Source organism: Klebsiella sp. CSG-1 (assembly GCF_056521145.1).
Window position 1 is genome coordinate 1 of sequence record NZ_JBWNLD010000005.1, and the last position, 115,343, is coordinate 115,343.

Consider the following 115,343-nt stretch of genomic DNA (forward strand, 5'->3'; position numbering starts at 1 on the left):
CACCAAACCAGCTCGTAACGTGGCAAAAAACCAGCGTTTTGCTGTTTTAACCAACGAAATAGTCCACCAGATGGCATACTGATACAGATAAAAAGAGAAAGGAACGGCATATATGTCTTTAAGCGCACAGCAACTGGCGGCACAAAAGAACATCTCCTGGGTATTAGCAGAGAAACTGGCTCAAAAAATCCTGACCGGCGAATACCCGCCGGAAAGTATTCTTCCAGGCGAAATGGAATTGGGCGAACAGTTTGGCGTGAGTCGCACCGCGGTACGCGAAGCGGTTAAGACGCTTACCGCCAAAGGGATGCTGTTGCCGCGCCCGCGTATCGGTACCCGAGTCATGCCACGCAGTAGCTGGAACTTCCTCGACAAGGAGCTGCTCTCATGGTGGTTAACGGAAGATAACTTTGAAGAGGTGGTGAGCCATTTCCTGGTTATGCGCAGCAGCCTTGAGCCTCAGGCCTGTTTTCTGGCGGCCACCTTTGGCAACGCAGAGCAAAAGGCCCAGCTCAATACCTTAATGGAAGAGATGGGACAGTTAAAAAAACGCTTTCTGCGCGAACGCTGGATAGAAGTCGATATGGCCTGGCATGAGCACATCTATGAAATGAGCGGAAATCCGTTCCTGATCGCTTTCGCTTCTCTGTTTCATTCGGTCTACCATACCTACTTCACTTCGATTACTCAGAACGAAGTGGTAAAGCTGGATCTCCACCAGGCCATTGTCGACGCTATCCAGGATAGCGATGGCCCGCGAGCGCTTAACGCCTGCCAGACGTTATTGAACGCACCAAACCATTCAGGCAAGTAACAAGGGTTCCGCATGAGCGAAAAAAAAGGGCGCAGTATGGCCGGACTGCCGTGGATTGCAGCCATGGCTTTTTTTATGCAGGCGCTGGATGCCACGATTCTCAACACCGCCCTTCCCGCCATTGCGCATAGCCTAAACCGTTCACCGCTGGCCATGCAGTCTGCCATTATCAGCTACACATTAACGGTCGCTATGCTTATCCCGGTCAGCGGCTGGTTAGCTGACCGCTTCGGCACCCGTAAGGTGTTTATCATTGCCGTCGGCCTGTTTACGCTCGGTTCACTGGCCTGCGCCCTCTCCAGTTCATTAATGGAGCTGGTTATCTTTCGCGTAATTCAGGGGATAGGCGGCGCCATGATGATGCCGGTGGCGCGTCTGGCATTATTAAGAGCCTACCCGCGCAGCGAACTGCTCCCCGTACTGAACTTCGTCACTATGCCCGGACTTGTTGGCCCGATTCTTGGGCCGGTGCTCGGTGGCGTGCTGGTCACCTGGGCCAGCTGGCACTGGATTTTCCTCATTAATATTCCTATCGGCATTATCGGGATACTGTACGCGCGCAAATATATGCCGGATTTCACCACGCCGCGCCGCCGTTTCGATACCAGCGGTTTTCTGTTGTTTGGATTGAGCCTGGTACTGTTTTCCAGCGGCATCGAACTGTTTGGCGAGAAAATCGTCGCAACCTGGATAGCTCTTTCGGTCATTGCCCTTAGCGTTATACTGCTGCTGGCCTATATCCGCCACGCGCGTCGCCACCCGGCTCCGCTGATCTCGCTTTCTTTATTTAAGACGCGCACCTTTTCGGTCGGTATTGCCGGTAATCTGGCCACCCGTCTGGGCACCGGCTGTGTGCCGTTTCTGATGCCCTTGATGTTGCAGGTCGGTTTTGGCTATCCAGCGATCGTCGCAGGCTGCATGATAGCTCCCACCGCAATCGGCTCGATTATCGCGAAATCAACCGTGACTCAGATTTTACGCTGGCTCGGCTATCGGAAAACCCTGGTCGGCATCACCATTTTTATCGGACTGATGATTGCCCAGTTCTCCTTCCAGTCTCCGGCAATGCCTGTCTGGATGCTCTTGCTACCGCTGTTTGTGCTGGGGATGGCGATGTCCACCCAGTTCACATCGATGAATACCATCACGCTGGCCGATTTGACCGATGATAACGCCAGCAGCGGCAATAGCCTGCTGGCCGTGACGCAACAGCTATCCATTAGCCTCGGGGTCGCCATTAGTGCCGCAGTGCTACGTTTTTATGAAGGGTTCGACAGCGCCAGTACCGTTGAGCAGTTCCACTACACCTTTATTACGATGGGGGCGATTACCGTGGTTTCGGCGCTGACATTTATGCTGTTAAGAGCGAAAGACGGCCGCAACCTGATTAAAGAGCGGCATAAGCGTTAAACGGAGCCGCGAACGACCAGCTCCGGGGTGAGCTGAACGCGTTGCTGCTTCTGACCCGGATCGGCCATGCGATGAATCAGCACGTCGATGGCCAGTTCGCCCAGTTCATCTTTCGGCTGATGGATGGTAGTCAGTGGCGGCGTCATATAGCGCGCCAGTTCGATATCGTCATACCCCACCAGCGCCATATCCTGCGGAATTCGTAACCCGGCCTGATACAGCGATTGATATGCCCCAACCGCCATCGCGTCGTTGCCGACGAAGACCGCCTGCGGCCGCTCGGGTAAGGCAAGCAGCTTTTGCATGGCGCTAAATCCGCCGCCAAATTCGAAATCACTGGTAATGACATAACCGTCCATCACCGGAAGCCCGGCGCGCGCCATCGCCGCGTGATACCCCTCCAGGCGCAGGCGCGACGGCGTTTTATCCAGCGGCCCTGCAATACAGGCCACGCGGGTATATCCTTTATCAATCAGATACTGGGTTGCCATATCGCCGCCCAGCAGCGAGTTGTCCTGAATCAGATCGCTATCGCCGTCAAACGGCGCCCAGTCCATCATCACCGTAGGGACTGACGGGTAGCGCTGCATAATTTCCGGTGAAGGCTGATGCGTTTCGGTACACAGCAGCAGCAGACCATCGACGCGTTTTTGCATCAGCGTCTCAAGATTGCGGTTCATGCGCTGCTCATCGCCTTCGGTATTACACAGCACCAGACTATAGCCTCGCTCAAAACAGCTGCGCTCCACGCCGCGCACCAGTTCCGAATAAAACGGATTGGTACTGGCGGTGATCAGCATGCCAATGGTCCGGGTCTGGTTTAATTTGAGGCTACGCGCCAGGGCAGACGGCGCATAGTTAAGGTTTTTAATCGCCGCATCAACTTTGGCGGTAATCGCCTCGCTGACGAAGCGATCTTTATTAATGACGTGAGAAACTGTTGAAGTGGAAACGCCCGCCTCGCGGGCTACATCCTTCATGGTAGCCAAACGTTACCCCTGTTGACGTAAAAACTCGTCGATTTCTTCGCGCCATGGTACGGAAGGCTGTGCGCCTTTACGGGTAACGGCAATCGCCGCCGCGGCATGGGCAAAACGGATCGCTTCGTCCAGCGCGATTCCTTCCAGTAAGGCCGTCACAAAAGCGCCATTAAAGGTATCACCAGCGGCAATGGTATCGATGGCCTGAACTTTAAAACCGGGAACCCGACGGCCTTGACCTTCATGGCTGACCCATACGCCCCGGCTGCCAAGCGTAATCATCACGATACCAATGCCTTTGTCATGCAGCACACGGGCCGCGTTAGCCGCATCGTCATCGTTTTCCACGCGGATGCCGGTCAGCTTCTCGGCTTCGGTTTCGTTAGGCGTAATGATATCCACCAGCGCGAGCAGTTCATCTGACAACTCACGCGCCGGTGCCGGGTTAAGCACCACGGTGGTTTGATGCTGATGCGCGATTTTTGCTGCCGCCAGCACGCTTTCCAGCGGTGACTCCAGCTGCATCAGCAGCGCCTGAGCACCCGCAATACGCGCTTTTTCCGCCTCAACCTGCTCGACAGAGAGCGCGGCGTTAGCTCCGGCATGAATACCGATAACATTCTCACCTTCGGCGTTAACAAAAATCAGCGCCACGCCGGTCGATTGATCTTTGACCGCCCGCACCGGCGCAACATCGATACCATCGCTCAGGAGCTGGCGACGAACGCGTTCGCCGATATCGTCATCGCCGGTACAGGCAATAAACGCAATATCCGCGCCGCTTCGCCCGGCGGCGACGGCCTGGTTAGCCCCTTTACCGCCGAAAGCCACCTGATAATGATGACCGGTGACGGTTTCGCCCGGCGTCGGGAAAGATTCAAGGTTAAGAATGTGATCGGCATTGATGCTGCCAAGGACGACAAGTTTGCCTGCGGTTTTCATTATTTCTGTTCCCGGGAAAGCGCGCCACCGGATTCCGGTGGCGCATGCCCTGCTTTTCTTTTTTATATTGTCCCTCGGACCGTTTCCGACCCGAATCGCATATTACTGCTTAATGACCAGCTTCAGCTCAACCGGATAGCTGGCATCCACTTTCTCACCCTTCAGCACTTTATCAGCAGTTTCGACGCCTTTCACGCCGATCTGCTCTGGCAACTGAGCGATGGTCGCTGCCAGTTTGCCACTATTTACGGCTTTTTCGCCATCCGGAGTACCGTCAAATCCAACCACCATCACATCGGATTTGCCTGCCGTTTGTAATGCACGCAGCGCACCCAGCGCCATTTCATCGTTCTGCGCAAATACCGCTTTCACATCAGGATGGGCGGTCAGCAGGTTCTGCATGACGTTCAGACCTTTGGTACGGTCGAAGTCCGCCGGCTGGCTGGCCAGAACATTGAATTTATGCGCGGCAACGGCCTGCTTAAAGCCCTCACCACGTTCACGAGCCGCGGAAGTCCCTGCAATACCCTGCAGTTCAATCACTTTCGCGCCTTCACCGGCTTTCTTCGCAATGTAGTCGCCGGCCATCTTACCGCCCAGCACGTTATCAGACGCGATATGGCTGACGACGTCGCCTTTCGAAGCCTGACGGTCGAGGGTAATCACCGGGATCTTCGCCTGGTTAGCCATCTTCACGGCGTTACCTACCGCATCAGAATCGGTAGGGTTAATCAGCAGCAGCTTCGCGCCACGGACCGTTAAATCCTGTACGTTCGCCAGCTCTTTCGCCGGGTTGTTCTGCGAATCCAGTACGACAAGGTTGTAGCCCAGTTTGTCCGCTTCTTTCTGCGCCCCCTCTTTCAGGGAAACAAAGAACGGGTTATTCAGGGTAGAGATAACCAGGGCGATAGTATCTTTCGCCATCGCGTTGGCGCTGACGGTTGCACTGAGAGCCACAGCAGAGACCAGGGTCGCCAGTTTTTTCATATTCATAGTTAAGATGTCCTGTAGAGTTCTGAGTTACTGCTTTTTGTTGTCTACCAGCACCGCCAGCAAAATTACCACCGCTTTCACGATCATCTGGTAATAGGAAGAAACGCCTAATAGATTCAAACCGTTGTTCAGGAAGCCAAGGATCAGCGCGCCAATCAAGGTACCGACAATACGCCCTTTCCCCCCCGCCAGACTGGTGCCGCCGAGCACAACCGCCGCGATAGCATCCAGTTCATAACCGGTACCCGCCGTCGGCTGCGCGGAAGAGAGGCGCGCCACTTCGATAATCCCCGCCAGCGAAGCCAGCAGGCCGCATAACGAATAGACGATGATTTTCACTTTATTGACGCTGATGCCGGATAAGCGGGTCGCCGCCTCGTTACCGCCCAGCGCATAGATATAACGACCCAGCCGCGTATGGTGCAGCATGTACCAGGCCGCCAGAAAGACGATTGCCATAATCCATACCGGCGTCGGAACCCCTAACGGGCGCCCGATACCAAACCAGCCAAACAGGTCGGCGTTATCGGTAAACCCGGTGTTCACCGGACTGCCGTTGGTGTACACCATCGTCACCCCGCGCAGGAGCAGCATCATCACCAGGGTGGCGATAAAGGCCTGAACACGCCCTTTCGCCACAATCACGCCGGTCACCGCGCCAATTGCCGCGCCTAAAGCAAGCGCTGCGGCAATCGCTACCAGCGCATTCACCTCCAGCCCCACAATCGATGCCGCAACCGCACCGGTCAGCGCCAGCAGGGAGCCGACGGACAGGTCGATCCCCGAGGTCAGAATGACCAGCGTCATTCCGACGGCCATAATGGCGTTGACCGACGTCTGCTGCAGGATATTGAAGAGGTTATTAACGGTAAAAAAGTTGGGGCTCATGGTCGAAACAATCGCTATCAGCACCAGCAGGGCAATCAACGACTTTTGCTCCATCAGCCATGCTTTTGTGAAATAGCGGCGACCAGTAACAGCCTGGGTTGTCATCTTTTTTACTCCTGATTCACACGGTTAAGCTTGCCCACAGCGGCAGCCATCAATACTTCCTGGGTGGCCTGCTCGCGTGTGAACTCACCGCCGAGATGCCCTTCATGCATCACCATGATGCGATCGCTCATGCCCAGCACTTCCGGCATCTCCGAAGAGACCAGAATGATGCTCAGACCATCGGCTTTAAACTGGTTGATCAGCTGATAGATCTCTTTCTTCGCACCAACGTCCACGCCGCGGGTCGGTTCATCAAGGATCAGCACCTTCGGCCGCGTCATCAGCCCGCGGGCGATGGCCACTTTTTGCTGGTTACCACCGGAGAGCAGGCCTATTGCCTGTTCCATCGACGGCGTTTTCACATTGAACAGGCGGATAAAATCGCTCACCGTCTGCTGCTCATCTTTGTGCTTCAGGCGGCCACCAGCATGGCTGAAATAGCGCAGCGCCGTTAACGACATGTTTTCTTTCACCGACATACCGAGCACTAAGCCATCACGCTTGCGGTCTTCGGAGATATAGACAATCCCGTTTGCCAGACCATCCTGAGGGGAACGGGTCACCACTTCATGGCCGTCGAGCGTGACGGAACCGCTGGTGCGCGGCAGCGCGCCGTACAGCACCTTCATCAACTCCGTTCGTCCGGCCCCCATCAGCCCGGCGACGCCGAGAATTTCGCCCTGACGGAGGGAAAAGGTCACATTTTCAACGCCCGGCCCGCACAGGTTGTCCACCTTCAGACGAACCGTACCGGGCGCTTTATCCAGGTGCGGATACTGATCTTCCAGCTTGCGGCCAACCATCATTTCGATCAGCAGATCTTCATTCAGACTGGCGACCTCGCGCTCGGCGATAAACTGCCCGTCGCGAAAGACCGTCACATCATCGCAAATCTCGAAGATCTCTTTCATACGGTGGGAGATATAAACAATCCCGCGCCCCTGCGCTTTCAGCTCGCGGATGACGCGGAACAGAGATTCCGTTTCGGTATCGGTCAATGCGTCCGTTGGCTCATCCATAATGATGACCTTCGACTCAAAGCTCAGCACCTTGGCGATTTCAACCATCTGCTGATCGCCAATCGACAGATCGCCCACCAGCTTCTGGCTGTTAAAGCGTAAATTCAGCTTTGCCAGCAGTTTGTCGGCTTCGGCATACATCGTTTTCCAGTCGATTTTGCCAAACCGATTGACGAACTCACGACCGAGGAAAATGTTTTCCGCGATCGTCAGTTGTGGGATCAGGTTGAGTTCCTGGTGAATAATGCCGATACCAGCTTCCTGGGAGGATTTCGGTCCATTGAAGGTGACCTCTTTGCCGAGCCACAACAGCGAGCCGGCATCGCGGGTATAGATACCGGTCAGCACCTTCATCATGGTGGATTTGCCGGCACCGTTTTCGCCGACCAGCGCCATCACGCGGCCAGCATAGACATTGAGCGAGGCGCCGGAGAGCGCCTTAACGCCAGGGAACGCTTTATCGATCCCTTTTAATTGCAATAAGGCTTCCATATCGGCGACCTCAGAACGTCACGCCGGCACAGAGAATAACGTTCGCATACGGGGAACACTCCCCGCTGCGAATCACCGCCTGACTATCTGCGGTTTGTTTTTTAAACTGCTCATGACTGGTGTAACGAATTTCAATGGTGTTTCCCTGGTGTTGCTGCAGCAGCTCAAGGTGAGTGAGCAACGTCGCATGGAGCTGCGGATTGTGTGTCTTTATCTCTTCCGCCAGGATCGCCGCCTCAACCTGCATTTCCGCCGTCACCACCTCCAGAACCTGCATAAAGGAGGGAACGCCCTGGGTTAATGCCATATCGATGCGCGTGCTGCTGCGGGGAACCGGTAAACCGGCATCGCAGACCACCAGCGTATCGGTATGACCCAGGCGGGAGATAACCGAAGAAATATCAGCGTTAAGTACGGTGCCTTTTTTCATTTTTCTCTTTTGCTCCATTAGCGAAACGTTTCGCTGTCGCAAGTATTGTCAATACACGCATGAAAAACCATCACCAGAAGAGAGAAATGTGATCGCCATCGAAACGTTTCGCAAACGCCGGGAAGGAAAAGTGAAGCGGGGCAAAAAACCAAAAAAAGCCCTTCACGCGGAAGGGCTTCAGAGCATCAGATTTCGACCTGGGTACCGAGTTCAATCACCCGGTTTGGCGGGATTTCAAACTGATCCGGCGCCCTCAGGGCGTTACGCTGGAGCAGGAGGTACAGTTTTCCACGCAGACGCAAATACCATGGCCGTTTGCCGATAATCAGCGATTCATGCGACATAAAGAACGAGGTTTCCATCATCCGGCAGCTCAGACCTTCCAGCCCGCAGCGGTGGAACACCTCTTCCACGTTTGGCGTTTCGCGCCAGCCGTAGCTGGCCACCACGCGCCAGAACGACGGCGAAATCTGCTCGATCTGCACCCGGCGGACGTTATGCACATAAGGCGCATCTTCAGTACGCAGCGTCAGCAGAATCACGCGTTCATGCAGCACCTTGTTGTGCTTAAGGTTATGCAGCAGGGCAAACGGAATCACGTTCAGCGCACGGGACATATATACGGCAGTCCCCGGTACGCGAACCGGCGGTGATTTCTCGAGGGAAGAGATCATCGCTTCCAGAGAGTTACCGTGTTCATGCATCCGACGCAGCAGACGGAAACGCTCGCTTTTCCAGGTCGTCATCACGGTGAACATCACCAGACCCAGCGTTAACGGCAGCCAGCCGCCGGAAACAATCTTATCGAGGTTGGCCGAGAACAGCGGAAAATCAATGCTCATAAAGGCGATCAGGAGCAGCGCGACAACGAACTTATTCCAGCGCCAGTTTTTACGCGCGACCGTAGTGAAGAGAATCGTGGTCAATACCATGGTTCCCGTTACCGCGATCCCGTACGCCGCCGCGAGGTTCGAAGAGTGCTCGAAGTTGATAATCACGATGACCACCGAGACATACAGCAGCCAGTTGATGAACGGAATATAGATCTGTCCGGACTCCATTTCCGAGGTATGAATAATCCGCATCGGCGACAGATATCCCAGACGAACCGCCTGGCGAGTCAGCGAGAAGACTCCGGAAATTACCGCCTGCGAGGCGATAACCGTCGCCAGCGCCGCAATGATCAGCATCGGAATCAGCGCCCATTCAGGAGCCAGCAGGAAGAAGGGGTTTTTGATCGCTTCCGGGTGCTGCAACAGCAGCGCTCCCTGGCCGAAGTAGTTCAGCACCAGCGAGGGCAGCACCACCGAAAACCAGGCCAGGCGAATCGGTAGTTTGCCAAAGTGCCCCATATCCGCATACAGCGCTTCGACACCGGTAATGGACAGCACCACCGCGCCCAGCGCAACAAAAGAGACGGTTTTATATTCAAGGAAGAAATGAACCGCCCAGTAAGGGTTTAGCGCCTGCAGCACTTCCGGGTTGGCGATAATGCTGCGCGCGCCCAGCACCGCCAGCAGCAGGAACCAAATCAGCATAATCGGCGCGAACAGCTTGCCGACCATACTGGTCCCGTGCTTCTGGATAGCAAACAGCAGCGTCAACACGATAATGGAGATGGGGACAATCCAGGTATCCAGATTAGGGGCGATAATTTCCAGCCCTTCAATCGCCGACATGACCGAAATCGCTGGCGTAATCACCACTTCACCATAGAAGAAGCTGCCGCCGATCAGGCCAAGAATAACCAGAACCGACGTCATTCGCGCAGACGTATTACGCCCCGCCAGCGACATCAGCGTCAGGATCCCCCCTTCACCGGCGTTATCTGCGCGCATTACGAAGGTGATATATTTGAGTGATACGGTAAAGATCAACAGCCAGAATATTAGCGACAGAAAGCCAAAAACAGCATCACGTTCAACGCCAAACCCAAACTGACCAGACAGACATTCCCGAAGTGTATACAGCGGACTGGTACCGATATCTCCGTATACCACGCCGATAGCCGCCAGCGTTATTGCTGGCAACGATTGCTTATTATCAGTGCTCATAGACTAGTCTTTTCGTTTATAAAACAAATGTGTGCCTAGTCCCTTGGCCCACAAAAAGCGCACAGTATGCACGATTATTTGCTGAATCGTACCCCTAACAAACATCATATTAACCTGGCTCAAAGAAAATAAATCGATTCTTCAGGCTATTACCATCCCTAATCAAACATCTATACTCGAATCAATAACGACACATGAAAAAGCACGCAACTCAATTATGGCTCAATCACATTTACTGGCAGAAAGAATTTCCCGGCTCAGCGCCTCCCTCGAAAAAGGTTTGTTCGAACGCAGTCACGCGATACGACTCTGCCTGCTTGCCGCACTCAGCGGCGAAAGCGTTTTTTTACTCGGTCCGCCGGGTATCGCTAAAAGCCTGATCGCCCGCCGCCTCAAATTCGCCTTTCAGCAAGCCCGCGCTTTTGAATACCTGATGACCCGCTTTTCTACTCCGGAAGAGGTTTTTGGCCCCCTCTCCATCCAGGCGCTGAAGGATGAAGGACGCTACGAGCGCCTGACGACAGGCTATCTTCCGGAAGCCGAAATCGTCTTCCTCGATGAAATCTGGAAAGCCGGCCCGGCTATCCTCAACACCTTACTGACGGCAATCAACGAACGTCAGTTCCGCAACGGGGCGAAAGAAGAAAAAATCCCCATGCGCCTGCTGGTGGCGGCCTCAAACGAATTACCGGAAGCGGACAGCAGCCTTGAAGCGCTGTACGATCGCATGCTCATCCGTTTATGGCTGGATAAGGTCCAGGATAAAACGAACTTCCGCTCGATGCTGATAAGCCAGCAGGATGAAAACAGCAACCCGGTCCCTGCCAGCCTGCAGGTCAGCGACGAAGAGTTCCGGCAGTGGCAGCAGGATATCAGCGCCGTGAAGCTACCGGACAGCGTGTTTGAGCTTATCTTCCAGCTCCGCCAGCAGCTGGATACGTTATCGGGTTCGCCTTATGTCTCGGATCGGCGCTGGAAAAAGGCCATTCGTCTGCTGCAGGCCAGCGCCTTCTTCAGCGGCCGGGATACCATTGCCCCTATCGATCTTATTTTGCTGAAAGATTGCCTGTGGCACGATATCGAAAGCATGAATCTGATGTCACAGCAGCTGGAAACCTTGATGACCAGCCATGCCTGGCAACAGCAGGCAATGCTGACCAAACTGGGCGCCATAACCCAAAGACGCATCCAAATCCAACAGCAGCACAGCGACAAAACCGCGCTGAAGGTCACGCGCCTCGGCGGGATGTTCAGCCGTAAACCGCATTATGAATTACCGTCTGAACTCAAGGATACCACGCTGACCCTGCTGCTCCAGCAGCCGCTTAAGCTGCACGATATGGAAGTTATTCATATAACCTTCGTCCGCGAAGAGCTCTCGCACTGGCTGGAAAAAGGCGGTGAAATCCGCGGTAAGCTTAACGGCATTGGTTTCGCCCAGCAGCTGAATATCGATGTCGATGCCAGCCAGCATCTGGTCGTTCGCGACGTCAGCCTGCAAGGCTCCCGCCTTTCGCTGCCCGGCAGCGAATCGCAAGAAAACATGCCGGCCGAAATCCGCCAGCAGCTGGAAGCGCTGGATGACGAGTGGCACCAGCAGCATAACCGCTTTAGCGAACAGCAAAAATGTCTGTTTATTCCCGGTGACTGGCTAGGACGTATTGAAGCCAGCCTGCAGGACGTCGGCACGCAGATTAAACAGGCGCGACAGCCATGACGCTGGATATGCTGAATGTCATGCTGGCAGTCAGCGAAGAGGGGATGATCGAAGAGATGCTGCTGGCGCTGCTGGCCTCTCCTCAGCTTGCCGTGTTCTTCGAAAAATTTCCGCGCCTGAAGAATATTATCGCCGCCGATATTCCGCGCTGGCGGGAAGCCGTCAGAGCACGACTCAAAGAGACGCCGATCCCGCCGGAGCTGGATGTTGAAGTCCAGAACTATCAGCGATCGCAGCTGCTCTCCACCTCGCAGTTCATCGTGCAGCTCCCGCAGATCCTTGGCCAGCTGCATCAGCTGCACTCGCCGTTTGCCGCCCAGGCGCAACAGCTGGTGGATGACAATGCGACCTTCACGCCCGCACTACATACCCTGTTTTTACAGCGCTGGCGTCTGAGTCTGGTGGTGCAGGCAACCACACTCAACCAGCAGCTGCTGGATGAAGAACGCGATCAGCTACTGAGTGAAGTCCAGGAGAGGATGACCCTGAGCGGACAGCTGGAACCGGTGCTGGTGGAAAACGATAACGCCGCGGGCCGGCTGTGGGATATGAGCGCAGGCGAGCTGAAGCGCGGCGACTATCAGCTGATCGTTCGCTACGGTGACTTTCTCAGCCAGCAGCCGGAGCTGATGCAGCTGGCTGAGCAGTTAGGCCGCTCGCGGGAAGCCAAATCGATACCGAAAAAGGATGCGCCGATGGAAGCCTTTCGCAGCCTGGTTCGTGAGCCGGCAACGGTACCGGAACAGGTTGATGGCCTACAACAGAGCGACGATATCCTGCGCCTGCTGCCGCCGGAGCTGGCGACGCTGGGGATCACTGAACTGGAATTTGAGTTCTATCGCAAGCTGGTAGAAAAGCAGCTGCTGACCTATCGGCTACATGGCGACGCCTGGCGGGAAAAAATCACCGAGAGGCCGGTGACCCGACAAGATGTTGACGAACAGCCACGCGGACCTTTTATCGTCTGCGTCGATACTTCCGGCTCGATGGGCGGTTTCAACGAACAGTGCGCCAAGGCGTTTTGCCTGGCATTAATGCGGGTGGCGCTGGCGGACAATCGCCGCTGCTTTATTATGCTTTTCTCCAGTGAGGTCGTGCATTACGAGCTGACGGGCCCGCAGGGTCTGGAGCAGGCGATCCGCTTCCTGAGCCAGCGTTTTCGCGGCGGTACGGATTTAGCCAGCTGTTTCCGTTCCATCATTGAGCGAATGCAAAACCCGCAGTGGGTCGATGCCGATGCGGTGGTGATTTCTGATTTTATTGCCCAGCGGCTGCCGGATGAGGTGATCAATAAGGTGGGGGAGCTACAGCACAAGCATCATCATCGCTTTCATGCGGTAGCGATGTCTGTCCATGGCAAACCCGGCATCATGCGCATCTTCGATCATATCTGGCGCTTTGATACCGGGTTACGTAGCCGCCTGCTGCGACGCTGGCGGCGTTAACGGATCTCTCGGGGCGATTAAAGGAGCGAAGCCACGCTCTCACGAACCTGCGCCGGCCATACGCCGCACTGTACCTGGCCAATATGATCCAGCTGCAGCAGCAGCATGGTAAGACGGGATTGACCAATGCCGCCGCCGATGGTCTGCGGCATTTCACCGCGCAGCAGCGCCTGGTGCCACTCCAGCTTCAGACGATCCTCATCACCGGTGATCGCCAGCTGGCGCTTCAGGGCCTCGGCATCCACGCGGATCCCCATAGAGGAGAGCTCGAAAGCGTCTTCCAGCACCGGGTTCCACACCAGAATATCGCCGTTCAGGCCGCTAAAGCCTTCCTCAACCGATGTACTCCAGTCATCATAATCCGGCGCACGAACGTCGTGACGCTGGCCATCAGAAAGCTTACCGCCAATCCCCATCAGGAATACGGCTCCCAGCTCTTTCGCAATCGCCCGCTCGCGGCCTTTAGCATCGAGATCCGGATAACGGCTCAGCAGCGTCTGGCTATGGACAAACTGAATCTGTTCCGGCAGGAACGGCGTCAGGCCAAACTCTTTACATACAGCGGCTTCGGTCGCTTTAATCCCGGCGTAGATAGCCTCTACGGTTGATTTTAATGTGCCGGCATGGCGTTCATCATCACCCATCACGCGTTCCCAGTCCCACTGGTCGACGTAAACAGAGTGGATGGCGGTCAGTCGGTCTTCATCGGGGCGAAGGGCCTTCATGTGCGTGTACAGCCCTTCGCCCGCGCTGAAGTCGTGTTGTCCCAGGGTTTGACGTTTCCACTTCGCCAGTGAATGAACCACTTCGAACTGGGCGTCTGGCAGCGTTTTCACTTTCACCTGAACCGCTTTCTCGCAACCAGACAGGTTGTCCTGAGTCCCGTCTCCTACGCGGCTTAAGATAGGTGCCTGGACTTCAATCAGACCAAGCTTCTCTTCCAGCTGGCGGGAAAAGTGAGACTTAACGAAACTAATCTGGCGTTGTTTTGCGATGTATGCGGTTTTCATTTTTTTATTACTCCTGCGTCCTGTTGATATTGATTAAGCAACAAAAATGGCCACCAATACAATAATCAAACAACAAAAAGCCACGTTCACTTTTGATTCATTAAAATATACGGCTAATATAGAAAGAATCTTCAAACATCATAAGAAAAACCTATGGAAAATTATCAGATCGACAATCTGGACCGCGGCATCCTGGAAGCCTTAATGGCCAATGCCCGTACCGCCTATGCCGAATTGGCCAAACAGTTTGGCGTCAGCCCGGGGACGATTCATGTTCGCGTAGAGAAGATGAAACAGGCAGGGATCATTACCGGCGCCCGTATCGACGTGAACCCCAAACAGCTCGGTTACGACGTCTGCTGCTTTATCGGCATCATTTTGAAAAGCGCCAAAGACTATCCCTCCGCGCTGGCCAAACTCGAAAGTCTCGACGAGGTCACCGAGGCCTACTACACCACCGGGCACTACAGCATCTTTATTAAGGTGATGTGCCGCTCGATCGATGCCCTGCAGCAGGTACTTATCAACAAGATCCAAACAATCGATGAAATTCAGTCCACCGAGACCCTGATCTCCCTGCAGAACCCGATCATGCGGACCATCCGCCCGTGATCGGGCTTTTTTAATCCCACATTTTCCACAGGTAGATCCCAGCTCTCACACAGCGTACAATGTGCCACTCTGAATAATTGAGCAGACGATCATGGCAGACATTACGCTTATCAGCGGCAGTACCCTGGGCAGTGCGGAATATGTAGCGGAGCATCTGGCTGAAAAGCTGGAAGAGGCGGGCTACAGCACCGAAATCCAGCACGGTCCGTTGATCGAGGATCTGCAGGCTGAGGGGATCTGGTTAGTTATCTCCTCTACACATGGTGCGGGTGATATCCCTGATAATCTGCTGCCGTTCTATGAAGCGCTTCAGGAAAAGCAGGCAGACCTGTCCGCCGTTCGTTTTGGCGCCGTGGGCATCGGCAGCCGCGAATATGACACCTTCTGCGGCGCCATCGACAAAATCGACAGCGCATTGAAGGCATGTGGCGCACAACAGATCGGCGAAACGCTGAAGATAAATGTCCTGGAACATGAAATTCCGGAGGATCCGGCTGAGATTTGGGTCGGATCCTGGAAAGATTTGCTCTAAGTTTTGTAAAGATCGTCCGATCTTCTGTGGATAACTATACTTAAAAGCTCTGATCAACCGGTAGTTATCCAACGTATAACCAGTGGCTGCTTTTTGACCTGTGTATAACCCTTCATTTTGATCCCAGCTTATACGGAACAGGATCACCGATCATTCACAGATAGTGATCCTTCTTAAGCATTTGATCTTAAAACGCGGATCTGGCTTATCCACAGAAAGGTTCGATCCTAATAAGAGATCACAATAAAACAGATCTCTAAATAAAAGATTTTCTTTTTAATACTCAAGATCCCGGAGCTTTCTCGATCGACTAAAGTTGAGTAGAATCCACGGCCCGGGCTTCAATCCATTTTCAAACCGCTTTATGCGAGGCATACCACCATGTTTTATCAGGATCCTTTTGACGTCATCATCATTGGCGGGGGTCATGCAGGCACTGAGGCCGCGATGGCCGCAGCGCGAATGGGTCAGCAGACCCTGCTTTTGACACACAATATCGACACGTTGGGGCAGATGAGCTGCAACCCGGCGATTGGCGGCATTGGGAAAGGACACCTGGTAAAAGAAGTGGATGCGCTTGGCGGACTGATGGCGAAAGCGATCGACCAGGCAGGCATTCAGTTTAGGATACTAAACGCCAGCAAAGGACCGGCGGTACGAGCGACACGAGCTCAGGCAGACCGCGTACTCTATCGTCAGGCGGTACGCACTGCGCTGGAAAACCAGCCCAACCTGATGATCTTCCAGCAGGCGGTTGAGGATCTGATTGTTGAAAACGATCGGGTTGTCGGAGCCGTTACCCAGATGGGACTGAAATTCCGCGCCAAAGCGGTGGTCCTGACCGTCGGTACCTTCCTTGATGGCAAGATCCATATCGGACTGGATAACTACAGCGGTGGCCGCGCAGGCGATCCGCCGTCCATCCCGCTTTCTCGCCGCTTACGTGAGCTGCCGCTGCGCGTCAGCCGCCTGAAAACCGGTACGCCGCCGCGTATTGATGCCCGTACCATCGACTTTAGCGTTCTGGCGCCGCAGCATGGTGATAACCCCATGCCGGTCTTCTCGTTCATGGGCAATGTGGCTCAGCATCCGCAGCAGGTACCGTGCTATATCACGTATACCAACGAAAAAACCCACGACGTGATCCGTAATAACCTCGATCGTAGCCCAATGTATGCCGGGGTGATTGAAGGGATCGGCCCGCGTTATTGCCCGTCGATCGAAGATAAAGTGATGCGTTTTGCCGATCGTAACCAGCATCAGATCTTCCTCGAGCCTGAAGGGCTGACATCTAATGAAATTTATCCAAACGGTATCTCCACCAGCCTGCCGTTTGACGTACAAATGCAAATTGTTCGCTCTATGCAAGGCATGGAGAACGCCAGAATCGTTCGTCCAGGCTACGCTATTGAGTACGACTTTTTCGACCCGCGCGATCTGAAGCCGACGTTGGAAAGTAAATATATCCACGGTCTGTTCTTTGCCGGACAAATTAACGGCACCACCGGTTACGAAGAAGCTGCCGCTCAGGGGCTGCTTGCCGGCCTGAACGCCGGTCGTTTCTCTGCGGAAAAAGAGGGTTGGGCGCCGGCGCGTTCAGAAGCCTACCTCGGCGTGCTGGTCGACGATCTGTGTACTCTGGGAACGAAAGAACCGTACCGGATGTTTACTTCACGCGCCGAATATCGTCTGATGCTGCGCGAAGATAACGCCGATCTGCGTCTGACGGAACAGGGACGTGAACTGGGTCTGGTCGATGATGAACGCTGGGCGCGTTTCAATGAGAAGCTGGAAAGCATTGAGCTGGAGCGTCAGCGTCTGAAAACCACCTGGGTTTATCCGGCGGCAGACAGCGCAGAAGAAGTGAATGCTCACCTGACTGCACCACTTTCTCGCGAAGCGAGCGGAGAAGATTTACTCCGTCGTCCGGAAATGACCTATGAGCAGCTGGTTCAGCTGTCACCGTTCGCACCGGGCCTCGAAGATGTGCAGGCCGCAGAACAGGTCGAAATCCAGGTGAAGTACGAAGGGTATATTGCTCGTCAGCAGGAAGAGATCGAAAGACAGCAGCGTAATGAGAATACGATCCTGCCGGCAACGCTTGATTATCGTCAGGTGATCGGGTTGTCGAATGAAGTGATTGCCAAGCTCAACGATCACAAACCGTCTTCAATCGGTCAGGCTTCGCGTATTTCCGGCATCACGCCAGCGGCGATTTCTATTTTGCTGGTCTGGTTGAAAAAGCAGGGGATGCTGCGCCGTAGCGCCTGATTGCCCTGACAGGCGGAATTTGGCGGATAGCAGACTGCGCCTCCGCCCTTTTGATTCACCGGCCCGGTAAGCGTCATCGCCTCCGGGCTCATTATTTCTGGACAGGTACTGAACGTGCTCAACAAACTTTCTCGTCTGCTGGCTGAAGCCGGTATTTCGCTCACCGATCACCAGAAAAACCAGCTGGTGGCCTATGTTGGAATGCTGGATAAGTGGAACAAAGCCTACAATCTGACTTCCGTTCGCGATCCGAATGAGATGCTGATTCGCCATATCCTCGATAGCATTGTTGTTGCGCCGTATCTGCAGGGAACGCGTTTTATCGACGTCGGAACAGGGCCAGGGCTACCGGGAATCCCGCTGGCGATAGTTCTTCCGCAAGCACATTTCACGCTGCTGGACAGCCTTGGTAAGCGCGTGCGTTTTCTTCGTCAGGTCCAGCATGAGTTAAAACTGGATAATATTGCTCCGGTACAGAGCCGCGTGGAAGATTTCCCCGCTGAGCCGCCGTTCGATGGCGTCATCAGCCGCGCATTTGCCTCTCTGAATGACATGGTCAGCTGGTGTCATCATCTGCCGTCAGAAACCGGCTGCTTCTATGCGTTGAAAGGGGTGGCCCAGGAAGATGAAATGGCAAATCTTCCCAACGGATATACCGTCAGCGAGATCATCAGGCTGCATGTTCCTGAGCTGGAAGGGGAGCGTCACCTGGTGGTTATTAAGCCAAAAATGATTTAGTTTTTATCAAAAAATGTGAAAAAAATGAGACCGTAGCATGTTACAAAAATAAATGTGACTGCGAGCTATTCCCGGGGCATTTTAACCATGTTTTTACTATGGGTTATCTCGAAGTTAACTTTGACGGTTGGTTAACCCATAAAATAGTCAACATTGAAAATATCAGTACGCTAAAAATCGAGCGCCTGACAGAGCATACAGATGTTAAATATTTATTATAAATGTCAATAAAAGGTTTTCATTGTATGCGTGGTTGTTTTATAAAAACTGCTCATTTTTTATCTTTAATATCAAAAAGATGAAAACAGACAATTTATGAACGGAATTAATTCGCATTCCTCTAAAATGTTTAATATGTGATCTGGTGCACGCTTTAATCTCTGTGTTTTCTCAGTATTTGCAGTTTCGTATGACGGCTCACAGATTGGCAAAATGCAGGAAAAGTTGCCAGCTGGAAAATAATTAAACATTTATTCACTATTTTGCTACTTATTGTTTGAAATCACGGGGCGTCACCGTATAATTTGTCCGCTTTTTGATGCTTGACTCTTCGTCTTAAAGGACGTTTTATACGACACGCGACATACCTCGAAGGGAGCAGGAGTAAAAACGTGATGTCTGTGTCGCTCTTGAGTCGAAACGTTGCTCGTAAGCTTCTGTTTATTCAGTTACTGGCAGTAATAGCAAGTGGACTGCTGTTCAGCCTAAAAGACCCCTTCTGGGGCGTCTCCGCTGTATGTGGAGGTTTGGCGGTTGTTTTGCCAAACATGTTGTTTATGATTTTTGCCTGGCGTCATCAGGCGCATACACCATCTAAAGGCCGAGTGGCCTGGACCTTCGCCTTCGGCGAAGCTTTCAAGGTGTTGCTGACCTTTGCCCTCCTCGCGGTGGCGCTGGCTGTATTCAAAGTGGTATTCATGCCGCTGATAGTGACGTGGGTTTTGGTGCTGGTGGTACAAATTCTGGCACCAGCTGTAATTAACAACAAAGGGTAAAAGGCATCATGGCTGCAGAAAATATGACGCCGCAGGAATACATAGGCCACCATCTGAACAACCTTCAGCTGGACCTGCGTACTTTCTCGCTGGTGGATCCGCACAACCCCCCGGCCACCTTCTGGACGCTCAACATTGACTCCATGTTCTTCTCAGTGGTGCTCGGTCTGTTGTTCCTTACCATTTTCCGTAGCGTTGCGAAAAAAGCGACCAGCGGTGTTCCTGGTAAACTCCAGACGGCTATCGAGATGACCATTGGTTTCGTCCATGGCAGCGTCAAAGACATGTATCATGGCAAGAGCAAGCTGATTGCTCCGCTGGCCCTCACCGTGTTTGTCTGGGTATTCCTGATGAACCTGATGGACCTGCTGCCAATCGACCTGATTCCTTACATCGGCGAACACATTTTCGGCCTGCCTGCACTGCGCGTGGTTCCGTCTGCTGACGTGAACATCACCCTGTCGATGGCGCTTGGCGTGTTTATCCTGATTCTTTTCTACAGCATCAAAATGAAAGGCGTGGGTGGGTTCGTTAAAGAACTGACGCTGCAGCCGTTCAATCACTGGGCATTCATTCCTGTCAACTTAATCCTTGAAGGGGTAAGCCTGCTGTCCAAACCGGTTTCACTTGGTCTGCGACTGTTCGGCAACATGTATGCCGGTGAGCTGATTTTCATTCTGATTGCTGGTCTGCTGCCGTGGTGGTCACAGTGGGTTCTGAATGTGCCATGGGCCATTTTCCACATCCTGATTATTACGCTGCAAGCCTTCATCTTCATGGTTCTGACGATCGTCTATCTGTCGATGGCATCTGAAGAGCATTGATTTTTACCAACATACTACGTTTTTACTGAAACAAACTGGAGACTGTCATGGAAAACCTGAATATGGATCTGCTGTACATGGCTGCCGCTGTGATGATGGGTCTGGCGGCGATCGGTGCTGCGATCGGTATCGGCATCCTCGGGGGCAAATTCCTGGAAGGCGCAGCGCGTCAACCGGATCTGATTCCTCTGCTGCGTACTCAGTTCTTTATCGTTATGGGTCTGGTGGATGCTATCCCGATGATCGCTGTAGGTCTGGGTCTGTACGTGATGTTTGCTGTCGCGTAGTAAGTTGTTCGAAAGAAACCTAAGCCACAGAGTTAATTTAAGAGGTATTGTGCTGTGAACATGAACGCAACAATCCTCGGCCAGGCCATCGCGTTTGTTCTTTTCGTATGGTTCTGCATGAAGTACGTATGGCCGCCGTTAATGGCTGCCATCGAAAAACGTCAGAAAGAGATTTCTGACGGTTTGGCTTCTGCAGAACGCGCTAAGAAAGATTTGGACCTTGCACAGGCCAACGCGACCGACCAGCTGAAAAAAGCGAAAGCGGAAGCTCAGGTCATCATCGAGCAGGCGAACAAGCGTCGCTCTCAGATGCTGGACGAAGCTAAAGCTGAAGCAGAACAGGAACGCACCAAAATCGTCGCACAGGCGCAGGCTGAAATCGATGCCGAACGTAAACGTGCTCGCGAGGAGCTGCGTAAGCAGGTCGCAATCCTGGCTGTTGCTGGCGCCGAGAAGATCATCGAACGTTCCGTGGATGAAGCTGCTAACAGCGACATCGTGGACAAACTTGTCGCTGAACTGTAAGGAGGGAGGGGCTGATGTCTGAATTTGTAACGGTAGCTCGCCCCTACGCCAAAGCAGCTTTTGACTTTGCCGTCGAACACAAAAGTGTTGAACGCTGGCAGGATATGCTGGCGTTTGCCGCTGAAGTGACCAAAAACGAACAAATGGCAGAGCTTCTGTCCGGTGCTCTGGCGCCGGAAACGCTCTCTGACGCGTTCATTGCGGTATGCGGTGAGCAACTGGACGAAAATGGCCAGAACCTGATTCGGGTTATGGCTGAAAATGGTCGTCTGCAAGTGCTCCCGGATGTTCTTGAGCAATTCATTCACCTGCGCGCTGCCAGTGAGGCAACCGCAGAGGTCGATGTTATTTCTGCCTCCCAGTTGAGTGAAGCACAGCTTGAGAAGATCGTCGGCGCGATGGAAAAACGTCTGTCACGCAAAGTTAAGCTGAATTGCAAAATCGATAAGTCTGTTATGGCAGGTGTTATCATCCGTGCGGGTGATATGGTCATTGATGGTAGCGTACGCGGCCGTCTTGATCGCCTTGCAGACGTCTTGCAGTCTTAAGGGGACTGGAGCATGCAACTGAATTCCACCGAAATCAGCGAACTGATCAAGCAGCGCATTGCTCAGTTCAATGTGGTGAGCGAAGCTCACAACGAAGGTACTATTGTTTCCGTCAGTGACGGTGTTATCCGCATCCACGGCCTGGCCGATTGTATGCAGGGTGAGATGATTTCCCTGCCGGGTAACCGTTACGCTATCGCACTGAACCTGGAGCGCGACTCCGTAGGTGCAGTAGTAATGGGTCCGTACGCTGACCTCGCCGAAGGCATGAAGGTTAAATGTACTGGCCGTATCCTTGAAGTTCCGGTTGGCCGTGGCCTGCTGGGTCGCGTGGTGAACACCCTGGGTGCACCTATCGACGGTAAAGGTCCGGTTGAGCACGATGGCTTCTCGCCAATCGAAGTTATCGCTCCGGGCGTTATCGAACGTCAGTCCGTCGATCAGCCGGTACAGACCGGTTACAAATCCGTCGATGCCATGATTCCAATCGGCCGTGGCCAGCGTGAGCTGATCATCGGTGACCGTCAGACCGGTAAAACCGCGATGGCAATCGATGCGATCATCAACCAACGTGATTCCGGCATCAAGTGCGTGTACGTAGCTATTGGCCAGAAAGCGTCCACCATTTCTAACGTGGTACGTAAACTGGAAGAGCACGGCGCGCTGTCCAACACAATCGTTGTCGTGGCGACTGCTTCTGAATCTGCTGCACTGCAATACCTGGCGCCGTATGCCGGTTGCGCAATGGGCGAATACTTCCGTGACCGCGGTGAAGATGCGCTGATCGTTTACGATGACCTGTCTAAACAGGCCGTTGCTTACCGTCAGGTTTCCCTGCTGCTCCGTCGTCCGCCAGGACGTGAAGCATTCCCGGGCGACGTGTTCTACCTCCACTCCCGTCTGCTGGAGCGCGCATCCCGCGTTAACGCGGAATACGTTGAGAAATTCACCAAAGGTGAAGTCAAAGGTAAAACCGGCTCCCTGACCGCACTGCCGATTATCGAAACCCAGGCGGGTGACGTTTCTGCGTTCGTTCCGACCAACGTAATTTCCATTACCGATGGTCAGATCTTCCTGGAAACCAACCTGTTTAACTCCGGTATTCGTCCTGCGGTTAACCCGGGTATCTCCGTATCCCGTGTTGGTGGTGCTGCTCAGACCAAGATCATCAAGAAACTGTCCGGTGGTATCCGTACCGCGCTGGCACAGTATCGTGAACTGGCTGCGTTCTCTCAGTTCGCATCCGATCTGGATGAAGCAACCCGTAAACAGCTGAGCCATGGTCAGAAAGTAACCGAGCTGCTGAAACAGAAACAGTATGCACCGATGTCTGTAGCACAGCAGGGTCTGGTCCTGTTTGCTGCTGAACGCGGTTACCTCGAAGATGTGGAACTGGCGAAAATCGGTAGCTTCGAAGCCGCTCTGCTGGCTTACGTTGACCGTGACCACGCTCCGCTGATGCAAGAGATTAACCAGACCGGTGGCTATAACGACGAGATCGAAGGCAAGCTGAAAAGCATCCTCGACTCCTTTAAAGCAACCCAGTCCTGGTAAAGTCTGGCGGCTTGCCTTAGGGCAGGCCGCAAGGCATTGAGGAGAAGTTCATGGCCGGCGCAAAAGAGATACGTAGTAAGATCGCAAGCGTCCAGAACACGCAAAAGATCACTAAAGCGATGGAAATGGTCGCCGCTTCCAAAATGCGTAAATCGCAGGAGCGCATGGCGGCCAGCCGTCCTTATGCAGATACCATGCGCAAAGTGATTGGTCACCTTGCAAACGGTAATCTGGAATATAAGCACCCGTACCTGGAAGAACGCGACGTTAAACGCGTGGGCTACCTGGTGGTGTCGACCGACCGTGGTCTGTGCGGCGGCTTGAACATTAACCTGTTCAAGAAAGTGCTGGCAGATATGAAAGTATGGTCCGATAAAGGCGTTCAGTGCGACATCGCAATGATCGGCTCTAAAGGCGTATCTTTCTTTAGTTCCGTCGGTGGCAATATTGTCGCCCAGGTGACTGGCATGGGAGATAACCCATCGCTGTCCGAACTGATCGGCCCGGTAAAAGTGATGTTGCAGGCCTATGATGAAGGCCGTCTGGACAAGCTGTACGTTGTCAGCAACAAATTTATTAATACCATGTCCCAGACTCCGACCATCACTCAGCTGCTGCCGTTACCGGCATCAGAAGATGCTGAGCTGAAGCGTAAATCCTGGGATTATCTGTATGAGCCAGACCCGAAAGCGCTGCTGGATACCCTCCTGCGTCGTTATGTCGAGTCCCAGGTTTATCAGGGCGTGGTAGAAAACCTGGCCAGCGAGCAGGCCGCACGTATGGTGGCGATGAAAGCCGCAACCGATAATGGCGGCAGCCTGATTAAAGAGCTGCAGTTGGTATACAACAAAGCTCGTCAGGCCAGCATTACTCAGGAACTCACCGAGATCGTCGGTGGTGCATCCGCGGTATAACCAGGTTAATTCGTAGAGGATTCAAGATGGCTACTGGAAAAATTGTCCAGGTAATCGGCGCCGTGGTTGACGTCGAATTCCCTCAGGATGCCGTACCGCGCGTGTACGATGCTCTTGAGGTACAGAATGGTAATGAGAGCCTGGTGCTGGAAGTTCAGCAGCAGCTCGGCGGTGGTATCGTACGTGCTATCGCCATGGGTTCTTCTGACGGTCTGCGTCGTGGTCTGGAAGTTAAAGACCTTGAGCACCCGATCGAAGTCCCGGTTGGTAAAGCAACGCTGGGTCGTATCATGAACGTGCTGGGTCAGCCGATCGATATGAAAGGCGACATCGGCGAAGAAGAGCGTTGGGCTATTCACCGCGCAGCTCCGTCTTATGAAGAGCTGTCCAGTTCTCAGGAACTGCTGGAAACCGGCATCAAAGTTATCGACCTGATGTGTCCGTTCGCTAAGGGCGGTAAAGTAGGTCTGTTCGGTGGTGCGGGCGTAGGTAAAACCGTAAACATGATGGAGCTGATCCGTAACATCGCGATCGAGCACTCCGGTTACTCCGTGTTTGCGGGCGTCGGTGAACGTACTCGTGAGGGTAACGACTTCTACCACGAAATGACCGACTCCAACGTTCTGGATAAAGTATCCCTGGTTTATGGCCAGATGAACGAGCCGCCGGGAAACCGTCTGCGCGTTGCTCTGACCGGCCTGACCATGGCTGAGAAATTCCGTGACGAAGGTCGTGACGTTCTGCTGTTCGTCGATAACATTTATCGTTATACCCTGGCCGGTACTGAAGTATCCGCACTGCTGGGTCGTATGCCTTCAGCGGTAGGTTATCAGCCGACCCTGGCGGAAGAGATGGGTGTTCTGCAGGAACGTATCACCTCCACCAAAACCGGTTCTATCACTTCCGTACAGGCCGTATACGTCCCTGCGGATGACTTGACTGACCCGTCACCAGCCACCACCTTTGCTCACCTTGATGCAACCGTGGTACTGAGCCGTCAGATTGCGTCTCTGGGTATCTACCCGGCCGTTGACCCGCTGGACTCCACCAGCCGTCAGCTGGATCCGCTGGTTGTGGGTCAGGAACACTACGACACCGCACGTGGCGTACAGTCCCTGCTGCAACGTTATCAGGAACTGAAAGACATCATCGCCATCCTCGGTATGGATGAACTGTCTGAAGAAGACAAACTGGTGGTAGCTCGCGCACGTAAGATTCAGCGCTTCCTGTCCCAGCCGTTCTTCGTGGCAGAAGTATTTACCGGTTCTCCGGGCAAGTACGTCTCCCTGAAAGACACCATCCGTGGCTTTAAAGGCATCATGGAAGGCGAATACGATCACCTGCCAGAGCAGGCGTTCTACATGGTCGGTTCTATCGACGAAGCCGTGGAAAAAGCCAAAAAACTTTAACGCCTTAATCGGAGGGTGATATGGCAATGACTTACCACCTGGACGTCGTCAGCGCGGAGCAACAAATGTTCTCCGGTCTGGTCGAGAAAATCCAGGTAACGGGTAGTGAAGGTGAACTGGGTATTTACCCGGGTCACGCACCGCTGCTCACCGCCATTAAGCCTGGTATGATTCGCATCGTTAAACAGCACGGTCATGAAGAGTTTATCTATCTGTCCGGCGGCATTCTTGAAGTGCAGCCTGGTAGCGTGACCGTTCTGGCTGATACGGCAATTCGTGGCCAGGATCTCGACGAAGCGCGAGCCCTGGAATCGAAGCGTAAAGCGGAAGAGCACATTAACAGCTCTCACGGCGACGTGGATTACGCTCAGGCGTCCGCGGAACTGGCCAAAGCGATCGCCAAACTGCGCGTTATCGAGTTGACCAAAAAAGCGATGTAACACCGGCTTGAAAGTTAAAAAGCCAGTCTGGTTTCCAGGCTGGCTTTTTTTATGGCTTCGTTTCATATTTATCAAAACTAAAATGGCATTTTAATTTTTTGTGACGAGCATCTCATTTCTGTTGATCGGTTAAAAAATGAAGCGTAGACTTGTTTTTGTGATGTGAGTCACAAAACAAATCTACCAGAACACATTCTTTATCCAGGAAGTCATCATGAAACTGCTTAACAAAATCATCGCTTTCTTCAGTGCTATGAACGTCACTTTCGGTACCTTCAATCACTAAGTCGCCAACTTCTCTGCATTTGCGCTGTACCGCTAACGAAAACGACAACACATGCGGTGTGAAGCAGAACGAAAAAGGTCGCCCGAGGGCGGCCTTTGTGTTTTCTCTGCCGGATAAAGCGCAAGACGCCCTTGCTATCGACGGTTGAGAAAGTCTCCGGTAGCAAAACTGCCATCGGCATGACGCAGCAGCGGATCCGGTAGCGCCAGGGTTTGATAATCGGCGCTCAGAATGGTCTTCCCCTCCGCATTGACGCTTTTCCCGCCGCGAATAAAGTAGTTGTTATCTTTAATATTCCCGACAACGGCATCATCATATTTTCCGGGCTGGCTGCGCAGTGACAGGTTGTCGCTGAAATCGCCTTGAGTCTCTGGCTTACCGTATGGGCTGGGGCGGAAGAGATAGTTAAAGCGCTGGTTATCTATCGCGACGTTATTGACCACTACCAGCTTGCCGGGATTGAAATTATCGGTAAACCCATCCAGATGGTTACCGATAGCAATGCTGTTACGTATTTCGTGGGCAACCGGCTGCCCTTCCCCGCCGAGTTTAAAACCGTTACTGGTGTTATTGCGTGCAATTGAATTCTCGATCACCACAACGCCATTGGCGCCGTCTTCGATTTTGTTAAACAGGTCGAATCCGTCATCGATATTGTCGTGTGAGTAGCAACCTTCCAGACGATTACCTTCCCCTACCCGCATTTTTACCGCGAAACCATCGGCGTTAATCTTACCGGGATCCTCATTGCCGTAGGATTCTGAGTTCACGACCCGATTGTAGCTGGCCCATAGTGGGCGACCTGTTTTGTCCGGGGAGGATATCTGGATCCCGGTATCCTCGTTTTTGTAGGCCGTGACGTTCTCGATCAGGTTATGGCTACCCTGTATGCGCAGGCTTTTGTCTGTTATCGAGATGCCATTGATATGCCAGTAGTTGGCATCCAGCAGCAGGCCATGAATAACCACCTTGCCGTTGGCCTGCAGCGTTTTTACCTTTTCTCTGAGCCCGCTGGCCTGAAGCGGAATCACCGTTTGCGGATAATCCCCGGCGGCTAAGATAATCTTTCCGCCCGGAGGCAACAAATCGACCGCGGTGGAGAGATCGAGCGGAGAATCCAGCGTCCCTTTCGCGTCAGACTGCCCCTCAGGGGAGACATGCAGCGTGTTCCCTTCAACACGCTGGTTGCGTTCAACCGTCAGGCTTTGCGTAATGGGTTTTTGGCCGCTGGCGGGGGTAAAAACAATTTCAAAGGTATTTTTCTCTTTGAGCGTCGCGGGTTGAGTAAACATCTCACCGGCTTTGACCTTTTTATTCATCCCAATCGTCACCTCATCCTGACGAACAGTGAAATCGCCATCGTCACTGGCCCGGGCCTGCAATACGTAATCTGCGCTCTGGCTTTGTACGCCTGAGGCGATTTGCATCACCACCGGCCAGGTTTTGGCAACATAGGGCTGCGAAGCAACGATATTCGCCGGGGATGTCACCAGAGATGCATGGCTGACGGTGATTTTGGCGTTACGAGAAGCAAAAAAGCCAACGTAGTAATTGTCTTTATCCTGTTGCGTGATCAGATCGGCATGAGGCACTTTTTGACTCACCCACTTATCGCTGCCGACGGGCGCCCATGATGTGACAAATCCCTCGTTGGTACGTTCGAGTCTGAGCTGGAAGTCCGGTGTCTGCTTAAGATCGATATTCTCTTTATAACTCAGCCGGTTGATAGTCGAACCTGCGTTTCCCCACGGTTGCGCGATCCCTTCCCGGGTAATGGCCTGGAGTTTGACGCGCGAGCGATCTTTTTTATCCTGGGTCATAATCGCGTTCATGACCATATTGGATGCTGCCGGAAACTCTTCGTAGCCAACCACTAAAGGCTGCTGCCGCGGATGGCCGATGACATCGCGAACCAGCAGCCCTGCGCCCTCCTGTGCTGCCGGAAGGGCGCCATTTTCCGGACCAAATTGATCCACCGTCACCGTGGCCTGCAGGATGAAATTCTGTCGGGCCGGTAGTTCAGTATAAAAGAAGGTCAGACCGTCGTGCGAGTTGGCTATTTTTCCGCCCCGACTCTCAATGGTGACAGGAGCCTGGAGATTGGCAACATCCTGCGGAGCCAGTTTTTTTCCTGCTATCGTTACATCGTTAACGCCGATCTTTTCCGGCAGTACGTTGGAGGAAAAATTCACGTCAGTTGATTGACCAAAAGCGATGCCTCGCCAGACATGCTGCTCGTCAGCCTGCAGCGGTAATGCGATAATTGTGCTGCAAAGGGCTAATGCCAAAGGTATTTTTTTATTCATTTTTGTCTCCTGGGTAATTATTGAGCAGCATTATCATAATAATGAAATGGTGTTTCTATTTGTTGCGTCACAATTAACGAATATTGAAACTGTGTTTTATTTTATTACCTTGCTTTATTCAGGTGTCAAAAAAACAGGAAAAGCAGTGAGATAGCAGGGATTTATCTCCCTTATGCGCGTTTTTAGGAGATAAACTTATTTGCAGCGGTGAAAAAGAGCACCATAAAATGGTGTATATCGTTGAGCCAGAGCGTTTTATCCTCGTCTCGTTTCATGATGAAAAATATGTAGATATTTCAACGTGAAAGGCTTTTACTTTTCGTTCTAATTGTTGTCAGGATGCGTATGTCAAACAGTGCGATGAGCGTGGTTATCCTTGCCGCAGGCAAAGGGACCCGCATGTATTCCGATCTTCCTAAGGTGCTGCACTCCCTGGCCGGGAAGCCAATGGTGCAGCATGTTATTGATGCGACTAAAGATCTCGGTGCTTCGGCCGTACATCTGGTGTACGGGCACGGTGGCGATCTACTGCGCCAGACGCTGCATGAAGATAATCTTAACTGGGTCTTGCAAGCTGAACAGCTCGGTACCGGCCATGCCATGCAACAGGCGGCACCGTTCTTCCATGATGATGAAGACATCATGATGCTGTACGGCGATGTTCCGCTGATTTCCGTTGATACGCTACAACGCCTGCGCGCGGCGAAGCCACAGGGCGGCATTGGCCTGCTGACGGTGAAGCTGGACGATCCGAGCGGATATGGTCGCATTACGCGTGAAAACGGTCAGGTTACCGGCATCGTGGAGCATAAAGATGCCAGCGATACGCAGCGTCAGATTCAGGAAATTAACACCGGTATTTTGATCGCTGGTGGGGCGGATTTAAAACGCTGGCTGGCGAAGCTGACGAACAACAATGTGCAGGGTGAATACTACATCACCGATATTATCGCCATGGCGTATCAGGAAGGGCGTGAAATCGTTGCCGTTCATCCGCAGCGCTTAAGCGAAGTTGAAGGGGTAAACAACCGCCTGCAGCTGTCGCGTCTGGAGCGCGTTTATCAATCCGAACAGGCGGAAAAACTGCTGCTGGCAGGCGTGATGCTGCGCGATCCGGCGCGTTTTGATCTCCGCGGTACCCTGAAACATGGGCGCGATGTGGAGATTGATACTAACGTTATCCTCGAAGGCAACGTGGTTCTGGGTGAACGTGTGAAGATCGGCGCCGGCTGCGTGATCAAAAACAGCACCATTGGCGATGACTGTGAGATCAGCCCGTATTCGGTTGTGGAAGATGCTCATCTGCAGGCTGCCTGCACCATCGGTCCGTTCGCGCGCCTGCGTCCTGGCGCCGAACTGCTGGAAGGCGCGCATGTTGGCAACTTCGTAGAAATGAAAAAAGCGCGGCTGGGTAAAGGCTCGAAGGCAGGGCATCTTTCCTACCTCGGCGACGCGGAAATCGGCGACAACGTGAATATCGGCGCCGGTACCATTACCTGTAACTACGATGGTGCAAATAAATTCAAAACCATTATCGGCGACGATGTGTTTGTCGGTTCCGACACTCAGCTGGTGGCGCCGGTGACCGTGGGTAACGGCGTCACGATTGCCGCCGGTACGACGGTCACGCGCGATATTGCCGACAACGAACTGGTTTTAAGCCGTGTGCCGCAGGTCCATAAACAGGGCTGGCAGCGTCCGGTGAAGAAGACGTAATGTTTGGATTGTCGCCGGGGGGGAAACCGCCCGGCGAACCAGGATGAGAGGATCAATATAGGTCCCCGTCCGCAGGCAGTACCATAAAAATAACCCCACTCTCTACAAGGCTCGGGGCGCCCGTAACGCGGGCAAATACAGGTCAGCGACAACGCATGGCATAACGCCATTATCAGGAAATTTAACTATGTGTGGAATTGTTGGCGCAGTCGCGCAGCGTGATATTGCTGAAATCCTTCTCGAAGGTTTACGTCGTCTGGAATACCGTGGATATGACTCTGCCGGTCTGGCAGTGGTTGATAACGCAGGGCATATGTCCCGCGTTCGTCGTCTCGGTAAAGTCCAGATGCTGGCTCAGGCGGTAGAAGAGCACCCGTTACACGGTGGTACGGGGATTGCCCATACCCGCTGGGCAACGCACGGTGAGCCGTCTGAAGGTAACGCGCATCCGCATGTTTCTGAACACATTGTGGTGGTCCATAACGGTATCATCGAAAACCACGAACCGCTGCGCGAAGAGCTGAAAGCGCGTGGTTACACCTTCGTCTCTGAAACTGACACCGAAGTGATTGCTCACCTGGTGCACTGGGAGCTGGAGCAGGGCGGCACGCTGCGTGAAGCGGTACTGCGAGCCATTCCTCAGCTTCGCGGCGCCTACGGTACGGTGATCATGGATTCCCGTGACCCGTCAACGCTGCTGGCAGCGCGTTCCGGTAGCCCGATGGTTATCGGTCTGGGTATGGGGGAAAACTTTATTGCCTCCGATCAGCTGGCTCTGCTGCCGGTTACCCGTCGCTTTATCTTCCTCGAAGAAGGCGATATCGCGGAAGTGACTCGCCGCAGCGTGACCGTATTCGATACCAAAGGCGTGCAGGTGAAACGTCAGGAGATCGAATCTAATCTGCAGTACGACGCAGGCGACAAAGGCACCTACCGTCACTACATGCAAAAAGAGATTTACGAACAGCCGAATGCGATCAAAAACACCCTCACCGGGCGCATCAGCCATGGCGAAGTGGATCTCAGCGAGCTGGGCACGCATGCGAATGAAATGTTGTCTCAGGTTGAACATATCCAGATCGTAGCCTGCGGCACCTCGTATAACTCCGGCATGGTTTCTCGCTACTGGTTTGAAGCGCTGGCGGGCGTGCCGTGCGATGTGGAAATCGCCTCTGAATTCCGCTATCGCAAATCGGCGGTGCGTCGCAACAGCCTGATGATCACGCTTTCCCAGTCCGGTGAAACCGCGGATACGCTGGCCGCGCTGCGTCTGTCAAAAGAGCTGGGCTACCTCGGATCGCTGGCTATTTGTAACGTGGCGAGTTCTTCTCTGGTCCGCGAGTCCGATTTGTCGCTGATGACCAAAGCGGGCACTGAGATCGGCGTGGCCTCGACCAAAGCCTTTACCACTCAGCTGACCGTATTGCTGCTGCTGGTGGCAAAACTGGCGCGCCTTAAAGGTCTGGATGCCGCCGTTGAGCATGATATCGTTCATGGGCTGCAGGCGTTGCCGAACCGTATTGAGCAGATGCTGTCGCAGGATAAGCGTATTGAAGCGCTGGCCGAGAACTTCTCCGATAAGCACCATGCGCTGTTCCTTGGCCGTGGCGATCAGTATCCGATCGCGCTGGAAGGGGCGCTGAAGCTGAAAGAGATCTCTTATATCCACGCGGAAGCCTATGCGGCCGGTGAGCTGAAGCACGGTCCTCTGGCCCTGATTGACGCTGAAATGCCGGTGATCGTCGTTGCGCCGAATAACGAATTGCTGGAGAAGCTGAAATCCAACATTGAAGAAGTTCGCGCGCGTGGCGGCCAGCTGTATGTCTTCGCCGATGGCGAGGCGGGTTTCAACAGCAGCGACAATATGCACATTATTGAAATGCCGCATGTTGAAGAGGTGATTGCGCCGATCTTCTACACCGTGCCACTGCAGCTGCTGGCCTATCACGTTGCGCTGATTAAAGGCACTGACGTCGACCAGCCGCGTAACCTGGCGAAATCGGTCACCGTAGAATAAGCCAACACGCATCAGACAAAGGGCTGCCATCCGGCGGCCCTTTTTTTATTTCCGGCGATCGTTTTTCAGTGCTCTGGTGAAAAATGCCGCTGCGCGGGTTTATGACAAACCGTCATCTTCGACTACGATTTTAAGTGTCATAAAAAGAAAATTTTTCTGCAATCTTACGGTCACTTAAATAATTAACAGTATGATTTATATTGTTTTTATTTTCACCAGTCGGCTGTCTTTTTGAGTGTCATAAAACTGTAATAATTCGTACATTTTACTGTCACCTCTTTGTCCTATTTTGCTCACCATAGCCTCGAAACAACGATTTACGAATCCAGCAGGAGACATTATGAACGTTATGCGTACCACCGTCGCAACAGTTGTCGCCGCGACCTTATCGATGAGCGCTTTCTCTGCATTTGCAGCTGCAAGCCTGACTGGCGCGGGCGCAACTTTCCCTGCACCGGTGTATGCCAAATGGGCTGATACCTATCAGAAAGAAACCGGCAATAAAGTGAACTACCAGGGTATTGGCTCTTCCGGTGGTGTAAAACAAATTATTGCTAACACCGTCGATTTCGGTGCTTCTGATGCTCCTCTGGCCGATGACAAACTGGCTCAGGAAGGCCTGTTCCAGTTCCCGACCGTGATCGGTGGCGTGGTTCTGGCAATCAACCTGCCTGGCGTGAAGTCGGGTGAGCTGGTTCTGGACGGTAAAACTCTGGGTGATATCTACCTGGGCAAAATTAAAAAGTGGGATGACGAAGCGATCGCTAAACTCAACCCGGGTATGAAGCTGCCGTCTCAGAATATCGCCGTGGTTCGTCGCGCCGATGGTTCCGGTACTTCCTTCGTGTTCACCAGCTACCTGGCGAAAGTGAACGAAGAGTGGAAATCTAAGATTGGCGCGGGTTCTACCGTTAACTGGCCGACCGGTCTGGGCGGTAAAGGTAACGACGGCATCGCCGCTTTCGTTCAACGTCTGCCGGGCTCCATTGGCTACGTAGAATACGCGTATGCGAAGCAGAACAACCTGGCCTACACCAAACTGCTTTCCGCAGATGGCAAGCCGGTCAGCCCGACGGAAGATAACTTCGCTAACGCGGCTAAAGGTATCGACTGGAGCAAATCCTTCGCACAGGATCTGACTAACCAGAAAGGTGAGAATGCATGGCCGATCACCTCAACCACCTTTATCCTGGTACACAAAGCCACGACCAAACCAGAACAGACTGCTGAAGTGCTGAAGTTCTTCGATTGGGCGTACAAAAATGGCAGTAAAGAAGCCAACGCACTGGATTACGCAACGCTGCCGGAAAGCGTGGTTGAGCAGGTTCGCGCTGCATGGAAAACCAACGTGAAAGACAGCAGCGGTAAAGCGCTGTACTAAATACCGCCAGACTTTAAGCTGTCCGCCAGTGGCAGCTTAAAGGATGATGTGTATAGCATTACCTTTGCCCGAAAGGTCAGTAAAATACTGGCCTTTCGGGCCCGAACTTAAAGAGTAATCTATGGCTGCAACCAAGCCGGCATTTAACCCTCCGGGGAAAAAGGGTGACATAATTTTCGGCGTGCTGGTCAAACTGGCTGCGCTGATTGTGCTATTGATGCTGGGCGGCATCATCGTTTCCCTCATCATCTCTTCATGGCCAAGCATTCAGAAGTTTGGTTTTTCCTTTTTGTGGACCAAAGAGTGGGATGCGCCCAACGAAATTTTCGGTGCGCTGGTGCCTATCTATGGCACGCTGGTGACCTCATTTATTGCGTTGCTGATCGCCGTTCCGGTGAGCTTTGGTATCGCGCTGTTCCTGACGGAGCTCTCCCCTGCCTGGCTGAAACGCCCTCTTGGTATCGCCATTGAACTGTTGGCGGCCATCCCAAGTATCGTTTACGGCATGTGGGGCCTGTTTATCTTTGCTCCGCTGTTTGCTACCTACTTTCAGGAGCCGGTGGGCAACGTCCTGTCGACGATTCCGTTTGTCGGGGCGCTGTTTGCCGGTCCGGCATTTGGTATCGGTATTCTGGCGGCGGGCGTTATTCTGGCCATCATGATTATTCCGTACATCGCCGCCGTCATGCGCGATGTGTTTGAACAAACGCCGGTGATGATGAAAGAGTCGGCCTACGGTATCGGCTGTACGACCTGGGAGGTTATCTGGCGTATCGTCCTGCCATTTACCAAGAACGGGGTTATCGGCGGCGTGATGCTCGGTCTGGGGCGCGCGCTGGGGGAAACCATGGCGGTGACCTTCATTATCGGCAACACCTACCAGCTGGATAGCGTTTCACTGTATATGCCGGGGAACAGTATTACTTCCGCCCTGGCGAATGAGTTTGCCGAAGCGGAAACCGGGCTGCATGTGGCGGCGCTGATGGAGCTGGGGCTGATTCTGTTTGTGATTACCTTTATTGTTCTGGCCGCATCGAAGTTTATGGTGATGCGTCTGGCGAAGAGTGAGGGGGCGCGCTAATGGCAACGATTGAATTGCAAACCAGCACAGAGCTGGCTGAATCGCGTCGTAAGATGCAGGCTAAACGCCGGCTGAAAAACCGTATCGCCCTGACCCTGTCAATGGGAACCATGGTCTTCGGGCTGTTCTGGCTTATCTGGATCCTGATGTCCACCGTGACCCGCGGTATTGATGGCATGAGTCTGGCGCTGTTTACCGAAATGACGCCGCCGCCGAACACCGCGGGCGGTGGTCTGGCGAATGCCCTGGCGGGCAGCGGCCTGCTGATCCTGTGGTCGACGGTTTTCGGTACGCCGCTAGGCATTATGGCGGGTATCTATCTGGCGGAATACGGGCGTAAGTCTGTGCTGGCGGAAGTGATCCGGTTTATTAACGATATCCTGCTTTCCGCGCCGTCCATCGTCGTGGGTCTGTTCGTCTACACCATCGTGGTTGCGCAGATGCAGCACTTCTCCGGCTGGGCTGGGGTTATCGCCCTGGCGTTGCTGCAGGTGCCTATCGTGATTCGTACCACCGAGAATATGCTGAAACTGGTGCCGGACAGCCTGCGTGAAGCGGCCTATGCGCTGGGTACGCCGAAGTGGAAAATGATTTCTGCCATCACCCTGAAGGCCTCGGTGTCCGGCATCATGACGGGGATCCTGCTGGCTATCGCGCGTATCGCCGGTGAAACGGCGCCGCTGCTGTTCACTGCGCTCTCCAACCAGTTCTGGAGCACCGATATGATGCAGCCGATTGCCAACCTGCCGGTGACCATTTTCAAATTTGCCATGAGTCCGTTCGCGGAGTGGCAGCAACTGGCATGGGCCGGGGTACTGCTTATCACCCTGTGCGTATTGCTGCTGAACATTCTGGCGCGCGTGGTTTTCGCGAAGAATAAACACGGTTAATTTTTGCGGCGCGGCGAAATGCGGCGCCGAATGAGGAAGAGATTGATGAGTATGGCGAATGCGACCCCGGGTAAACTTTCAGTTCGTAACCTGAACTTCTACTACGGAAAATTCCATGCCCTGAAAAATATCAACCTGGATATCACCAAAAACCAGGTTACGGCGTTTATCGGCCCGTCAGGCTGCGGTAAGTCGACCCTGCTGCGGACATTCAACAAGATGTTCGAGCTCTACCCGGAGCAGCGTGCGGAAGGCGAAATCCTGCTGGATGGCGATAATATTCTGACCAATACTCAGGATATCGCTCTGCTGCGTGCCAAAGTCGGTATGGTTTTCCAGAAGCCGACGCCGTTCCCGATGTCGATTTATGACAATATCGCCTTTGGCGTTCGCCTGTTTGAAAAGCTGTCGCGTGCCGATATGGACGAGCGCGTGCAGTGGGCCTTGACCAAAGCCGCATTATGGAACGAAACCAAAGATAAACTGCATCAGAGCGGATATTCTCTCTCCGGCGGTCAGCAGCAGCGTCTGTGCATCGCGCGCGGTATCGCGATTCGTCCGGAAGTGCTGTTACTGGATGAACCGTGTTCAGCGCTGGACCCGATCTCCACCGGGCGCATTGAAGAGCTGATCACCGAACTGAAACAGGACTACACCGTCGTTATCGTTACCCACAACATGCAGCAGGCTGCGCGTTGTTCAGACCATACGGCATTTATGTATCTTGGCGAGCTGATTGAATTCAGTAACACGGACGATCTGTTTACCAAGCCCGCGAAGAAACAAACTGAAGATTATATTACTGGCCGCTACGGTTGATTGCCCTTCTGCTTTCACAGGATCTAACCCGTTGGGCATTCAGGAGACACCATGGACAACCTAAATCTTAACAAACATATTTCTGGCCAGTTCAATGCAGAACTGGAGTATATCCGCACTCAGGTGTTGACCATGGGTGGGCTGGTGGAACAGCAGCTGTCTGATGCCATCACCGCGATGCACAATCAGGACAGCGATCTGGCAAAACGCGTGATTGACGGCGATAAGCAGGTCAACATGATGGAAGTGGCCATTGATGAAGCCTGCGTGCGTATCATCGCCAAGCGTCAGCCAACCGCCAGCGATCTGCGTTTAGTCATGGCAATTATCAAGACTATAGCCGAGCTGGAACGTATCGGTGACGTGGCGGATAAAATTTGCCGTACCGCGCTGGAGAAGTTCTCCCAGCAGCACCAGCCGCTGCTGGTGAGCCTGGAATCGCTGGGGCGTCATACCGTGCAGATGCTGCATGACGTGCTGGATGCCTTTGCTCGCATGGATCTCGATGAGGCGGTGCGTATCTATCGCGAAGATAAGAAGGTGGATCAGGAATATGAGGGCATCGTGCGTCAGCTGATGACCTATATGATGGAAGATTCACGTACGATTCCAAGCGTGCTGACCGCACTGTTCTGCGCCCGTTCTATCGAGCGTATCGGCGACCGCTGCCAGAATATTTGCGAATATATTTTCTACTTCGTCAAAGGCCAGGATTTCCGCCACGTTGGTGGCGATGAGCTGGATAAGCTGCTGGCGGGTAAAGACCCGAAAGAGTGATCCGCCGTAAAATGCCCGGAGGCGCTACGCTTACCGGGCCTTCAACACCACGGATCCTGTAGGCCGGATAAGCGCTAGCGCCATCCGGCTTTTTTCATTAACGCGTAATATTCCATCCACGGGCTTTCCACAGCGCGGGCAGCTGTGCCAAATCAGTAAAGGTCGTCACTTTTGGATGATCGATCGGTTTGTTGTGCGAGTCGGCGCAGAAGTAAAAGACTTCCATTCCTGCCTCAATCCCGGACTGAGCGCCTGCGCTGGAATCATCCACCAGAATGCAGTTTTCGACGTTAACGTTCATGGCCTTTGCTGCATGGAACATCAGTGCCGGATCGGGTTTCCAGCGCTGAATATCGTAACCGCTGTACAGTCGGTCGGGAAAATGGCGCAACATGCCGGTTCTTCCCAGCGAGTGCTGCATTTTACTGACCGGGCCGTTAGAGACCACGCACATTGGCACGCTGACCGCATCCAGCAGCGTTTCCGCTCCTGCAATCGCTTCCAGTTCAGAATCAAACAGGCGCGCGACTTCGGCGCGGTAGAGGGGTTCGAGCTCTGGTTTTTGTAGATTAACGCCGTGCTCTTCGTTGATGGTATCAATGATCTCGTAGAGCTTTACGCCTTTGAAACGCTTAAAAATCTCGTCTAAATCCAGGGTAATGCCGAACGCTTTGAACATGTGAACATAGGCGCGGGAACAGATCACTTCGCTGTCGACCAGCGTGCCGTCGCAGTCGAAAAACAGGGCTTCTATTTGGGACATGCCGTTTCCATTTTAACAAGTTAACGTTTTCGTCCTGCCTATTCACAAGACGCAATCGTTGCCGTATAAGCAAATTCAATGAAAAAAATTACCATACAACTGCCCCCGGTGTCGCATTTTGGTATAGGATAGCGACGAATTTTCCCTCCTTTTGTTCGGAAACCGATAATGAGTCAACAACAAACCAGCCAGTCTTCTGGCCAGGGTCTGCTGGAGCGCGTATTCAAACTACGTGAACACGGCACGACGGCACGTACCGAAGCGATAGCAGGTTTCACCACCTTTTTGACAATGGTCTACATTGTTTTCGTTAACCCACAAATTCTTGGCGTAGCGGGTATGGATACCAGCGCTGTCTTTGTGACGACCTGTCTGATCGCCGCCTTCGGTAGTATTTTGATGGGGCTGTTTGCTAACCTGCCGGTTGCGCTGGCGCCGGCAATGGGGCTGAATGCCTTCTTCGCTTTTGTCGTCGTCCAGGCGATGGGGCTGCCGTGGCAGGTGGGGATGGGGGCTATTTTCTGGGGCGCCGTTGGTCTGCTGCTGCTGACTATTTTCCGCGTACGCTACTGGATGATCGCCAATATTCCCGTCAGCCTGCGCGTGGGGATCACCAGCGGTATTGGGTTGTTTATCGGCATGATGGGGCTGAAAAATGCCGGCGTGATTGTCGCAAACAAAGACACCCTGGTGAGCATCGGCAACCTGACCTCCCACAGCGTGCTGCTGGGGATTCTCGGCTTCTTTATTATCGCTATTCTCGCTTCCCGTAACATTCATGCTGCGGTACTGGTCTCCATCATCGTTACGACGCTGCTGGGCTGGATTCTGGGTGATGTTCACTACACCGGTATTGTTTCCGCTCCGCCGAGCATTACATCGGTGATTGGCCATGTTGATTTGGCCGGCTCCTTTAATCTCGGTCTGGCGGGTATCATCTTCTCCTTTATGCTGGTCAACCTGTTCGACTCCTCCGGAACTCTGATCGGCGTGACCGACAAAGCCGGCCTGGCCGATGAAAAAGGCAAATTCCCGCGGATGAAGCAGGCGCTGTTTGTTGACAGTATCTCATCGGTGGCAGGGTCCTTTATCGGCACCTCGTCTGTGACCGCCTATATCGAATCCTCTTCCGGTGTTTCCGTGGGCGGACGTACCGGTCTGACGGCGGTGGTGGTGGGGATTCTGTTCCTGCTGGTGATCTTCCTGTCGCCGCTGGCCGGCATGGTGCCGGCGTATGCCGCAGCAGGTGCGCTGATCTATGTGGGCGTACTGATGACATCCAGCCTGTCGCGCGTGAAGTGGGACGACCTGACGGAAGCGGTGCCGGCCTTTGTGACCGCGGTGATGATGCCGTTCAGCTTCTCGATTACCGAGGGGATTGCGTTAGGCTTTATCTCTTACTGCGTGATGAAGATTGGTACCGGTCGCCTGCGCGACCTCAGCCCGTGCGTGATTATCGTCTCGCTGCTGTTCGTACTGAAAATTGTGTTTATCGATGCGCACTAAGCGTCGTGCATGTCGTGCATAATGAAAAAGCCCGGCAGCGATGCCGGGCTTTTTTTTACGCTTTTACTCGCTGAATATACTCGGCAAAGGCGCTCAGCTGCCCACTTAAATGGTCGAGCGTGCTCTGATCGACCACCTCTCCCGATTGCGGATCGACCTTGTTCTGAATCACGCCGCCCATAAACTCAGGCTTGTTCATCACCATCGCATCGAGGAACACCAGAATTTGACGCAGGTGATACTGGCAGCGCGACGATCTCCATGCCCGCCGGCGCAATGCCAGGCAGGGTGCGTGCAACCATGCCATTAAAAGACCCCTTGCGCAGACTTCCGAGTAGCGTAACAACTTTCAACGTATCAGACATGATTGCTCCTTTGCATCATGATGGCCGGACAGACCGGTCAGTTGAGGGAGAGTGCTTTTTCTATGGGCAGGCTGGTAAAGCGCATCAGACGGGCAGAGGACTCCTTTGCTCGCATCTGTGCGTCCGGCAGACTACGCCAGCCTTCCTGACAATTGTATTCCCAGACTTTAAGCGGGCCGATGGCCGGCGTGGCGGCAATCGACCAGACCAGTATCGTTTCCGCATCGCACAGGGCTTCAACAGGCTGCATGTTGGTGGTTCGCAGTCGGCCCGCGCCGGGTAGCAGCTGCAGACGAACGGGCGCTTCAGCGGTTAACTTCAGCACGCTCCGGCGCAGCGCCACCAGCTGGGCGCGCGCTTCGTCAGGGTCGTGCTGGATGTTAATCCATAAATTCTCATTGCTGTTGAACACGTAGCGGTTGGCATCGTACAGCGGGTGGACGCCGCGTGAGGCGTGCTGAAGCTCCATATCCAGTCCGCAATCACCTTCCGTCGTCAAGCTCACGCCGACAATGTTTCCGGCATAGGAAATGGAAAATCGGGGCAGGTGGGGATCGCGAAAAACGGGCCTGCCGTTATCTTCTCTGATGATTTCGGGGAGCTCACTAATGCCATACAGCATAAACAACAGTTCGGCGAGCAGTGAACGTGATGCGCGATAGCGGGCCTGTCGGTATTCTGGCAGGCGCTGTGCGGATTGATGACAGGCCGCGGACAGTCGTGTCGATAGCGGCTCCCTGGTGCTGAGTATCCCTCTTGCAAAATGCGTTGCCATTCGTCGCTCCGTGATTAATGGTCAGAGAAAAAGTTGTGGGGATCTATTATCACCTGGTATTGATAGGTTTTAATGCGGAAATCCCCCCTTGAAAAGGGATTTGCGCGATTTTTACAATTTCTTGCGCAGTCAGGCGGGGATGGCAGGAGAAATCACGTCAGAGGGGGTCCGCATAGAGCCGCTTAAACGTTTCTCTGAGCCAGACTATCTTCGGGTTGTCGCTGTTGCGTTTGTGCCATAGCAGGGTAAAGGGCACCCGCGTTTTTTCCAGCAATAGCGGCTCCAGCGGAAGCGGCCGCGACACCAGCGGCAGATGGTGCTGCCGGTTATAGTGATGGCAATAACGTGGCGCGGTGGCCAGCATCGTGTGATTCGGCTGGGCGGCCATAAACAGCGATTGTTCAAATCCCGGCAGCGTTAACGCAACGGTACGTTTATGCCCCTGCTCGTGGAGAACGTCATCCAGCGCCCAGGTATCACTCTGTTCCCAGCTAATATTGATATGCGGATAGCGTAAAAAGGTCTCCAGATTCCACTCTTCGTCGAGTGCCGGGTGATCCGCGCGCAGCCAGACCTGAGGCAGGTCGGTAAACAGGACTTCAAAATCGATATACCACGGCAGCTGGCTGAGCTGCTCCCGTGAACGCGGATGCGTTTCACGTCCGCAAAAGCCGATATCAACCTCACCGCGAATGATCGCGTCCAGCGAGTCGTAGTCCCAGTTGCGCAGGCGAATTAGCGCCTGGGGATAGCGCTGGTAGATTTGCTGCGACAGCGAATTAAACAGGATCATCAGCAGCGGTGTTTCCGCCGCCAGTTCAAACTTCAGACCGCTCGGCATGATGTGGTGGGGTTTATCGAGGATCTGGTTGCCCATCTGCATCCAGTCCGCCAGATCCTGCTCCATGCTGGTCATCAATGGCGTCGGCGACAGACCGAGCGGCGTTTTAACGAATAGCGGATCGTCAAACCAGGTACGCAGTTTAGCTAATGATTTACTCACCGCCGACGGCGAAACGTTCATGCGTTTCGCCGTGCGGGTGACGCTGAGCTCCTGGGTCAGAAGCTGCAGACAGAGTAATAAATTAAGATCGAGACTCGACAGGGATTTCTTCATTATGTTGCGCAGCCCGAACAGAGGAAGCGGCCAGAATCAGAACAATACTCACTATGCTACAGCCAATGAGAATCCCGATCAGCATATTCATGGCACTTAACCCGATGATGGCGGCCAGCCAAATCCACAGCGAAGAGCCGCAAACCTGAGCAATGCCCAGTACCGAGCTGGCAACCCCGGCACGCAGGGTAAAGGGCCCCAGGGCCTGGCTCATGGCTACGCCAAAGCCCACTGAGAAGCCAGCGCAAATCAGCGCCAGACCCAGCATAGTTACCGTCTGGCTGGTGGCAAGGCTGAGCAAAGTCCCGGCCGTAAAGAACATGACCTGTGACGTCAGCATCAACGTCCGCGGTTTAAACAGGGTGAGCGCAAAGGGCGTTGAGAACGACACCGTCATGCTGACCAGCGCCATTAAGGCCATCGCCATTGAATATTGTCCGCGATCGAACCCCATCTCTTCCATCATCAATACCGGGGAGACGTTAACGTAGGTGAGGATCGCCGTTACGCTGAGGGTCGTAATGACGATACGGCTGAGGAAAAAGCGGTTCAGCAGGGATTCCGTGGCATTTTTCTGCCCGGCGAGAGTATGCGAAGGGGCTGTTGGCCGCGTTTCCCGCAGCATAAAGACCGAGAGCAGGCCGACCATCACTCCCATGCCGGTCATGGTGTAGAACAGGCTCTGCCACGGGTATTTCAGCATAATCAGGTGACCCAGAACGGGAGCCAGGACCGGGATAATGCAGGTGATGCCATTTAACAGCGACAGCACCCTGGCGCGACGACGATCGTCGAGCGTATCGCGCAGCACGGCGAAAGCGACGACATAACAGCTCCCCGCCCCGATGCCCTGGATAAAACGCCCGACGAGGAAGAGATCGCTGGTCTGCGCGTGCGCACAGAGCAGCGAAGCCAGAATAAATGTCGTCGAACCGAAAATGGCGACCGGTTTACGCCCGGATTTATCGGCTGCTCTGCCGGCAAACAGCATCGCGGCGGCCATGCCCGCAAGGTAAACCGAGAACGCAATATGCAGCTGTGCTTCGCTGGCGCCGAGGTCCTGCGCAATACGCGGCAAACCCACCAGATACATATCGATGCCGGATGGATAGAGTAAAACCAGCGCAAAACTGCAGATAAGAAAGCGTGCCATAAGACCCCCGCGAGAATAGAGGCGTACAGAGTAATGGCTATTGCGCGGCAGTACGAGTTGCCATTTGGACAACAATGATTTCCTGAGAGGAAAAACCCTCGTTGCGTTCTGCGATAAACTACCAGACTCTGGCCATTCCTTCGCTGGCCGGGCGCACCGGGGTAAACCCAAACTTCGCGTACAGCCCGGGGACGTCGGCGACCAGCGTGACATAGGCACCCTGGCAGGCGTTAGCGTCCAGCCAGCTGACGATCTTTTCCATGATGACTCTTCCCAGCCCTTTCCCCTGGTGCGCCGGATCGACCGCCACATCGACGATGTCGAAATTCACCGCGCCATCACCGACGATGCGCCCCATGCCCACGGGAACGCCTTGCCAGAGGATATGCACGCCATAGCAGCTGCGCGGCAACCCGGCCTTCACGCCCTCCAGCGGGCGCGGGGACATGCCGGCAATAAGGCGTAAACGGCAAAAATCCTCTGCCGACGGGACGGTCTCGATAACGGTGTAATCAGAAGTCATGACGCTATCCTGCTGTGGGAGGGTCATGACATTTAATGATGCCACGTTACAGGAAGCAACCTTGCGTCGGTGGGATCGTGAGATTAAAGGGAAAACCCCCTGCCAGGGAAATAAAAAAACCTGCATAAACATTATGTTGATGCAGGTTAGTTCATGCTCACCAATGCGCAGTGATGCCGCGTTATTTCCCGATACAGAAGCTGGAGAAAATGCGCCCCAGCAGGTCATCAGAGGTAAACTCGCCGGTGATTTCGCTCAGCGCCTGCTGCGCGAGCCGCAGCTCTTCCGCCAGCAGCTCGCCGGCCCAGGCGCCAAGCAGCTGCGCTTTGCCCTGCTGTAGATGGCTGGCGGCTTCTGACAGCGCCTGCAGGTGGCGACGACGGGCGAGGAAACCGCCTTCCATATTGGTATCGAAGCCCATGCTCTGCTTGAGATGGTTGCGCAGGACATCTATGCCCTCTCCGGTTCGCGCCGACAGCCGAATCAGCGAGTGGCCATTCACTTCACTGATACCCAGCGTTTCGCCGGTGACATCGGCTTTATTTCGCACCACGGTAATCGGCAGTTTCGCCGGTAAACGCTCGATAAAGTCTGGCCAGATCTCCGCCGGGTCGACGGCGCGGGTGGTCGTACCGTCCACCATGAACAGTACCCGATCGGCCTGCTCGATTTCCTGCCAGGCACGTTCAATACCAATGCGTTCAACCTCATCATTGGCATCGCGGAGTCCTGCGGTATCAATGATATGCAGCGGCATGCCGTCGATATGGATATGCTCGCGCAGCACATCGCGGGTGGTTCCGGCAATATCGGTCACGATCGCCGCTTCGCGCCCGGCCAGCGCGTTCAGCAGGCTCGACTTCCCGGCGTTCGGTCGGCCGGCTATCACCACTTTCATCCCTTCTCGCAGCAGGCTGCCCTGGCGGGCCTCGGCGCGAACGGCATCAAGATCGGCAATCACGCCGTTGAGCTGGGCTTCAATTTTACCGTCGGAGAGGAAATCTATCTCTTCATCCGGGAAGTCGATAGCGGCTTCAACATAGATACGCAGATGGGTCAGCGCTTCCACCAGATGATTCACCCGGGCAGAGAAGGCGCCCTGCAGCGAGTTGAGCGCCGAGCGTGCTGCCTGCTCGGAGCTGGCGTCAATCAGGTCAGCAATCGCTTCAGCCTGGGCGAGATCGAGCTTATCGTTAAGAAATGCGCGTTCAGAGAACTCCCCGGGCCTGGCGATACGCACGCCCGGCAGCGTCAGGATTCGTTTCAGTAGCAGATCCAGAATCACCGGGCCGCCGTGGCCCTGGAGTTCCAGGACATCTTCACCGGTAAAGGAGTTCGGGCCGGGGAACCATAGCGCAATACCCTGATCCAGCGGCGTGCCGTCGGTATCTTTAAAGGGCAGATAATCGGCGTAGCGCGGTTTTGGCAGCTTGCCGAGAACCGCTTGCGCGACGTCGCGCGCTTTGAGGCCGGAGATGCGCAGGATGCCCACACCACCGCGTCCCGGTGGGGTTGCCTGGGCGACGATAGTGTCGTTATGGCTCATGATGACTCTCTATGTAAATGTAAAAAAGGCGGTCTATTGACCGCCTTCTCTGGCATTGATTCTACTGCGGCTTAAGCAGAGTATCAGCTCTTTTTCTTCTCGCGGCTATGCAGACCACGTTTCTCGAGACCACGGTAAATCAGCTGCTGCTGAATAATGGTCACCAGGTTGCTGACGATATAGTAAACCACCAGACCTGACGGGAACCACAGGAAGAACACCGTAAAGATGACCGGCATAAAGGTCATGATCTTCTGCTGCATCGGGTCGGTCACGGTGGTCGGAGACATCTTCTGAATGAAGAACATCGTCGCGCCCATGATGATCGGCAGGATGTAGTACGGGTCTTGCGCTGACAGGTCGTGGATCCACAGGATAAACGGCGCATGACGCAGTTCAACCGAGGCGCTCAGCATGTAGTACAGCGCAAGGAAGATTGGCATCTGAATAATCAGCGGGAAGCAGCCACCCAGCGGGTTGACCTTTTCTGCTTTATACAGGGCCATCATTTCCTGGCTTTGGCGCTGTTTGTCATCGCCCAGACGCTCACGCATTGCCTGAATCTTCGGCTGCAGCATGCGCATCTTCGCCATGGAGGTGTACTGCGCTTTGGTCAGCGGGTACATGATGCCACGAACGATAAAGGTGATAACGATAATCGAGAAGCCCCAGTTACCGAGGAAGCTGTGGATGAATTTCAGCAGCTTAAACAGCGGTTGGGAGATGAACCACAGCCAGCCGTAGTCGACGGTCAGATCCAGGTGCGGCGCGACGGCAGCCATTTTGTCCTGAATGGCCGGACCGACCCACAGAATGCTTTCCAGCTTGTCGGTTTGACCCGGCTGTACCAGTACCGGCTGCGATTTATAGCCGATTGCGACAACACCGTTGCCGAGGTTGGCGGTGTAGAAGCTGTTGGTACCAGCGTTATGCGGAACCCATGCGGTGGTGAAGTACTGCTGCAGCATCGCCACCCAACCGTCTTTGGTGCTGACGTTCAGGTTTTCGTTATCGACGATGGTATCGAATTTATATTTTTCGTATTTCGATTCCGACGTTGAGTACGCGGCACCACGGAAGGTGTGCATCGTAGACAGGCCACCGGTTTGGGTATCGCGGCTGGTTGGCAGGTTGGCAGTCTGTTTCAACTGACCGAAGGTAGAAATCTCCAGCGGTTTTTCACCAACGTTCTGCACGTTATAACCCACGTTCACCGCATAATCACCGCGTTTCAGCGTGAAGGTTTTGGTGAAGACGTTGCCTGCTTTATCGGTATACGTCAGCGGAATGACGATTTCGTTCTGGCCTTCCGCCAGCACAAACGCATCTTTATCGACGTTATACAGCGGGCGGGCTCCATTAGCCGGGTTATCCGGGCCATCACGACCGGTTAAGCCGCTTTGAGCCTGATAGATAAACTGTGGCGTGGTTTCCAGTAACTGGAACGGTTCAGTCGACTTCAGTGCTTTCGGATAAGCCGGAAGCAGCGCTTGCTCCACATCACCACCGCGGGTGTTGATGGTCAGCTCAAGCACATCGGTTTTTACCGTAATCAGTTTCCCCTGGCCACTGGCCGGTACGCCCTGGTCGGCGGCGCTACCCGCTGCTGTGGTCGTTGTCTGCGTGGTCTGTTGCTGAGCCTGAGGATTGTTATCCTGCTCCCAGGCTTGCCAGATCATGAAAGACACGAACAACAAAGCGATGATAAGAAGATTGCGTTGCGAATCCATCGTTAGTGTTCTCTGGTATCAAATGGTCCAGGCGGGACGGGATCGTCACCACCAGGGTGTAAAGGGTGGCATTTTAATACGCGTTTCACTGTCAACCAACTGCCTTTTATCACTCCAAACCTGCGCAATGCCTCAATTCCGTAGCTTGAACAGGTTGGCGTGAAACGACAATGCGGCCCGAGTAGCGGACTAATCAGGCGCTGATAGACCCGAATAAGGCCTATCAGGACCCGGGAGCCAGGCGACAATGGCGGCGCCATAATTTTTCCAACGCTTCCGAGAGAGCACGGTTATCGAGGTCAGCAACCCCTTTCTTTGCCACCACCACGAAATCCATTGGCGGGAGTTCATGTTGACGCAAACGAAAACTTTCACGCGTCAGACGTTTAATCCGATTGCGTTCATGTGCGCGTTTGACGTTTTTCTTGGCGACGGTAAGACCGATGCGGGGATGCCCCAGCGAATTCAGGCGGCCGAGGATGGTGATTTGCGGCGTGCCAGCCCGTTGTGGCTGCTGGAAGACGAAAGTGAAATGACTGGGAGTTAACAAACGTAACTCCCTGGGAAATGCGAGCTTAACCACGCAGGGTTAGCTTTATTACTTGGAAACGGTCAGACGAGCACGGCTTTTAGCACGACGACGTGCCAGAACCTGACGACCATTTTTAGTAGCCATACGTGCACGGAAGCCGTGAGAACGGTTGCGCTTCAGTACAGACGGTTGAAAAGTGCGTTTCATGGCGGTTTCTACCTAAACTTGAATAATTTCACTGACTTTTGCGTATACCCGAACGAACTTCGAACGACTTACGCGGCAGCGATGGTGATTAAAGAGGCCGGATTGTAATAATTGTACACTCCGGAGTCAATTCTCTTTCCTTATTTCTCGCACCTTGTCGCACAAAAAATGACCTGCGACAGGCAACGGAAAACGGGCATTACGCGCCGGGTGGAGGATTATACGGCCTGACGGGTAAAGCGCAAGGATCGTAAAGGATCTTTGTTAGATCGTTTAGGCCCTAAACCAGCATAGCTCATTAAATTTTCCAATATGTGGGCGAAATCGTGCCTCACTCCTCTCCGGATCGATTACACTTACCCGGCTTTGATCCTTCCTGTGGATAAATCGGGAAGAATCTGTTGAGAAACACAAGATATCTTTCTCAGTTTAGGCTATGATCCCCGGTCCTGATCGCGATCCACCGATCCGCATCGGATAAATACCGCAGATAGCGGTTCGCGCGTCACCCCTTTTGTGCAGGGGCTTTTCGGCCAATGCTGGGTCTTGTCGACGTGTGCCAACAATCACGATTGTTTCTTTTTTTCTTTATATCGATTTTATGTTCGAGTGGAGTCCGCCGTGTCACTTTCGCTTTGGCAGCAGTGTCTTGCCCGATTGCAGGATGAGTTACCAGCCACAGAATTCAGTATGTGGATACGCCCGTTGCAGGCGGAATTGAGCGATAACACGTTGGCACTGTATGCGCCAAACCGTTTTGTGCTCGATTGGGTAAGGGATAAATACCTCAATAATATCAATGGACTCCTCAATGATTTTTGCGGTGCTGATGCCCCACAACTGCGATTTGAAGTCGGGACTCGCCCGGCGGTGCAGGCGCAGCGCGGCGCGGTAAATACGCATGTTGCGACCGCCGTACCGGCAGCGCAGGTTCAGACGGCGCGCGTCGCGCCAACGATCGTGCGTCCCGGCTGGGATAACGTCCCGGCACCGGCGGAGCCTACCTACCGCTCTAACGTTAACGTTAAGCACACCTTCGACAATTTTGTGGAAGGTAAATCTAACCAGCTGGCTCGTGCGGCGGCGCGTCAGGTCGCCGATAACCCGGGTGGCGCATATAACCCTTTATTCCTTTATGGCGGTACCGGTCTGGGTAAAACCCACCTGTTGCACGCGGTCGGTAACGGCATTGTTGCGCGCAAACCCAACGCCAAAGTGGTCTATATGCACTCGGAGCGTTTTGTTCAGGACATGGTTAAAGCGTTACAGAACAACGCCATTGAAGAGTTTAAACGCTACTACCGCTCCGTCGACGCCCTGTTGATCGATGATATTCAGTTCTTTGCCAATAAAGAGCGCTCTCAGGAAGAGTTTTTCCACACCTTTAATGCTCTGCTGGAGGGTAATCAGCAGATCATTCTCACTTCGGATCGCTATCCGAAAGAGATCAATGGTGTTGAGGATCGTCTGAAATCCCGCTTTGGCTGGGGGCTGACGGTGGCGATCGAGCCGCCTGAGCTGGAAACCCGCGTGGCGATCCTGATGAAAAAGGCCGACGAAAACGACATTCGTCTGCCGGGAGAAGTGGCCTTCTTTATTGCCAAGCGTCTACGCTCTAACGTACGTGAGCTGGAAGGGGCGCTGAACCGCGTTATCGCCAATGCCAACTTTACCGGCCGGGCGATCACCATCGATTTCGTGCGTGAAGCGCTGCGCGATCTGCTGGCGCTGCAGGAAAAACTGGTCACCATCGACAATATTCAGAAGACGGTGGCGGAATATTACAAGATTAAGGTAGCGGACCTGTTGTCGAAACGCCGCTCCCGTTCGGTGGCGCGTCCACGCCAGATGGCGATGGCGCTGGCGAAAGAACTGACCAACCATAGTTTGCCGGAAATCGGCGATGCGTTTGGCGGTCGCGACCATACCACCGTGCTACACGCCTGCCGTAAGATTGAGCAGCTGCGTGAAGAAAGCCACGATATCAAAGAAGACTTTTCCAATTTAATCAGAACATTATCCTCGTGACGCTATGAAATTTACCGTAGAACGTGAACATTTATTAAAACCGCTGCAACAGGTGAGCGGTCCCTTAGGGGGTCGTCCGACGCTGCCAATTCTCGGTAACCTGCTGCTTCAGGTCTCGGATGGCGCGCTGTCGCTGACCGGTACGGACCTCGAAATGGAAATGGTGGCGCGCGTTGCGCTGATTCAACCTCATGAGGCGGGTGCAACGACCGTTCCGGCGCGAAAATTCTTTGATATCTGCCGCGGCCTGCCCGAAGGCGCGGAGATTGCCGTTCAGCTGGAAGGCGATCGGATGCTGGTGCGTTCCGGACGCAGCCGTTTTTCGCTGTCGACCCTGCCCGCTGCCGATTTCCCGAATCTTGATGACTGGCAGAGTGAAGTCGAATTTACCCTGCCGCAGGCGACGATGAAGCGCCTGATTGAAGCCACGCAGTTTTCGATGGCGCATCAGGATGTGCGTTATTACTTAAACGGCATGCTGTTTGAAACCGAAGGTGACGAACTGCGTACCGTTGCCACCGACGGACACCGTCTGGCGGTCTGTTCAATGCCGCTGGGTGAATCGTTGCCGAACCATTCGGTGATCGTGCCGCGTAAAGGGGTGATTGAGCTGATGCGCATGCTTGATGGCGGCGATACGCCGCTGCGCGTGCAGATTGGCAGCAACAATATTCGCGCCCACGTCGGTGACTTTATCTTCACATCGAAGCTGGTTGATGGCCGTTTCCCTGATTATCGCCGGGTATTGCCGAAGAATCCCGATAAACATCTGGATGCCGGCTGCGATATTCTTAAGCAGGCCTTTGCCCGTGCCGCGATTCTGTCGAACGAAAAATTCCGCGGCGTGCGTCTCTATGTCAGCGAAAATCAGCTGAAAATCACCGCCAATAACCCGGAACAGGAAGAAGCGGAAGAGATTCTCGACGTTTCCTACTCCGGCAGCGAGATGGAAATCGGCTTTAACGTCAGCTATGTGCTGGATGTGCTTAATGCGCTGAAGTGCGAAAATGTGCGTATTTTGCTGACCGACTCGGTATCGAGCGTGCAGATTGAGGATGCGGCATCACAATCCGCAGCTTACGTTGTCATGCCTATGCGCTTGTAAAGAATATCGGGCTATCTGACTTGTTATTCTGGCTCCGGGCAGTGCTCGCAATCCTCACGTACTTTAGTACGCTCCGGTTGCTGCGCGCTGGCCGTAACCAGACTAACTGCGACGATAATGCCTTGGTTATGAGCTGACTATGTCGCTATCCCGACTCCTGATCAAAGATTTCCGCAACATTGAAAATGCGGATCTCGCCTTATCTCCCGGCTTTAACTTTCTGGTTGGCGCCAACGGCAGCGGCAAAACCAGTGTGCTCGAGGCCATCTATACGCTCGGCCACGGTCGGGCGTTTCGCAGCTTGCAAATTGGCCGGGTGATTCGCCATGAGCAGGAGTCGTTCGTGCTGCACGGACGCCTGCAGGGCGAAGAACGTGAAATCTCCATCGGCCTGACTAAAGATAAACAGGGCGACAGCAAGGTCCGTATTGACGGTAGCGACGGCCACAAAGTGGCGGAACTGGCGCACCTGATGCCGATGCAGCTGATTACGCCGGAGGGGTTTACATTACTCAACGGCGGCCCCAAATACAGAAGAGCGTTCCTCGACTGGGGATGCTTTCACAACGAAGCCGGATTCTTTACCGCCTGGAGCAATTTGAAGCGCTTGTTGAAGCAGCGTAATGCCGCGCTGCGCCAGGTCAGCCGCTATGCGCAGATACGTCCCTGGGATCTGGAACTGATTCCGCTGGCGGAACAAATCAGCCGCTGGCGTGCCGAATATAGCGCCGCGATCGTCGAAGACATGGCGGATACCTGTAAACAGTTTTTACCTGAATTCTCTCTGACCTTCTCATTCCAGCGCGGCTGGGAGAAAGAAACGGATTATTCCGAAGTGCTGGAGAGAAACTTCGAGCGTGACCGCATGCTGACCTACACCGCCCACGGCCCGCACAAAGCGGATTTCCGCATTCGTGCCGATGGTGCGCCGGTCGAAGATACTTTGTCACGTGGGCAGCTTAAACTCCTGATGTGCGCGCTACGACTGGCGCAGGGCGAGTTTTTAACCCGCGAAAGCGGGAGACGCTGTCTGTATCTGATAGATGATTTTGCCTCGGAACTTGATGACGCGCGGCGCGGACTGCTTGCCAGCCGCTTAAAAGCCACGCAGTCGCAGGTTTTCGTCAGCGCGATCGGCGCTGAACACGTAATGGACATGTCGGACAAAAATTCGAAGATGTTCACCGTGGAAAAGGGTAAAATAACGGATTAACCTAAGTTTAAATGAGCGAGAAACGTTGATGTCGAATTCTTATGACTCCTCCAGTATCAAAGTCCTGAAAGGGCTGGATGCGGTGCGTAAGCGCCCGGGTATGTATATCGGCGACACGGATGACGGCACCGGTCTGCACCACATGGTATTCGAGGTTGTGGATAACGCTATCGACGAAGCGCTCGCAGGTTACTGTAAAGACATCGTTGTCACTATCCATAGCGATAACTCTGTCTCCGTACAGGACGATGGCCGCGGTATTCCGACCGGTATTCACCCGGAAGAGGGTGTGTCGGCAGCTGAAGTCATCATGACCGTACTGCACGCAGGCGGTAAATTTGATGATAACTCCTATAAAGTCTCCGGTGGTCTGCACGGCGTGGGCGTCTCTGTAGTTAACGCCCTGTCACAGAAACTGGAGCTGGTGATTCAGCGCGACAACAAGATTCACCGCCAGATCTACGCCCACGGCGTACCGCAGGCACCGCTGGCCGTAACCGGTGATACCGAAAAAACCGGTACCATGGTGCGTTTCTGGCCGAGCTATGAAACCTTCACCAATGTCATCGAATTCGAATACGAAATCCTGGCAAAACGCCTGCGTGAGTTGTCATTCCTGAACTCAGGGGTGTCTATCCGCCTGCGCGACAAGCGTGACGGCAAAGAAGACCATTTCCACTACGAAGGCGGCATCAAGGCGTTCGTTGAGTATCTCAACAAGAACAAAACGCCGATCCATCCGAATATCTTCTATTTCTCCACCGAAAAAGACGGTATTGGCGTTGAAGTCGCGCTGCAGTGGAACGACGGTTTCCAGGAGAACATCTACTGCTTTACCAACAACATTCCACAGCGCGACGGCGGTACGCACCTGGCGGGCTTCCGTGCGGCGATGACCCGTACCCTGAACGCCTACATGGATAAAGAAGGCTACAGCAAAAAAGCGAAGGTCAGTGCCACCGGCGACGATGCGCGTGAAGGCCTGATTGCCGTGGTTTCCGTGAAGGTTCCGGATCCGAAGTTCTCCTCACAGACCAAAGACAAACTGGTTTCCTCCGAGGTGAAAACGGCGGTAGAGCAGCAGATGAACGAACTGCTGAATGAATATCTGCTGGAAAACCCGTCTGACGCCAAAATCGTGGTCGGCAAAATTATTGATGCGGCCCGCGCGCGTGAAGCCGCGCGTCGTGCACGTGAAATGACCCGCCGTAAAGGCGCGCTGGACCTGGCAGGCCTGCCGGGTAAACTGGCAGATTGCCAGGAACGCGACCCGGCGCTCTCCGAACTGTACCTCGTGGAAGGGGACTCAGCGGGCGGTTCTGCGAAGCAGGGTCGTAACCGTAAGAACCAGGCAATCCTGCCGCTGAAGGGTAAAATCCTCAACGTCGAGAAAGCCCGCTTCGATAAAATGCTCTCTTCTCAGGAAGTGGCGACGCTGATTACCGCGCTGGGCTGCGGCATCGGTCGCGATGAGTACAACCCGGATAAACTGCGTTATCACAGCATCATCATCATGACCGATGCGGACGTCGACGGCTCGCACATTCGTACTCTGCTGTTGACCTTCTTCTACCGTCAGATGCCTGAAATTGTTGAACGTGGCCATGTCTACATTGCCCAGCCGCCGCTGTACAAAGTGAAGAAAGGCAAGCAGGAACAGTACATCAAAGACGATGAAGCGATGGATCAATACCAGATCTCTATCGCCCTTGATGGCGCAACCCTGCACACCAATGCCAGCGCCCCGGCCCTGGCGGGTGAACCATTAGAGAAACTGGTTGCCGAGTTCAATGCGACGCAGAAAATGATTGTTCGCATGGAGCGTCGCTTCCCGAAAGCGCTGCTGAAAGAGCTGATTTATCAGCCGACGTTGAACGAAGCCGATCTGTCCGATGAGCAGACCGTAACCCGTTGGGTGAATTCGCTGGTGACCGATCTGAATGAGAAAGAGCAGCACGGCAGCCTGTGGAAATTCGATGTTCACGAAAATGCCGAGCTGCATCTGTTCGAACCGGTTATCCGCGTGCGTACCCACGGCGTGGACACCGACTATCCGCTGGATCACGAGTTTATCACCGGCGGTGAGTATCGTCGTATTTGCACGCTGGGCGAGAAACTGCGTGGGCTTATCGAAGACGACGCGTTTATCGAACGTGGCGAACGCCGTCAACCGGTAGCCAGCTTCGAGCAGGCGCTGGACTGGCTGGTGAAAGAGTCCCGTCGTGGTCTGTCTATCCAGCGCTATAAAGGGCTGGGCGAGATGAACCCGGATCAGCTGTGGGAAACCACGATGGATCCGGATAGCCGTCGTATGCTGCGCGTAACCGTGAAGGATGCGATTGCTGCCGATCAGCTGTTCACCACCCTGATGGGCGATGCCGTAGAACCGCGCCGCGCCTTTATCGAAGAAAACGCCCTGAAAGCGGCGAACATCGATATCTAAGCTCATCTTCTGGTCCCCGGTGGCGCGATGCCGGCCGGGGTTGCGGAATATGTTGCCCGGACAGGGCGCCTCGCGCCACTATCCGGGCGTTCCTCCGGCCTAAAAGAGGAATTCCTCGTTTCGATCCTATCCTCGTTTTCCCCTTCTTCTGTTGCTGTTTTTTGAGCGGAATCGCGTTAGCATGGCCCAGGACTCATCTTACCTGGGGATCTCATGGCTATTAAACTGATTGCAATTGATATGGACGGTACGCTGCTGCTGCCTGACCATACCATCTCTCCTGCTGTTAAAACCGCGATTGCCGCGGCGCGCGCGCGTGGCGTCAACGTTGTGCTCACCACCGGCCGGCCGTATGCCGGTGTGCATAGCTATCTGAAAGAGCTGCACATGGAGCAGCCGGGAGACTACTGCATCACCTACAACGGCGCATTAGTACAGAAGGCAAGCGACGGCAGTACCGTGGCGCAAACAGCGCTGAGCTATGATGACTACCGCTATCTTGAACAGCTTTCCCGCGATGTTGGCTCTCACTTCCATGCTCTCGATCGCAATACGCTATACACCGCGAACCGCGATGTGAGCTACTACACGGTGCATGAATCCTACGTGGCGACGATTCCACTGGTCTTCTGCGAAGCAGAAAATATGGACCCGAATATCCAGCTGCTGAAGGTGATGATGATCGATGAGCCGGCAATCCTTGACCAGGCTATCGCCCGCATCCCGGCGGAAGTCAAAGAGAAGTATACCGTGCTGAAAAGCGCGCCGTACTTCCTCGAAATCCTCGATAAGCGCGTCAATAAAGGAACCGGCGTGAAGTCTCTGGCCGATGCGCTGAATATCAAGCAGGAAGAGATCATGGCGATTGGCGATCAGGAAAACGACATTGCGATGATTGAGTTTGCCGGCGTCGGCGTGGCGATGGATAACGCGATTCCGAGCGTGAAGGAAGCCGCCAACTTCATCACCAAATCGAACCTTGAAGATGGTGTTGCATGGGCGATTGAGAAGTACGTTTTATCCTGACCCGATCTTCAGGCCCGGCGTTTTCGGGCCTGATTCTGCCTTGATGATGCATTAAATTAACCGCTTAGGGAATTTTTGCCTCACCGCACGCCAGTCCGCACAGAAGTCTCCCCTTCATTGCTGCAAATTCGATAAGCTTTCCTTCTTATATCGATGAACCCGTACCGCCCTCGAAAAAGCCACGCCGGATGCCAACTATAATCAAACCCGACGCAGTTTCGTATTGCCGGCCGTCATCACCTTTATCTCGGAGAGAAACGTTTTTGAGCACGCTGCGTAGCGTCATTCTGTGTTGTACCGCATGCTCTTTTATCGGGCAGGCGCAGGCGTTGAGCCAGGAACATATTGATGACTGGCTGAAAAACCTGGGGGCCAGCGACCAGTTTGATGCTTCGAAAGGGATCGACTGGGGCGTGATGCCCGGGCCGTTCTACACGCCGGAGCTAGGTCTGGGAATCGGCACCGCAATGGTTGGCATGTATCGCCCCGATCCCGCCGATACCGTCAGTCAAAATTCGACGTTAACGCTCAGCGGCTACGCCAGTTCCACCGGCGCATTTGGTATTAGCGTAAAAAACTACGCCTTTTTTGCCGACGATCTCTGGCGCATCTTTGTCGAAGGTTCGCTGGCCAATACGCCAACGTATTACTGGGGACAAGGTTTCACTGCCGCCGATAACGACGGTGGCAAAGAGAAATATACCGCGCAGGTACTGACGCTGCGGCCCACCGTATATCGACAGCTGGTGGACAATGTGTATCTTGGCGTGGGCTGGTCACTGGCCGCCCAGAATGCCGATGAGACGGACCGCGACGATTTGCCCAAAATTGAAAGCACTCCTCAGGGGCCCTCGGTATTCAGTTCTGGCTTCAGCATCGATGTGAACTGGGACGATCGGGATTTTGTTCCGAACCCTCGCCAGGGCCAGTATGCGGACCTCCGCTATACCCACTATGCTCCGGGGCTGGGGAGCGATACCCGATTTGATGAATGGCATCTTCACTACAGCCGCTACACCGCGCTCAGCGACAAAAGCGTCCTGGCGTGGGAGAGCGACGGAGTATTTACCCACGGCGATGTACCGTGGAGCATGCTGCCGCTTCTCGGCAGCGATGAACGCATGCGCGGCTATTATCAGGGGCGCTATCGCGATAAAAATGTGCTGAGCACCCAGCTGGAGTATCGTCGCCAGCTTACCTGGCGCCATGGCATTGTTGCCTGGGTTGGCGCAGGGACGATGGGACCTTCCGTTGATTCTCTGAATGACGGCCGTTGGCTACCGACGGCGGGCGTTGGCTATCGCTTTGAATTTAAACCGCGGGTGAATATTCGCCTCGACTATGGTATCGGCAAAGGCAGCAGCGGCTTTTACTTCCAGGTCGGTGAAGCCTTCTGATGTCGGGTTCTGTCCTTGTGAATCCACCTGCAGAAGTACCGTGGTGTCGCGGTTTACTCTCGTGGTTTACATCGCCATAGTCGACGTAGGTCGCTGCATTCGGGCTGGAACATCCGCTCATATTCAGGCGCGATTCGACACCACTAAAGCGGGAATAAGCAACGTTTTCCTGCGCTTGCCTGGTTTGTGCGCGTTATCCCGGCCCGGTTCTGGTCTGTAGCGCTGCAATCGCGTTGCCGGGGCCACTTCTGTATCCTGCCGACGGGCGATGTTAAACGTGTAGGTTAATTCTGTCCGATGCTATACCCTGATGTGAACGTTGTGCATCAGGGTATCTCTATGAAACAAGTCACCTTTGCTCCCCGCCATCATCAGCTAACCAACACGCGCACCTGGACTGCGGACAGCCAGTGGCTGGCCTTTGACGTTCGTCCGTCGGGAGCCTCATTTACCGGAAAGACGATTGAACGGGTTAATGTGCAAACCGGGGCCGTAGAGATCCTCTATGGTGCGGAACACGGGGCGCATGTTGGTGTGGTGACCGTTCATCCTGCGATGGATAAATACGTCTTTATACATGGTCCGGAACACCCGGATGAAAACTGGCAGTATGATTTTCACCATCGCCGCGGCGTGGTGACGTATCAGGGCGCGACGCACAACCTTGAGGCGATGGATATCACCGCACCGTATACGCCGGGCGCGCTGCGCGGCGGCAGCCATGTCCATGTCTATAGCCCAAACGGGCAGTTCGTCAGCTTTACTTATAACGATCATGTCCTGCACCAACGTTCGGCCTCCCTTGACCTGCGAAACGTCGGCGTCGCGACCCCTTATGGCCCGGTCACACCGCACGGGCAGCATCCGCGTGAATATGGCGGCAGCCACTGGAGCGTGCTGGTCAGCCGGACAACGCCGACGCCGGTGCCGGGCAGCGATGAGATTAACCGCGCCTATGAAGAAGGCTGGGTGGGGAACCATGCGCTGGCATTTATCGGCGATACGCTGTCGACCAATGGCGCCAGAATCCCTGAGCTGTTTATTGTGACGCTCCCGGAGAGCGAGCGGGGCTGGAAGCAACCGGGCGATACGCCGCTGGCCGGTACGGAGACCACCATGCCTGCACCGCCGGCCGGAGTGATGCAGCGACGTTTAACGTTTACTCACCATCGACGCTATCCGGGGCTGGTCAATACGCCGCGGCACTGGGTGCGGGCCAACCCGCAGGCAACGCAGATTGCCTTCCTGATGCGCGACGAGGCGGGAGTGGTGCAACTCTGGCTGATCTCCCCCCAGGGGCGCGATCTGCGGCAGTTAACCCACAATGTTAATGATATTCAATCGGCTTTTAACTGGCACCCGTCAGGGGAGTGGCTGGGATTTGTGCTGGATAACCGCATGGCTATCTGTCATGCCCGGAGCGGTGAAATTACATTTTTGACTGCCGATCATGAAAACCCACCTTCAGCGGATGCTGTGGTGTTTTCACCGGACGGGAAACACCTTGCCTGGATGCAAGATGTGAATGGCTATCGCCAGCTGTGGATAACCGACGTCGAGTTTTAACTCAAGGCGCTGGCATGGCCGCTGGTGGAATCACGGCGTTGGTCGCCAGCGAGCTCTTCTCACTTTTCTCGACGCGTGATTTTATCGAGCTGTCGGTACGGAACATATCCCACGGCAGCAGCAGCGTGTCCATCACCGCCGTGAAGGGCATATCGAGTGCGACCAGGGATTTTGTTCCCCAGTTGGCATCACTGTTTCCCAGCATTTGAGCGCTGGCGCGAGTTCCCGGATAGGTTCCTTCCTTTCCACCGGTATGTGACATCACGCTGGAGCAACCGCTCAAACCCACCATCCCGCTGAACAGGACCAGCTTTAACAGACCGCTTTTCATCATTCTTCCATCGTTGTTTCGGGCATTGAGGTAACCTTCATATCGGTTATATCGAGCCATTCCATGAATGCCTAGCGTTATTGCACCGCACTGTGGCAGGCATCGCATTTTGCCTTTTGTGCTTTCCACCCAGTCTAAGCAATCGACAGGAAACTGCAAAAAAAAATGGTTTTTCGCGCTTGAAAACGGCGGAATGAGCCACATTTTAGAAATGTGACCCGATGAGGATACGCCTGCGGGGTATTCCGGGTAATAACGACCTGTCCATGATGGAAGGTCATAAATTCTCGCTGATTTCAGGAGCTTTTTATTATGCGTAATTTCGATCTCTCTCCGCTGTATCGTTCTGCTATTGGTTTTGACCGCCTTTTTAATCTGTTAGAAAACAATCAGAGTCAGAGTAATGGCGGCTACCCTCCGTATAACGTCGAGCTGGTAGATGAAAACCATTATCGCATCGCTATTGCCGTGGCCGGTTTTGCCGAGAGCGAACTGGAGATCACCGCGCAGGATAATTTGCTGGTCGTCAAAGGCGCCCATGCAACCGAGCAGAAAGAACGTACCTATCTTTATCAGGGCATTGCGGAACGCAACTTTGAGCGCAAATTCCAGTTGGCGGAAAATATCCATATCCGCGGTGCAAACCTGGTGAACGGCCTGCTGTATATCGATCTGGAACGCGTGATTCCGGAAGCGGACAAACCGCGCCGTATCGAAATTAACTAATTTTATCCGGGTCGCCGTGCGGCCCGATACTGCCAACTTGCTCGCCGTCAGGGGGCAAATGCGAATCCACAGGATTTGCAGAGATTAACTCGCTTCATAGAAGGAGAAATACATTATGCGTAACTACGATTTATCCCCACTGCTGCGTCAATGGATCGGTTTTGACAAACTGGCCAATGCACTGCAAACCACCAGCGAAAGCCAGAGCTTCCCGCCGTATAACATTGAAAAAAGCGACGATAACCACTATCGCATTACCCTTGCGCTGGCCGGTTTCCGTCAGGAAGATCTGGATATTCAGCTGGAAGGGACGCGCCTGAGCGTGAAAGGTACGCCGCAGCAGGCTGACAAAGAAACGAAATGGCTGCACCAGGGGTTAGTCAGTCAGGCCTTTAGCCTGAGCTTTACCCTGGCGGAAAATATGGAAGTCTCCGGTGCCACATTCAATAACGGGTTGCTGCACATTGATTTAACCCGTAACGAGCCGGAAGTGGTTATCCCGCAGCGTATCGCGATTAGCGAGCGTCCGGCGCTCGACAGCTAAGTCGAAACGACAGAGAAAGCCCCGATGATCGGGGCTTTTTTTTGGCCGTTATAAAGGGCAGCCCGCCGTTTCCCACCGATCTACACCGTTCAGATGACCCGCCGATTATTGTGCGCCAGGCTGCATACAGGCCTGGAGGCTTAAGCCATAATCCATGATATTGATAATGTTATTCACAGGGAACAGACGATGAGTGATATAGCATTGACCGTTAGCGTTCTGGCGCTGGTGGCGGTAGTCGGATTGTGGATCGGCAATGTCAAAATTCGCGGCGTCGGGTTTGGCATTGGCGGCGTGCTGTTTGGCGGCATTATCGTTGGCCACTTTGTGGACCAGGCGGGTATCGCGCTTAGCAGCCCGATGCTGCACTTTATTCAGGAATTTGGCCTGATTCTCTTCGTCTATACCATCGGCATCCAGGTGGGGCCGGGTTTCTTCGCCTCGCTGCGCGTCTCCGGGCTACGGCTCAATCTCTTTGCCATCCTGATTGTCATCCTTGGGGGGCTGGTGACCGCAGTGCTGCATAAGCTCTTTGATATCCCGCTGCCGGTGGTGCTCGGTATTTTCTCTGGCGCAGTCACTAATACGCCAGCGCTGGGGGCCGGGCAGCAAATTCTGCGCGATCTTGGCGTACCGTTTGACGTTGTCGATCAGATGGGGATGAGCTATGCCATGGCCTATCCGTTTGGTATTTGCGGCATTTTGCTGACCATGTGGCTGGTGCGTCTGTTCTTTCGCGTTAACGTCGAAAAAGAGGCTCAGCAGTTTGATGAGAGCAGCGGGAACGGACACGCGGTTCTGCAAACGATTAACGTCCGGGTTGAAAACCCGAACCTGAACAATATGGCGATTCAGGACGTGCCGATGCTCAACAGCGATAAGCTGATTTGCTCCCGTCTCAAACGTGATGATCTGCTGATGGTGCCGGCTCCGGGGACCTTAATTCAAACCGGCGACCTCCTGCACCTGGTCGGGCGCCCGGAGGATTTGCACAACGCGCAGCTGGTTATCGGTAAGGAAGTTTCCACCTCGCTTTCAACCCGCGGCACCGATTTGAAAGTTGAGCGGGTAGTGGTCACCAATGAGAAGGTATTAGGTAAGCGGATCCGCGACCTACATTTTAAACAGCGTTATGACGTGGTGATTTCGCGGCTTAATCGCGCCGGGGTTGAGCTGGTGGCCAGCAGTCATGCCAGCCTGCAATTCGGTGATATTCTTAACCTGGTTGGCCGTCCGGAAGCCATTGATGCGGTTGCCGCCGAGCTGGGTAACGCACAGCAAAAATTGCAGCAGGTTCAGATGCTGCCGGTGTTTATCGGCATTGGCCTGGGGGTTTTGCTGGGTTCTGTCCCGCTGTTTGTTCCCGGCTTCCCGGTGGCGTTGAAGCTGGGGCTGGCCGGTGGCCCGTTGATTATGGCGCTGATCCTCGGGCGAATCGGCAGTATCGGGAAGCTCTACTGGTTTATGCCGCCGAGCGCCAACCTCGCGCTGCGTGAGCTGGGGATTGTGCTCTTTCTGGCGGTCGTCGGGCTGAAGTCCGGCGGTGATTTTGTCGAAACGCTGACCGCAGGCGACGGGCTGAGCTGGATTGCCTACGGCATTTTTATTACCGCGATTCCGCTGCTAACGGTAGGCATTCTGGCGCGGCTGCTGCTGAAGATGAACTACCTGACCCTGTGCGGCATGCTGGCCGGGTCGATGACCGACCCACCGGCACTGGCGTTCGCCAACAATCTGCATGCCACCAGCGGAGCCGCGGCGCTCTCGTATGCCACGGTCTATCCGCTGGTGATGTTTTTGCGCATCATTACGCCGCAGCTACTGGCCGTGTTGTTCTGGGGGATGAGTTAACGGCGTCTCCAGGTGGACGCGCCGCAGATGGTAGTCCACCTGGTATTCACTGGCGTTGCGGAACATCACCGAATAGTTCAGAAACTCACCGCTGTCGCTGTAGGAAAGCGAGGTAATCCGCAGCAGCGGCGTCTGTTCCGGCACATTCATTGACCGGGCCAGCTGCTTGTCCGCCAGCACCGGCGTCAGGCTTTCATAGTTACCGCTAATGGTTATCCCGCACTCTTTCTCAATGTAATCGAATTTTGACCCTTCCAGATGCACCAGCGACAGGTTACGGAACAGTTTGACCGGCATATAGCTGTCTTCCAGCATCAGAGGTTTGCCGTCCACGTAACGCACCCGGCGTGAAAAGTAGATCCGTTCATTGATTTGTATCCGTAGCTGGCTGGCAATTGCCGGCGGCGCCGGCATGACTTCGAAGATCAGCACCTCGCTGACCACCTCTTTACCTTGCTTGCGTAACACTTCCGCCAGACCGGTGAGGTTAGTGGTCTCGTGATGCACATCTTTACGGGCGACAAAGGTGCCGGATCCGTGGCGGCGAACGACCAGCCCCCAGCTAATCAGCAGTTCGATAGCTTTGCGGATTGTCATCCGCGCCACGCCGAACTCTTCTGCCAGTTTTTTCTCTCCCGGCAGCGGGCTGCCGACATTGAAATCGGAGGAATTCAGCCGAAGGCGCAATCTGTCTGCGATGGATTTATAGATCACCAGTAGACCTCTGTTCCACTTTTCAAAAGGCATTGTTACCAAAGGGTGTTATTAATAATTACTTTAAATACATAAAGATATGATTAATTCACCCTGATGTTTTAATCAGTGTAATTCATGATGTCTATTTTTACTTAAAAAAGTAGACAACATTGTGGAAATTAAAACCATGAAAGCGATCACGAATCGCAACGCCATCGCATGTTGTCGGACGGGTAAATTCCTATTCTCGCTTTAGGCCGATACTCAAGACAAATAAGGCCTCTTACCCTACTGGTTGTTAAATGAGGATTTTAAAATGCTCAGTCAAATACAACGTTTTGGCGGTGCCATGTTTACCCCGGTTTTACTGTTTCCTTTCGCCGGGATCGTGGTGGGTATTGCCATTATGCTGCGCAACCCGATGTTTGTCGGCGAAGCGCTGACAGCACCTGATAGTTTATTTGCCCAGATTGTTCACATTATTGAAGAAGGCGGCTGGACGGTATTTCGTAACATGCCGCTGATTTTTGCCGTCGGCTTACCGATTGGCCTCGCGAAACAGGCGCAGGGACGAGCTTGCCTTGCCGTGCTGGTGAGTTTCCTGACGTGGAACTACTTCATCAACGCCATGGGCATGACCTGGGGCCACTTTTTCGGCGTCGATTTTTCTGCCGACCCCACCGCCGGTAGTGGCCTGACGATGATTGCCGGCATTAAAACGCTGGATACCAGTATCATCGGTGCGATCGTGATTTCCGGGATCGTCACCGCGCTACATAACCGCTATTTTGATAAACCGCTGCCGGTATTCCTCGGTATTTTCCAGGGCTCTTCATTTGTCGTTATCGTTGCCTTCCTGGCGATGATCCCCTGCGCCTGGTTAACGCTGCTGGGGTGGCCAAAGGTGCAGATGGGCATTGAATCGCTGCAGGCTTTTTTACGCTCTGCCGGAGCGCTAGGGGTCTGGGTTTATATTTTCCTTGAGCGCATTCTGATTCCCACTGGCCTGCATCACTTTGTCTACGGACCGTTTATTTTTGGCCCGGCGGTGGTGGAAGGCGGTATCCAGGTCTACTGGGCACAGCATCTGCAGGAGTTCAGCCAGAGTACGGAACCGCTGAAAGCCCTGTTCCCGGAAGGCGGTTTCGCCCTGCACGGCAACTCCAAGGTCTTTGGTTCGGTCGGGATTGCGCTGGCGCTCTATTTCACCGCCGCGCCGGAAAACCGCGTCAAAGTGGCCGGGTTGCTGATCCCGGCGACGCTGACCGCCATGCTGGTGGGGATTACCGAACCGCTGGAATTCACCTTCCTGTTTATCTCCCCGCTGCTGTTTGCCGTGCACGCGGTACTGGCGGCGACGATGGCGACGGCGATGTATATGTGCGGGGTCGTCGGCAACTTCGGCGGTGGCCTGCTTGACCAGTTCCTGCCGCAAAACTGGATCCCCATGTTTCACAACCACGCCTCGATGATGTTCATCCAGATAGGTATCGGGGTGTGCTTTACCGCTATCTACTTCGTTATCTTCCGCGCCCTGATCCTGCGTCTGAATCTGAAAACTCCGGGCCGCGAAGAGAGTGAAATCAAGCTCTACAGCAAAGCGGATTATCAGGCGGCGCGCGGTAAAACCAGCGCCGCGGGTGCCACAGAGTCGAAATTAGGCCAGGCCGCAGGCTTTCTGCAGGCGCTGGGCGGCGCAAGCAATATCGAATGCGTCAACAACTGCGCCACACGGCTTCGCATCACGCTGGTCGATATGGCGAAAACACAAAGCGACGACGTCTTTAAAGCGCTGGGCGCTCACGGGGTGGTGCGTCGCGGTAACGGGATTCAGGTCATCGTGGGCCTGCATGTTCCCCAGGTTCGCGACCAGCTGGAATCCCTGATGAAAAATTCTCTACAGACCGAACAAACCACCATGACGGAGGCAGTATCATGAAAAAGTTCTCAGTTGTTATCGCAGGCGGCGGCAGTACATTCACACCAGGTATCGTATTGATGTTGTTAGCAAACCAGGACCGTTTCCCGCTGCGGGCACTGAAATTTTATGACAACGACGGCGCGCGTCAGGAGACCATCGCCGAAGCGTGTAAAGTGATTCTTAAAGAGCAGGCGCCGGAAATTGAGTTCAGCTATACCACCGACCCGCAGGCGGCCTTTACCGACGTGGATTTTGTTATGGCGCATATCCGCGTTGGCAAATATCCGATGCGTGAAAAAGATGAAAAAATCCCGCTGCGCCACGGCGTGCTGGGTCAGGAAACCTGCGGACCTGGCGGTATCGCCTACGGCATGCGCTCTATCGGTGGCGTGCTGGAACTGGTGGACTATATGGAAAAATATTCGCCGAACGCCTGGATGCTGAACTACTCCAACCCGGCGGCAATCGTCGCAGAAGCCACACGCCGCCTGCGTCCGAATGCGAAAATCCTCAATATCTGCGATATGCCGATCGGCATTGAAGGGCGCATGGCGCAAATTGTCGGCCTCAAAGATCGTAAACAGATGCGGGTGCGTTACTACGGGCTGAACCACTTCGGCTGGTGGACGTCGATTGAGGATCTGCAGGGTAACGATCTGATGCCGAAACTGCGCGAACATGTAGCGAAATATGGTTATGTGCCGCCTTCTAACGATCCGCATACTGAAGCCAGCTGGAACGATACCTTTGCCAAGGCGAAAGATGTGCAGGCGCTGGATCCGGATACCATGCCGAACACCTACCTGAAGTATTACCTGTTCCCGGATTACGTCGTCGAGCACTCCAACCCGGCGCGTACCCGCGCTAACGAGGTCATGGATCACCGCGAGAAAAATGTCTTTAGCGCCTGTCGGGCAATTATTGCCGCGGGTAAATCTTCTGCCGGCGATCTGGAGATCGATGAGCACGCTTCATACATCGTGGATCTGGCCACCGCCATTGCCTTCAACACCCAGGAGCGCATGCTGCTGATCGTACCGAACAATGGCGCTATCCATAATTTTGACGCTGATGCGATGGTGGAAATTCCGTGCCTGGTTGGCCATAACGGGCCGGAACCGCTGACGGTCGGCGATATTCCGAACTTCCAGAAAGGGATGATGAGCCAGCAGGTGGCGGTGGAGAAACTGGTGGTGGATGCCTGGGAACATCGCTCTTATCACAAGCTGTGGCAGGCGATTACGCTGTCGAAAACCGTGCCGAGCGCATCCGTCGCGAAAGCGATTCTTGACGACCTGATTGAAGCCAACAAAGACTACTGGCCGGAACTGCATTAATCCTCGCCTCAACCGGCATCCATCGGGTGCCGGTTCTTTCGCTGCTCCCCTGTTCGTAACAAATTACGCTATGCTGAAGCCTGCTCGCGCTACGAACAAGGAACCCTGATGAAAATTTCTCGCGTCGGCGAAGCGCCGGATTACCGCTTCTCGCTGGCCAACGAACGTACTTTTCTGGCGTGGATCCGCACGGCATTAGGTTTTCTTGCCGCCGGGGTTGGCTTAGATCAGCTGGCGCCGGATTTTGCCACGCCGCTGATTCGCGAAGTGCTGGCGCTGTTGCTATGTCTGTTTGCCGGCGGCCTGGCAATTTATGGCTACCTGCGCTGGCTGAGTAACGAAAAAGCGATGCGCCTGAAGCAGGATCTGCCTTATACCAGAACGCTGCTGGTCATTAGCGTCTTATTGATGATCGTGGTGGGGGTGGTGATGGCGCTGGTGCTCTATGGCGGATAGGCGCCGGGCGCGGCGGGAAAGCGATCCGGGGCTGCAGCCGGAGCGGACATCGCTGGCCTGGTTTCGAACGTTGCTGGGCTACGCGGCGCTGATGGCGCTGGCGATCAAACATAACTGGCATAGCGCGGGGGTGCTGTTCTGGCTATCGATTGGCGTACTGGCAATAGCGGCTATTGTGCTCTGGGGCTATACGCGGCGCCGTAATCTGATGGATGTTGACGAAAATGATTTTGTTCAGCCACAGGCGATACGTGACAAGTTTTTCATTGCCGTCGCCGTCCTTTCGCTATCGCTCATGTTTGCGGCTACGCACCTGCGGCAGATCGCGTTATTTCTGCAGAATGTGACATAGCGGAAAGCGGGCCCAACGGCTTATCATTCGCCGTTGAGCCCGTGGTATTAACGCCCTTTCGCCAGATATTGCGCCATCTCTTCCTCTGGCACCATGCCGCCGCCGGTCGCCCAGACCAGATGCGTGGCGTTGTCCATTTGGCCGGCCGTGAAGCCGTGCATCTGCTGATATGCCTCGCTGGCGCAAACGCGCTGCGGTCCGGCCATACCGGCCAGCGCGGACGGCTCCAGGCGGATATTTTCAGCTTTCGCCAGCCAGCCCAGCATGTCGTACATCGTCTGGTCGCTGAGGGTATAGAAGCCATCCAGCAGACGCTCCATGGCCCTGCCGACAAATCCGGAAGCCCGACCCACGGCCAGGCCATCGGCGGCAGTCAGGTTATCAATACCCAGGTCCTGGACCGAAATTTCATCATGCAGGCCGGTATGGACGCCGAGCAACATACAAGGAGAGTGCGTGGGTTCAGCAAAGAAACAGTGTACATGGTCGCCGAAAGCCAGCTTGAGACCAAACGCAACCCCGCCAGGGCCGCCGCCGACGCCACACGGCAGATAGACAAACAGCGGATGATCGGCATCGACCACACGTCCCTGGCGGGCAAACTGCGCTTTCAGGCGCTCGCCTGCGACGGCATAGCCGAGGAACAGCGTGCGCGAGTTCTCATCATCGATAAAGAAGCAGTTGGGGTCCCCTTCGGCGGCTTTACGCCCCTGCTCGACCGCGACGCCGTAATCCTGTTCGTATTCAACCACCGTTACGCCGTGGCTGCGCAGCTTCGCTTTTTTCCATGCCCGGGCATCGGCAGACATATGCACGGTGACGTTAAAACCGATACATGCGCTCATGATGCCAATCGACATCCCCAGGTTGCCGGTGGAGCCGACGGCGATGCTGTACTGGCTAAAGAACTGCTTAAATTCCGGGGTCAGCAGCTTGCGATAGTCATCTTCGGTAGTCAGTAACCCCGCTTCCAGCGCCAGCTTTTCGGCGTGGGTCAGCACCTCGTAAATACCGCCGCGGGCCTTGATGGAGCCGGAAATCGGCAGATGACTGTCTTTTTTCAGCAGCAGATCGCCGCTGACGGGCCGGGCAAACGCCTGCTCCAGCCGTGCTTTCATTTCCGGGATAGCGACCAGTTCGGATTCAATAATCCCACCGGTGGCGGCGGTTTCCGGGAATGCCTGCGCCAGATACGGCGCAAAGCGCTCAAGGCGGGCACGGGCGTCCTGAACATCGTCAGCCGTCAGGCCAACGTACGGTAAACCTTCCGCCAGCGAAGTGGTTGCCGGGTTAAACCAGGTGGTTTCTTTCAGGTCAACCAGATCCTTCAGCAGAGGAAACCGGGCAAGTAAAGTGGTCATGTCAGCGTTTTTCATATTACGTCTCTTTGCGCTCAGATGATGAAAGAAAGCAGGAACGTGCAGGCTAGTGCAAGTAAGGATGCGATAAATGTTGCCGTTGTATAGTATTTGAACGTCTCACTCAGGCTCGCACCACAGTATTGTTTAACCAGCCAGAACAGGGAATCAGTAACGATCGTGCAGCCAATTGCGCCGGAACCAATGGCAATGGCGATGATCTCCGGGCTAACGCCAGGGTAGAGCGGCAGCATCGGTGCCACGATGGCCGTGGCCCCCATCATGGCAACGGTGGCAGAACCCACCGCCGCGTGCAGAATCAGCGCCACCAGCCAGGCCAGCAGAATCGGGTGCATATGCAGACCGGAGAGAATAACCGCCAGCGAATCAGCCAGGCCGCTGGTTTTCAGGACCGCGTTGAACGCGCCGCCTGCGCCGATAATCAGCAGGATATTGGCAATAGAACCAAAGCCCTTTTCGGTATGGGTCAGCAGCGTGGCCATGCCCATATTCTGACGGATGCCGAGGACGTAGTAAGCCACGAAGACGGCGATAAACATGGCGGTAATCGGATTACCGATAAACTCCAGCAGCATATACAGCGTGCCGGTTTTGGCCATATTCAGCTCGGCGACGGTTTTCACCAGCATCAGAGCGATCGGCAGCAAAATGGTCAACAGCGTGGCGGCGAGCGACGGCAGCGTCTCTTCTTGACGAACGTCCAGATTGGCGAACTCGGCAGGAACCGCTTTGAACGGCAGGCGGTTGCCCAGCAGCTTCAGGAACAGCGGGCCGCCAACCAGTGAGGCCATCAACCCGACCAGCAAACCATAGACAATCACAGTACCGATATCGGCGCCCAGCTTATTGGCGACGAACAGCGCCGCCGGGTGCGGCGGTACCACGCAGTGCACGGCCATTAGCGCGGTACACAGCGGAATCGCCAGCTTCAGCAGAGAGGTGTGGGTCTTTTTGGCAATAGAAAAGGCCAGCGGAATCAGCAGCACGACGCCGACTTCGACAAACAGCGTAATCCCGCAAATCAGGCCAACCAGTACCATGATCACATCGACCGACAGCCAGCGACAGCGCTGAAGCGTCAGGCCGATACGTTCGGCGGCGCCTGAAATCTCCATCATTTTGCCCAGAATGGTGCCGAGGCCGATCACTGCCGCCAGGAAACCGAGGGTTCCACCGATCCCATTTTCAATGGCGTTGACCATGTCCAGTGGGCTCATCCCCATCATTGCGCCGACGAAGAAACTGGCTAACAGCAGCGCCAGAAAGGGGTGAAATTTCAGTTTTACGATAGTCAAAACAATCAACACAATGCTGATTAATAACGTGCTCACAACCCAAATCTGAGATTCCATACCCCACCTCGCCCGTGAATAAGATGGGGTTATTGAACAGAAAAACGACACCGGCTGACAAACGATATAAATGGCGCTTAAGGTGAATTAGATTGAATCAAAATGGTGATTAAAGTCTAAAAATGGCTTTTATTTGCATTATGAGTCACTTTTTTTCATCTTTAAACCCATGTCGGGTGACCATTTTTCTTACAATCAGCGGTAAAAAATCAGGGGAACCGAACGATGGATGTCGCTAAAGAGATAGGCAACCGGCTGCTCAACGGCTGGCAGTTGTCAAAGCTGTATACCTTTGAGGTCGCCGCACGGCATGAATCTTTCGCGCTGGCGGCGGAAGAGCTGTCGCTGACCCCCAGCGCAGTGAGCCACCGGATGAATCAGCTGGAGGAAGAGCTGGGTATTCAGCTTTTTGTACGCTCTCATCGGAAAGTGGAGTTAACCCATGAGGGGAGGCGGGTGTTCTGGGCGCTGAAATCCTCGCTGGACAGTCTGAACCAGGAGATTCTGGATATCAAAAACCAGGAGCTGTCAGGTACGCTGACCGTCTACTCACGTCCGTCGATCGCCCAGTGCTGGCTGGTACCGGCGCTCGGGGACTTTACCCGCCGTTATCCGTCGATATCGCTGACTGTTCTGACCGGTAACGATAACGTGAATATGCAGCGAGCGGGTATCGATCTGGCGCTCTATTTCGACGATCTGCCTTCATCGCAATTAACCCACCATTATCTGATGGATGAAGCTATCGTCCCGGTTTGCACGGCGGACTATGCCCGACAGCATCAGCTCCAGCAACATCCCGACAATCTGCAACATTGCACCCTGCTGCACGATCGCCAGGCCTGGAGCAATGATTCTGGCACCGACGAATGGTTTAGTTGGGCGCAGCACTTTGGGGTTAACTTGCCGCAATCGTCGGGTATTGGTTTCGATCGCTCAGATTTGGCGGTGATTGCTGCCATGAATCATGTTGGCGTGGCGATGGGGCGTAAGCGGCTGGTTCAAAAGCGTCTGGCGAGCGGAGAGCTGATTGCGCCCTTTGGCGAGATGACGCTGAAATGCCACCAGCACTACTATGTGACCACGTTAGCGGGGCGCCAGTGGCCGAAAATAGACGCCTTTATTCACTGGCTACAAAGTCTGGCGCAATGATTTTCCCCGGACGCGGGATAAGGCGCAGGCCGCTATCCGGGGAGACTCCGGTGCTTAAACCGGCTGCTGGTGGCGGCTGAAGCGCGAAGCCAGCGGCAGCCAGCACAGCAGAATCAGCAGCCCCATGAGCATCATCAATAACCCCAGGCTGCTTTGACCGGTCTGCGGCATCATCGCCGAGAGCCAGGCCAGGACGCCGGAGCCGATGTTTTGCAGGCCGCCCACCAGCGCGCCTGCCGTCCCGGCAAGGAACGGGAAGGGTTCCATCGCGCCGCTGGTCGCCAGCGGAAACAGCATGCCGGCGCCAAAGAAAAACAGCGCCGCGGGCACCAGCAGCGTCCAGACGGTCATGATGCCCATCAGGCCAGGGATCCACATCATAATGCCCGCCAGCAGGCAGCAAATCACCGATTGCCACATCAGGGTCGGGAAGCGTTTATGCGGGCGTCCGGCAAACCAGGCACCGAAAAAAGCCGCCGGGATGGGCAGAATAAACAGAATACTCACCGCCATGCTGCTTAAGCCCAGCACGGCGCCCATCAGCACGCCGGAACAGGCTTCGAACACGGCGATGCCGGCGAGGCCGCCAATCAGCATCAGCAGATAGCAGTTGAACGCGGTATTGCCGAACAGCGTTTTGTAACTGGTCGCCAGCCGGGAGCGCGGTGCGCCAGCCGGACGGGTTTCAGGCATCCAGCGCGCCATGCTAAAGGTTACGCCCGCGCACAAAATGAGCAGGAAAGCGTAGCAGGCGCGCCAGCTCCACAGCGTATTGAGGATACCGCCAATCAGCGGCGCCAGCAGCGGGCTGACCAAAATGCCCATATTTAACAGGCTGTTGGCATGCCTGAGCTGGGCACCTTCATACAGATCGCGCGGCAGCGTGCGCGCCATGACTCCGCCGACGCCGGTTCCCATACCCTGGATGGCGCTGGCGATAATCAGCACCGTCAGGCTGTGGGTGGTGATAGCAACCAGCGTCGCCAGCATAAAGATAGACATCCCGATGAGGATCACCGGACGTCTTCCTACGCGGTCAGACAGCGGGCCATAAAAGAGCTGAGAGACGCCATAGGTCAGCAAATAGGCCGCCATTACGCTCTGCACGGCCCCTTCGCGGGCGTTCAGCGAGATAGCCATGTCGGCGATCGCCGGGATATAAATGGTCTGCGCCATCTGGCCAACGGCCACCAGCAGTACCAGCATCAACAACAAAGTGAAGTTCTTATGCCGTTTCATGTCGATGAATACTTTGTGAGTATAGGTAAATTAAGAATATGTGACTGGCACACCCCTTAAATGCTGGAGGAATCTACCACATAAAAATGACAGTACAACTATATGACGATGATTGGAGAGGGATTTCAGGCAGGTTTTGTAAACAATAATCGGCAACAAATGTTGCCATTCTGCGTTAGGACAGACGCAGCAGAATAGCCCCCGCCGCAATGCCGCAGGCGGCGACGATTCGCAGGGCGATAAGCTTCTCTTTGAGCAGCACCAACGCGATGACGGCGCCGAATAAAATCGAGGTTTCTCGCAGCGCGGCTACCACTGCCAGCGGTGCCTGGGTCATCGCCCACAGTGCCAGGCCGTATGATCCCATCGTACTCAGGCCGCCGATGGCGCCTTTTTTCCAGTGCTGGCGCAGATAGCGGCTGGCTTCCTGGCGCCGATAGATCATCGACCAGCTCAGCAGACAGCAGCCGTTCATAAAAAAGGACCATAGCGTGTAGCCCAGCGCCGTATCCGACAACCGCACGCCGGTACCATCAACCAACGTATAGCCGGCGATAAAACAGGCGTTGATCAGCGCGAGGGTGATGCCGTAGCCGGAGCGGGTCCGGCCGTTGCAGGCCATGGCGAGGATCGCCAGACAAATTACGCCAATCCCTGTCCATGCCAGCGGCGACAGCGTATCGCCGAGGAATGCGACGCTAATCACCGCCACCAGCAGCGGCGCGGTGCCGCGCATCAGTGGATAGGTCTGACTCATGTCGGAGACCTGGTAGGTTTTGGCGACCAGAACGGTGTACACCACCTGCAGTGCGCTGGAAAGCACCAGATACGGCACGCTGGCCAGGGAGGGCTGCGGCGCGAAAGGCAATGCAACCAGGGCGGTCAGCGCGGCGGAGCCGCTCACGCCGATCGCCGCGTACAGCTTATCTCCACTTGCTTTGACGATAGCATTCCAGCTGGCATGCAGCAGGGCGGCGAACAGCAGAACGCAGAAAACGGTTATCGTCATGGCAGGTGTGTTGGTGAGTAGCCGGGTCCTGGAACTGTAACACGGGTATTTTCACCCGGCCAGCCGCGCTTAAAGTGAGCAGAACAGGCGATGAGTGACCCGCGGCTCATCATAAACCGGACGAAATCCAAGCGATTCATAAAACGGCCACGCCGACGGCGGCGCGTGAGTGTTGAGAAAATCAAACCAGGTGCCGGAGTGGGTGATGACGGCCACCAGCAGCTGCTGACCAATATTCCGCCGACGAAAGGCGTCGCTGATGTATAAATGGCGGATGCGCCCGGTTCGCAGCTGCGGGCTGAAGGGGTCAACATTCAGCCCGCAAATTCCCACCAGCTGCCCGCCGACAAAGGCACCCAGCAGTTTTTCACCCGGCGCACTAAAGCGGTTTTTCCCGCTTTGCCAGTTCTCCGCCAGGCGGCGCAGCATATTGAAATGTTGGGCGAGGCTTTCACTGCGCAAAGCCAGAAACCCGGGGTCGTCGGGGGTCGTGGCGGCAATCAACAGCGGTGGCATGATTTTCTCCAGCAAGTCAGCATAAGGTTAATGGGAACCGCCTGTAGAGGGGCGGTTTCCCGCCCCTCTCAGGTGCGACTTGAACCTGAATCAGCGCAGCTGTTTCAGGACAGCATCAAGCAGTTGCAACACGGCAACCATGAGTTTCAGGATAAGAACAATAATATCCATGGCACCCATACGCGTCTCCTCTGGTACAGGAGCACGACCGGCTGGCGTACCTTTCCGCCGCCTGTTGCCAGCCAGGGTATACGCCGACTACCGGGACACGTTGCCGTGCCCAGAAGACATTAGCGTATTTGTTGACGTAACACAGTGTGCTCTCTCGGGGTTAAGGCGCTGACGGCACCACCCGTTTCAGCCAGGACTTTATTGCGCCGGTGATACATGCGGCCCCGAATGACACAACGTGAACGTTTTCAGTATAAACAAATACTGTATATATAAACAGTATTTTCTCGACAAAATTGCGCTCGCCATCCATACTCTACTTTGGCAAAAACCGGGGTGAAAATTGCGTGAACGCCTGCGCGCGCGTATACTTTCAGCGTTGACGTAATACAGTGTACTTGCGGTTACCAGCCGTAAACATGCTGAGAAAAACCTCGCTCCGGCGGGGTTTTTTGTTTTTTTCGACCGGTAAGAAATTGTGATCCTTCACACAAATCCTCGTGGATGAAAATAAATCCGTTGTTTAATGGCGGCGGCTGTGTTTGTATAAATTCAGTTAAATTTTCGACACAACAGGTCCCTAATGAACGCTTCCATTCTGACTTCGACTCTACTAAAAACCGCGCCTGCCGCGGTGGTCGTCGTGCGTGTGGTGGTCGTCGTCGGCAATGCGCCGTAGGGTCCGGAACAACACGATTCCAAACCCCGCCGGCGCAAACCGAGCGGGGTTTTTTTTCGACCCTCGCCCGGTAAGTCGGCTCAAAATAAAAGGACTGGAGCATGGCAAGTTCGGGCACAACATCAGAAAAAATGCGCTTTACCGGCGCACAGTTAGTTATTCATTTACTGGAACGCCAGGGGATCACGACCGTTGCGGGCATCCCGGGCGGCTCTATCCTTCCCATCTATGACGCATTAAGCCAAAGCACGCAGATTCGCCACGTTCTGGCGCGTCACGAGCAGGGCGCGGGCTTTATCGCTCAGGGGATGGCGCGTACCGAGGGCAAACCGGCGGTCTGTATGGCCTGTAGCGGCCCGGGCGCCACCAACCTGATCACCGCCATCGCCGATGCGCGTCTGGACTCGATTCCGCTGGTGTGCATTACCGGTCAGGTTCCGGCATCGATGATCGGGACCGATGCGTTCCAGGAAGTCGACACCTACGGTATCTCTATCCCCATCACCAAACATAACTACCTGGTCCGCGATATTGCTGAACTGCCGCAGGTGATGAGCGATGCTTTTCGCATCGCCCAGTCCGGCCGCCCGGGTCCGGTGTGGATAGATATTCCTAAGGATGTGCAGACGGCGACCATCGAGCTGGAGGCGTTACCGGAGCCGGGTGCGCGCACCGCACCGCCGACATTTGACAGCGCCAGCGTCCACGACGCGGCCGCCATGATCAATGCGGCTAAGCGCCCGGTACTTTATCTGGGCGGCGGCGTGATTAACGCCCCTGAGCAGGTGCGTGCGCTGGCGGAAAAAGCGAACCTGCCTACCACCATGACCCTGATGGCGCTGGGGATGCTGCCGAAGGCGCATCCGCTGTCGCTGGGCATGCTGGGTATGCACGGCGCGCGCAGCACCAACTTTATTCTGCAAGAAGCTGATTTACTGGTTGTTTTAGGCGCGCGTTTTGATGACCGGGCGATTGGTAAAACCGAGCAGTTCTGCCCGAACGCGAAAATTATTCACGTTGATATCGACCGTTCCGAACTGGGTAAAATCAAGCAGCCGCACGTGGCGATTCAAGGGGATGTGGCCGACGTTCTGGCGCAGCTGACGCCGCAGGTCGCCGCCCAGCCGCGCGACGAGTGGCGCCAGATGGTGGCGGATCTGCAGCGTGAGTTTCCGTCCCCGATTCCGCAGGAGAGCGACCCGCTCACCCATTACGGCCTGATCAACGCCGTTGCCGCCTGCGTCAATGATGAGGCGATCGTCACCACCGATGTCGGTCAGCATCAGATGTGGGTCGCGCAGGCTTATCCGCTGAATCGCCCGCGTCAATGGCTGACTTCCGGCGGGCTGGGAACCATGGGATTCGGTCTGCCGGCAGCGGTCGGAGCGGCGCTGGCTAATCCACAGCGCAAAGTCATCTGCTTCTCCGGTGACGGCAGCCTGATGATGAACATTCAGGAGATGGCTACCGCGGCAGAAAACCAGCTGGATGTGAAAATCATCCTGATGAATAACGAAGCGTTGGGGCTGGTCTATCAGCAACAGAGCCTGTTCTATCAGCAGGGGGTATTTGCTGCCACCTATCCCGGAATGATTAACTTTATGCAGATCGCCGCCGGATTTGGTCTGCAAACCTGCGATTTAAATCACGAAGCTGACCCGCAGGCGGCGCTGCAGGCGATCATCGATCGTCCCGGTCCGGCGCTGATTCATGTGCGTATTGATGCGGAAGAAAAAGTCTATCCGATGGTTCCGCCGGGAGCGGCAAATACAGAAATGGTGGGGGAATAAACCATGCAACAGCAGACTCATGACAACGTTATTCTGGAACTCACCGTTCGCAACCATCCGGGAGTGATGACCCACGTTTGTGGCCTGTTTGCCCGCCGCGCGTTCAACGTGGAAGGCATTCTCTGTTTGCCGATTCAGAACAGCAACCACAGCCGCATCTGGCTGCTGGTGAACGATGACCAGCGGCTGGGGCAGATGATCAGTCAGATTGAAAAACTGGAAGATGTGGAGAAGGTGGCGCGTAATCAGTCCGATCCTTCCATGTTTAATAAAATTGCCGTCTTCTTTGAGTAAGAGCCTGCCCCATCAGGCTATTTTATTTGCCATTTTGGCCATGGGCAGTGCACGTACTGCGTGTACGCTCTGGTTTTTCCGCGCTGCCCGCGTCCAGACTGGCTGCAACAATCTACGCCTGGTGGGATGACGCTCAGTTATTCGCTTTCAGAGTCCGGCGTGATGACTTTTACCGACCCGTTCCGGCAGTGCGTGGCATAGTCTGCCGGTAACGGGCGATCGCTGATCAGCACATCAAATGCCGGCAGCGGCGCAATACTGGCAGGCGCAACATCGTCGAACAGCGCGTAGCGCGCGAGCAGGATTTTCCGCAGGCCGCGATCCATCGCTTTACGTTTCGTGGCGAGGTCGTCGGGGTTAAACCAGCTGACGCCAAAATGTTCGTGAACGCCGCTGGCGGAGATAAACACTTTACGCGGATTGAGTGAATCCAGCGCCGAAGGGTTGCCGGTATCGTAGAAGGCATCGCTCTTCGCCCGATAGGTGCCACCGCATAAGATGGCGGTGGCATTGGGCTTTTCATTTAAGGCCATAAACACCCGATGTGAATAGCAAATACCGGTAAAGGTAATGTCATCGGGGATCATATTGATGACCAGCGGCATTTCGCTGCCGTTATCAAAAAAGACCAGGTCGTTTTCGCTGACCAGGCCGGCGGCGAGGATGGCAATGGGCAGTTCGTCGCGATGATGGGCCGGTTTTGTCGCCAGCGCTGGCGTGACGGAAGGCGATGAGGGTTTGTTGACCATCACCACGTAGCCGCCTAATAGCGTGAGCGGCAGCGGTTCGTCGTTTTCCTGGCTGAGATCCCGACGAATCGTCATCACAGAGACCTCCAGCATACGCGCGGCGTCTTTAAGATGGATTCGGTCGGTTTTCTTCAGCAGTTCCATCAGACGACGTATACGTTCTTTTTGCTTGGTCTCCATTCACACTCTCCGCAATTCATTTGGCAAATGTTCCTTTGGTAACATTTTTGTCCCTGCTGAAACATTATGCATTCACATTACTATACTGCGGCCCCTTGAGAATTAAAAGTCTGACCGATCTCGTTTTTATTAATATAATCTCTTTATTTTCAGTTTCTTATCTTGTTGTTTTTGATTTTTATTTTTCTTTCCCTCTCGATTGCCCACATTTTCCTGGATGATAAATAAACAAGAAATGATACTGCAATCGCGATCATGGTCACAAATGGTACTAAAGTAACATGATAATGTTACGATAATATCATTGTTGTGTGATTGTTTCTGAGAGGTAGTAAAATGGATATCGCGGTTATTGGCTCCAACATGGTGGACCTCATCACCTATACCAACCAGATGCCGAAAGAGGGGGAAACCCTTGAGGCGCCGGCGTTCAAAATTGGCTGCGGCGGGAAAGGGGCCAACCAGGCCGTTGCCGCCGCTAAGCTTAATTCGAAAGTGCTGATGTTGACCAAGGTGGGAGATGACATCTTTGCGGATAACACGATTCGCAATCTTGAGTCCTGGGGCATCAATACCACTTATGTTGAGAAAGTCCCCTGTACCAGCAGCGGCGTGGCGCCGATCTTTGTGAATGCCAACTCCAGCAACAGCATTCTTATTATTAAAGGCGCCAACAAGTTCCTCTCTCCTGAAGATATCGATCGCGCCGCCGAGGATTTAAAAAAATGCCAGCTGATTGTGTTGCAGCTTGAGGTTCAACTGGAAACGGTTTACCACGCTATCGAATTTGGTAAAAAGCACGGTATTGAAGTGTTATTAAATCCGGCGCCCGCGTTGCGCGAATTAGATATGTCTTATGCCTGTAAATGTGATTTCTTTGTTCCCAATGAGACCGAGCTGGAAATATTAACCGGCCTGCCTGTTGATACTTACGATAATATTCGTGCCGCCGCCCGCAGCCTCGTTGAAAAAGGCCTCAACAATATTATTGTGACCATGGGTGAGAAGGGCGCGCTGTGGATGACGCGCACTCAGGAAGTGCATGTCCCGGCATTTAAAGTCAGCGCGGTAGATACCAGCGGCGCAGGCGATGCCTTTATCGGTTGTTTTGCTCACTATTACGTCCAGAGCGGAGATGTTGAATCCGCCATGAAAAAAGCCGCTCTCTTTGCCGCCTTTAGCGTCACGGGGAAAGGCACGCAATCGTCTTATCCCAGTATCGAGCAGTTTAATGAATATCTGTCGTTAAACGAATAATCACTCTGCACTGTAAAAGGTAGCACTATGAACGATAAAAACATCATTCAGATGCCTGACGGCTATCTGAACAAAACACCTCTGTTCCAGTTTATTTTGTTATCCTGCTTATTCCCTTTATGGGGATGTGCTGCGGCCTTAAATGATATTTTAATTACGCAGTTTAAAAGCGTGTTTGCATTAAGTAACTTTGCCTCCGCGCTGGTCCAGAGCGCATTTTATGGCGGTTATTTTTTAATTGCGATCCCGGCGTCGTTAGTGATTAAAAACACCAGCTATAAGGTCGCTATTCTCACCGGACTGACGCTGTATATCGTCGGCTGCACGCTCTTTTTCCCGGCTTCGCACATGGCAACCTACACCATGTTCCTGGCCGCGATTTTCGCGATTGCCATCGGCCTGAGCTTTCTTGAGACGGCAGCGAACACCTACAGTTCGATGATCGGCCCGAAAAGCCATGCCACGCTGCGCCTGAACATCAGCCAGACCTTTTATCCGATTGGCGCGGCAGCCGGTATTTTGCTGGGTAAATATCTGGTCTTTTCCGATGGCGAAAGTCTGGAAAAACAGATGGCCGGTATGAATGCCGAGCAGATCCATAACTTTAAAGTCCTGATGCTGGAAAACACCCTTGAGCCTTACAAGTACATGATCATGGTGCTGGTGGTGGTCATGGTGCTGTTCCTGCTGACGCGCTTCCCGACCTGTAAAGTTGCGCAGACGGCGAACCATAAACGCCCGTCGGCGGCCGACACGCTGCGCTACCTGGCTACCAACGCACGTTTTCGTCGCGGAATTGCCGCCCAGTTCCTGTATGTCGGTATGCAGGTTACCGTCTGGTCGTTCACCATTCGCCTTGCGCTGGAGTTGGGTGATATCAACGAGCGTGATGCCTCAACGTTTATGGTCTACAGCTTTGCCTGCTTCTTTATTGGCAAGTTTATCGCCAACATTTTAATGACCCGCTTCACGCCGGAAAAGGTGCTGATTCTCTACTCGGTTATCGGCGCCCTGTTCCTTGCGTATGTGGCGCTGGCGCCGAGCTTTAGCGCGGTCTACGTGGCGGTGCTGGTGAGCGTGCTGTTCGGACCGTGCTGGGCAACCATCTATGCCGGTACGCTCGATACGGTGGATAACGAACACACTGAAATGGCCGGTGCGGTCATTGTGATGGCGATTATTGGTGCCGCCGTCGTCCCTGCGATTCAGGGCTTTGTCGCCGATATGTTCCACTCGCTGCAGGTCTCTTTCCTGGTACCGATGCTGTGCTTCATCTATGTCGGCATCTATTTCTGGCGCGAATGCAAAGTTCGCCGGGCGCTGACTGAAGCGACGGCATCCTGAGGAGAACGATCATGACGACACGCTTACCTTTATGGCGCCAGCTCTTTAGCGAGCAACCGCGCACGCTGCTGGCGAATGATGACTTCACGGTGACGGCTTTCCGCTATGCCAGCGGCGTAGAGGGGCTGCGGGTGGAAAACGCGCGCGGTTATCTGGTGATTTTGCCCTGGCTGGGGCAAATGATCTGGGATGCTGAGTTTGATGGCCGCGATCTGACCATGCGCAATATGTTCAGCGAGCCGAAGCCGGCAGCGGAGGTGGTGGCCACCTATGGCTGTTTCGCTTTCCACTCAGGGCTGTTGGCGAACGGCTGTCCGTCGCCGCAGGATACTCACCCGCTGCATGGTGAAATGGCCTGTGCGGCCATGGATGAAGCCTGGCTTGAACTGGAGGCAGACTGCCTGCGCGTGGCGGGGCGCTATGAATACGTGATGGGCTTTGGTCATCACTATGAGGCGCGGCCGACGGTGGCCTTACGGCGAGCCAGCGCGCTGTTTGATATCCAGATGGCGGTGACCAATCTTGCCTCTGTCGCCATGCCGCTGCAGTACATGTGCCATATGAACTATGCCTATGTGGCGCAGGCGACCTTCAGCCAGAATATCCCTGACGAAGCGCTCTCGCTGCGCGAATCGGTACCTGCCCACGTGCAGCCGACGGAATCGTGGCTGGCGTTCAATCAGCGTCTCCTGCAAGGCGAAGCCTCGCTGACCGCGTTGTGCGAGCCTCAATATTACGACCCGGAAATCGTCTTTTTTGCCGATCAGCTGGATCGCTACACCGATAGCCCGGAATTTCGCATGATAGCGCCGGATGGCACCACGTTTGTTACGCGGTTCTCCAGCACCGAGTTCAATTATGTTACCCGCTGGATCCTCTATAACGGCGATCAGCAGGTTGCTGCTTTCGCGCTGCCCGCCACCTGTCGGCCCGAGGGATTCCTGGCGGCTCAGCGTAATGGCAGCCTGATTTCACTGGCGCCGCAGCAAACCCGGACTTTCACGGTGACCACCGGTATCGCCTGAGGCGGATAATCCTGCTCAAGGATTGAACAACAACGCGCGATAAACAAAATCATTCAAGTGGCATCAAGGCGGCAAGTCTGAGAATCCCCGGTTACTGACTTAAGTCAGTGGCTGGGGGAAGCAGATGTCACCAGCGCAGACGCCGCTTGAAGGATGCCGTTTATATCGTTAAGGTAAGCGCGTTTTTTAACCCGCCAGGAAACGCCATGACCACCATTGCCCTTATCGACGATCATCTTATCGTCCGCTCCGGTTTTGCGCAGCTGCTGGGGCTGGAAGCCGACTTTCAGGTGGTTGCCGAATTTGGTTCCGCCTGCGAAGCGCTGGCGGGGCTGCCCGGGCGCGGCGTGCAGGTCTGTATTTGTGATATTTCGATGCCGGATATGTCAGGACTTGAGCTGCTCAGCCAGTTGCCTAAAGGCATGGCGACCATCATGCTCTCTGTTCACGACAGTCCGGCGCTGGTGGAACAGGCGCTGAATGCCGGCGCCCGCGGTTTTCTCTCCAAACGCTGTAGCCCGGATGAGCTGATCGCCGCGGTCAGAACGGTGGCGGCCGGCGGTTGTTACCTGACGCCGGATATCGCCATGAAGCTGGCGGCAGGCCGCCAGGATCCGCTCACCCGCCGCGAGCGGCAGGTCGCAGAAAAGCTGGCGCAGGGGATGGCGGTGAAAGAGATCGCCGCTGAGCTGGCATTGTCGCCAAAAACCGTACACGTGCATCGCGCCAATCTGCTGGAAAAGCTGGGCGTCAGCAACGATGTTGAGCTGGCGCGGCGTATGTTCGATAGCTGGCAATGAGACCGTTCCTCTCCCGGCTGCTTTCGGTGGCTGGCTGCTTCTGTATTTTCTCCGCCGCGTGGTTCTGCCTGTGGAGCATCAGCCTGCACCTGGTCGAACGACCGGATCTTGCCGTCCTGCTGTTCCCCTTTGGCCTGCGGCTGGGTTTGATGCTGCAGTGTCCGCGCGGCTACTGGCCGGTGTTACTGGGCGCTGAATGGCTGTTGATCTTCTGGCTGGCGCAGGAAGTGGCGCTGGCGCATCCGATAATATTGATGATCGGTAGCGTGCTGGCGCTGCTGCCGGTGGCGCTCATTTCACGCTATCGTCACCAGCGCGACTGGCTCACATTGCTGCGTCAGGGCGGGGCGCTGATTGCCGCCGCGCTGCTGCAATCACTGCCGTGGATGAGCGAAGGGAGCGACGGACTGAACGCGCTGCTGTTGACGTTAACCGGCGGCCTGACGCTGGCCCCGACCTGCCTGGTTATCTGGCACTATCTCACCAGCACCGTCTGGCGACCGCTGGGGCCATCGCTGGTTTCACAGCCGGTCAACTGGCGAGGGCGGCATCTTATCTGGTATCTGCTGCTGTTTACCGTCAGCCTCTGGCTACAGCTGGGACTGCCCGCCGAGCTCTCGCGTTTTACCCCTTTCTGCCTGGCGCTGCCGATCATCGCTTTAGCCTGGCATTACGGCTGGCAGGGGGCGCTGATCGCCGCGCTGATGAACGCTATCGCGTTAATCGCCAGCCAGACCTGGCACGATCATCCGGTGGATTTGCTGCTCTCACTGCTGGCGCAGAGCCTGACCGGGCTGCTGCTGGGCGCCGGAATTCAGCGTCTGCGCGAGCTGAACCAGTCGCTGCAAAGCGAGCTGGCGCGTAACCGGCGGCTGGCGGAGCGGCTGCTGGAAACGGAAGAGAGCGTGCGCCGGGACGTGGCGCGCGAGCTGCATGATGATATTGGCCAGACCATCACCGCGATTCGCACCCAGGCCGGGATTGTGCAGCGTCTGGCGCCGGAAAACGGCGGCGTGAAACAGAGCGGTCAGCTGATTGAGCAGCTTTCGCTAGGGGTTTACGACTCGGTTCGTCGGCTGCTGGGTCGTCTGCGCCCGCGTCAGCTCGACGATCTGACCCTTGAACAGGCGGTACGTTCGCTGATGCGCGAAATGGAGCTGGAAGATCGCGGGATCATCAGCCATCTCGACTGGCGCATTGATGAGGCCGCCTTGAGCGAAAACCAGCGCGTGACGCTGTTCCGCGTTTGTCAGGAAGGGCTGAATAATATCGTCAAACATGCCAGCGCCAGCGCGGTGACGCTGCAGGGCTGGCAGCAGGATCAACGGCTGATGCTGGTACTTGAGGATGATGGCTGCGGGCTGCCGCCGGGTACCGGGCAGCAGGGCTTTGGCCTGACCGGTATGCGCGAACGCGTGACGGCGCTGGGCGGTACGCTCACTATCTCCTGCACGCACGGCACCCGTGTCTGCGTCAGCCTGCCGCGCCGTTATGTTTGAGGAGTCATGATGCTGAGCTTTCTGAAATCCCCGCCCGATGCCGCGCCGGTTACCGATAAGCAGGCGCTGGATGAGCGTTATCGCTACTGGCGGCGTCATATTCTGCTGACCATCTGGCTGGGCTACGCCCTGTTTTATTTCACGCGCAAAAGCTTTAACGCCGCGGTGCCGGAAATTCTCGCCAGCAACGTCCTGACCCGCAGCGATATTGGCCTGCTGGCGACACTGTTTTACATCACCTACGGGCTGTCGAAGTTTTTCTCCGGCATCGTCAGCGACCGTTCCAACGCTCGTTATTTTATGGGGCTGGGCCTTATCGCCACCGGCGTGGTCAATATTCTGTTTGGCTTCTCCACCTCGCTATGGGCGTTCGCCCTGCTGTGGGCGCTGAACGCCTTTTTCCAGGGCTGGGGGTCGCCGGTGTGCGCCCGTCTGCTGACGGCCTGGTATTCGCGAACCGAGCGCGGCGGCTGGTGGGCATTGTGGAATACCGCGCATAACGTCGGCGGGGCGCTGATTCCGATGGTGGTCGGCGCGGCGGCGCTACGCTACGGCTGGCGTACCGGGATGATGATTGCCGGGATGCTGGCGATTCTCGCCGGGCTGTTCCTCTGCTGGCGACTGCGCGACCGGCCGCAGGTCGTCGGGCTACCTGCGGTGGGCGACTGGCGGCATGACGAGCTGGAGATTGCCCAGCAGCAGGAGGGGGCGGGTCTGACGCGTAAAGAGATTCTTACCAAATACGTACTGCTCAATCCCTATATCTGGCTGCTGTCGCTGTGCTACGTGCTGGTATACGTGGTGCGGGCGGCGATTAACGACTGGGGCAACCTGTATATGTCGGAGACGCTGGGCGTCGATCTGGTGACCGCTAATTCGGCGGTAACGATGTTCGAACTGGGCGGTTTTATTGGCGCGCTGGTGGCGGGATGGGGCTCGGATAAGCTGTTTAACGGCAACCGTGGACCGATGAACCTGATTTTCGCCGCCGGTATTTTGCTCTCGGTCGGCGGTTTGTGGCTGATGCCTTTCGCCAGCTATGTGATGCAGGCGGCCTGCTTCTTTACCACCGGTTTCTTTGTGTTTGGCCCCCAGATGCTGATTGGCATGGCGGCGGCGGAGTGTTCCCACAAAGAAGCGGCGGGCGCGGCAACCGGGTTTGTCGGGCTGTTTGCCTATCTCGGGGCGTCGCTGTCCGGCTGGCCGCTGGCGCAGGTCATGGAAATCTGGCACTGGAGCGGTTTTTTCGTAGTCATCGCTATTGCCGCCGGCATTTCCGCGCTGCTGCTGCTGCCATTTTTAAACGCTCAGACACCCAGAACCGCCAGCGAAGCGTGACCTGTCTCTCCTTTTTACCCCGAGTGAGGCAAAACTAAGAAATTTTCCCGGTTGCGCCTGGACACTGTCTCAGGCCAGTCGCAGCGCGGCTTTTTACAATGCCTGCCATTCGCAGGTATAAAAATTAGCCCGGAGTGTCCTATGCTGGCCTTTCTAAACCAGGTGCGCAAGCCGACCCTGGATCTGCCGCTCGATGTGCGGCGTAAAATGTGGTTCAAACCGTTCATGCAGTCCTATCTGGTGGTCTTTATTGGCTACCTGACGATGTATCTGATCCGCAAAAACTTTAACATCGCCCAGAACGATATGATCTCCACCTACGGGTTGAGCATGACCCAGCTGGGGATGATTGGCCTTGGCTTCTCGATCACCTACGGCGTGGGTAAAACGCTGGTGTCTTACTACGCAGATGGTAAAAACACCAAGCAGTTCCTGCCGTTTATGCTGATCCTCTCCGCCATCTGTATGCTCGGCTTTAGCGCCAGTATGGGGGCCGGTTCAACCAGTCTGTTCCTGATGATCGCCTTCTATGCGCTGAGCGGTTTCTTCCAGAGCACCGGCGGTTCGTGTAGCTATTCGACCATTACCAAATGGACACCACGTCGTAAGCGCGGCACCTTCCTCGGCTTCTGGAATATCTCTCACAACCTCGGCGGCGCGGGCGCTGCGGGCGTGGCGCTGTTTGGCGCGAACTATTTGTTCGACGGCCACGTCATCGGCATGTTCATCTTCCCGTCGATTATTGCGCTGATTGTCGGCTTTATCGGTCTGCGTTTTGGTAGCGACTCTCCGGAATCTTACGGCCTCGGTAACGCGGAAGAGCTGTTTGGCGAAGAGATCAGCGAAGAGGATAAAGAGACGGAAGAGAATGCCATGACCAAATGGCAGATTTTCGTCGAGTATGTCCTGAAAAACAAAGTCATCTGGCTGCTGTGCTTCTCCAACATCTTCCTCTATGTGGTGCGCATCGGTATCGATCAGTGGTCGACGGTCTATGCCTTCCAGGAGCTGAAGCTTTCCAAAGAGGTGGCGATTCAGGGCTTTACCCTGTTTGAAGTCGGGGCGCTGGTCGGCACGCTGCTGTGGGGTTGGCTGTCGGATCTGGCGAACGGCCGTCGTGCGCTGGTGGCCTGTATCGCGCTGGCGTTAATCATCGCCACCCTGGGTGTTTACCAGCATGCCAGCAACCAGTATGTCTATCTGATGTCGCTGTTTGCCTTAGGCTTCCTGGTCTTTGGCCCGCAGCTGCTGATCGGCGTGGCGGCGGTGGGCTTCGTCCCGAAAAAAGCCATCGGCGCGGCGGACGGTATCAAAGGCACCTTCGCTTATCTGATAGGCGACAGCTTTGCCAAACTGGGACTGGGGATGATTGCCGACGGCACGCCGGTCTTTGGCCTGACTGGCTGGGCGGGTACCTTTGCGGCGCTGGATGCGGCAGCTATCGGCTGTATCTGCCTGATGGCCATCGTCGCGGTCTTTGAAGAACGTAAAATTCGTCGCGAGAAAAAGAAACCCATCCTGCAGAATGCCTGAGTGATGAGTATGGGTAACGTTGCCCGGCATTTATGCCGGGCTTTTTTATTTCAGGCCTGCCAGGCGCGCCAGGCCTGGATGAAGCGTTGCGCTTTTTCCGCGGTTTCCGCCTGGGACTGTTCAGCACGATACAGATCGCTCCCTAATCCTGCCCCTTCGCAACCGGCCCGGAGATAATCTGCGAGATTTGTCGCGGTGATGCCACCCACAGCGTACAGTCGGGTGTTCGACGGCAGTATTGCCCGAAGCGAGCGAATGTAGCCAGGCCCGACATCGCCTGCAGGGAAGATCTTCAGCATGCTGGCGCCATGCCTGAGGGCGGTCAACGCCTCGCTGGCCGTCAGACAGCCGATGCAGGTGGCCATTCCCGCAGATGTCGCGGCCTTGATGACGGAGATATCGGTATTGGGTGTAAGGATAAATTCGCAGCCCGCCTCTTTTAGTATGGCGACCTCTCGCGGGGTGGTTACCGTACCGGCGCCGATTCGCATCCGGTCGCCGTAATGTTTTACGGCAAGCACAATACTTTGTTGCCAGTTGGGGGAATTAAGCGGGATCTCTACCTGCGTAAAACCCGCACGATACAGTTCCGCCATGTGCACCAGTACATCATCTGGGGTTACCCCGCGCAGGATGGCGACCAGAGGAAGAGAGTCAGATGTGGTCATGAAGAAGTCTCCTGATGCCGTTAAGAAAGGCCGCTTCACCGCTGAAGGGGCGACAGGTGAGGCCAAAAAGGGTAAAAACGCTTTGGTATCGCGCCAGTAGCGCATCGTTACCGACCAGAACTACGCTTTCCGTGGATGAAATGGCGTATTGCTCGTACATCCGGGCGACTTCGTGACCAATCAGCAGTCCAGAGAGGGCGCTATGCAGAGCGTCAGAAGGCAGGGCGCCGCAGAGCATACGTGCGCGCAGCGCAAAGGTTCCTCGCGACAGGCAGCACTCTTGTGCTCCCAGCCGTGCGCCATCAAGAAATGCCTGGTGATCTTCCCGATGCCCGTCTTGTGGCTGGGACAGCACGGAGTAGTGGCTTAGCAAGTGAAAGAACTCCCCGGTCATGATGGTTTGAAAATCACCGATGCGCTCCCTCTCCATGCGTACCCATTTGCTGTGGGTGCCGGGAAAGACATACCACTCCTCTACATTCAGTGCGCCCAGGAGTTGCGTTTCCTCTCCACGCATCACGTTGAAATGTTCCGGGCCGTTGAGCTGGAGCCCGGGGACAATCCACACCGGTAGAGGCCCGGCATTTTCGACCGGCGTCAGGTTTGAGGAGAGCGCTGAAACGGATGTCGGACAGGGAATATAGGGCACGGCAAGCCAGCCGAGATTACTACCGATCATGCCGCTCATGATGACAATGGTGTCAGGGGCCAGGGGATGCGGACACCGTGAGAGGATGGTGAGCCAGAGCTCTTTAAACGCGCCCGGTCGTTGGTGGGTTACCCCTTCGCGACTATGATAAGTCCAGATCGCTTCACCTTGCTGAAATAGCCACAGGCGCAGATTGCTGCTACCCCAGTCCACGGCAATATAGTTTTGTAGATTGAACATCAAGCATTCCTGATGGATAAAACGGCCTGTTGCCAGGCCGTGGATGAGAGAGTTACTGCTCTGAAATTTCCATTTTCTTATCGAAATTGATGCTCAAAGAGCAAACCAGATACCCCACCGCTGCGAGGGCGAAGAACATCATTGCGGCGTAATAATTACCGGTGAATTGCACAAGGAAACCGATAAAAATCGGCAGGATGGCGGCGAACAGATTGCTGGTAAAGTTCATGGTGCCGCAGATAGTCCCTGCTACGGATTGAGCGCCGAGAAGGCCCGGAATAGACCAGTAAACGCTTGCCCAGCGCAGGGGGAACAGGGCGATAGTGAGAAGCGTAATCGCGACGCCTGGCGTACTGCTTTGCGCGCAAAGAAATATTCCTATGCCAGCAGTAATGGCTGAAATCGACAGCATGGTATGCATAACGCGGCTGGTTTTACCGCCTTTACTGCGCCATTTATCCATGATGTAGCCCCCGGTTAGTTGGCCGACAAAACACAGCAGGAAAATAATCGCCATGGCACCACCCATAGACTTAATATCGAAGCCGTAGGTAGCCTGGAAATATAACGGGAGCCAGGTCATGAGACCATAGAAGACAAAGCTATAGCAAACCCATCCACAAATTAACGCAATAACATTACGTTGTTTTAAATAAGGTTTGATATCAGCGAGACGATATTTTTTACCAGAGGTGGAATCTCCATTGGCTTCAGTAATATGATCCAGTTCAGCTTTGTTAATCCCAGGGTGTTCAGAAGGATAGGTACGAATATACCACCAGGCAAGAAAACCTATAGCGATAGTCCCCACCCCGGCAATGATGAAGGCCATCCGCCAGGAATCAAACTGAGCAATAAGTCCGGCAATGATTACGGCACCCAGTGCGGTGCCTAACGGCGCACCGCCATCCAGCAGCATTGAACCGCGGCCGCGTTCAGTCGGGGTCAGCCAGGTCCCCATCAGTTTTGCGCCCGCGGGCATAATGGGGGACTCGGCGATACCCAGCCCAATGCGTGAAATTGAGAGGGTAAAAATAGAATGACAGAGGGCGGCGATAGCCTGAAATGCACCCCATAAAATTGTGGCGATAGCAATAATATTTCGGGCTTTAAATTTATCAGCAATGACCCCGCTGGGTATTTGCATGAGCGCATAGGCCCAGAAGAATGCACTGTGAATAACACCAACCACACGCGTGTCGGTAATACCGAATTCATCGGTAATATAGGGCATGGCAATGGATAAAGAGGTTCGGTCAATATAGTTAATTGCTCCCAGAATAAGCATGACAATAAATATTCGCCATCTTACCGTTGTCGCTTTGAGCTTTTCTTCTTCAGTATGGACATTGACATGAGACATAGATGCTCCTTGCCATGCCCAATAATGAGCATGGCGATACGAGGTATTATAATTATCAGGGTAACTTACATAATGGAACCGATAGTCCAGGGAACAAACTCCTGGCTACCATAACCAAACTCTTCGCTTTTTGTTTTTTTCCCGGACGCCATTTCAAGGATCATTTGATATAAACGTTCACCGACCTGTGCAATTGTCTCTTCACCTTCAACAATGGTGCCACAATTAATATCCATATCTTCCTGCTGGCGTTGCCATAAGGCATTGTTGGTGGCGAGTTTCAGGCTTGGGGTGGGTTTAGAGCCAAACGCAGAACCGCGGCCAGTCGTGAAGCACAGCAGGTTTGCGCCTCCGGCAATTTGCCCGGTGACCGCAATGGGGTCATACCCGGGAGTATCCATAAATACGAATCCTTTTTCCGTTACCGGTTCGGCATATTCATAAACAGCGGTTAAATTTGTGGTTCCTGCCTTAGCAATTCCCCCAAGCGATTTTTCCAGGATGGTGGTCAGTCCACCAACTTTATTACCCGCTGAGGGGTTATTGTTCATCTCGCTCCCGGTACGGCGACAATAATCTTCCCACCAATGAATACGAGCGATGAGTTTTTCACCGACTTCACGACTGACGGCGCGGCGGGTCAGAAGATGTTCAGCACCATAGATCTCTGACGTTTCCGAGAGGATTGCGGTACCCCCTTGCTGCACCAGTTTATCAACCGCGTAACCGAGCGCGGGATTGGCAGAGATACCGGAATAGCTATCTGACCCCCCACATTCAAGGGCCAGAATGATTTCTGCCGCTGGAATCGGCTCCCGTTGTACCTGGTTTGCCTGCGGCAGCATTTCGTTGATGAGCTCAATGCCCCTGGCAATAGCATGGCGGGTACCGCCGATCTCCTGAATCGTGAAGCTGTGCAGCATGGGCCCATCGCTTAAGCCATGGGCGTTCATCATGTCTTTGATTTGGCTGGATTCACATCCGAGACCAATGATGATCACGCCAGCAAAATTGACATGAGTGGCATAACCCGCCATGGTTCGACGCATGACCTCCATCGATTCGCTTTTTGAACCAATGGCGCAACCAAAACTTTGCGGTAGCGCGACAACGCCATCCACGTTGGGATAGTCGCCGAGACCATGAAGCCGAAAGTGATCTTCAATGGCTTTGACAACGGTAGCGCTGCAGTTAACTGAGCTCAGTACGCCAATGTAGTTGCGGGTTGCTGCCCGTCCATCGGCCCGGCGTATGCCCATAAATGTATCCTGGTGCCCGGCAGGCGGCAGGGTATGACAGTCTTCCCCCCAACCATACTCGCGCTCAAAATCGCCCATGCCGAGGTTTTGCATATGAATATGCTCACCACGACGAATAGACTGGGTAGCAAACCCGATAATCTGTCCGTAGCGTTTTACCGCTTCACCTGCGGCAATATCACGAATGGCAATTTTATGACCGGCGGGGATATCGCTGAGGGTTTTCAATTGTTCTTCAGGAAGCCAGGTACCGGCGGCGACCGGTTGTCTGGCGATGACGACATCATCTTTATCATTTAGTTTGAGTACAGGGTTTGTGTTCATTGACATTGCTCTCTTAGAATTTATTGGCTAATGCGGGCCAGAACGTTTTTAACGTACTCCGTTTTCTCAGCATTGAGCGGCAGGGCTGGTGGTACAACGGCAGTAGAAATATCCAGGCCACTTAAATTTATTGCCGCTTTAATCACGCCAAAAAACGGTTGTTCAAGGGCATACAGCGGGGAAAGCCTGGCCAGCTGCTTTTGGTAAAGACGGGCAGCAGTCATATCGCCATCAAGGAAGGCCTGGTAAATCCCTCGCGTAATCTGCGGCGCGAAATTAAACGTCGCGGGAATGCCGCCGTGACCACCCAACAGCAGGGTATCCAGCATGTATTCGTCATAACCGCTAAATATGATGAAATCCGGGCGAAAAGCATGTACCCGATTGATGATTTCGCGGGTATGGCTGATGTTATCAATGGTGTCTTTAATACCAACGATGTTGGGCACGTCCTGGGCCAGACGCGTAATAACCTCAATGCCAATATCCTGACCGGTCAGTTCGGGAAAATTATAGAGAAATACGGGGGTGTTTAATGCGTCTGCGACCCGCTTATAATGGGTATAACGCGCTTCGTCACTTAATTTGGCATAATAGGGATTGACGACGAGTACGCCATCCGCACCATGCTGCTGGGCATGTAAACCCAGTTCAATGGTTTCCGCCGTACCGGCACAGGCGATACCCATTAGCACCGGGACCCTGCCTTTTATATGCTGGAGACAAAATTCAGCAATCTCTTTACGTTGGCAGTTCGATAAATGGGAAAACTCCCCGCCGCTGCCAAGAATCAGCACCCCGTCAGCGCCATTAGCTATTACATGATCCAGCATACGGGCCATGCCTGGGCGATCGAGTTCACCTTGTTCATTGACAATGGTCGGTACCGGTGGAAATACACCCTTAAATGCGGCTGTCATTTTAACTCCCCTTGTTCTATATATGGAACTAGTGTTCTGTATGTTGAATCAAGTACAGCAAAACATCGCGCATTTCGTCAACGGTTTTTGTAGAACTAATGAACAATTGTGACTCGTGTCGTATTTAAAACGGAATGCCCGGTAGAGTCAGGGAGGTCACGGATTTGTGCAAAAAAGCCTCATCGCGGAGAGAATAGAATGGGGTATACTGATGGGAGTGTATGAATCAAAAGATCAATTTGCGTATGAACAAGGATATAACAACACCGGTACCCGCCCTCGATAAGACAGTCAAAATCTGTGATTACCTGTTCAATTCGCCCGGCGCTACATTCAGCCAGATTCAGCAGGATTTGGGCTTACCGAAAAGCAGCACGTCCTCGTTGCTTAATGCGTTGGTTGATCACCATCTATTGCGCCTGGAAAAAGGTCGTTTTTTCCTCGGGCTAAAGCTTTATGAGTGGGGAAACCGCTCGCTGGAGCAGTTTGATATTCGCAACGTCGCACTGCCTGTGCTGGAAAAGCTGAGAGAACAAACCGATCTGACCTGTCATCTGGGTATTCTTGATGAAGTTGCGCCGATCTATGTACTGAAACTTGAGAATACACAGCCAATCGGAATTCGTACCTGGGTGGGTAAAAAGCTGCCTCTGCACAGTTCTGGTGTGGGGAAAGCGCTATGTGCCTGGCTACCTGCAGAAAAAATAGACCAGCTGTTACCGGAAGAGAGGCTTCCGAGCTTTACCGCTACGACTATCACCAGTAAAACCCTTCTGATGCAGGAGTTTGCCAGGATTCGTGAGCAAGGGTGGGCATTTGACAACGCGGAAGATTCGCCGGGCATTTATTGTATTGCGGCTCCGGTCTTTAACCGCTCTCGGGAAGTAATTGCTGCGGTCAGCATCAGCGGCGTGGAGCTGCAAATGCCCAAAGACTGTATTCCCCGATACTCCGTTCTGGTTCGCGAGGCATGCCAGGCTCTCTCGGCAAAACTGGTTTAATTCGTCGCACCTCGCGGAGCCGTTTCTCGTACCGACTTCCGTGATACACATCCGCTATTTTCGACTGTTTAAGACAGCCGGCTCTCATCATGGCTGGCCCCAGCCGCGATAAGTCACATTATGCTATGCCCGGGAGTCGACAGCGGGCAAATTCCCATTATGATAGTGGGGCTGCGGTAGAATGAGAGGAAGCATGATCTGGTTAGGATTGGCCACGCTGGTGGTAGTTTTTGTTGTCGGATTTCGGGTACTTACCTCTGATTCACGCCGTGCTATTCGCCGCCTGAGCGAACGGTTAGCCATTACCCCGGTGCCGCTGGAATCGATGATCGATCAGCTGGGAAAAACCGCCGGAAATGAGTACCTTCATTACCTTGAGCGCCCCAATGAGGCGCATCTGCAAAACGCCGCCCAGGTCCTGCTGATCTGGCAGGTGGGGATTGTGGATAGCAGTGAACAGAACCTGCACTACTGGTTCCGTCAGATGCAAAAAGCCCGCCTGGCTGCACCGATTACCGATGCGCAGATCCGTCTGGCACAAGGATTTCTGCGCGAGCTGGACCCGGAGCTGAGCGAGATTGTCGCCCTGCAGCAGCGCTATAACGCGCTGTTTTTACCTGAAGACGGCGTGCACTGGCTGCACTGATTACCTTGTCGGCCACCGGATATCTGATCGCGCTGCGACCCGTTACTGGCGGGCTTGGTTTTATTCACGCACAATAATCAAGCCTGAAGTTGTCAAAACGTTAAATTAGTCACACACAAAATGTTACACTGCGCAGCTTTTCCGCCATTCAACCTTGCAGGTAACTGATGACTCCTCTGAATGAAGCCAAACAACATGCCAGCGAACATGCGCGGCCAAACTGGTCGGCGGTCTTCGCGGTGGCCTTCTGCGTGGCCTGCCTGATTACCGTTGAGTTTTTACCGGTGAGTTTGCTGACGCCGATGGCCCAGGATCTGGGGATTTCTGAAGGGCTGGCCGGCCAGTCGGTCACCACCACGGCGTTTGTGGCGATGTTCGCCAGCCTGTTTATCACCTCCATGATTCGCAGTACCGATCGCCGCTATGTGGTGATTCTCTTCTCGGTTCTGCTAACGGTATCCTGTCTGCTGGTCTCTTTCGCCAATAGCTTTGCGCTGCTGCTGGTGGGCCGAGCCTGTCTCGGGCTGGCGCTGGGCGGCTTCTGGGCGATGTCCGCCTCGCTGACGATGCGCCTTGTCCCGATGCGGGTGGTGCCAAAAGCGCTGTCGGTTATCTTTGGCGCGGTGTCGATTGCGCTGGTGATTGCCGCGCCGTTGGGGAGCTTTCTGGGCGGCGTTATCGGCTGGCGTAACGTCTTTAATGCGGCGGCGGTGATGGGCGTACTCTGTACGCTTTGGGTGCTGAAGGTGCTGCCCTCTTTACCCGGCGAAGCGCCGCATCAACAGCAAAATATGTTCGGCCTGCTGAAACGCCCCGGCGTGATGGCCGGGATGTGCGCCATTTTTATGGCCTTTGCCGGGCAATTTGCCTTCTTTACCTATATTCGTCCGGTCTATATGACCCTCGCCGGTTTTGATGTTGATGGCCTGACGCTGGTGTTGCTGAGCTTCGGTATTGCCAGCTTTATCGGTACCTCGCTGTCGTCGATGATCCTTAAGCGTTCGGTGAAAATGGCCCTGACGGTTGCGCCGCTGCTGCTGGCGATTTGTGCGACGACGCTGGTGCTGTGGGGAGAAAGCCAGGTGATAGCGTCGGCGGTGGCGGTTATCTGGGGCTTTGCATTTGCATTGATTCCGGTGGGGTGGTCAACGTGGATCACCCGCTCGCTCTCCGACCAGGCTGAGAAGGCCGGCTCAATCCAGGTGGCGGTCATTCAGCTGGCCAATACCTGTGGTGCGGCGGTGGGGGGCGTGGCGCTGGACCATCTTGGCCTGCTATCGCCGCTGGTGATTTCCGGCGCGTTGATGCTGTTGACCGGCTTGCTGGTGGCTGGCAAAGTCCGGGTGTAGTCGGGACTACGTTTCACGGGCAGGGCAACCCGGGCAAGGTGCGTATGACCCCGCCCGGGAAAAGGCAGTGAAATCTATGGGCGTTCGCCTTTTGCCAGGCGGGCGTTAATCTCGGCAATCACTCCCGGCAGGTCCGCCAGCGTATCAACCACATAATGCGCCCCTGCGGCATACAGCTTGCTTGCTGCAATCTCGCGGCGGGTGGCTATCTCTTCCGTCGTCATGGCCTGATATTCTTCCCAGGTGGCGCCAAACTCGTTGCCGGAAACCGCCAGGCCGACGCTCCACATGCCGGCGTTTAGCCCTTCGGTGATCCCGGGGGCGGCATCGTCCACCTTCACACAGTGAGCGACGGCATCAATGCCCAGAACAACGACGTTTTGCAGCGCCATCCACGGGCCTGGACGGCCGCCGGCCGCGAGGTCGTCGGTGGCGACCCAGTAGTCCGGCGCATAGCCAAGGGCGGCGGCGGCGGGCACCAGCTTCTCCATTACCGGGCGCGGGTATCCCGAACAGGAACCAATCTTCAGTCCTTCGGCGCGAAATGCGGAAATTGTGTCGACAACACCGGCAATCGGTGCAGAAAAGTCGACAACTTTGGCAATTTGCAGCGGCATAAAAGCGGCGTAAATCGCGTCAATATCGGCAGCGCTCATCGCCCGGCCGAATTTTGCCTGCCAGCGCGCGTCCACGGAGGGTAATTTACCCAGCGCTTCAATATGCTGCCACTTGCCAAGCCCCATCGGGACACGGGCTTCAGCCAGGGTGATATCGACATCAAATGCCTGATGAAAGGCCTCGACGAAAATTTGCGTTGGCGCAAATGAGCCGAAATCCACGGTGGTGCCAGCCCAGTCAAGGATCAGTGCGGTAATACGGTTCATGGCGGTTCCTCAGTGAGTCCAGTACATGGCGTTGTCGATAGCGGTCAGCAGGGCGGTAATGTCGGCGTCATAAACCTCGCCAATATTGCCAATACGGAAACAGTCGCTCTGCGAGACTTTGCCCGGATAGATAACAAAGCCCTGCTCTTTCAGCTTCTGGTAGAACGCCTTGAAGTGGTACTGCGGCGCGTCCGGAGAGTAAAACGCGGTAATGATCGGTGAATGCAGGCTATCGTCCAGCAGCGGCTGGAAGCCCAGCGCACGCATCCCGGCGACCAGACGGCGCTGGTTGGCGCTATAGCGCTGGTGGCGTGCGACTACACCGCCCTCTTCGGCCAGCTCTTTCAGCGCCTGGGCAAAAGCCAGCACGGTGTGGGTGGGGGAGGTAAAGCGCCATTTTCCATGGTTATCTTCCATGCATCGCCACTGGGCATACAGATCCAGAGACAGCGATCGCGAGCGGCCTTTACAGGTTTGCAGTTCGCTCACGCGGGCAATCACAAAGGCGAAACCCGGTACACCCTGAATGCATTTATTGGCGGAGCTAATCAGGTAATCGATATTCAGCGCGGCGATATCCATCGGAATACCGCCGAAGCTGCTCATTGCATCAACGATGTAGCGTTTACCATAGCGCTGCGCCAGTACCGCTACCTCTTCGATGGGGTTAAGCATCCCGGTGGTGGTTTCGCTATGGACCATGGCAATATGAGTGATCGCCGGGTCCGTCTGCAGGATCTGTTCGATCGCTGCGACGTCTGGACGGGCGACTTCCCCGCAGTCATACGGGTGACAGGCAACGCCCATCATTTCTGCCATTTCAATCATCCGCGCCCCGTAGGCCCCGTTGCTGATAATCAGCACTTTGCCCTGCGGACCGATTGCGCTACCGAGTACCGCTTCGACCGCGTAACTGCCGCTACCCTGCAGCAGAACCGAGGTGTAGCCTTCGGCCGGGGTTGCCAGCTGTACCAGCTGCTGGCGAATGGTTTGTACGACGCCGAGATTGTAATCATCATCCCAGGTACAGCTATCGAACAGCATGGCCTCTTTTACCGTACGGGAGGTGGTCAGCGGGCCAGGGGTCAGCAGCAGGTAGTTGCGTGAAGTCATTTATCTCACCATTGGTCTATACCAGATTGGCTTTATGATGCTGATAAGGGACGCCAAAGGTCAAAGAAAAGATCGTGCTGCAACAAAAAATTCATCTCCATGGGTATAATGGCGCTATCAAATCTGCTTGCGAGTCAACATGAAATCACCCTCTGGCGAAACGCCGCAATACCTGCTGATAAAGGCGCAACTGCAGGCTCGTATCGAAAACGGGGCGTTAAAAAGCGGCGATAAACTGCCGTCAGAACGCGAGCTGTGCACTATTTTCAATACCACGCGAATTACGGTGCGCGAGAGCCTGGCGCAGCTGGAAGCCAGCGGCGTGATTTATCGTGCGGATCGCCGCGGTTGGTTTGTGACCCCGGAGCGTCTGTGGCTGGACCCGACACAAAATACCAACTTCCATAAGCTGTGCCTGGAGCAGGGGCGGGAGCCGAAAACGGTTTTGCTAAACGGTCGGTTGGCCGCGGTGCCGCTTGATGTGATGGCGCCGCTGGCGCTGCAGCCGTTCGATCAGGTTTATCTCCTGACGCGCCTGCGCTATGCCGACGGACGGGCGATTTGCTACAGCGAAAACCACTGCCTGCCGGCGCGGGTGCCGGAGCTGCTGCGCCACGATCTGAACGGCAGCCTGACCGAGATTTATCAGGCCCATTACGACCTGATATATACCAGTATGCATTTGTCGTTCTATCCAACCTCTATGCCACCGCAGGCGGCGGAGGCGCTGGGGGTGATGGAAGGGCGTCCGGCCCTGCTGCTGCGCCGTCTGAATTACGATCAGCATGGGCGTATCCTGGATTACGATATCGAGTACTGGCGCCACGATAGCCTGCGCATCGAAGTCGATACCCACTGATTTTGTTGGCCCTGTGAGGTGGCATTATGCTGACCGGGGCCCCGTTCAGCACCGTCTTGTCACCCTGACAAAGCACGGCTGGCGCCGCCTCCAGGGGAAATTCCTGCACGACTTTTACCCTGACTACCCCCTTGCGCTTTTCATCCTTTCGACACCGTTCATTCATCGTTTTGTCATAAATCCCCGGTAGCGTGACAATCAATCTGGTATAGACCATTTAAAATCACCATCCGATGAGGCTTACACGATGAAACTTTCCCGACTTGCTCTGCTGTCCGTTTTCGCGCTGACCAGTTCCCCGGTTTGGGCCGATGGGGTGGTCACCGTTTATTCCGCTGATGGCCTGCATGACGGCGATAACAGCTGGTATCAGAACCAGTTCGACGCCTTTACCAAAGCGACGGGCATCAAAGTGCAGTATGTGGAAGGCGGATCTGGCGCAATCGTTGAGCGGCTGGCGAAGGAGCGTACCAACCCGCAGGCCGACGTGCTGGTAACCGTTCCGCCGTTTATCCAGCGTGCCAGCAAAGAAAATCTGTTGGCTGAGTTTACCCCGCAGGGCAGCGAACAAATTCCCGGCGCCAATGCCCGTTACTCGCCGCTGGTGAACAACTACCTGACTTTTATCTACAACAGCCAACTGCTGAAAACCGCCCCGGCCAGCTGGCAGGAACTGCTGGACAGTCGCTACAAAAACAAGCTGCAGTACTCGACGCCGGGCCAGGCCGGTGACGGTACTGCGGTAATGCTACAAGCCTTTCACAGCCTCGGTGGCAAAGATGCCGGGTTTGCCTATCTCGGGAAACTGCAGGCCAATAACGTCGGCCCGTCCGCCTCTACCGGCAAGCTGACTGCGTTGGTGAATAAAGGTGAACTGTTGGTGGCGAACGGCGATCTGCAGATGAACCTGTCGCAAATTGCGCGAAACCCGAATGTGAAAATCTTCTGGCCGGCGGACGATAAGGGCGAGCGCAGCGCGCTGGCCCTGCCGTATACCGTGGGTCTGGTCCAGAACGGGCCGCAGAGTGAAAACGGTAAAAAGCTGATTAACTTCCTGCTTGATAAGCAGGCGCAAAGCAGCGTCAGCGCGCTCTCCTGGGGCCTGCCGGTACGTAGCGATGTGACGCCAACCGACAGTAACTATCGGGTGGCAAAAGCGGCGCTCGACGGCGTGAAAAGCTGGCAACCGAACTGGGACGATGTGGCCGTATCGCTATCGGCGGATATTGCCCGCTGGCATAAAGTGACCGACAGCGAGTAAGCCTGATGTTGATGAAAACGACTGCTGCCCACTCCCCGTCAATGACGGGGACTTCGGGGATAACCCTCGATTCTCTGCGCGTTTCGTACCACGGCAACGTGGTACTGAAACCGCTGTCGCTGACCATTGAGCCAGGCGAAGTGCTGGCGCTGATTGGCCCCTCAGGGTCCGGGAAAACCACGGTACTGCGGGCCATTGCCGGGTTTGTACAGCCGGCGGGTGGACGCATTTTGATTGGTGATACGGAGGTGACCGGGCTGCCGCCGTACAAGCGCGGTCTTGCCATGGTGGTGCAAAACTATGCGCTGTTCCCGCATATGAAGGTGGAAGATAACGTCGCTTTTGGCCTGCGCGCGCAAAAGCAGCCGAAAGCGCTGATTGCCGACAGAGTGCAAGAGGCGCTGAAGATTGTCGGGATGGCGGACTACGCCACGCGCTATCCGCACCAGCTTTCCGGCGGCCAGCTGCAGCGCGTCGCTATCGCCCGGGCGATTGCCGTGCGTCCGCGGGTGCTGCTGCTCGACGAGCCGCTCTCGGCGCTGGATGCGCAAATACGTCATAACATGGTGGAGGAGATTGCCCGTCTTCACCGTGAGCTACCGGAGCTGACCATTCTCTACGTCACCCACGATCAGACCGAAGCCCTGACCCTGGCGGACAAGATTGGCATTATGAAAGACGGGTCAATGATTGCGCATGGAGAAACGCATCGGCTTTACCATTATCCGCCTAACCGCTTCAGTGCCGAATTCCTCGGCCGCGCCAATATTCTGCAGGCCACGGCGCTGACCGATAGCGCGGGCCCAGGGCTGGTCAGCGTCAGCTGCGGCGGCGGGTTACTCCAGGCTTTCAGCCAGGGCGGACAGCATGGTAATAACAAGCTGCTGTGCATTCGCCCACAACATATGAGTCTGGCGCCGCGCTCGGCGGCCAGCAACCGGCTTCATGCCACGCTGACGTCAGTGCACTGGCAGGGGGATCTGACCCATCTACTGTGCGACGTGGCCGGCGAATCGGTGCGTATTGTCATGACGCATGTTAATCCGCTGCCGCGCGCGGGCGATAAGCTGGCGCTCTACTTTGAACCGGACGACGCGGTCCTGATTGAGGTGTCATGATGTCGCAGACGTTAACGCTGTCGCGCCCGCTGCCGGACCTGCGTCCCTTCCTGTGGCTCCTGTTGCCGCTGTTGGTGCTGGCGACTCTGTTTTTCTACCCGCTGCTGCTGATCGCCGAACAGGCGTTGCGCGATACCAGCGGCCATTTGAGCCTCGGGACGTTCTGGCAGGTAATGGAGTCCCGCCGCTTTATCGGCGCCTTGCTAAATACTTTGCAAATTGCGGTTTTTGCTACGCTTGGCTGTCTGGTGCTGGGCAGCCTGATGGCGGTGATTCTGGTATTTATCCCGTTCCCTGGTAGCCAGCTGATTAGCCGGGTGATTGATACTTTTATCGCCCTGCCGACCTTTCTTATCACCCTCGCCTTCACCTTTATTTATGGCTCGGCTGGCCTGCTGAACGGCACGCTGATGTCGCTGTTCGATTTTGCGCTGCCGCCGGTGGATTTTCTCTATTCGATTCAGGGCGTGATTCTGGCGGAAATCACCGTATTTACGCCGCTGGTCATGCGTCCGCTGATGGCCGGACTGCGGCAGATTGATAAAAGCCAGCTGGAGGCGGCGAGCATTCTCGGGGCTCATCCGCTGCGGGTGATTGCCCAGGTTATCTTCCCGGCGGCGCTGCCAGCGCTGATGGCGGGGGGCAGTCTGTGTCTGCTGTTAACGACGAATGAGTTCGGCATCGTACTGTTTATCGGCGCGAAAGGGGTGAATACCCTGCCGATGATGGTCTACAGCAAGGCCATTCTGGAGTCCGATTACAGCGTGGCCTGCATGATTGCGCTGATTAATATTCTGCTGTCGCTGGGGCTGTTTATGCTCTACCGGCTGGCGGCTGCGCGTACCGGCGTGAGGAGCTAACGATGTTAATTTGGTCGCATAAAGGCCGCGCGGCGGCGGGAACCCTGGCGGTAGTGTTATTTGCCGCGTTCTTCTTCCTGCCGCTGGCGGTGATTTTGATGTCCAGCCTCAGCCAGCAGTGGAACGGTCTGCTGCCGTCGGGGTTTACCTTCGGACACTTCGTGAATGCGTTTCGCGGCGCGGCCTGGGATTCGCTGTTCTCAAGCCTGGTGGTGGGCTTTTGCGCCAGTCTGTTCGCCCTGTTATGCGGCATGTGGGCGGCGCTGTCTCTGCGTCAGTTCAGCGCCCGGCTGCAAAAATATCTCGGGCTGGCGTTCTATCTGCCCAGTGCGATTCCTTCCGTTTCAGTGGGGCTAGGGATTCTGGTGGCTTTCAGCCAGGGGCCGCTGCGAATGAATGGCACCTTCTGGATTGTACTGGCGGCGCACTTCGTGCTGATTTCGGCATTTACCTTCAGCAACGTCTCCACCGGGCTGGCGCGTATTTCGCCGGATATTGAAAACGTCGCCTCCAGCCTTGGCGCCTCGCCGTGGTATCGTCTGCGTTATGTCACCTTACCGCTGATGACGCCGTGGATGATCTCCGCGCTGGCGCTAAGTCTGTCGCTGTCGATGGGGGAGCTGGGGGCCACGGTGATGATTTATCCGCCGGGCTGGACGACGCTGCCGGTCACCATCTTCAGTCTTACCGACCGCGGCAATATTGCCGATGGCTCGGCGCTGACCATCGTGCTGGCGGGGGTGACGCTGCTGCTGATGATCAAGCTTGAGCGCATCGCCCGCCGATTGAGTCAGAGATAAGATTTCCCCGGTAGCGTGACGCTTACCGGGGGGACATACCTTATTAACCGGACAAGCGCGTCACGCGCTGCCTCCGGGGAAAGCTATGGCATCAGAACCACGCCTCAAACATGCCGCCGACGTTCAGCGAATCCAACTGGCTGTCTTTGGTGCCGTTCACCTTCGCGGTACGTTTATTATCTACCTGGCCACCGGTGACGTAGAAACGCAGCATCGGACGGAATTCCGGCCCCATCCCGATGGCGATATTCTGCGACAACGTCAGTTTCCAGCCGTGGTTATCTCCGCCCTGATCGTAATCTACGCGTTGATAGCCCGCTTCCAGCCAGGTCGAATGCACGTCATTCCAGAAGTACATCGGACGCACGATCGCCCCGTAGTTTTTACGATTATCGCTATCATCTTTGCCGTTATCGTAATCGTGGAAGGCCAGCAGGTATTCCACCTGCGCCTGCTGAGTAAACTTGTGGAGCCCCTCGAAGCTGGCGTAAATCGCCGTCAGGTCGTCTGTCTTGTTATAGACGCTGTTATCCGAGTTATCCGAGTAGCGCAGAATCACCTTATTGACGCCGCTGTCGTTAGTATGGCTCAGCACCAGGCCGCCCTGCCAGGCGTCAAGTCGGGCATCGTCATCCACGGCTTTGGAATCAAAACCGTAGTTGGCATAGACCTCAACGTCGATCGGGCCCGCTTTCATATTGTGAATTTTCGAGGTCAGCGCATAGTGACCGTCGTCGCCGGTGCCGGAGCCGCCGGTACAGGTAATGCGCGATGGGTTAGCTTCGTCGGCCATGACTTCCGGACTACAGGACTCTACCTGCGAAACCGCCGCGACATCGAACTGGACACCGCCGATATCGAAGTTTTTCACCCCGGCGCCCTGGCCGTCGTGGTTCATCCAGAAGTAGTCGTTGATACCCTGCTGTGGACGCTGGTGGAAATCACGACCGGCCCAGATATAGGCGCCGGGGTTGGATGCCAGCACGTTGGTGACGCCAACGTAGGCCTTCTTGAGGTTAACTTCGTCGCTCCAGTGATCGAACATGACGTTGATGTCCCAGATGGCGCCCTGGCTGCTCTTAAAGGCTTTGGTAATCTGGAACTCGCCGCCATTGCCTTCGTTGCCCAGACGGCCGATGGCCGACGCGCCGTTATAGGAGCCATCGACGCCAACGAACTTCTGATCGCCCGTCTGGAACTGGGCGCCGTAGCGGGCGTAGCCGCTAAACTTGAGGCCGAACGGAATCGCCATATCCGGCGAAGCGGCGGTGGTTTGCGGGTTGGTAATGACGTCCACTTTCTTATTGGCGGCGGCATCAATTTTAGCCTGACGATCCGCCAGCGCCTTATCGACGGCTTTCGCTACAATGGCGTCAATTTGTTCCTGAGTAAAATCTTGGGCGAGTACGGAAATTGGGCACAGCGCGGCGACGACCGCCATTGCTAATGGCAGCATTTTTACAGTTTTCATAATTATCTCGCTTTTAATAATTCATATATTCAGATAATAGCCATCCCGCCAGGATAAGCTGGTTTATTTATTTTGGGCACAGTTGTTAAATATTTATATAAATTAACGCTGGTATAAATGAATTAATTCTTCTGAAAATTCACGCGCTAGCAGTGAATTCATTAAATGATCCTGAGCATGCACCATAATTAACGTCATTGGCTGGCGCGCCTCACCGGCGTCCTGCTCGATGAGCCGGGTCTGCATCAGGTGCGCGCGGCGGGCGTAGCCGTCGGCTTCATTCAGGAGTAATTTGGCTTCATTAATATTTCCACTACGGGCGGCATGTAACGCTTCAAAACATAATGAGCGTGACTGTCCCGCATTCACGATAATTTCCATTACCGCTTCTTCTAGATCAATCATAATATTACCTGAGGTGATTAATTTTATTATTTAAAGAATATAGCGAAAATTCCTTTTTCGCATTATTCGGAGACGATGGTATTTTATTATTTAAATTTTACGGAAAACATTCCGCCAGCGGTATTGCCGCTGATTACTGGCTGACGGTTTCGGCAACCGGTACGCTATTTTTTGCTTTTTCTACTTCAGTTTTCATTAAAGAGCGTTCATAGGCGCGCAGGAACGGCAGGTAGATAACCGCTGACATCACCATGCAAATGAGGCACATGATGACCGGACTTAAGGTCCAGTTAGCCGCCCAGGAGGCGCCTATCGGTGCTGGGGTCGTCCACGGCGTCAGCGACACGACCTGCGTCAGCCAGCCGAGGCGGGTTGCGCCATAGGCCAGGATAGCGTTGATCATCGGGACGAAAACGAACGGGATAAACATCATCGGGTTCATAATTATCGGCGCCCCAAACAGGATCGGCTCATTAATATTAAAGAAGCTGGGCACGATACCCATTTTGCCGATGGTACGCAGGTGCGTCACGCGGCTACGCAGCAGCAGGAAGGCCAGCGGTAAGGTTGAACCCACGCCGCCAATCAGCAGATAGTGGTCCCAGAAACCTTGCAGATACACGTGCGGCAGGGCGGCACCGGCTGCCAGAGCCGCCTGGTTTGCCGACAGGTTTGCCATCCAGAACGGGTTCATAATTCCGGTGACAATCAGCGAGCCGTGGATCCCGGCAAACCAGAAGATCTGGCACATCAGCACGGAAAGCAGAATCGCGGGCAGGGAGTCGGAAGCGGATACCAGCGGTTCCAGCAGGTGCATAATCGCCTGCGGCAGGATCATGCCGGTCTGGGCTTCGATAAACAGGTTTAGCGGATGCAAGGTGCCAATCACCACCAGGACCGGGATCAGGATTTCAAACGAACGGGCGACGCCGGTTGGCACCTCTTTCGGCAGGCGAATGGTAATGTTGTTCTGCTTCAGCCACGCGTAGACGCGGGTGGAGTAAATGGCGGTAATCAGCGCGGTAAAGATCCCCTGACCTGACAGGTACTGCGTCGAGATTTTACCGTCAGCATAAGGGGCCGCCACCAGTAAAAAGGCCATGAATGCCAGCAGGCCGGACATCACCGGGTCGAGTTGAAACTGGCGTCCCAGACTGGCGCCAATACCGACGGAGATAAAGAACGTCATCACCCCCATGCTGAGGTTGAACGGCAGCATCAGCTGTTCGCGGTACTGCTGCGAGAAATCGAGCCAGCCGCGGGCAAAACCATTGGTGGTATCCGGTGAAAAGGGAGGAAAGATAAATACCAGCATGAAAGAGCCGATGATCATAAACGGCAATGCGGCAGTGAAGCCATCGCGAATAGCGATAACATACTTCTGCTGCCCAAGGCGTCCTGCCAGCGGAGTAATAGATTGCTCGATCACGGCAATCATGGACTGATACAGAGAGCTCATTTGCACACCTCTTATTGCGCCGGATTAATCAGCGACAGCGCATAATCCAGGACGTTATCTCCCCGTTGCATCCCGTAGTCCATGGCATTAATAGGCTGGACCGGAATATTCAGGGAGGCGGCTTTTTCTGACAATGTTTTCAACATGTATTTCACCTGCGGACCAAGAAGTACCACCTGATACTGCGGAAACTGCATGTCAAATTCGGAAACGCCGTAGGCGTCAATCTGCACCGGCAGGTTACGTTCTTTCGCCACGTCGACCATCTTCCTGACCAGCAAACTTGTGGACATCCCGGCAGAGCAGCACAGCATAATCTTGTACATCGACACTCATCCTCAAAATGTAAAAAGTTATTGCGTGGATGATTTGATATCAGACGGAAACCGGTTTCCATTCATAAAAAACAGAACTGTGATGACTGTCAAGATCTTCTCCTTATAGCGCTAATTAATTGGATTCTGCTCACAGATTTCAGCCGGTTTGGCGATGTTTTTCCATGAAACGGAAAATCGGTTTCCAAATGAAAAGGGAAACGGATATACTGGCGATGGTTATAATTGAAGCGATTCAGGGCCGGGGATGTACAGGGATCGGACGCGCCCTGTCAGGGGATAATGATGTCTACAATCAATGATGTATCACGTTTAGCAGGGGTGTCCAAAGCCACCGTCTCTCGGGTTTTGAGCGGTTCGCGCGGCGTCAAAGAGGCCAGCCGTCAGGCGGTACTGCAGGCGGCAGAAGAACTCAATTACCGACCCAATATGATAGCCCAGTCGCTGCTTAGCCAGAGCACCGGCTGTATCGGCGTGATTTGTGCTCAGGACAATATTAATCAAACGACCAGCTATCTGTATGCTCTGGAAAAACAGCTGAGCCTGCATCAGAAGCATCTGCTGCTGCGCTTTGCCAACACGCGCGCCGGCGTGATGAGCGCCCTTGAAGAGCTCAGCTGCGGCCTGTGTGATGATGTGTTGATTATCGGCGCGCGGTTTCCATTAAATATCGACCGGCCGGATGTGGCGCTGATTGACTGCCTGGAAAGCGAAGGGGTGAACAATATTCAGTTTGACCACGCATTTGCGGCGGAAACGGCCTGTAACTACCTGATTAGCCAGGGGCGGCGACAGATTGCGTTAATTCATCCGGAAGGGAGCGGCTTTGCCGACCAGGTTTTGCTGGGCTACAAACATGCGCTGGAAAAAAATTTCCTGCCGTTTAATCGCAACCTGGTATTCCTCGACAGCACATCGCCGTCGGTGGCGGTGCAGGAACTGGTGAACAATGCGACCACCTTGAATTTCAATGCGTTACTGGTTGCCGACGAGCAACAGGCTCAGCATATTGTGCCGCAGCTGCTGGCGTTCAACCGGGCGGTGCCGGAAAAAGTCATGGTGTTCAGCCTGGCCGGATCGTTACAGCTGCCCGGTATTCCGACCATCCCGGCAATTGAGTATTCGATGGACGCCATGGCGGCACGCATCGTCAGCTGGCTGACGGAAAAAACCCAGATGCTCGGCGGCAGCATGTTGCGCGGTGATTTAATTATTCCGAAGCGCTAAGCGCCCCTTCTGAACCTCGACCCGCGGCTTTAACACCGCGGGTTTTTTTATACCGACCTTTTTGCTGCCCACTTCACAATATAAACAGAACTCATAGCTGCCGCCGGTTTTTTGAACCGGACAGCGCCCGGTGACTACCTTAAGTTGAATACGAAAGTTCAATACCAAAAATCATTAACCAGAACATTCGTATCGCCTGCTTAAGGAAGTCACCCTATGAATCACCCTCGTGTTGTCGACGTGAAGTCGTGGATCGATGCCCGACCGATCTCACGTTTTCAGTGGAACGTCCTGCTGCTGTGTTTTGTCATCATTATGCTTGATGGCTACGACGCGGCGGTGATGGGTTTTATCGCCCCGGCTCTGATTGAAGACTGGGGCATCAGTCGGGCCGAAATGGGGCCGATCCTCGGGGCCGCCATGTTTGGCGTAGCCCTCGGCGCGCTGGTTGCCGGCCCGCTTTCCGATCGTTACGGTCGCAAGCGTATTCTGCTGTGGTCGGTGGCCTTTTTTGCTCTCTTCAGCCTTGCCGCCGCGCTGGCGCAGAGCCCGTCACAGCTGGCGCTGATGCGCTTTCTCACCGGGCTGGGGCTGGGGGCGGTGATGCCCAACTGCGTGACGCTGGTGGCGGAATATATGCCCGAACGTCGTAAGGGGCTGATGATCACCCTGATGTACAGCGGCTTTAACGTCGGCTCCGGGCTGGGCGGCTTTATCGCCGCGGGTCTGCTGTCGCATTACAGCTGGCATTCGGCGCTGATATTCGGCGGCGTACTGCCGCTGGTGGTGCTGCCGTTCATGGTCGTCATGCTGCCGGAGTCGGCGATGAATATGGTGGCGCGTCGCTTACCGGGTGAGCATATTGCCCGGGTCCTCAACCGTCTGGGCGGCAGCTTCGATAGCAGCACCGTCTTTCAGCTCAATGCGCCGCAAATCTCACGGCGCAGTAAGGTGGCGCAGCTGTTTCGCAACGGCTATGCGCGCGGCACGCTCGCCCTGTGGCTGACCTATTTTATGGGGCTGTTTGTGATTTATCTGCTCAACGGCTGGCTGCCCACGATTTTACGTTCTGGTGGATTGTCGCTGCAGCAGGCGGCGATTATCACCGGTCTGTTCCAGCTGGGCGGCCCGCTGGGGGGGATCCTTGTCGGTTATCTGATGGACCGCGGCTCGGCAAAAGCGGTGATTGCGGTGACCTATTTCCTCGGCTGTATGTGTCTGTTAACCCAGGGGCTGATGGACTTCGGCTCGGCGGCGCTGGCGGTGCTGATCTTTATCAGCGGCATGTGTATTAACGGCGCGCAAAATGGCCTGCAGGCCTACTCGCCGGCCTACTATCAGACCGAAATTCGCGCCACCGGCGTTAGCTGGATGCACGGTATTGGCCGTAGCGGAGCAATACTTAGCTCTACCCTCGGTGGCGTGATTATGCTCGCCGTACCGGGCCACTCTTCAATATTTTTGGTGCTGGCGCTACCGGCCTGCCTGGCGGGGATCGCGATTTTACTGCACCGTATGAACCACCCTAAGCCTCGGCAAACAGAGGCGGATCTGAACGCGCTGTCGCAAACGTTGCATAACCGATAAGTGGAGTTACCTTATGGCCAGAATACTCGGCGGGATCGCCGTTTCTCATACCCCGACCATCGGCTTTGCCGTCGATCATCACAAACAGCAGGACGCGGCATGGGCACCTATTTTCCAGAGCTTTGAGCCGCTGCAGCGCTGGCTTGATGAGAAAAAACCGGATGCGCTGGTCTATATCTTTAATGACCATGTGACCGCCTTTTTCTTCGACCACTACTCGACGTTTACGCTCGGGATTGATAACGAATACGATGTGGCAGACGAAGGGGGTGGCCCGCGCGATCTGCCGCCGGTAAAAGGCGATGCGGCGCTCTCCAGGCATATTGGCGCGAGCCTGATGGCGGACGAGTTTGATATGTCGTTCTTTATGAACAAAAAGCTCGACCACGGCCTGTTCTCTCCGCTTTCGGCGCTGCTGCCGTGGCAGCAGGAGACGGGATGGCCGACGCGGGTGATCCCATTGCAAATCGGCGTGTTGCAATTCCCGGTGCCCAGCGCCCGGCGCTGCTACAAGCTTGGCCAGGCGCTGCGCCGGGCGATCGAAAGCTACCCGCAAGATATCAACGTGGCGATCGTCGCGACCGGGGGCCTGTCGCATCAGGTGCATGGCGAGCGCTGCGGTTTCAACAATCCGCAGTGGGACGCGCAGTTCGTTGATATGCTGGTTAATGATCCGGAAAAGCTGGCTGAAATAACGCTTGGCGAGTACGCCACGCTTGGGGGGATGGAAGGGTCTGAAGTGATTATGTGGCTGGTCATGCGCGGCGCGCTGTCGGCGAATGTGACTGAAACCTGGCGTGACTACTACCTGCCGTCAATGACCGGCATCGCCACCCTGATTCTGGAAAATAATGCCCGCACTCCGCCGGTGGATACCCTTAGCCGCCATCGTCAGCACATGGCACAGCAGCTGGCTGGCGTAGAAAAGCTGCCGGGGACCTATCCGTTCACCCATGAACGGAGCCTGAATAGCCTGCGGTTGAACAGTTTCCTCCACCAGTTGATCCAGCCCGCCTGGCGCGAGCGTTTTCTCAAGCAACCGCAGGCGCTTTACGCCGAAGCGGGGCTCAGCGAAGAGGAGCAACGTCTGCTCGACGAGCGCGACTGGCGTGGGCTGATTCAGTACGGCGCCAGCTTTTTCCTGCTGGAGAAAATGGGGGCGGTGGTGGGCGTATCCAACCTGCATATCTACGCCGCCATGCGCGGACAGACGCTGGAAGAGTTCCAGAAAACGCGAAATCAGCAGGTGACTTACTCGGTGGCCGGAACCCGTTAACCTTGCGCGACCTGCCGCTGGATAAAGCTGAGCAGTGCCTGGGTCGCCGGCGACGGCAAACTGCCCGCGCGGAAGGTTAGCCCGATGCGGCGGGTGGTATCCGGCAGTTGCACCGGCAGGACGGTCAGCAGGCCATTGTCGATTTCGAAACACATCTGGCTGGCGGAAACTGCCGCCAGCATATCAGAGTCGCGTAGCAGGCCGCGCACCATCGCCGCATCTCCTGTCTCCACGGTTGGCTGCGGCAAAGGTAATCCCAATGTCAGAAACGCCCGCTCCAGCAGGCGTCGTGCCGGAGCATTCGAGCGTGGCAGTACCCATTGCGCGGCCGCTAGCTGACTCAGTGGGTCGGGGTGGCGAAGCAGCGGGTGCTCGTTGCGCAGAAGAATCAACATATCTTCCTCAAACAGCGCCTCGCAGCTCAGGTCCGGCAGCTCTTCATCCTGACGCAGCGCGCCGATAATAAAATCGATGTGCCCCGCGCGCATGTCGGAAACCAACGACTCATACGGACTTTCGTTGGTCATCACCATAATCCCCGGATGATGCGCCAGAAAGGCGCTAATCGCCGCAGGCAGCAGCCGGGTACGGCTGAGCGGCAGGGCGCCGATGCGCACGCTACCCTCAAGCACCCCCCGACGGGCGGCAAGATCGCTCCAGATATTCTCCAGCTCGTTGAGTGCCCGGCTGATGGGCGGGTACAGCAGGTCTGCTGCCGGCGTCGGGCGGACGCCTTCCGGTGTCCGGCGAAACAGCGCGGAATCGGCGCCTTTTTCCAGAATTTTCAGCGCCGCGCTGACCGCCGGCTGGGTGATACCCAGCTGCGTGGCGACGGTCTGCGTGTGGTTGACATGGTAGAGCTGCAGAAAAATCTCCAGCCGCCGGGTATTAAACAGCCAGCCGGCGTCCGGCAGCGCCGATGAGGCGCGGGCTTTCAGCTTGTGCAACAGGGCGGGAATCGCCTGTAAATCACCGATCGCGCGCAGGGCGCGCGGCAGAATACATTTACCGTACTCTGTCGCCACCATCCCGCTGTAGTGGCGCTCGAATAGCGTCACGTTCAGCGCCGCTTCCAGATCGCGGATTGCCCGGGTGATCGCCGACTGTGTACGAAATAAGTCATCAGCGGCACGCGAGACGCTACCGCGCTGAGCGACCTGGCAGAAGAAGCGTAGCTGCATGATATTTATCGTCTTATCGTATTTTCTCTTCAACATTCTGTACCAGGCGCCAGGTTGTGAGCTTTCCTACAACATAAATAAAAATCATAGCCTTCGCAAGTTAACGAATTACCCGCGGACCCCGGGACATGACAAGCTGAAAAAAACAACAGAGGAAGCCATCATGTCTCATCCGCATAGCGAAAAAAGTGCCCTTGTCGTCAGCGCCCACTCTGCCGATTTCGTCTGGCGCGCTGGCGGGGCGATTGCCCTGCACGCCAGCCAGGGCTACCAGGTCCATATTGTCTGCCTGTCGTTCGGCGAGCGTGGCGAATCGGCCAAATTGTGGCGCAAAGGCAACATGACCGAAGAGACGGTGAAGCAGATCCGCCAGCAAGAGGCGCAGGCCGCCGCCGATATCCTCGGCGCCAGCGTCGAGTTCTTTGATATCGGCGATTATCCTCTGCGCGCCGATAAAGAGACGCTGTTCCGTCTGGCCGATGTTTATCGTCGCGTGCAGCCGCACTTTGTCCTGACTCACTCGCTGCAGGACCCCTACAACTACGACCATCCGATGGCCTCTAATCTGGCCCAGGAAGCGCGGATCATTGCCCAGGCAGAAGGCTATCGTCCCGGCGAAAAGATCGTTGCCGCGCCGCCGGTTTACTGCTTTGAGCCGCACCAGCCGGAACAGTGCCACTGGCAGCCGGATGTCTTGCTGGATATCACCAGCGTGTGGGAGAAAAAATATCAGGCTATTCAGTGTATGCAGGGCCAGGAGCATCTCTGGGAGTACTACACCCGGGTTGCGCTGCAGCGCGGCGTGCAGGCGAAACGCAATATTGGCATTACCGCCGCCCGCGATATCGTTCACGGCGAAGCATATCAGAGCATCTTCCCGCGGGTGACGGAGAATCTGGCATGAACCTGTTGAATAAAAAAGGCATTGTTGTCCGTAATCTGCCGCGCCACGACGCGGCGACGTTACAGCAGTTTGCAACAGCTGGGGTGGCAACGATTCATGAAGCGCACGATCGGCAGGGATTGATGGCTCCAGCCATTCGCCCGATTCAGCAAGGCGTCAGCCGGGCGGGGAACGCCGTAACGGTGCTGGTGACGCCGGGCGACAACTGGATGTTCCACGTGGCGGTCGAGCAGTGTCGCGCGGGCGATATTCTGGTCGTGGCCCCGACCTCGCCCTGCGGCGATGGCTTCTTCGGTGACCTGCTGGCAACGTCGCTGCAATCACGGGGCGTGATAGGCCTGGTGGGCGATATCGGGATCCGCGACTCGCATACCCTGCGAGAAATGGGCTTTGCCGTGTGGTCGCGCCAGGTCTATGCCCAGGGGACGGTGAAAGAGACGTTGGGATCGGTCAACGTCCCGGTTGTCTGCGCCGGGCAACTGGTTACCCCCGGCGATGTGGTGGTGGCGGATGACGACGGCGTCGTGGTCGTACCGCATGCACAAGCCCGCACGGTGCTGGCCAAAGCGGAAACCCGAATGGCTAATGAAATGGCGAAGCGCGATCGGCTGCGCGACGGCGAGCTGGGACTGGATATCTACGCCATGCGTCCGCGTCTGGCGGAAAAGGGGCTGCGTTACTACGACAATGCGGACGATGTGGAGGGCTAAGATGGCGCAACGCAAGATACCCTGCCTGCTGATGCGCGGCGGCACCTCGAAAGCCGCCTGTTTCCTGGCGGACGATCTGCCGTCAGACCCCGCGCAGCGCGATGAGGTGCTGCTGGCGGCGATGGGCTCGCCGGACGCCAGACAGATTGACGGCATCGGCGGCGCCGATCCGCTGACCAGCAAAGTGGCGATTATCCGTCGCTCCGCGCGACCAGACGCTGACGTCGATTACCTGTTTGCTCAGGTTAACGTCGATAGCGCCGTGGTCGATTACGGGCAGAACTGCGGCAATATTCTCGCCGCCGTCGGGCCGTTCGCGATTGAGCGCGGCCTGGTGGCCCACGCGGCGCCGCTGACCCAGGTGCGAATATTTATGGAAAATACCGGTCAGACGGCTATCGCTGAGGTGCCTTGCGATGAAGATGGCGTGGAGTATGCGGGTGGGACGCGTATTGATGGGGTGCCGGGGTATGCCAGCCAAATCGTACTGAATTTTCTTGATGTCGCAGGTTCCAGCTGCGGCGCGCTGCTGCCAACCGGCAACGCCATTGATCGCTTCGACGGCATCGAGGTGACCTGCATCGATAACGGTATGCCGGTGATTTTGTTACGTGCCCGCGACCTTGGGCGAAGCGGCTATGAAACCCGTGAACAGCTGGATAACGATAGCGAGCTGAAACAGCGGCTGGAGTCGATACGCCTGCAGGCCGGCCCACGAATGAATCTGGGCGATGTTGCCCGGCGTACGGTACCGAAAATGACCCTGCTCGCCGAGCCGCGCGACGGTGGCGCGATTTCCAGCCGGACCTTTATCCCTCACCGCTGCCATGCGTCGATTGGCGTATTTGGCGCAGTCAGCGTCGCCAGCGCCTGCCTGATCCCCGGTTCGGTCGCCGAGGGGCTGGCGCGGGTGGGCGACAATCCGCTTATCAGCGTTGAGCACCCCAGCGGCGAGTTCAGCGTTGCCCTGCGGCGCGACGCGCAGGGTGAACTGGCGGGCTGCGGTCTGCTGCGTACCGCCCGCCTGCTGTTTTCCGGCGAAGTCTGTATTCCGGCCAGGGTCTGGCCGCATAAGGAGCAATGATGACGGCAATAACATTTATTGGTTTTGGCGAAGCGGGCGGGATTCTGGCGGGTGATTTGGCACGGGAAAATGACGTTACCATCTGGGACCGCAAGCTTCAGGGCGCAGAGCGCGCAGCGATGCGGGAAAAAGCGCATCTCGCTGGCGTCCGGGTTGCGGACTCGCTTGCCCAGGCGCTGGAGGGTGCTGCGCTTATCTTCTCCACCGTGACCGCCGGCTCGGCGCTGGAAGTCGCGCTGGCAGCAGCCGAATACGTACGCGAAGGCCAGTTTTTCCTCGATTTGAACTCGGTGGCCCCTGAAACTAAACGTATCGCGGTCAATCGCTTTTTGCCCGGGGCCTATCTCGATGTGGCGGTCATGGCGCCGGTACCGCCGGCGCGGCTGAGCACGCCGTTGCTGATCGGGGGGGCGCAGGCTCGCGCACTCACGGAACGCTTAAGCGCCCTGGGGCTGAACGCTCGTTACGGCGCGGATGAGGTGGGCAAGGTGTCGGCCATTAAAATGTGCCGGAGCGTGATGATCAAAGGCCTGGAAGCGTTGACGACCGAATGCCTGTTCGCCGCCCGCGAATATGGGGTGGAAGAGCAGGTACTGGCATCGCTGCACGCCAGTTTTCCGTCGCTGGGCTGGAACGACGCGTTTCCGGGATATCTGATTAGCCGGGTGGCTGAACACGGTATTCGCCGCAGTGAGGAGATGGAAGAGGTGGTGAAAACGCTGCGTGATGCGGGGGGCGCAGGGCTGATGAGCCGGGCGACGGCCCAGGCGCAACGCCAGCTGCCGCAGAGCATGGCCGCACGCGACCTGAACTATGCACAGCTGGTACCGTTCGACTGGAAAGCGTTGGCGGCGAAGCTAAAGTGATTACGTTTCCGGGCAGCTGATTTTATCGATGGCTGCCTGATAACCCTGCTGGTTATTTCGCTCTTTCGCCAGCGTGGCCTCCCGGACATACTCCTGGTTTGCCTGAGAGGCGAGGATTTTATTGGCAAAATCGGTATCGCTCAGGGGGGGCTTCGGGGCACATTTTTCCTTCACCGCTTTTAACACCAGCTGCTTTTGTTGCTCGAACTGCAGGCTCTTCAGCGGTGATTCGGCCCAGGCCGCCGTCGCGCTGAGGGTGGTAACCAGGCACAATATCCAACACGCTTTCATGGTGCTTCTCCTCAAATAGTAGCTTCAGTCAACTATATGCGCAGGATGCGAAACACGCAAATTATCAGGAAGTTAAGTTGTTTAAAATCAGATCTATGCTACCCGAACCCGACGTCGGGAATCCACGGCGATCAGCACCACAGAGGACAGAATCAGCAGAGTACCGAACCAGTCCGGTAGCGTAAAGGTGATGCCCAGTAGCATGAGCGACAGCAGCGCGCTGCTCAGCGGTTCGGCGCAGCTGAGAATCCCCGCTTTCGCGCCGCCAATTTTCTGTGCCCCGTTTAAATAGAGGCTGAAAGTCAGCGAAGTGCCGATCACCACCAGATAGAAGAACGCCAGCAGCAGACGGCCATTGACGACAAAGTGGGTGCCCTGACCGCCGTAGAACGGCAGCAGCATTGCCCCGCCCAGCAGCATGCTCCAGCCGACGATCGGCAGGGTGCCGTATCGGGCGATGAGCGTTGACGGCCAGGTGGTGTAAAACGCGGCGGCAAAGGCCGACGCCACCCCCCAGAGCAGCGCCGACGGCGAAATGGACAACGTGGTGGGATTACCGTGGGTGACCAGCAGGAACGTACCGGCCAGCGAGGTCCCGATGGCGGCCAGCACCAGCGGCCCCGGTCGTGTTTTGCGGGCCAGCGCAAACCAGGCGACGATAATGGTCGGCGACAGGAACTGCAGCACCGTTGCGGTCGCGGCGTTCGATTTCTCGATGGTCATCAGGAAGGTGTACTGCACGGTCAGCGCGCCAAACAGCGAGAAGAACAGCAGGCTGAAGGCATCTTTGCGGTTTTGCAGGACGCGGAAAATTTTGTCGCCGTGCACAAAAGCGAGCATCAGGAGAATCAGGCCAGCGAACAGCAGACGCGTCATGGTCAGAAACGGCGATGACATCTGGCTTTGCTGCATAATGTACTGCGCGCAAACGCCAGAACTGCCCCATAGCACCGCGGCTATCAGTACGTTCAGCATCCCTTTTTTGCTGGAGCCCATCTTTTCCTCGAATGAAATATTGCAAAGGGCGCATCATAGCATGAGCTGACGCGCGCAGGCGGGCAGGAAATGGTGGGGCCCGGCGTGGTGGCGATGGCCGGGACCCCGGGGTGATTTGGCGTTAGCTCAAATCGACGTTTTTACTGCCGAACAGCCAGGTAAAGGCGAAGCCGCAGAGGTAGGAAACGGCCAGACCTGCGGCGTAAACCGCCATGCCAGCGTAGATCCCGCTCGCGGAGGTCATTAGCGGTAGCGCCACGAGGCCAGAAGGGCCAAAGACCGTATTCAGCCCTACCGGCAGGCCCAGCCACGCGATCAGACCGAGGAAAAAGCCGCCGCAGGCACCGCCAATACAGGCGGTGATAAACGGCTTCATGCGCGGCAGGGTTACGCCATAAATCAGCGGTTCGCCGATACCGAGAAAGCCGGGAATGATCGCCCCTTTAATCTGGGTCCGCAGCATCGAGCCGTGCTTCGCCCGCCAGTACAGCGCCAGCGCGG

At 55.1% G+C, this 115,343-nt stretch carries 108 protein-coding genes, 2 pseudogenes and 1 other annotated feature (1 of these 111 running past the window's edge); of the genes and pseudogenes, 65 read left to right on the forward strand and 45 right to left on the reverse strand.

The window, feature by feature from the left end; genetic code table 11:
• Nucleotides 1–112 precede the first annotated feature (112 nt).
• Together AC007G_RS13305 and mdtD are read left to right on the forward strand one after the other, a co-directional pair.
• Entirely contained in the window at nt 113–814 is a 702-nt protein-coding gene (locus AC007G_RS13305; RefSeq protein ID WP_032690145.1) for a FadR/GntR family transcriptional regulator, read from the forward strand.
• Between the two features lie 12 nt (nt 815–826).
• Nucleotides 827–2,224 carry a multidrug transporter subunit MdtD gene (mdtD, locus tag AC007G_RS13310; RefSeq protein ID WP_142630218.1) on the forward strand — a complete coding sequence of 466 codons (1,398 nt, stop codon included), beginning with the start codon at nt 827–829 and terminating at the stop codon, nt 2,222–2,224.
• Here mdtD and rbsR read toward each other — a convergent pair.
• The 7 genes from rbsR to kup all read right to left on the reverse strand — a co-directional run bounded on the left by rbsR (nt 2,221) and on the right by kup (nt 10,127).
• Nucleotides 2,221–3,204 (reverse strand): ribose operon transcriptional repressor RbsR, encoded by a 984-nt coding sequence (rbsR, locus tag AC007G_RS13315; protein WP_032690147.1) that lies wholly within the window; start codon nt 3,202–3,204, stop codon nt 2,221–2,223. The genes mdtD and rbsR overlap by 4 nt on opposite strands.
• Nucleotides 3,205–3,216: 12 nt before the next feature.
• Nucleotides 3,217–4,149 carry a ribokinase gene (gene rbsK, locus AC007G_RS13320; protein ID WP_180889139.1) on the reverse strand — a complete coding sequence of 311 codons (933 nt, stop codon included), beginning with the start codon at nt 4,147–4,149 and terminating at the stop codon, nt 3,217–3,219.
• A 99-nt stretch (nt 4,150–4,248) separates the two neighbouring features.
• Nucleotides 4,249–5,139 carry a ribose ABC transporter substrate-binding protein RbsB gene (gene rbsB, locus AC007G_RS13325; RefSeq protein WP_004869247.1) on the reverse strand — a complete coding sequence of 297 codons (891 nt, stop codon included), beginning with the start codon at nt 5,137–5,139 and terminating at the stop codon, nt 4,249–4,251.
• A 27-nt stretch (nt 5,140–5,166) separates the two neighbouring features.
• Entirely contained in the window at nt 5,167–6,132 is a 966-nt protein-coding gene (gene rbsC / locus AC007G_RS13330) for a ribose ABC transporter permease (RefSeq protein ID WP_004869245.1), read from the reverse strand.
• Nucleotides 6,133–6,137: 5 nt separating this feature from the next.
• A complete protein-coding gene (gene rbsA, locus AC007G_RS13335) occupies nt 6,138–7,643 on the reverse strand; it encodes a ribose ABC transporter ATP-binding protein RbsA (protein ID WP_142630222.1) in 1,506 nt (501 codons plus the stop codon).
• Between the two features lie 10 nt (nt 7,644–7,653).
• Nucleotides 7,654–8,073: a D-ribose pyranase gene (gene rbsD, locus AC007G_RS13340; protein ID WP_032690150.1), complete on the reverse strand. Its 420-nt coding sequence runs from the start codon at nt 8,071–8,073 to the stop codon at nt 7,654–7,656.
• Nucleotides 8,074–8,258: 185 nt separating this feature from the next.
• Nucleotides 8,259–10,127, reverse strand: coding sequence for a low affinity potassium transporter Kup (kup, locus tag AC007G_RS13345; RefSeq protein WP_004869240.1), 1,869 nt, complete (start codon nt 10,125–10,127; stop codon nt 8,259–8,261).
• A 217-nt stretch (nt 10,128–10,344) separates the two neighbouring features.
• Between kup and ravA the strand changes: the two genes are divergently transcribed.
• Both ravA and viaA read left to right on the forward strand, forming a co-directional pair.
• The gene (gene ravA, locus AC007G_RS13350) at nt 10,345–11,844 is read left to right on the forward strand and encodes an ATPase RavA (protein WP_032690151.1); all 1,500 of its coding nucleotides are present in this window, start codon (nt 10,345–10,347) and stop codon (nt 11,842–11,844) included.
• Entirely contained in the window at nt 11,841–13,289 is a 1,449-nt protein-coding gene (gene viaA, locus AC007G_RS13355) for an ATPase RavA stimulator ViaA (protein ID WP_142630224.1), read from the forward strand. Before ravA ends, viaA begins: the two co-directional genes overlap by 4 nt.
• A 17-nt stretch (nt 13,290–13,306) precedes the next feature.
• Here viaA and asnA read toward each other — a convergent pair whose 3' ends face one another.
• A complete protein-coding gene (gene asnA / locus AC007G_RS13360) occupies nt 13,307–14,299 on the reverse strand; it encodes an aspartate--ammonia ligase (RefSeq protein ID WP_064794063.1) in 993 nt (330 codons plus the stop codon).
• 153 nt (nt 14,300–14,452) lie between these two features.
• On the opposite strand from asnA, the gene asnC reads away from it, so the two are divergent.
• From asnC to AC007G_RS13425, 13 genes are all read left to right on the forward strand, one after another.
• Complete coding sequence (gene asnC / locus AC007G_RS13365) at nt 14,453–14,911, forward strand: transcriptional regulator AsnC (protein WP_004869233.1); 459 nt, start codon at nt 14,453–14,455, stop codon at nt 14,909–14,911.
• Nucleotides 14,912–15,002: 91 nt separating this feature from the next.
• Nucleotides 15,003–15,443, forward strand: coding sequence for an FMN-binding protein MioC (gene mioC, locus AC007G_RS13370; protein WP_004869231.1), 441 nt, complete (start codon nt 15,003–15,005; stop codon nt 15,441–15,443).
• 381 nt (nt 15,444–15,824) lie between these two features.
• Nucleotides 15,825–17,714 (forward strand): tRNA uridine-5-carboxymethylaminomethyl(34) synthesis enzyme MnmG, encoded by a 1,890-nt coding sequence (gene mnmG / locus AC007G_RS13375; protein WP_032697069.1) that lies wholly within the window; start codon nt 15,825–15,827, stop codon nt 17,712–17,714.
• A 114-nt stretch (nt 17,715–17,828) separates the two neighbouring features.
• Nucleotides 17,829–18,452: a 16S rRNA (guanine(527)-N(7))-methyltransferase RsmG gene (gene rsmG / locus AC007G_RS13380; RefSeq protein WP_032690155.1), complete on the forward strand. Its 624-nt coding sequence runs from the start codon at nt 17,829–17,831 to the stop codon at nt 18,450–18,452.
• Nucleotides 18,453–19,066: 614 nt separating this feature from the next.
• Nucleotides 19,067–19,447 (forward strand): F0F1 ATP synthase subunit I, encoded by a 381-nt coding sequence (gene atpI, locus AC007G_RS13385; protein WP_004869225.1) that lies wholly within the window; start codon nt 19,067–19,069, stop codon nt 19,445–19,447.
• A gap of 8 nt (nt 19,448–19,455) precedes the next feature.
• Nucleotides 19,456–20,271, forward strand: coding sequence for a F0F1 ATP synthase subunit A (gene atpB / locus AC007G_RS13390; protein WP_004869223.1), 816 nt, complete (start codon nt 19,456–19,458; stop codon nt 20,269–20,271).
• Nucleotides 20,272–20,318: 47 nt separating this feature from the next.
• Nucleotides 20,319–20,558: a F0F1 ATP synthase subunit C gene (gene atpE, locus AC007G_RS13395; protein WP_000429386.1), complete on the forward strand. Its 240-nt coding sequence runs from the start codon at nt 20,319–20,321 to the stop codon at nt 20,556–20,558.
• Nucleotides 20,559–20,612: 54 nt separating this feature from the next.
• Nucleotides 20,613–21,083: a F0F1 ATP synthase subunit B gene (gene atpF / locus AC007G_RS13400; RefSeq protein ID WP_004869221.1), complete on the forward strand. Its 471-nt coding sequence runs from the start codon at nt 20,613–20,615 to the stop codon at nt 21,081–21,083.
• Between the two features lie 14 nt (nt 21,084–21,097).
• Nucleotides 21,098–21,631, forward strand: coding sequence for a F0F1 ATP synthase subunit delta (gene atpH / locus AC007G_RS13405; protein ID WP_004869220.1), 534 nt, complete (start codon nt 21,098–21,100; stop codon nt 21,629–21,631).
• 12 nt (nt 21,632–21,643) lie between these two features.
• On the forward strand, nt 21,644–23,185 hold the full coding sequence (gene atpA, locus AC007G_RS13410; RefSeq protein WP_004869219.1) for a F0F1 ATP synthase subunit alpha: 1,542 nt from the start codon (nt 21,644–21,646) through the stop codon (nt 23,183–23,185).
• Nucleotides 23,186–23,235: 50 nt separating this feature from the next.
• Nucleotides 23,236–24,099, forward strand: a complete 864-nt coding sequence (gene atpG, locus AC007G_RS13415; RefSeq protein WP_004869218.1) for a F0F1 ATP synthase subunit gamma — start codon at nt 23,236–23,238, stop codon at nt 24,097–24,099.
• 26 nt (nt 24,100–24,125) lie between these two features.
• Nucleotides 24,126–25,508 carry a F0F1 ATP synthase subunit beta gene (gene atpD, locus AC007G_RS13420; protein WP_004869217.1) on the forward strand — a complete coding sequence of 461 codons (1,383 nt, stop codon included), beginning with the start codon at nt 24,126–24,128 and terminating at the stop codon, nt 25,506–25,508.
• 20 nt (nt 25,509–25,528) lie between these two features.
• Complete coding sequence (locus AC007G_RS13425; protein ID WP_004869216.1) at nt 25,529–25,948, forward strand: F0F1 ATP synthase subunit epsilon; 420 nt, start codon at nt 25,529–25,531, stop codon at nt 25,946–25,948.
• 420 nt (nt 25,949–26,368) lie between these two features.
• Here the strand turns inward: AC007G_RS13425 and AC007G_RS13430 are convergent, their stop codons facing one another.
• Nucleotides 26,369–28,540, reverse strand: a complete 2,172-nt coding sequence (locus tag AC007G_RS13430) for a right-handed parallel beta-helix repeat-containing protein (protein ID WP_142630226.1) — start codon at nt 28,538–28,540, stop codon at nt 26,369–26,371.
• Between the two features lie 345 nt (nt 28,541–28,885).
• Between AC007G_RS13430 and glmU the strand changes: the two genes are divergently transcribed.
• The 7 genes from glmU (at nt 28,886) to phoU (ending at nt 37,221) form a co-directional block, all read left to right on the forward strand.
• Nucleotides 28,886–30,256, forward strand: a complete 1,371-nt coding sequence (gene glmU, locus AC007G_RS13435; protein ID WP_032690157.1) for a bifunctional UDP-N-acetylglucosamine diphosphorylase/glucosamine-1-phosphate N-acetyltransferase GlmU — start codon at nt 28,886–28,888, stop codon at nt 30,254–30,256.
• Between the two features lie 187 nt (nt 30,257–30,443).
• Entirely contained in the window at nt 30,444–32,273 is a 1,830-nt protein-coding gene (glmS, locus tag AC007G_RS13440; RefSeq protein ID WP_032690158.1) for a glutamine--fructose-6-phosphate transaminase (isomerizing), read from the forward strand.
• A 340-nt stretch (nt 32,274–32,613) separates the two neighbouring features.
• On the forward strand, nt 32,614–33,654 hold the full coding sequence (pstS, locus tag AC007G_RS13445; RefSeq protein ID WP_032690159.1) for a phosphate ABC transporter substrate-binding protein PstS: 1,041 nt from the start codon (nt 32,614–32,616) through the stop codon (nt 33,652–33,654).
• 121 nt (nt 33,655–33,775) lie between these two features.
• Nucleotides 33,776–34,735, forward strand: coding sequence for a phosphate ABC transporter permease PstC (pstC, locus tag AC007G_RS13450; protein WP_004869204.1), 960 nt, complete (start codon nt 33,776–33,778; stop codon nt 34,733–34,735).
• Nucleotides 34,735–35,625, forward strand: a complete 891-nt coding sequence (pstA, locus tag AC007G_RS13455) for a phosphate ABC transporter permease PstA (RefSeq protein ID WP_032690160.1) — start codon at nt 34,735–34,737, stop codon at nt 35,623–35,625. The genes pstC and pstA overlap by 1 nt, the downstream gene beginning before the upstream one ends.
• Before the next feature lie 45 nt (nt 35,626–35,670).
• Nucleotides 35,671–36,444: a phosphate ABC transporter ATP-binding protein PstB gene (pstB, locus tag AC007G_RS13460; RefSeq protein WP_004869200.1), complete on the forward strand. Its 774-nt coding sequence runs from the start codon at nt 35,671–35,673 to the stop codon at nt 36,442–36,444.
• Nucleotides 36,445–36,495: 51 nt separating this feature from the next.
• On the forward strand, nt 36,496–37,221 hold the full coding sequence (phoU, locus tag AC007G_RS13465) for a phosphate signaling complex protein PhoU (RefSeq protein ID WP_004869199.1): 726 nt from the start codon (nt 36,496–36,498) through the stop codon (nt 37,219–37,221).
• Between the two features lie 97 nt (nt 37,222–37,318).
• Here the strand turns inward: phoU and yieH are convergent, their stop codons facing one another.
• Nucleotides 37,319–37,984: a 6-phosphogluconate phosphatase gene (gene yieH / locus AC007G_RS13470; RefSeq protein WP_032697067.1), complete on the reverse strand. Its 666-nt coding sequence runs from the start codon at nt 37,982–37,984 to the stop codon at nt 37,319–37,321.
• A 168-nt stretch (nt 37,985–38,152) separates the two neighbouring features.
• On the opposite strand from yieH, the gene AC007G_RS13475 reads away from it, so the two are divergent.
• Nucleotides 38,153–39,490 carry an NCS2 family permease gene (locus AC007G_RS13475; RefSeq protein WP_004869195.1) on the forward strand — a complete coding sequence of 446 codons (1,338 nt, stop codon included), beginning with the start codon at nt 38,153–38,155 and terminating at the stop codon, nt 39,488–39,490.
• A 55-nt stretch (nt 39,491–39,545) separates the two neighbouring features.
• Here the strand turns inward: AC007G_RS13475 and AC007G_RS13480 are convergent.
• The 11 genes and pseudogenes from AC007G_RS13480 to AC007G_RS13530 form a co-directional block, all read right to left on the reverse strand.
• Nucleotides 39,546–39,855 (reverse strand): annotated as a pseudogene (locus tag AC007G_RS13480) (hypothetical protein).
• A 37-nt stretch (nt 39,856–39,892) separates the two neighbouring features.
• The gene (locus AC007G_RS13485) at nt 39,893–40,477 is read right to left on the reverse strand and encodes a 4'-phosphopantetheinyl transferase family protein (protein WP_479466621.1); all 585 of its coding nucleotides are present in this window, start codon (nt 40,475–40,477) and stop codon (nt 39,893–39,895) included.
• Between the two features lie 310 nt (nt 40,478–40,787).
• Nucleotides 40,788–41,747 (reverse strand): HTH-type transcriptional regulator YidZ, encoded by a 960-nt coding sequence (gene yidZ / locus AC007G_RS13490; RefSeq protein WP_032690164.1) that lies wholly within the window; start codon nt 41,745–41,747, stop codon nt 40,788–40,790.
• The gene (locus tag AC007G_RS13495; protein ID WP_142630228.1) at nt 41,716–42,900 is read right to left on the reverse strand and encodes an MFS transporter; all 1,185 of its coding nucleotides are present in this window, start codon (nt 42,898–42,900) and stop codon (nt 41,716–41,718) included. The genes yidZ and AC007G_RS13495 overlap by 32 nt, the downstream gene beginning before the upstream one ends.
• Before the next feature lie 118 nt (nt 42,901–43,018).
• Complete coding sequence (locus tag AC007G_RS13500; RefSeq protein ID WP_032690166.1) at nt 43,019–43,423, reverse strand: GNAT family N-acetyltransferase; 405 nt, start codon at nt 43,421–43,423, stop codon at nt 43,019–43,021.
• A 181-nt stretch (nt 43,424–43,604) separates the two neighbouring features.
• Nucleotides 43,605–44,969, reverse strand: a complete 1,365-nt coding sequence (gene mnmE, locus AC007G_RS13505; RefSeq protein WP_032690167.1) for a tRNA uridine-5-carboxymethylaminomethyl(34) synthesis GTPase MnmE — start codon at nt 44,967–44,969, stop codon at nt 43,605–43,607.
• 83 nt (nt 44,970–45,052) lie between these two features.
• Nucleotides 45,053–46,699, reverse strand: a complete 1,647-nt coding sequence (gene yidC / locus AC007G_RS13510; protein WP_032690168.1) for a membrane protein insertase YidC — start codon at nt 46,697–46,699, stop codon at nt 45,053–45,055.
• A gap of 2 nt (nt 46,700–46,701) precedes the next feature.
• Entirely contained in the window at nt 46,702–46,959 is a 258-nt protein-coding gene (yidD, locus tag AC007G_RS13515) for a membrane protein insertion efficiency factor YidD (RefSeq protein ID WP_015585463.1), read from the reverse strand.
• Nucleotides 46,923–47,282, reverse strand: a complete 360-nt coding sequence (gene rnpA / locus AC007G_RS13520; RefSeq protein ID WP_049264554.1) for a ribonuclease P protein component — start codon at nt 47,280–47,282, stop codon at nt 46,923–46,925. The genes yidD and rnpA overlap by 37 nt, the downstream gene beginning before the upstream one ends.
• Before the next feature lie 15 nt (nt 47,283–47,297).
• Nucleotides 47,298–47,438: a 50S ribosomal protein L34 gene (gene rpmH, locus AC007G_RS13525; protein ID WP_004871828.1), complete on the reverse strand. Its 141-nt coding sequence runs from the start codon at nt 47,436–47,438 to the stop codon at nt 47,298–47,300.
• Between the two features lie 218 nt (nt 47,439–47,656).
• Nucleotides 47,657–47,737: a hypothetical protein gene (locus AC007G_RS13530; RefSeq protein ID WP_418325380.1), complete on the reverse strand. Its 81-nt coding sequence runs from the start codon at nt 47,735–47,737 to the stop codon at nt 47,657–47,659.
• Between the two features lie 322 nt (nt 47,738–48,059).
• Between AC007G_RS13530 and dnaA the strand changes: the two genes are divergently transcribed.
• The 7 genes from dnaA (at nt 48,060) to AC007G_RS13565 (ending at nt 58,216) form a co-directional block, all read left to right on the forward strand.
• Complete coding sequence (gene dnaA, locus AC007G_RS13535; protein ID WP_032690170.1) at nt 48,060–49,466, forward strand: chromosomal replication initiator protein DnaA; 1,407 nt, start codon at nt 48,060–48,062, stop codon at nt 49,464–49,466.
• Between the two features lie 4 nt (nt 49,467–49,470).
• On the forward strand, nt 49,471–50,571 hold the full coding sequence (dnaN, locus tag AC007G_RS13540) for a DNA polymerase III subunit beta (RefSeq protein WP_004869173.1): 1,101 nt from the start codon (nt 49,471–49,473) through the stop codon (nt 50,569–50,571).
• A gap of 139 nt (nt 50,572–50,710) precedes the next feature.
• On the forward strand, nt 50,711–51,784 hold the full coding sequence (gene recF / locus AC007G_RS13545; protein ID WP_032690172.1) for a DNA replication/repair protein RecF: 1,074 nt from the start codon (nt 50,711–50,713) through the stop codon (nt 51,782–51,784).
• A 28-nt stretch (nt 51,785–51,812) separates the two neighbouring features.
• Entirely contained in the window at nt 51,813–54,227 is a 2,415-nt protein-coding gene (gene gyrB, locus AC007G_RS13550) for a DNA topoisomerase (ATP-hydrolyzing) subunit B (RefSeq protein WP_004869170.1), read from the forward strand.
• Between the two features lie 213 nt (nt 54,228–54,440).
• Nucleotides 54,441–55,253 carry a sugar-phosphatase gene (gene yidA, locus AC007G_RS13555; protein ID WP_032690173.1) on the forward strand — a complete coding sequence of 271 codons (813 nt, stop codon included), beginning with the start codon at nt 54,441–54,443 and terminating at the stop codon, nt 55,251–55,253.
• Between the two features lie 263 nt (nt 55,254–55,516).
• Nucleotides 55,517–56,650, forward strand: coding sequence for a BamA/TamA family outer membrane protein (locus AC007G_RS13560; RefSeq protein WP_142630230.1), 1,134 nt, complete (start codon nt 55,517–55,519; stop codon nt 56,648–56,650).
• Between the two features lie 339 nt (nt 56,651–56,989).
• On the forward strand, nt 56,990–58,216 hold the full coding sequence (locus AC007G_RS13565; RefSeq protein WP_099001447.1) for a YidR family protein: 1,227 nt from the start codon (nt 56,990–56,992) through the stop codon (nt 58,214–58,216).
• Nucleotide 58,217: 1 nt separating this feature from the next.
• Here AC007G_RS13565 and AC007G_RS13570 read toward each other — a convergent pair whose 3' ends face one another.
• On the reverse strand, nt 58,218–58,550 hold the full coding sequence (locus AC007G_RS13570; RefSeq protein ID WP_032690175.1) for a YceK/YidQ family lipoprotein: 333 nt from the start codon (nt 58,548–58,550) through the stop codon (nt 58,218–58,220).
• Nucleotides 58,551–58,792: 242 nt separating this feature from the next.
• Nucleotides 58,793–58,866, forward strand: a sequence feature (ROSE (Repression Of Heat Shock gene Expression) occurs in the 5'-region of heat shock genes and acts as an RNA thermometer to modulate expression.).
• Here AC007G_RS13570 and ibpA point away from each other — a divergent pair.
• From ibpA to AC007G_RS13585, 3 genes are all read left to right on the forward strand, one after another.
• Nucleotides 58,860–59,273, forward strand: a complete 414-nt coding sequence (gene ibpA / locus AC007G_RS13575; RefSeq protein ID WP_004869150.1) for a small heat shock chaperone IbpA — start codon at nt 58,860–58,862, stop codon at nt 59,271–59,273. Its footprint overlaps the feature before it by 7 nt.
• 115 nt (nt 59,274–59,388) lie before the next feature.
• Nucleotides 59,389–59,817: a small heat shock chaperone IbpB gene (gene ibpB / locus AC007G_RS13580; RefSeq protein WP_015585468.1), complete on the forward strand. Its 429-nt coding sequence runs from the start codon at nt 59,389–59,391 to the stop codon at nt 59,815–59,817.
• Between the two features lie 189 nt (nt 59,818–60,006).
• Complete coding sequence (locus AC007G_RS13585; RefSeq protein WP_032690176.1) at nt 60,007–61,668, forward strand: putative transporter; 1,662 nt, start codon at nt 60,007–60,009, stop codon at nt 61,666–61,668.
• On the opposite strand, the gene AC007G_RS13590 is transcribed toward AC007G_RS13585, so the two are convergent.
• Entirely contained in the window at nt 61,636–62,382 is a 747-nt protein-coding gene (locus tag AC007G_RS13590; protein WP_032698487.1) for a GntR family transcriptional regulator, read from the reverse strand. The two genes, AC007G_RS13585 and AC007G_RS13590, sit on opposite strands and share 33 nt — an antisense overlap.
• 298 nt (nt 62,383–62,680) lie before the next feature.
• Here AC007G_RS13590 and AC007G_RS13595 point away from each other — a divergent pair, with 298 nt between their 5' ends.
• The 4 genes from AC007G_RS13595 (at nt 62,681) to AC007G_RS13610 (ending at nt 66,430) form a co-directional block, all read left to right on the forward strand.
• Entirely contained in the window at nt 62,681–64,303 is a 1,623-nt protein-coding gene (locus AC007G_RS13595; protein WP_136895362.1) for an alpha-glucoside-specific PTS transporter subunit IIBC, read from the forward strand.
• Nucleotides 64,300–65,622 (forward strand): 6-phospho-alpha-glucosidase, encoded by a 1,323-nt coding sequence (locus AC007G_RS13600; RefSeq protein WP_004869142.1) that lies wholly within the window; start codon nt 64,300–64,302, stop codon nt 65,620–65,622. The genes AC007G_RS13595 and AC007G_RS13600 overlap by 4 nt, the downstream gene beginning before the upstream one ends.
• A 108-nt stretch (nt 65,623–65,730) precedes the next feature.
• Nucleotides 65,731–66,078: a YidH family protein gene (locus tag AC007G_RS13605; protein WP_032690177.1), complete on the forward strand. Its 348-nt coding sequence runs from the start codon at nt 65,731–65,733 to the stop codon at nt 66,076–66,078.
• Complete coding sequence (locus tag AC007G_RS13610; RefSeq protein ID WP_032697060.1) at nt 66,068–66,430, forward strand: DUF202 domain-containing protein; 363 nt, start codon at nt 66,068–66,070, stop codon at nt 66,428–66,430. Before AC007G_RS13605 ends, AC007G_RS13610 begins: the two co-directional genes overlap by 11 nt.
• 47 nt (nt 66,431–66,477) lie before the next feature.
• Here the strand turns inward: AC007G_RS13610 and dsdA are convergent, their stop codons facing one another.
• The gene (gene dsdA / locus AC007G_RS13615) at nt 66,478–67,806 is read right to left on the reverse strand and encodes a D-serine ammonia-lyase (protein ID WP_047663636.1); all 1,329 of its coding nucleotides are present in this window, start codon (nt 67,804–67,806) and stop codon (nt 66,478–66,480) included.
• A 17-nt stretch (nt 67,807–67,823) separates the two neighbouring features.
• Entirely contained in the window at nt 67,824–69,161 is a 1,338-nt protein-coding gene (gene dsdX, locus AC007G_RS13620) for a D-serine transporter DsdX (RefSeq protein WP_032690180.1), read from the reverse strand.
• Between the two features lie 225 nt (nt 69,162–69,386).
• Here dsdX and dsdC point away from each other — a divergent pair, with 225 nt between their 5' ends.
• Nucleotides 69,387–70,313 (forward strand): DNA-binding transcriptional regulator DsdC, encoded by a 927-nt coding sequence (gene dsdC / locus AC007G_RS13625; RefSeq protein ID WP_015585471.1) that lies wholly within the window; start codon nt 69,387–69,389, stop codon nt 70,311–70,313.
• Between the two features lie 54 nt (nt 70,314–70,367).
• Here the strand turns inward: dsdC and emrD are convergent, their stop codons facing one another.
• From emrD to tisB, 4 genes and pseudogenes are all read right to left on the reverse strand, one after another.
• Nucleotides 70,368–71,552, reverse strand: coding sequence for a multidrug efflux MFS transporter EmrD (emrD, locus tag AC007G_RS13630; RefSeq protein ID WP_004869124.1), 1,185 nt, complete (start codon nt 71,550–71,552; stop codon nt 70,368–70,370).
• 175 nt (nt 71,553–71,727) lie between these two features.
• A complete protein-coding gene (locus AC007G_RS13635) occupies nt 71,728–72,561 on the reverse strand; it encodes a DMT family transporter (protein WP_032690181.1) in 834 nt (277 codons plus the stop codon).
• 69 nt (nt 72,562–72,630) lie between these two features.
• Nucleotides 72,631–73,077: a GNAT family N-acetyltransferase gene (locus AC007G_RS13640; protein WP_032690182.1), complete on the reverse strand. Its 447-nt coding sequence runs from the start codon at nt 73,075–73,077 to the stop codon at nt 72,631–72,633.
• Between the two features lie 90 nt (nt 73,078–73,167).
• Nucleotides 73,168–73,282: pseudogene (tisB, locus tag AC007G_RS13645) on the reverse strand (type I toxin-antitoxin system toxin TisB); the annotation flags it as partial.
• Between the two features lie 549 nt (nt 73,283–73,831).
• Here tisB and ivbL point away from each other — a divergent pair.
• The 3 genes from ivbL to ilvN all read left to right on the forward strand — a co-directional run bounded on the left by ivbL (nt 73,832) and on the right by ilvN (nt 76,011).
• Nucleotides 73,832–73,927: an ilvB operon leader peptide IvbL gene (gene ivbL, locus AC007G_RS13650; RefSeq protein WP_004869113.1), complete on the forward strand. Its 96-nt coding sequence runs from the start codon at nt 73,832–73,834 to the stop codon at nt 73,925–73,927.
• A 101-nt stretch (nt 73,928–74,028) separates the two neighbouring features.
• Nucleotides 74,029–75,717 (forward strand): acetolactate synthase large subunit, encoded by a 1,689-nt coding sequence (gene ilvB / locus AC007G_RS13655; RefSeq protein WP_032690183.1) that lies wholly within the window; start codon nt 74,029–74,031, stop codon nt 75,715–75,717.
• 3 nt (nt 75,718–75,720) lie between these two features.
• Complete coding sequence (gene ilvN, locus AC007G_RS13660; RefSeq protein WP_004869110.1) at nt 75,721–76,011, forward strand: acetolactate synthase small subunit; 291 nt, start codon at nt 75,721–75,723, stop codon at nt 76,009–76,011.
• Nucleotides 76,012–76,148: 137 nt separating this feature from the next.
• On the opposite strand, the gene AC007G_RS13665 is transcribed toward ilvN, so the two are convergent.
• A complete protein-coding gene (locus AC007G_RS13665) occupies nt 76,149–76,940 on the reverse strand; it encodes a DeoR family transcriptional regulator (RefSeq protein ID WP_032690184.1) in 792 nt (263 codons plus the stop codon).
• A 336-nt stretch (nt 76,941–77,276) separates the two neighbouring features.
• Here AC007G_RS13665 and rbsK (AC007G_RS13670) point away from each other — a divergent pair, with 336 nt between their 5' ends.
• The 7 genes from rbsK (AC007G_RS13670) to uhpT all read left to right on the forward strand — a co-directional run bounded on the left by rbsK (AC007G_RS13670) (nt 77,277) and on the right by uhpT (nt 85,736).
• Complete coding sequence (gene rbsK / locus AC007G_RS13670; RefSeq protein WP_004869105.1) at nt 77,277–78,197, forward strand: ribokinase; 921 nt, start codon at nt 77,277–77,279, stop codon at nt 78,195–78,197.
• Between the two features lie 27 nt (nt 78,198–78,224).
• Nucleotides 78,225–79,541 (forward strand): L-fucose:H+ symporter permease, encoded by a 1,317-nt coding sequence (fucP, locus tag AC007G_RS13675; protein WP_032697056.1) that lies wholly within the window; start codon nt 78,225–78,227, stop codon nt 79,539–79,541.
• Between the two features lie 11 nt (nt 79,542–79,552).
• Nucleotides 79,553–80,566: an aldose 1-epimerase family protein gene (locus AC007G_RS13680; protein WP_032690186.1), complete on the forward strand. Its 1,014-nt coding sequence runs from the start codon at nt 79,553–79,555 to the stop codon at nt 80,564–80,566.
• A 206-nt stretch (nt 80,567–80,772) separates the two neighbouring features.
• Nucleotides 80,773–81,366, forward strand: a complete 594-nt coding sequence (uhpA, locus tag AC007G_RS13685; RefSeq protein WP_134934850.1) for a response regulator transcription factor UhpA — start codon at nt 80,773–80,775, stop codon at nt 81,364–81,366.
• Nucleotides 81,367–81,383: 17 nt separating this feature from the next.
• Nucleotides 81,384–82,865, forward strand: a complete 1,482-nt coding sequence (gene uhpB, locus AC007G_RS13690) for a signal transduction histidine-protein kinase/phosphatase UhpB (RefSeq protein WP_162180058.1) — start codon at nt 81,384–81,386, stop codon at nt 82,863–82,865.
• Nucleotides 82,866–82,874: 9 nt separating this feature from the next.
• On the forward strand, nt 82,875–84,203 hold the full coding sequence (uhpC, locus tag AC007G_RS13695) for an MFS transporter (RefSeq protein WP_099973104.1): 1,329 nt from the start codon (nt 82,875–82,877) through the stop codon (nt 84,201–84,203).
• 141 nt (nt 84,204–84,344) lie between these two features.
• The gene (gene uhpT / locus AC007G_RS13700; RefSeq protein ID WP_032690190.1) at nt 84,345–85,736 is read left to right on the forward strand and encodes a hexose-6-phosphate:phosphate antiporter; all 1,392 of its coding nucleotides are present in this window, start codon (nt 84,345–84,347) and stop codon (nt 85,734–85,736) included.
• Nucleotides 85,737–85,786: 50 nt separating this feature from the next.
• Here the strand turns inward: uhpT and AC007G_RS13705 are convergent, their stop codons facing one another.
• The 5 genes from AC007G_RS13705 to AC007G_RS13725 form a co-directional block, all read right to left on the reverse strand.
• Nucleotides 85,787–86,404 carry a 2-dehydro-3-deoxy-6-phosphogalactonate aldolase gene (locus AC007G_RS13705; protein ID WP_032698496.1) on the reverse strand — a complete coding sequence of 206 codons (618 nt, stop codon included), beginning with the start codon at nt 86,402–86,404 and terminating at the stop codon, nt 85,787–85,789.
• A complete protein-coding gene (locus tag AC007G_RS13710; RefSeq protein WP_032697050.1) occupies nt 86,391–87,293 on the reverse strand; it encodes a 2-dehydro-3-deoxygalactonokinase in 903 nt (300 codons plus the stop codon). The genes AC007G_RS13705 and AC007G_RS13710 overlap by 14 nt, the downstream gene beginning before the upstream one ends.
• 52 nt (nt 87,294–87,345) lie before the next feature.
• Entirely contained in the window at nt 87,346–88,656 is a 1,311-nt protein-coding gene (locus AC007G_RS13715; RefSeq protein ID WP_032690193.1) for an MFS transporter, read from the reverse strand.
• A 65-nt stretch (nt 88,657–88,721) separates the two neighbouring features.
• The gene (locus AC007G_RS13720; protein WP_032690194.1) at nt 88,722–90,239 is read right to left on the reverse strand and encodes a UxaA family hydrolase; all 1,518 of its coding nucleotides are present in this window, start codon (nt 90,237–90,239) and stop codon (nt 88,722–88,724) included.
• A 20-nt stretch (nt 90,240–90,259) separates the two neighbouring features.
• Nucleotides 90,260–91,159, reverse strand: coding sequence for a dihydrodipicolinate synthase family protein (locus AC007G_RS13725; RefSeq protein ID WP_032690195.1), 900 nt, complete (start codon nt 91,157–91,159; stop codon nt 90,260–90,262).
• 245 nt (nt 91,160–91,404) lie between these two features.
• On the opposite strand from AC007G_RS13725, the gene AC007G_RS13730 reads away from it, so the two are divergent.
• The 3 genes from AC007G_RS13730 (at nt 91,405) to nepI (ending at nt 94,155) form a co-directional block, all read left to right on the forward strand.
• Entirely contained in the window at nt 91,405–92,160 is a 756-nt protein-coding gene (locus tag AC007G_RS13730) for an IclR family transcriptional regulator (protein ID WP_136894487.1), read from the forward strand.
• Between the two features lie 193 nt (nt 92,161–92,353).
• Nucleotides 92,354–92,806: a DUF1198 family protein gene (locus AC007G_RS13735; RefSeq protein WP_032690196.1), complete on the forward strand. Its 453-nt coding sequence runs from the start codon at nt 92,354–92,356 to the stop codon at nt 92,804–92,806.
• Nucleotides 92,807–92,973: 167 nt separating this feature from the next.
• Nucleotides 92,974–94,155, forward strand: coding sequence for a purine ribonucleoside efflux pump NepI (gene nepI / locus AC007G_RS13740; RefSeq protein ID WP_049264510.1), 1,182 nt, complete (start codon nt 92,974–92,976; stop codon nt 94,153–94,155).
• Nucleotides 94,156–94,229: 74 nt separating this feature from the next.
• Here nepI and phnX read toward each other — a convergent pair whose 3' ends face one another.
• Entirely contained in the window at nt 94,230–95,039 is an 810-nt protein-coding gene (phnX, locus tag AC007G_RS13745) for a phosphonoacetaldehyde hydrolase (RefSeq protein ID WP_131064096.1), read from the reverse strand.
• A gap of 9 nt (nt 95,040–95,048) precedes the next feature.
• A complete protein-coding gene (phnW, locus tag AC007G_RS13750) occupies nt 95,049–96,152 on the reverse strand; it encodes a 2-aminoethylphosphonate--pyruvate transaminase (protein ID WP_064384791.1) in 1,104 nt (367 codons plus the stop codon).
• Between the two features lie 139 nt (nt 96,153–96,291).
• On the opposite strand from phnW, the gene phnR reads away from it, so the two are divergent.
• The 5 genes from phnR (at nt 96,292) to phnV (ending at nt 101,050) form a co-directional block, all read left to right on the forward strand.
• Complete coding sequence (phnR, locus tag AC007G_RS13755; protein ID WP_032690200.1) at nt 96,292–97,011, forward strand: phosphonate utilization transcriptional regulator PhnR; 720 nt, start codon at nt 96,292–96,294, stop codon at nt 97,009–97,011.
• Nucleotides 97,012–97,258: 247 nt separating this feature from the next.
• Nucleotides 97,259–98,272 carry a 2-aminoethylphosphonate ABC transporter substrate-binding protein gene (gene phnS / locus AC007G_RS13760; RefSeq protein ID WP_131064095.1) on the forward strand — a complete coding sequence of 338 codons (1,014 nt, stop codon included), beginning with the start codon at nt 97,259–97,261 and terminating at the stop codon, nt 98,270–98,272.
• A 5-nt stretch (nt 98,273–98,277) separates the two neighbouring features.
• Nucleotides 98,278–99,390 (forward strand): 2-aminoethylphosphonate ABC transport system ATP-binding subunit PhnT, encoded by a 1,113-nt coding sequence (gene phnT, locus AC007G_RS13765; RefSeq protein WP_142630232.1) that lies wholly within the window; start codon nt 98,278–98,280, stop codon nt 99,388–99,390.
• Nucleotides 99,390–100,250: a 2-aminoethylphosphonate ABC transporter permease subunit gene (phnU, locus tag AC007G_RS13770; protein WP_136894459.1), complete on the forward strand. Its 861-nt coding sequence runs from the start codon at nt 99,390–99,392 to the stop codon at nt 100,248–100,250. The genes phnT and phnU overlap by 1 nt, the downstream gene beginning before the upstream one ends.
• 2 nt (nt 100,251–100,252) lie before the next feature.
• Nucleotides 100,253–101,050: a 2-aminoethylphosphonate ABC transport system, membrane component PhnV gene (phnV, locus tag AC007G_RS13775; protein WP_032697045.1), complete on the forward strand. Its 798-nt coding sequence runs from the start codon at nt 100,253–100,255 to the stop codon at nt 101,048–101,050.
• Between the two features lie 91 nt (nt 101,051–101,141).
• Here phnV and AC007G_RS13780 read toward each other — a convergent pair whose 3' ends face one another.
• From AC007G_RS13780 to AC007G_RS13795, 4 genes are all read right to left on the reverse strand, one after another.
• Entirely contained in the window at nt 101,142–102,521 is a 1,380-nt protein-coding gene (locus tag AC007G_RS13780; RefSeq protein ID WP_099001457.1) for a carbohydrate porin, read from the reverse strand.
• Between the two features lie 102 nt (nt 102,522–102,623).
• A complete protein-coding gene (locus AC007G_RS13785; protein ID WP_015585486.1) occupies nt 102,624–102,926 on the reverse strand; it encodes a PTS lactose/cellobiose transporter subunit IIA in 303 nt (100 codons plus the stop codon).
• A gap of 133 nt (nt 102,927–103,059) precedes the next feature.
• Nucleotides 103,060–104,385 carry a PTS sugar transporter subunit IIC gene (locus AC007G_RS13790; RefSeq protein ID WP_049268341.1) on the reverse strand — a complete coding sequence of 442 codons (1,326 nt, stop codon included), beginning with the start codon at nt 104,383–104,385 and terminating at the stop codon, nt 103,060–103,062.
• Between the two features lie 11 nt (nt 104,386–104,396).
• The gene (locus tag AC007G_RS13795) at nt 104,397–104,711 is read right to left on the reverse strand and encodes a PTS sugar transporter subunit IIB (protein WP_032690208.1); all 315 of its coding nucleotides are present in this window, start codon (nt 104,709–104,711) and stop codon (nt 104,397–104,399) included.
• Between the two features lie 294 nt (nt 104,712–105,005).
• Here AC007G_RS13795 and AC007G_RS13800 point away from each other — a divergent pair, with 294 nt between their 5' ends.
• The 3 genes from AC007G_RS13800 (at nt 105,006) to AC007G_RS13810 (ending at nt 108,810) form a co-directional block, all read left to right on the forward strand.
• Nucleotides 105,006–105,947 carry a LacI family DNA-binding transcriptional regulator gene (locus AC007G_RS13800; RefSeq protein ID WP_015585487.1) on the forward strand — a complete coding sequence of 314 codons (942 nt, stop codon included), beginning with the start codon at nt 105,006–105,008 and terminating at the stop codon, nt 105,945–105,947.
• Nucleotides 105,948–106,163: 216 nt separating this feature from the next.
• The gene (locus AC007G_RS13805; protein WP_032697042.1) at nt 106,164–107,534 is read left to right on the forward strand and encodes an MFS transporter; all 1,371 of its coding nucleotides are present in this window, start codon (nt 106,164–106,166) and stop codon (nt 107,532–107,534) included.
• A gap of 13 nt (nt 107,535–107,547) precedes the next feature.
• Nucleotides 107,548–108,810 carry a gallate dioxygenase gene (locus tag AC007G_RS13810; protein ID WP_479466614.1) on the forward strand — a complete coding sequence of 421 codons (1,263 nt, stop codon included), beginning with the start codon at nt 107,548–107,550 and terminating at the stop codon, nt 108,808–108,810.
• Here the strand turns inward: AC007G_RS13810 and AC007G_RS13815 are convergent.
• Entirely contained in the window at nt 108,807–110,027 is a 1,221-nt protein-coding gene (locus AC007G_RS13815) for a LysR family transcriptional regulator (protein ID WP_032690211.1), read from the reverse strand. The genes AC007G_RS13810 and AC007G_RS13815 overlap by 4 nt on opposite strands.
• A gap of 127 nt (nt 110,028–110,154) precedes the next feature.
• Between AC007G_RS13815 and AC007G_RS13820 the strand changes: the two genes are divergently transcribed.
• The 4 genes from AC007G_RS13820 to AC007G_RS13835 are packed head-to-tail and all read left to right on the forward strand — an operon-like array spanning nt 110,155 to nt 113,555.
• Nucleotides 110,155–110,895, forward strand: a complete 741-nt coding sequence (locus AC007G_RS13820) for a PIG-L deacetylase family protein (protein WP_032697040.1) — start codon at nt 110,155–110,157, stop codon at nt 110,893–110,895.
• Complete coding sequence (locus AC007G_RS13825) at nt 110,892–111,605, forward strand: 4-carboxy-4-hydroxy-2-oxoadipate aldolase/oxaloacetate decarboxylase (RefSeq protein ID WP_142630234.1); 714 nt, start codon at nt 110,892–110,894, stop codon at nt 111,603–111,605. Before AC007G_RS13820 ends, AC007G_RS13825 begins: the two co-directional genes overlap by 4 nt.
• 1 nt (nt 111,606) lies before the next feature.
• Nucleotides 111,607–112,689, forward strand: coding sequence for a 4-oxalomesaconate tautomerase (locus tag AC007G_RS13830; RefSeq protein WP_142630236.1), 1,083 nt, complete (start codon nt 111,607–111,609; stop codon nt 112,687–112,689).
• Nucleotides 112,689–113,555, forward strand: a complete 867-nt coding sequence (locus AC007G_RS13835; RefSeq protein ID WP_142630238.1) for an NAD(P)-dependent oxidoreductase — start codon at nt 112,689–112,691, stop codon at nt 113,553–113,555. The genes AC007G_RS13830 and AC007G_RS13835 overlap by 1 nt, the downstream gene beginning before the upstream one ends.
• On the opposite strand, the gene AC007G_RS13840 is transcribed toward AC007G_RS13835, so the two are convergent.
• The 3 genes from AC007G_RS13840 to murP all read right to left on the reverse strand — a co-directional run.
• The gene (locus AC007G_RS13840) at nt 113,556–113,846 is read right to left on the reverse strand and encodes a YicS family protein (RefSeq protein ID WP_032697035.1); all 291 of its coding nucleotides are present in this window, start codon (nt 113,844–113,846) and stop codon (nt 113,556–113,558) included. It lies immediately after the preceding gene.
• 93 nt (nt 113,847–113,939) lie between these two features.
• A complete protein-coding gene (locus tag AC007G_RS13845; RefSeq protein ID WP_479466615.1) occupies nt 113,940–114,842 on the reverse strand; it encodes an EamA family transporter in 903 nt (300 codons plus the stop codon).
• Nucleotides 114,843–114,963: 121 nt separating this feature from the next.
• A protein-coding gene (gene murP / locus AC007G_RS13850) for a PTS N-acetylmuramic acid transporter subunit IIBC (RefSeq protein ID WP_032690218.1) crosses the window boundary here: on the reverse strand, nt 114,964–115,343 show its end. 1,054 nt of this gene lie beyond the right edge of the window; the window shows 380 of its 1,434 coding nt (coding positions 1,055–1,434); the start codon falls outside the window, past its right edge — the gene reads right to left on this strand; the stop codon is at nt 114,964–114,966.

Bases quoted from the DNA above. Each gene is read 5' to 3' on its own strand.
- AC007G_RS13305 (WP_032690145.1), top strand. From the start codon at position 113: ATGTCTTTAAGCGCACAGCAACTGGCGGCACAAAAGAACATCTCCTGG.
- mdtD (WP_142630218.1), top strand. From the start codon at position 827: ATGAGCGAAAAAAAAGGGCGCAGTATGGCCGGACTGCCGTGGATTGCA.
- rbsR (WP_032690147.1), bottom strand. From the start codon at position 3,204: ATGAAGGATGTAGCCCGCGAGGCGGGCGTTTCCACTTCAACAGTTTCT.
- rbsB (WP_004869247.1), bottom strand. From the start codon at position 5,139: ATGAATATGAAAAAACTGGCGACCCTGGTCTCTGCTGTGGCTCTCAGT.
- rbsC (WP_004869245.1), bottom strand. From the start codon at position 6,132: ATGACAACCCAGGCTGTTACTGGTCGCCGCTATTTCACAAAAGCATGG.
- rbsA (WP_142630222.1), bottom strand. From the start codon at position 7,643: ATGGAAGCCTTATTGCAATTAAAAGGGATCGATAAAGCGTTCCCTGGC.
- rbsD (WP_032690150.1), bottom strand. From the start codon at position 8,073: ATGAAAAAAGGCACCGTACTTAACGCTGATATTTCTTCGGTTATCTCC.
- kup (WP_004869240.1), bottom strand. From the start codon at position 10,127: ATGAGCACTGATAATAAGCAATCGTTGCCAGCAATAACGCTGGCGGCT.
- ravA (WP_032690151.1), top strand. From the start codon at position 10,345: ATGGCTCAATCACATTTACTGGCAGAAAGAATTTCCCGGCTCAGCGCC.
- viaA (WP_142630224.1), top strand. From the start codon at position 11,841: ATGACGCTGGATATGCTGAATGTCATGCTGGCAGTCAGCGAAGAGGGG.
- asnA (WP_064794063.1), bottom strand. From the start codon at position 14,299: ATGAAAACCGCATACATCGCAAAACAACGCCAGATTAGTTTCGTTAAG.
- asnC (WP_004869233.1), top strand. From the start codon at position 14,453: ATGGAAAATTATCAGATCGACAATCTGGACCGCGGCATCCTGGAAGCC.
- mioC (WP_004869231.1), top strand. From the start codon at position 15,003: ATGGCAGACATTACGCTTATCAGCGGCAGTACCCTGGGCAGTGCGGAA.
- mnmG (WP_032697069.1), top strand. From the start codon at position 15,825: ATGTTTTATCAGGATCCTTTTGACGTCATCATCATTGGCGGGGGTCAT.
- atpI (WP_004869225.1), top strand. From the start codon at position 19,067: ATGTCTGTGTCGCTCTTGAGTCGAAACGTTGCTCGTAAGCTTCTGTTT.
- atpB (WP_004869223.1), top strand. From the start codon at position 19,456: ATGGCTGCAGAAAATATGACGCCGCAGGAATACATAGGCCACCATCTG.
- atpE (WP_000429386.1), top strand. From the start codon at position 20,319: ATGGAAAACCTGAATATGGATCTGCTGTACATGGCTGCCGCTGTGATG.
- atpH (WP_004869220.1), top strand. From the start codon at position 21,098: ATGTCTGAATTTGTAACGGTAGCTCGCCCCTACGCCAAAGCAGCTTTT.
- atpA (WP_004869219.1), top strand. From the start codon at position 21,644: ATGCAACTGAATTCCACCGAAATCAGCGAACTGATCAAGCAGCGCATT.
- atpG (WP_004869218.1), top strand. From the start codon at position 23,236: ATGGCCGGCGCAAAAGAGATACGTAGTAAGATCGCAAGCGTCCAGAAC.
- atpD (WP_004869217.1), top strand. From the start codon at position 24,126: ATGGCTACTGGAAAAATTGTCCAGGTAATCGGCGCCGTGGTTGACGTC.
- AC007G_RS13425 (WP_004869216.1), top strand. From the start codon at position 25,529: ATGGCAATGACTTACCACCTGGACGTCGTCAGCGCGGAGCAACAAATG.
- AC007G_RS13430 (WP_142630226.1), bottom strand. From the start codon at position 28,540: ATGAATAAAAAAATACCTTTGGCATTAGCCCTTTGCAGCACAATTATC.
- glmU (WP_032690157.1), top strand. From the start codon at position 28,886: ATGTCAAACAGTGCGATGAGCGTGGTTATCCTTGCCGCAGGCAAAGGG.
- glmS (WP_032690158.1), top strand. From the start codon at position 30,444: ATGTGTGGAATTGTTGGCGCAGTCGCGCAGCGTGATATTGCTGAAATC.
- pstS (WP_032690159.1), top strand. From the start codon at position 32,614: ATGAACGTTATGCGTACCACCGTCGCAACAGTTGTCGCCGCGACCTTA.
- pstC (WP_004869204.1), top strand. From the start codon at position 33,776: ATGGCTGCAACCAAGCCGGCATTTAACCCTCCGGGGAAAAAGGGTGAC.
- pstA (WP_032690160.1), top strand. From the start codon at position 34,735: ATGGCAACGATTGAATTGCAAACCAGCACAGAGCTGGCTGAATCGCGT.
- pstB (WP_004869200.1), top strand. From the start codon at position 35,671: ATGAGTATGGCGAATGCGACCCCGGGTAAACTTTCAGTTCGTAACCTG.
- phoU (WP_004869199.1), top strand. From the start codon at position 36,496: ATGGACAACCTAAATCTTAACAAACATATTTCTGGCCAGTTCAATGCA.
- yieH (WP_032697067.1), bottom strand. From the start codon at position 37,984: ATGTCCCAAATAGAAGCCCTGTTTTTCGACTGCGACGGCACGCTGGTC.
- AC007G_RS13475 (WP_004869195.1), top strand. From the start codon at position 38,153: ATGAGTCAACAACAAACCAGCCAGTCTTCTGGCCAGGGTCTGCTGGAG.
- AC007G_RS13485 (WP_479466621.1), bottom strand. From the start codon at position 40,477: ATGCTGTATGGCATTAGTGAGCTCCCCGAAATCATCAGAGAAGATAAC.
- yidZ (WP_032690164.1), bottom strand. From the start codon at position 41,747: ATGAAGAAATCCCTGTCGAGTCTCGATCTTAATTTATTACTCTGTCTG.
- AC007G_RS13495 (WP_142630228.1), bottom strand. From the start codon at position 42,900: ATGGCACGCTTTCTTATCTGCAGTTTTGCGCTGGTTTTACTCTATCCA.
- AC007G_RS13500 (WP_032690166.1), bottom strand. From the start codon at position 43,423: ATGACTTCTGATTACACCGTTATCGAGACCGTCCCGTCGGCAGAGGAT.
- mnmE (WP_032690167.1), bottom strand. From the start codon at position 44,969: ATGAGCCATAACGACACTATCGTCGCCCAGGCAACCCCACCGGGACGC.
- yidC (WP_032690168.1), bottom strand. From the start codon at position 46,699: ATGGATTCGCAACGCAATCTTCTTATCATCGCTTTGTTGTTCGTGTCT.
- yidD (WP_015585463.1), bottom strand. From the start codon at position 46,959: ATGGCGCCGCCATTGTCGCCTGGCTCCCGGGTCCTGATAGGCCTTATT.
- rpmH (WP_004871828.1), bottom strand. From the start codon at position 47,438: ATGAAACGCACTTTTCAACCGTCTGTACTGAAGCGCAACCGTTCTCAC.
- AC007G_RS13530 (WP_418325380.1), bottom strand. From the start codon at position 47,737: ATGAGCTATGCTGGTTTAGGGCCTAAACGATCTAACAAAGATCCTTTA.
- dnaN (WP_004869173.1), top strand. From the start codon at position 49,471: ATGAAATTTACCGTAGAACGTGAACATTTATTAAAACCGCTGCAACAG.
- recF (WP_032690172.1), top strand. From the start codon at position 50,711: ATGTCGCTATCCCGACTCCTGATCAAAGATTTCCGCAACATTGAAAAT.
- gyrB (WP_004869170.1), top strand. From the start codon at position 51,813: ATGTCGAATTCTTATGACTCCTCCAGTATCAAAGTCCTGAAAGGGCTG.
- yidA (WP_032690173.1), top strand. From the start codon at position 54,441: ATGGCTATTAAACTGATTGCAATTGATATGGACGGTACGCTGCTGCTG.
- AC007G_RS13565 (WP_099001447.1), top strand. From the start codon at position 56,990: ATGAAACAAGTCACCTTTGCTCCCCGCCATCATCAGCTAACCAACACG.
- AC007G_RS13570 (WP_032690175.1), bottom strand. From the start codon at position 58,550: ATGATGAAAAGCGGTCTGTTAAAGCTGGTCCTGTTCAGCGGGATGGTG.
- ibpA (WP_004869150.1), top strand. From the start codon at position 58,860: ATGCGTAATTTCGATCTCTCTCCGCTGTATCGTTCTGCTATTGGTTTT.
- ibpB (WP_015585468.1), top strand. From the start codon at position 59,389: ATGCGTAACTACGATTTATCCCCACTGCTGCGTCAATGGATCGGTTTT.
- AC007G_RS13585 (WP_032690176.1), top strand. From the start codon at position 60,007: ATGAGTGATATAGCATTGACCGTTAGCGTTCTGGCGCTGGTGGCGGTA.
- AC007G_RS13595 (WP_136895362.1), top strand. From the start codon at position 62,681: ATGCTCAGTCAAATACAACGTTTTGGCGGTGCCATGTTTACCCCGGTT.
- AC007G_RS13600 (WP_004869142.1), top strand. From the start codon at position 64,300: ATGAAAAAGTTCTCAGTTGTTATCGCAGGCGGCGGCAGTACATTCACA.
- AC007G_RS13605 (WP_032690177.1), top strand. From the start codon at position 65,731: ATGAAAATTTCTCGCGTCGGCGAAGCGCCGGATTACCGCTTCTCGCTG.
- AC007G_RS13610 (WP_032697060.1), top strand. From the start codon at position 66,068: ATGGCGGATAGGCGCCGGGCGCGGCGGGAAAGCGATCCGGGGCTGCAG.
- dsdA (WP_047663636.1), bottom strand. From the start codon at position 67,806: ATGAAAAACGCTGACATGACCACTTTACTTGCCCGGTTTCCTCTGCTG.
- dsdX (WP_032690180.1), bottom strand. From the start codon at position 69,161: ATGGAATCTCAGATTTGGGTTGTGAGCACGTTATTAATCAGCATTGTG.
- dsdC (WP_015585471.1), top strand. From the start codon at position 69,387: ATGGATGTCGCTAAAGAGATAGGCAACCGGCTGCTCAACGGCTGGCAG.
- emrD (WP_004869124.1), bottom strand. From the start codon at position 71,552: ATGAAACGGCATAAGAACTTCACTTTGTTGTTGATGCTGGTACTGCTG.
- AC007G_RS13635 (WP_032690181.1), bottom strand. From the start codon at position 72,561: ATGACGATAACCGTTTTCTGCGTTCTGCTGTTCGCCGCCCTGCTGCAT.
- AC007G_RS13640 (WP_032690182.1), bottom strand. From the start codon at position 73,077: ATGCCACCGCTGTTGATTGCCGCCACGACCCCCGACGACCCCGGGTTT.
- ivbL (WP_004869113.1), top strand. From the start codon at position 73,832: ATGAACGCTTCCATTCTGACTTCGACTCTACTAAAAACCGCGCCTGCC.
- ilvB (WP_032690183.1), top strand. From the start codon at position 74,029: ATGGCAAGTTCGGGCACAACATCAGAAAAAATGCGCTTTACCGGCGCA.
- ilvN (WP_004869110.1), top strand. From the start codon at position 75,721: ATGCAACAGCAGACTCATGACAACGTTATTCTGGAACTCACCGTTCGC.
- AC007G_RS13665 (WP_032690184.1), bottom strand. From the start codon at position 76,940: ATGGAGACCAAGCAAAAAGAACGTATACGTCGTCTGATGGAACTGCTG.
- rbsK (WP_004869105.1), top strand. From the start codon at position 77,277: ATGGATATCGCGGTTATTGGCTCCAACATGGTGGACCTCATCACCTAT.
- fucP (WP_032697056.1), top strand. From the start codon at position 78,225: ATGAACGATAAAAACATCATTCAGATGCCTGACGGCTATCTGAACAAA.
- AC007G_RS13680 (WP_032690186.1), top strand. From the start codon at position 79,553: ATGACGACACGCTTACCTTTATGGCGCCAGCTCTTTAGCGAGCAACCG.
- uhpA (WP_134934850.1), top strand. From the start codon at position 80,773: ATGACCACCATTGCCCTTATCGACGATCATCTTATCGTCCGCTCCGGT.
- uhpC (WP_099973104.1), top strand. From the start codon at position 82,875: ATGCTGAGCTTTCTGAAATCCCCGCCCGATGCCGCGCCGGTTACCGAT.
- uhpT (WP_032690190.1), top strand. From the start codon at position 84,345: ATGCTGGCCTTTCTAAACCAGGTGCGCAAGCCGACCCTGGATCTGCCG.
- AC007G_RS13705 (WP_032698496.1), bottom strand. From the start codon at position 86,404: ATGACCACATCTGACTCTCTTCCTCTGGTCGCCATCCTGCGCGGGGTA.
- AC007G_RS13710 (WP_032697050.1), bottom strand. From the start codon at position 87,293: ATGTTCAATCTACAAAACTATATTGCCGTGGACTGGGGTAGCAGCAAT.
- AC007G_RS13715 (WP_032690193.1), bottom strand. From the start codon at position 88,656: ATGTCTCATGTCAATGTCCATACTGAAGAAGAAAAGCTCAAAGCGACA.
- AC007G_RS13720 (WP_032690194.1), bottom strand. From the start codon at position 90,239: ATGAACACAAACCCTGTACTCAAACTAAATGATAAAGATGATGTCGTC.
- AC007G_RS13725 (WP_032690195.1), bottom strand. From the start codon at position 91,159: ATGACAGCCGCATTTAAGGGTGTATTTCCACCGGTACCGACCATTGTC.
- AC007G_RS13730 (WP_136894487.1), top strand. From the start codon at position 91,405: ATGAACAAGGATATAACAACACCGGTACCCGCCCTCGATAAGACAGTC.
- AC007G_RS13735 (WP_032690196.1), top strand. From the start codon at position 92,354: ATGATCTGGTTAGGATTGGCCACGCTGGTGGTAGTTTTTGTTGTCGGA.
- nepI (WP_049264510.1), top strand. From the start codon at position 92,974: ATGACTCCTCTGAATGAAGCCAAACAACATGCCAGCGAACATGCGCGG.
- phnX (WP_131064096.1), bottom strand. From the start codon at position 95,039: ATGAACCGTATTACCGCACTGATCCTTGACTGGGCTGGCACCACCGTG.
- phnW (WP_064384791.1), bottom strand. From the start codon at position 96,152: ATGACTTCACGCAACTACCTGCTGCTGACCCCTGGCCCGCTGACCACC.
- phnR (WP_032690200.1), top strand. From the start codon at position 96,292: ATGAAATCACCCTCTGGCGAAACGCCGCAATACCTGCTGATAAAGGCG.
- phnS (WP_131064095.1), top strand. From the start codon at position 97,259: ATGAAACTTTCCCGACTTGCTCTGCTGTCCGTTTTCGCGCTGACCAGT.
- phnT (WP_142630232.1), top strand. From the start codon at position 98,278: ATGTTGATGAAAACGACTGCTGCCCACTCCCCGTCAATGACGGGGACT.
- phnU (WP_136894459.1), top strand. From the start codon at position 99,390: ATGTCGCAGACGTTAACGCTGTCGCGCCCGCTGCCGGACCTGCGTCCC.
- phnV (WP_032697045.1), top strand. From the start codon at position 100,253: ATGTTAATTTGGTCGCATAAAGGCCGCGCGGCGGCGGGAACCCTGGCG.
- AC007G_RS13780 (WP_099001457.1), bottom strand. From the start codon at position 102,521: ATGAAAACTGTAAAAATGCTGCCATTAGCAATGGCGGTCGTCGCCGCG.
- AC007G_RS13785 (WP_015585486.1), bottom strand. From the start codon at position 102,926: ATGATTGATCTAGAAGAAGCGGTAATGGAAATTATCGTGAATGCGGGA.
- AC007G_RS13790 (WP_049268341.1), bottom strand. From the start codon at position 104,385: ATGAGCTCTCTGTATCAGTCCATGATTGCCGTGATCGAGCAATCTATT.
- AC007G_RS13795 (WP_032690208.1), bottom strand. From the start codon at position 104,711: ATGTACAAGATTATGCTGTGCTGCTCTGCCGGGATGTCCACAAGTTTG.
- AC007G_RS13800 (WP_015585487.1), top strand. From the start codon at position 105,006: ATGTCTACAATCAATGATGTATCACGTTTAGCAGGGGTGTCCAAAGCC.
- AC007G_RS13805 (WP_032697042.1), top strand. From the start codon at position 106,164: ATGAATCACCCTCGTGTTGTCGACGTGAAGTCGTGGATCGATGCCCGA.
- AC007G_RS13810 (WP_479466614.1), top strand. From the start codon at position 107,548: ATGGCCAGAATACTCGGCGGGATCGCCGTTTCTCATACCCCGACCATC.
- AC007G_RS13815 (WP_032690211.1), bottom strand. From the start codon at position 110,027: ATGTTGAAGAGAAAATACGATAAGACGATAAATATCATGCAGCTACGC.
- AC007G_RS13820 (WP_032697040.1), top strand. From the start codon at position 110,155: ATGTCTCATCCGCATAGCGAAAAAAGTGCCCTTGTCGTCAGCGCCCAC.
- AC007G_RS13825 (WP_142630234.1), top strand. From the start codon at position 110,892: ATGAACCTGTTGAATAAAAAAGGCATTGTTGTCCGTAATCTGCCGCGC.
- AC007G_RS13830 (WP_142630236.1), top strand. From the start codon at position 111,607: ATGGCGCAACGCAAGATACCCTGCCTGCTGATGCGCGGCGGCACCTCG.
- AC007G_RS13835 (WP_142630238.1), top strand. From the start codon at position 112,689: ATGACGGCAATAACATTTATTGGTTTTGGCGAAGCGGGCGGGATTCTG.
- AC007G_RS13840 (WP_032697035.1), bottom strand. From the start codon at position 113,846: ATGAAAGCGTGTTGGATATTGTGCCTGGTTACCACCCTCAGCGCGACG.
- AC007G_RS13845 (WP_479466615.1), bottom strand. From the start codon at position 114,842: ATGGGCTCCAGCAAAAAAGGGATGCTGAACGTACTGATAGCCGCGGTG.